The sequence below is a fragment of the Parasphingorhabdus sp. SCSIO 66989 genome (genome assembly GCF_032852305.1).
Taxonomy (GTDB): Bacteria; Pseudomonadota; Alphaproteobacteria; order Sphingomonadales; family Sphingomonadaceae; genus Alterisphingorhabdus; species Alterisphingorhabdus coralli.
Map to the genome: position 1 here is coordinate 2,439,399 of NZ_CP136594.1, position 114,638 is coordinate 2,554,036.

Here is a 114,638-nt window from a genome sequence, read left to right on the forward strand (position 1 = left end):
CTTTTTGGCCGCCGCTTTGCCCCGCGTTGCCGGTTTGCGTCCCGGCTTTTTGCCTGTTTTGGCCTTGGCCGCGCTCGCCGCCGATGTACTGCGGCTGCGGCGCTCCCCACGTCGCGCCTTGCGCACCTGCTTGGCATGCGCCTTGGCTTTGCGCTTCTGGTTGGCACGATCAGGCAGCGGCTCGCTATCGACCGGATCAAAGGCATCACCCAGAGCAGTATCAAAGCCCATGCTCTCCATCGTCTCGGCAAAATGCGGCGGCAGTTCGGCCTGCACATCAATGCGATGACCCTCAGGCTGCTCAATCACCAAACGCCGCGCATGCAGATGCATTTTGCGGCTCACCGGGCCGGTGACATAGGCCTCCTTGCCGCCATATTTGGCATCGCCGACAATCGGATGGCCAATCGCCGCCATATGTACGCGCAGCTGATGCGTCCGCCCGGTCAGCGGGTGCAGCTCAACCCAGCTCACCTTGCCGCCGGCATGCTCAATCACGCGATAGCGGCTGCGGCTCGGCTGGCCCTGTTCATGGTCGACATACATTTTCTCGCCGCCCGTACCCGGCTGTTTCGCCAGCGGCAGGTCAATCTGCCCCTCGCGGATTTCCGGCAGACCCATAACCAGCGCCCAATAGACTTTCTTGGCCGAACGCCCGGAAAAGCGCTTGGAGAAAAAGGCGGCGCTGCCCGGCGTGCGCGCGATCAGCAATACCCCCGATGTATCTTTATCGAGCCGGTGCACCAGACGCGGGCGCGGATCATCGTCATCACGATAGGCGTCGAGCAAGCCATCAATATGGCGATAGGTCTTACTGCCGCCCTGCGTCGCCAGCCCCGGTGGCTTGTTGAGGATGATGGCCGATCCGGTCTTCTCGATGACCAGACTTTCGGCCAGCGCCTTGTCCTCATCGGATAACTCGCGCACCGGACGCGCGGCGTGGCGCTTATGATCGGGGTCTTCGGGCGGCACCCGCAACAATTGGCCGGTACTGAGACGATCCCCCGGAGCTACCCGGCGGCCATTGACGCGGATCTGACCGGTCCGCGCCCATTTGGAGATGGTACCAAAGCCGATATGCCCCATATGCCGCGCAAACCAGCGGTCAACGCGGATATCGTCATCGTCTTTGGCAATGCGAAATTCGCGCACCCGCGGCGTCTGCTCACTCTCGCTCATACCCAGAGCCTCGCCAGCATCAGTCCACCGAACAGTGCAGCCACCGAGGCGATAACCGAGAGCAACGCATAGCCCGCAGCCACACCCCATTCACCGCGCATCACCATATTGGCTGTCTCGAGCGAAAAAGCGGAGAAGGTAGTGAAACCGCCGAGCAGGCCGACGCCGATAAGCAAACGCCAGGTTTCGCCGCCACTGGCCTGCTGCGCCAATATGCCAACAAGGCAGCCCATCAAAAAACCGCCGCTGAGATTGGCAATCAGTGTTCCCCAAGGCCATCCGGGTCCGAAAAACTGCAATGCTATACGGCCTAAATGAAAGCGCCCGACAGCGCCCAGACCGCCGCCGAGAGCGACCAATAACGTAGCACTGCTGAGGGAGACACTAGACATGGGCAGCGTCTTAGCCGGACTTGTCACGAAAGGCTATGGGGTGCCTAAGGGAGCGCTCAATTTCCCTGATTCCGCGCAAGCGGAAACTATGCACATTTATAGTCTCGCACAAAGGCGCAAAGGCACGAAGAGCGCGCATCAAGAATAACGCTCTTTGTGCCTTTGTGGCTTCGTGCGAAACAAAACTAAGAGCCGCTTGCGCGGCGCTGGCGATGTTGCTCAAAGCCCCGCTTAACCCGCAATCGCAGCGCGCACAGCGGCCAGTGCATCGTCCGCCGCATCACCATTCGGTCCCCCACCCTGCGCCATGTCGGGGCGGCCACCGCCGCCCTTGCCGCCCAGCGCTTCGACCGCAACGCGCACCAGATCGACCGCGCTATGGCTTTCGACCAGATCATCAGTAACGCCGACAGCGGCAGCAGCGCGGCCGTCATTGACCGCGATCATCACCGCAACGCCGCTGCCCAGATCGGCCTTGGCATTGTCGAGCAGGCCGCGCAGTTCCTTGGGGTTAAGCCCGTCAAAGCACTGGCCGCGAAACCGAACATCGCCAATGCTTTCATCAGCGGCAGGCTTATCGTCGCCGCCACCAGCATTGCCCGCCAATGCCAGTTTCTTACGGCTCTCGGCAAGCTCTTGTTCGAGCTTTTTGCGTTCTTGCACCAAAGCTGCGACGCGCTCGGTGACTTCCGCCGGAGATGTTTTGAGCGCGCTCGCGGCTTCTTGCAACGCATGGTCGCGCTGCACCAGCCAGTCGCGCGCCGCCTCTCCCGTCAGCGCCTCAATCCGGCGCACACCACCCGAGACAGCGCTTTCCGAGGCGATATGCAACAGACCAATATCGCCCAGTGCATTGACATGCGTACCGCCGCACAGTTCGACCGAATAGTCACTGTCATCCCATGCGCCCATGGAGAGCACGCGGACCTCATCGCCATATTTCTCACCAAACAGCGCCAGCGCGCCTGCGGCCACGGCATCATCGGGGGCCATCAGCCGGGTCTGGACCGCATCATTGCCGCGTATCTGCGCGTTGACCTCGGCCTGGATCGCCGCGATCTCTTCGGGCGTGACCGCCTTGGGATGCGAGAAATCAAAGCGCAGGCGATCTTCGGCAACAAGGCTGCCCTTTTGCGTGACATGCTCGCCGAGATGACGGCGCAGTGCGGCGTGCAGCAAATGCGTTGCGCTGTGGTTCGCACGCAGGCGATCACGACGTCCGCCATCAACACGGAGGGTGACGGTATCGCCTGTGGTCAGAGCGCCGTCGGTCATGGTGATATGGTGCGCATGCAAACGTCCCAATGGCTTGCTGACGGTTTCCACGCTGGCGATCTGGTTGTCGCCGGATAGCACCGTACCGCTATCGCCTTCCTGCCCACCGGATTCGCCGTAAAAGGGCGTCTGGTTGGTGAGCAATATGCCGCTATCGTCCGCTTTGAGCGCATCAACCTCGGCACCGTCGCGGATCAGCGCGACGACTACGCCATCGCCGCGTAGCGCGGTATAGCCGGTAAATTCGGTGCTGCCCTCGCGCTCGGCAATGTCGAACCAGATATCATCCGAGGCGGTTTCGCCCGAGCCTTTCCATGCGGCGCGTGCGGCAGCCTTCTGTTCCGCCATGGCAGCGTCGAAACCGGCGCGATCCACGCTGATATCCTGTGCGCGCAGGGCGTCTTCGGTCAGGTCATAGGGGAAGCCATAGGTGTCATAGAGCTTGAATGCGGTTTGACCGGGCAGCGTATCACCCGCTTTCAAATCTGCGACAGCCTCATCTAACAGCTTCAGACCCTTATCGAGGGTTTTGCGGAAGCGGATTTCCTCGCGTTCCAAGGTCTCGGCGATAAGCGGCTGTGCGCGCGCGAGTTCGGGATAGGCCTGCCCCATCTGACTGACCAGTGTCGGCACCAGACGGTGCATCAGCGGCTCGGACGCGCCGAGCAGATGCGCATGGCGCATAGCGCGGCGCATGATGCGGCGCAGCACATAGCCGCGGCCTTCATTGGCGGGCAGAACGCCATCGGCGATGAGGAAGCTGGTCGAGCGCAGATGGTCGGCGATAATGCGGTGACCGGCATTATCGGCATCGTCCGATCCGGTGAGGCGCACCGAGGCGCTGATCAGCTCTTCAAAGGTATCGGTGCGGTAATTGTCGTGCGTGCCTTGCAAGACCGCGGCGATACGCTCCAGGCCCATGCCGGTGTCGATGCTCGGTTTGGGCAGCGGATTGAGCGTGCCGTCTGCATCGCGGTCATATTGCATGAAGACGAGATTCCATATCTCGACAAAGCGGTCGCCATCCTCGTCCGGGCTGCCCGGAGGGCCGCCGGGGATGTGGTCGCCATGATCGTAGAAGATTTCGCTGCACGGGCCGCAGGGGCCAGTGTCGCCCATTGACCAAAAATTGTCATCGGTGGCGATGCGGATGATACGCTCATCGGGCAGGCCGGAAATACGCTGCCACAATGCGAATGCTTCATCATCATCATGATAAACGGTAACGGTCAACTTGTCCGCTGCAATGCCCCAGACTTTGGTCAGCAATTCCCATGCGTGGCTGATCGCGTCTTCCTTGAAATAATCGCCAAAGGAGAAATTGCCGAGCATCTCAAAAAAGGTGTGGTGACGTGCGGTATAGCCGACATTGTCGAGGTCATTATGCTTGCCGCCAGCGCGGACGCATTTCTGCGATGAGGTTGCGCAAGGCGCGGGCGCGCTTTCAAGGCCGGTAAACACATTTTTGAACGGCACCATCCCGGCATTGACAAACATCAATGTCGGGTCCGCCTGTGGGATCAGCGGTGCAGAGGCAATGGCTTTGTGGCCCTTGCCTGCAAAGAAATCGAGAAAGCTCTGCCGAATGTCATTGGTCGAAGTCATTCAGGCGATTTAGGGTAGCGTTTAGACCGAGGCAAGGCTTTGCTTGCGCCGTCGGCAACAACATAGGTCGAGCGCTATTGCATATTGCGATCATGGCGGACGCCAAAGGACACTTGCCCCAATACCTTTGGTCAGTCCACCAGTTTGGCGCCTTCTAAAGTGAATGTATCGACCAACACCCGGCAGCAGCTCGGTGGAAGCCCCCGCAGTCAGTTGTGAAACTGCGTATGGGCGTACTCAGCCACTTCCTCAATCGCTTCCTGAATGCCGGACTTGTTCGAGCCACCAAAAAAACCGCCTGACACGGTGCCTTCACCACGAACGGTAGACATCACCGTACCATTGGGATCGACAAAATCGACCTCCATCACGACTTTTGAACCACCCGCAAAAGGCCCGGCAAAATAGCGAGTTGTCTGACTTCCCTCATCAAAAGCCAGATAGCGATAGCGGACGGTCATGCCATCGCCCTTTGTGAATAGAGGTTCATCACCGCCGAAAAAGGCTTCTTCCATTTCCTTCTGCGTATAGGTGAGGTTTTCTTCATCGACCTCGACAGTCGAATTATCGTAAACGATATTCGCGCTATCCGAACGATATGTGCTGGAATTGGGTCTTTCTACCAACAATGAACTATTTGCACATGCAGCTACACTCAATGCCATTGCGCTTGCCAATATAACCTTTTTCAGCATCCTACTTCCTCGTCATTTCAACAGTATCTTGTCGCTTTTGTCGATGTGAAGGCAGCGCATCATCGCTGCTCACGCTGGCGAATACCGTAATGTACCTTGACGAGGAAGAATTACAAAGTGTGCGCTATTGGCAAGTCAAATCCTGTTTTCAGAACAAGAATATGCATCAGCTCAATCGGTTGTCGAGCTGATGCACACAATATTACGCGTCACTATCGGCGTCTGGTCCGGTCATCATCTCTTCAGCAACTTCATCTTCCTTGCCGCGAATGGCGTTTTCCAGTTTTGTCATCATTTCCGGATTTTCCTTGAGGAAGGTCTTGGCATTTTCGCGGCCCTGGCCGATGCGGACCGAGTCGTAAGAGAACCAGCTTCCGGATTTCTCGACCAGCCCGGCCTTGACGCCGAGGTCAAGTATCTCGCCAATCTTGGAGATGCCCTCGCCATACATGATATCGAACTCGACCTGCTTGAACGGTGGTGCGACCTTGTTCTTGACGACCTTCACCCGGGTGGAGTTGCCGATAATTTCATCGCGATCCTTGATCTGGCCGGTGCGGCGGATGTCGAGACGGACCGAGGCATAGAATTTGAGGGCATTACCGCCGGTGGTGGTTTCCGGATTGCCATACATCACGCCGATTTTCATGCGCAGTTGGTTGATAAAGATCACCATACAGCGCGAACGGCTGATCGAACCGGTCAACTTACGCAGCGACTGGCTCATCAAACGCGCCTGCAGGCCGACATGGCTGTCGCCCATCTCGCCTTCAATTTCCGCGCGCGGCACCAATGCAGCAACCGAATCGATCACCAGCACATCAATCGCATTGGAACGCACCAGCGTATCGGCAATTTCCAGCGCCTGCTCGCCGGTATCGGGCTGCGATACGATCAGCTCGTCAATATCGACACCGAGCTTTTTGGCATAGACCGGATCAAGCGCATGTTCGGCGTCGACAAATGCCGCCGTGCCACCGGTTTTCTGCGCTTCCGCCACGGTGTGCAGCGCCAGCGTTGTCTTGCCCGAGCTTTCAGGGCCATAAATCTCAATCACCCGGCCCCGCGGCAGTCCGCCTATGCCCAGCGCTATATCCAACCCCAGCGAGCCGGTGGACACCGCCTCAATATTCATCGCCTCGCGTGAGCCCAGCTTCATCGCCGAACCCTTGCCAAATGCGCGGTCTATCTGTGCCAGTGCGGCGTCTAGTGCTTTTTGCCGATCCATAGTCTTTGTCTGCTTCTCTGCGTCAACGAGTTTCAACTGTCCGGCCATGTGCCTGCTCCCGTGCTAGATGCCTAATTGCAATCAATCAATGGAGAAGCTGTACCGGATTTGTTCTATAAGAACAAGGGGTGAACATAAATTTATCCATCAAGCGTGGAAAGCGCCTCCTCCAGACTGGTGAGAGAAAAGGGCTTGGCCAGCTTTTGCACCGGCTTCACACCATCAGGTGGCGTCGCAGCATTATCGCCACTGGCGACCAGAAACGGAATACCGCGCTGCTGCAATTGCTGCACCAAGGGCCAGCTTTCTCCATCGCTTAGGTTGAGATCGAGAATCGCCGCATTTACGTGGCCCTGCTCCAGCACTTGCATAGCGGCGCTGCAGCTGTCGACCACTGCGGCGACATCATGGCCAAGCGTCTCGATAATATCCTCGAGCATCATGGCGATCATCGATTCATCTTCAGCGATCAGGAAATTTTTGCGCGTCTCTACCATTGTCATGCCTCAGCCTTGCTACGGCATTTGCGCAAGGCCTTTTGCGCGCTGTCGCAAATCTGCGCCACGGTGAACGGTTTGGGTAGAAAGCCCATATTATCGACATCAATCGACTTGCGTAGCTGCTCCTCGGCATAGCCCGACATGAAGATCAGCGGCACCTGCGGGTCACGCTCGCGGATGATGCGCGCCATAGCAGGGCCATCCATCACTGGCATAACAACATCCGAAATCACCAGATCAATATCATCATGTGCGGCGAATTGCTCGACGCCATCCTCGCCATCGCTCGCGGTGATAACGCTATAGCCCTGGCGGGTCAGCGCGCGTTCAGCCACGGCCCGCACCATATCCTCATCTTCGACGAGCAATATCGTGCCGCTGCCCCATTGCTCATCGGGTGCGTCCTCAAAGGACTTGGCTTCCGGTTCGGCCGCAACCTCGCCGCGCATGTCGTGCACCGGGAAGTAGATCGAGAAGGTGGTACCCTCACCCAGCGCTGAATCGACAAAGATATAACCGCCCGACTGTTTGACGATGCCGTAAACGGTGGAGAGGCCGAGGCCAGTGCCCTTGCCGACATCCTTGGTGGTGAAAAACGGCTCAAATATCTTGGCCTGATTTTCGGCGCTAATGCCGCATCCCTGATCACGCACAATAATCGCGGAATAATCGGCGACCGGCAGTACATCGCTGTTCATTGCGCGCACATCGCTGGCACTGATCCGCTTTGTCTCAATACTCAGTATGCCGCCCTGTTCCATGGCGTCGCGGGCATTGACGGCAAGGTTGATAATCACCTGCTCCAGCTGCCCCGGGTCGGCGCGGATCGCGCCCAGATTGCGGTCATGCCGCACTTCCAGCGTTACTTTCTCACCAATCAGGCGCTGCAACAAATGCGAGGTTTCGGCAATAACATCGGGCAGTTGCAGTATTTGCGGTCGCAATGTCTGTTGCCGGGAAAAGGCGAGTAGCTGCCGCGTCAGGCTGGCGGCGCGGCCGGCATTATTCTTGATCTGCTGCACATCATCATAATCGCTGTCTCCAGGGCTATGGCGCAGCAACATCAGGTCGCAATGACCGAGAATGGCGGTGAGCACATTGTTGAAATCATGCGCCACGCCGCCGGCAAGCTGGCCCACAGCCTGCATCTTGGTGGCTTGTGCTACCTGCTGCTTGAGCGTCGCTTCCTCGCTGCTATCGCGCAGAGAGAGCAGCACCGCCGCATCGCCAAAACCGCGCACGCCGGCGATGCTGAGCGATACCGGTTCCTCCGGCTGATGCCGAAAGCGCACCGCCAAATCACCGCCCTGCGCCGGGCCGGAGGCAAAGCGCCGCACCGCATCCGCCATCGCCGCCTTGTCATCGGCAATCACCAGATCACCCGGATAGGAAGGCGGTGAGTCGTCGGCGATACCGCTGGCCTTGGCAAAGGCGCTATTGGCAAAAAGAAACCTGCCATCACGGCTGACCATTGCCAGTCCAAAGGGCAGCAGCGACAGCATCATTTCCAACTGCAAAAGCGTAGAATCGCTGCGTGATGAGATGTTCTGGCGATCTAGCAATAGCACCAAGGCGGGGTGCTCACTCTCGCTGCCATCCATCGCCACATCATTGTCGGTCAGCGGCATATGCAGCAGATGCAGCGCCGGACCGGTTTGCCCTTCACGCTCAAAAAAGATGTTCTGTGCATCATCAACGCGCATGAAACTGGCGAAATCGCGACCAACCGCATTGGCATTGCCATCACCCATAGCCCGTAAGGCGAACGCACTGTTGACAGAACGGATGCGCCCTTCCGGCCCAACCACCGCAGCGATCAGCCCGGCATTGCTCGCCACCCTGCCCGCAGCGCCGCCGACCAGCCGCTTGGCCTCTTCCACCACACTCGCCTGCAGCAAAGCCCTAAAACGCCAGAGCAGATGGTCCTCCGCGCGGCCAATGCGCAGCACTTCCAGTGCATAGTCATTGCCCTGATGCCGCAGCGAGTCCGCCTCAGCCGCACCATCGCGCCACGCCGCGCGCCCGGCTTCCATCGCGATGGCTGCACTGCCGCTGTCCAGCTTGAGGTCTGTGGGCGGCACATATTGACCAAATGTGCGGGCATAGAGCGCATTGGCACAGACCAGCCTGCCCGCACGATCGGTAACCGCGATAATCTGATCGCTCTGATCGGCAACAGCAGAGGTGATCGCCCAGTCGGCGATATAGCTATCCAATTCGCTCGCATCTGATGTCGCCGAGACATAAAACCAGACAAGCGCGGCAAAGAACGCCATGGCTCCCGCAAGAAGCAGGGCGATCATCGTCTCGCCGGTCAACAGATAGGCGCTGGCGACGGTAATCGCCATGGCGGCAAACACAGCGGCGGCCACCGGCTTGGGGAAGCCCGTCGCATCATCGTCCGCAGCGATCAGGCTGTCCGCCCTGCTATTCACGCGTAAACGCCCTCTTTCCTGTCCATAGTCGCGCATGCTTTATGCGCTTTTACCGCGCGCAGGAAAACCACCTGCACCAAGTTATCCGCGCCAAAACCGGGAACTCAAACGCTTCGTCTCAATAGGACCTGCGAACGGCGGCGCTTATGGGCGATCCAGTAACGCCAGCCAAAGGAACTGATGACATAGCCCAATGTCGCCGAAACGATTGCGAGGAAAGCAAAACCGAAAGCCGTGACACCGGTTTGCAGGAAAAGCCAGTTGACCCATTCGCCAAGAGTGCTGCGCATCTGGGTATTGAGTGGTTCGCCAAAGGTCATGGAATCGATCTGCAATATGAACTTACCGGTCTTGTTTGCGAGAATGCCCCACAGGCCGATGGTCAGCGGATTTGTAATGAAGGTGGTGAGCGCCGCCACTGGCACATTGGCGCGCAAGGCAGGTGCGAGAAACGCCGCAAGAAATATCTGGCCGAGGGGAATGATAAACGCAGCGAACATGCCGAGGGCCACACCACGCGGCACCGAACGGCGGGTGAAACGCCATAATTCTGAGCGCAGGAAACGGTGCGCAATAGGGCGCATATAGCGGTTGCGCTCCATGCTCTCGCGCGTCGGCATCTTGGCGAGAATCCAGGCCCAGACGCTTTTCATGCGCAATAATTCCGAAAAGAGGACATCTTAGCCATTATCTTTAAGTAGGCGTCCCTGTTGGCGTTTCCAATCGCGCTCTTTGATGGTCGCGCGTTTGTCCGGCGCCTTTTTGCCCTTGGCCAGCGCTAGTTCGACCTTGGCGCGACCTCGCGAATTGAAATAGATGGAGAGCGGCACCAGCGTCATGCCCTTGCGCGCCACCGCCCCATGCATCTTGTTGATCTCGCGCTCATGCAGCAGCAATTTACGCGGGCGCTTGGGGTCATGGTTGAAGCGGTTGCCATGACTGAATTCCGGGATATTGGCGTTGATCAGAAAGACCTCGCCATCCTTCACTTCGGCATAGCTCTCGGCAATCGAGCCCTCACCAAAGCGCAGGCTCTTTACCTCGGTACCCTGCAACGCAATGCCCGCTTCAAAGACATCATCAATAGCAAAATCAAACCGCGCACGACGGTTCTCCGCGACGGTTTTTGCCTTGTCAAAAGTGCTGTGTTTGGGCCTGGCCATGAGGGTTGTTTCTAAACGTCTTACTATTGTTCTTCTTGATACCGCTCTTGCCGTTCGTCTCGCGCGAAGTCGAGAGACATTGCGCGAAATGTCTCGACTGCGCTCGACACGAACGGATAGGGTTAGCTGTTTGTTGCCTTAATAGCCGCGCATTGCCTTATTCAAGCTTAACACAGCCTAGATCAGGCCCGCATGGGCCAGTGCGGCGTCCACAGCCTTGCAGCTTGCCGCCGATGGCGGTGTCATCGGCAGGCGCAGTTCTGCGGGGAAATCGGCAATCACCTTGCTCATCGCATATTTGACCGGACCCGGCGAAGCATCGGAAAACAGGGCTTTGTGCAACGGAAACAGCCGATCCTGCAACGCCAGTGCCCGGTCCATATCCTTCGCATCCAGTGCCAGCTGGAATTGCGCGCACAATTCCGGCGCAACATTGGCGGTGACCGAGATGCACCCTGCCCCGCCCATCGCACGATGGCCGAGTGCAACATCATCATTGCCCGATAGCTGGCAAAAATCTGATCCGATATGGGCGCGATGATCGCTGACCCGGTCCAGCTCGCCCGTCGCATCCTTGACACCGACAATGCTGGGATATGCCGCCAGTTCGGCCATGGTCTCACAGCTGATATCGGTTACCGTGCGCGAGGGGACATTATAGACGACAATCGGCAGATCGCAGCCTTCAACCAATGTCGCAAAATGCGCTTTGATGCCTTCCTGATTAGGCCGGTTATAATAAGGCGGTACCACCAGCGCCGCCGCTGCGCCCGCCGCTTTGGCGGCATGCATATGCTCCAGCGCCACCTTGGTATCATTGGAGCCGCAACCGGCAATCACTGGCACTCTTCCGGAGGCTTGTTCGATACATACGGCAACCACATGATTATGCTCGGCAATTGTCATTGTCGCCGCTTCACCCGTTGTGCCGCAAGGAACCAGTGCGCTGCTGCCCATGGCGATCTGCCAGTCAATCAGGGCGCGAAATTCTTTTTCCGCAAACGATCCGTCGCAAAAGGGAGTCGCCAGAGCCGGAATGGAACCGGAAAACATGGATTTGCTCCTAAAAAGTCGCCACTAGGGCATTGTTGCGTCTGGCAACAGAGATATTACCTTCGAATATTAATCCATTGCCTGCAATGTGTTCAGCGCCTGATAAGGAGCAAAGGCCCATAATGTCCAGCATGACATCATTTTTCCCCGCACCTAAAGTGCCCGCTCGTTCATTTTCCCGTTCCATCATCACCCTGCTTGCCGCCACCGCGCTCAGCGTGCCCATGGCCTGCGCTGCCCAGCCCAGCGGCCCGGAAAGCGACTGGGAACGCGCCCGTTCCGTGCTGCAAGACCGGACATCGGGCAATATCAATGCCGCGATTGACCGCTGGGAAACGCTGCGCAAATCGGGCAATTACAGCTTTGAGGAATATGCCAGCTTCCTGGTCAACTATCCCGACTGGCCCTATGAGAGCCGTTTCCGCCGCAATGCGGAACAGGCGATCAATATGGAGAGCTATTCGCCGACACAGGTGCTCGCCTATTTTGACCGCTTCCCGCCCGTCACCAACACCGGTCGCGCCCGCTATGCCGTCGCGCTCAACACCGCCGGTCAGCGCGACAAGGCGGTAGAGGTCGCGCGCGAAGCATGGCGCAACGGCACCATGACCGAGCCAGATGAGGCGCGGATGCTCGGCCTGTTTTCCAGCGAATTCACCGTCGCCGATCATGATGCACGCATGGATGCGCTGCTCTGGGCCAATGCCGCCAGCCGCGCCAATGCTCAGCTCAGTTTCGTATCGCCGCAAAAGCGCCCGGTTTATGCCGCGCGCCTTAACATGATCCGCAAACAGCCGGTTAATCATGCCAGCCTGCCCGATAGTGTGCGCAGCGATCCGGGATATCTCACTGCCTATGCGACACGGCTGCGCGCATCGGGGAATTCGATCACCTCGCGCAATCTGCTTGCCAATCGTCCCAAGCTGGCCAGCTATCCCCTTGATGCAGAAGAATGGTATGAAACGCTGCTGGTCAATGCCCGCGCCGCCGCAAATGATAGCCAATGGACGCTGGCCTATAATATCGCCTCCAAGGTTGATGACGCCTTCCCCGAAGGCACAGATATCAGCCAGGAAAATCTGGGCGTCCGGGATGACTATACCAGCCTGACATGGCTGGCAGGCACCACCGCCCTGCAGAAACAGCGCCAGCCCGCCAAGGCTGTCGGCATGTTCGCCCGCTATGGCAATGCGGCGCAAACCCCGCAAACCCGTTCCAAGGGCTTTTACTGGGCGGGTAAGGCCGCGGCAGAAGCTGGCGACACGGCGCAGGCGGAAAAATACTTCTCCATGGCCGCGCAATATGATGACCATTTTTACGGGCAACTGGCGGTTGAAAGGCTGGGACGCGAAGTCGGCCCCTTTGCAACATCGGCCCCGTCTGACCGGGTAAACATGACCGATCGCGGCCAGTTTAACAGCGACCGTCTGGTACAGGCGGCCAAGCTGGCCACCCGGCGCAGCGGCGACTGGCGGGTGCATAACAGCTTCTTCCGCGCCCTCTCCGCCCGCGCGGAAAGCGAAAGCGATTTTCTGCTGCTCGGCGAACTCTCAAAAGAAATCGGTCGCCGCGATCTTGCGGTGATTGCCGGGCAAAGCGCCCGCAAACAGGGTATAGATCGGCTGCAGGCGATTGCCTTCCCCGATATGCCGGTGCCCGGCGGTTATCAGAATAACTGGACCTTTATCCACGCGATCACCCGGCAGGAAAGCCAGTTCAGCCAGCGCGCCGTCAGCCACGCCAAGGCGCGCGGTCTGATGCAGCTTCTCCCCTCCACCGCGCGCGAACAGGCGGGCAAGATCGGCATGGCCTATAATTTCGGCTCGCTGACCGAGGATCCGCTGTACAATATACGCTTGGGCTCCAGCTATTTCGAGCGTATGCGCCGTTATTATGGTGGCAGCTATCCGCTGGCGGCAGCGGCCTATAATGCCGGCCCCGGCAATGTGAACAAATGGCTGCGCCGCAATGGCGACCCGCGCACCGGCGCGATTGGTATCATCGAATGGATTGAGAAAATCCCGATTTTCGAGACCAAAAACTATGTCCAGCGGGTGATGGAAAACGCCGTGGTCTATGATGTGATGCATCCCGACAAGGCGGGCTATAACGGCCCCAATCGCCTCAGCCACTATCTCGGCAAGCGCACACCGGGTTGAGGCTTGAATATTCTATTTCAACAAGACCGTTAGGGCTGAGCCTGTCGAAGCCCGTTTCTCAGTTAAGAACGAACCTGAGAGACACCCTTCGACAGGCTCAGGGTTAACGGTTATATGTATGACCGCATGCCCACTACCCAACCCAAGCCCAACTATATCAGCGCCCAGGGCCTTGCCGCCCTGCAAGCACGCTATGATGCGCTGTTCCATGGCGAGCGGCCCAAGGTGGTGGAAACCGTCAGCTGGGCCGCAGGCAATGGCGACCGTTCGGAAAATGGCGACTATATTTACGGCAAAAGGCGGCTACGCGAAATCGACCGCGAAGTGCGCCACCTGTCGCGGCGGATCAAACAGGCCGAAGTGATCGACCCCGCCGCGCATCCCGACAAGAGCCGGATATTCTTCGGCGCGACGGTCGAACTGGCAGATGGAGATGATAACCGCCGAACGGTGACGCTGGTCGGCGATGACGAGGCCGATGCCGGAGCAGGCCGGATCGGCTGGAACTCGCCACTGGCAGGCGCTTTGCGTGGTGCTTCCGTGGGTGATTTGCGGACAGTCAGATTGCCAGCGGGGCCGAAGGAATGGGAAGTGATGGCGATTGGCTATTGAGGCATGCCCATCCTGGAAACGAAGTTGGACAGAAGCAATCAGTCATTTGCATCAAAAAGTAGGCCAGAAAATGAAATACGAAAAGCCAAAATTTAGGAGCGACGAAGAGATACTAGTCATTCTTTCAAGAGAAGGCACATCGACGAACGACCGCATAGAAGCAGTCCTTTCCGCATTATATTACGGATCTAGCATACAATTTTCCGGTGATATTCTAATTGAAGAGTTCTCAAATGCTAAGTACCCAGAAAGAATTTATCTGAAAAATCTTTTTGAAACTTATTACGGTATGTGCGCAACTGATTATAGAATCGAAGACAGCATAAAGCTTTTAAAAGAATATATACATGAAAACCCTATAGATAAAGACGCAATAGAAACGACTATAGAAGCTATATTAGAGTATAAAGTTATGTACGCAAGTGGGCCGTAAGAATAAATAATAATAGAAGCTAGGGTAGCGGCTCTATGAATCTCAAATTACACCAATTCCCCCAAACCTATTCCTTCTCCGGCTTATACCCGAACGCTTTTTTCGCCAGCTTGACCAGCTCCGCGTCAATCTCCGGAAACTCCACAGGCACCGCCTCTTCCAGACGATCGGCAATATGGTTCATCACCGCGATGCGCGCGGCTTTTTTGTTGTTGCTGTCAAACACCGCCCAGGGCGCCCAGCGGGTGTCGGTATGGGCGAACATATCGGCATAGGCGGTGAGATACTCCTCGCGCCGGGCGCGGTTGCGGAAGTCATCTGCGGTCATCTTCCAGCGTTTGCGCGGCGTGTTGAGGCGGTCGGCAAAGCGCTTATCCTGCGTTTTTTGCGTCGTGTGCAGGAATATCTTGATCAGCGTAGTGCCATCATCGACCTGCTGCGCTTCAAATTCGTTGATCTCGTCATAGGCGCGGCGCCATTGTTCTTCGGTGCAAAAGCCTTCCACCCGCTCGACCAGCACACGGCCATACCAGCTGCGGTCAAACACCGAGATATTGCGCGTCCCCGGCAGATTGCGCCAGAAGCGCCAGAGGAAATGCCGTTCCTTCTCGGCCTTGCTCGGCGCGCCAATGGGATAGACCTCGAAATAGCGCGGGTCCCATTCGGCGGACATACGGCGGATGATGCCGCCCTTGCCCGCCGCATCCCAGCCTTCAAACACGATCATCGCGCGCTTTTGATGCACGATATGGGCAAAATGCACCCGCGCCAGCCGCCGCTGCACCGCTTTCAGCGCATCGCCATAATCGCCGTCAAAAGACGCACCCTTCTCATAATCTGACAGGTTTATCGTCATACGATCCCCAAATTGGCCGGTTAAACCGTGCATAGCATGATCCCCTTGCAACAGGTTTAATGCCACCAGTTTAATCCGCCGCGGTCAAGCCGCTTCCGCCACCATATTCGAGGGATTTGGCGAATGTCTCAATATGGGATCAGGCGGGGAGGCAGCGGATATCATAGCGCGCAAAGACAGAATCCGCCGTGACAATTACAGCATCCACACCCATGGCCTGGGCGATAATCATATGATCAAAAGGGTCGCCATGATGCCACGGCATTGCCTCGACCCTTGCGCAATCTTCAGCATTGAATGGCAGCAGGGTAAAGCGCTGGTCATCGAGCAATTGCATAATCGCATCACTGCTGATGCCCAGCTTGCCGATCTGATGTTTGATCGCAATCTCCCAAACCGAGGCAAAGCTGACAAAAGCCTCGCTGGCAGGGTCGGCAATGGCGGCGCGGACGCGTGGCTTTAACCGGGGGCTGTCCTCCAACCACCACAGCAGGATATGGGAATCCAGCAACAACCGCACGCGTCCGCTCAGTCCTGACCGTTGTCGTCGTCATATGGCCAAGCCTCAAACGAGGCGAGGATGTCCTCCGGCCATTCGTCGAAATCATCGGCCATGCCAATCTTGCCGCGCAATGCCCCGGGCTGACGTGGCTTACCATCGGGTGTAAACACCCATTTCCCATCGACAAAATAGGGCTGCCCCTCAGGGCCCTTGCCTGTTGGCGACGCCTTGGAGGCAGGCGCGGATTGTGCATGATTAAACGGCATGGCCTGCTCCTTCACTGTGTTTTGTGATGCCATATCTGGCCCTTCATCACCCGCAATCAGCTTCTCAAGGCACAGCTTCACCAGCCCGGACAGAGACAAGCCCTGTTCGGCGGCAAGGACGCGTGCCTTGCGATGCAAAGCGTCATCCAATGCGATCGTCACATTCTCACAGAATCACAAGTGCGGCGATGCGCGCTTGCAGATCACCCCTGTTTCGGCGGCTCGACCACGCGGACATGCAGTTCACGCAGCTGTTTGAAATCAGGCTGTGACGGCGCGCCCATCATCAGGTCTTCACCCTTCTGGTTCATCGGGAAGGCAATCACTTCGCGGATCGCTTCCTCGCCCGCAAGCAGCATCACGATCCGGTCGATCCCCGGTGCCGAGCCGCCATGGGGCGGTGCGCCCAGCTTGAACGCCTCGATCATCCCGGAGAATTCGCGGTCGACATCTTCCCGGCTGTAACCGGCAATCTCGAACGCCTTGTACATGATATCCGGACGATGGTTCCGGATCGCACCCGAGCTAAGCTCATAGCCGTTGCAGACAATGTCATATTGCCACGCCTTGATCTCCAGCGGGTCCACCGTCTCCAGCGCTTCCATCTCCCCTTGCGGCATGGAGAACGGATTGTGGCTGAAATCGATCTTCTTCGCGTCCTCATCATATTCGAACATCGGGAAGTCGACGATCCAGCAGAATTTGAAGCAGCCCTGTTCAATCAGACCGAGCTGCTCGCCAATCTGGGTGCGCGCGGCACCGGCGAGCTTGGCGGCGTCCTTTTCCTTGCCTGCAGCGAAGAACAGGCCGTCATCGGGGCCAAGGCCCAGTTCATTGTAGAGCTCTTCCATCCGCTCCGGGCCGTGGTTTTTGGCGATGGGGCCGCCAAATTCGCCGCCCTTGCGGGTGACATAGCCAAGCCCGGCAAAACCTTCGCCGCGTGCCCAGTTGTTCATGTCATCGAAGAACTTGCGGCTTTTTTCGTTGGTGTTCGGGGCCGGAATCACGCGAACGCATCCGCCGCCGCCAACGATTCTCTCGAACAGGCCAAAGCCGCTCTTTTCAAAGTGGCTGGTCACATCGCTGATAATCAGCGGGTTACGCAAATCGGGCTTGTCTGTGCCATATTTCAGCATTGCCTCGGCATAGGGAATGCGCGGGAATTCGCCCGACGGCGTTACAGTCTTGTCACCGGAGAACTCTTCAAAGCACCCGGCAAGCACCGGTTCCAATGCTTGGAACACGTCTTCCTGCGTGACAAAGCTCATTTCAAAGTCGAGCTGATAGAATTCCAGACTGCGGTCGGCACGCAGGTCTTCGTCACGAAAGCATGGCGCGATCTGGAAATAGCGGTCAAAGCCGGACATCATCAGCATCTGCTTGAACATCTGCGGCGCTTGCGGAAGCGCGTAGAAATTGCCCGGATGCATGCGGCTAGGCACGAGGAAGTCGCGCGCGCCCTCTGGCGAGGAGGCGGTCAGGATCGGTGTCTGAAACTCGGTAAAGCCCTGCTCCACCATCCGCTTGCGCAAGGATGTAATTACTGCCGAACGCAGCATGACATTGGCGTGCATCTTGTCACGGCGCAAATCGAGGAAGCGATAGCGCAAGCGAATATCTTCGGGATATTCCGCCTCACCAGCGACCGGCATCGGCAATTCTGCAGCTTCGGACTGGACGGTCACTTCGCGTGCCACCACTTCAATCTCGCCGGTCGGCAGATTGGGGTTCACCGTCTCGTCAGAACGCGCCAGCACTTCGCCCGTCACGGTGATCACACTCTCGGTGCGCAGCCGGTCAAGCTCGGCAAAGCAAGGGTTGTCGGTATCGGCAACAATCTGGGTAATGCCGAAATGATCGCGCAGATCGACAAACAGCACCCCGCCATGGTCGCGAGTGCGGTGAATCCAGCCGGACAGGCGAACGGTCTCACCAACCTGGGCCTTGCGAAGCGCGGAACAATTGTGCGTGCGATAGCTGTGCATGGAATAATCCTGATTATCTGTAAGCAGCGCGGGGCCTATGAAGCTTTTGTCACCTCGCCCGACGCGAAATATGTGCTGCGCCTAACACAGGTGCGACTAGCATTTGTCAAGTCGCCTCGGCGGCTTTAAGAGCGTTTTCATGAAAATTCATCCTTTGATTAGCGATAGCGACACGCTTGCCGCACTATGCGAGCGCTTTTCCAAAGCCGATTTTGTCGCCGTCGATACTGAATTTATGCGCGAGAACACCTATTGGCCGGAATTGTGCCTGGTGCAGATCTCCGATGGCGAGGAAGCCGCCGCCATCGACCCAATGGCCGAGGATATTGACCTTAGCCCACTTCTCGACCTGCTCACAGAAAACCATGATGTGCTCAAAGTCTTCCATGCCGGCGGTCAGGATATCGAGATTATCTTCAACATGACCGGCAAGACCCCGGCGCCGCTGTTCGATACCCAGATTGCCTCGATGGCATTGGGTCAGGCGGAGCAGATCGGCTATGCCAATCTGGTCGAGAACTGGCTCGGCGTGCGCGTCGACAAGGGCGCGCGGTTTACCGATTGGTCGCGCCGCCCGCTCGATCAGCGGCAGATTGATTATGCCATTGGCGACGTCACGCATCTCTCCGCCATCTTCCCGCAAATGCTCGACAAGTTGCGCGAGACCGGACGCGGTGCCTGGCTCAATCATGAGATGGAGAAGATCGGTAATCCGGCGCAATATGATATCGATATCAACACGCTCTGGCGGCGGATCAAGGCGCAGGGACGCAATGCCCATGTGCTCGGCCGGTTAAAGGCGCTGGCGGCATGGCGCGAGACCGAGGCGCGTGACAAGAACCTGCCGCGTGGGCGCATCGCCAAGGATGAGACGCTGGGCGATATCGCCGCGCATCCGCCGAAGAAGCAGGATGATCTGGCGCGCATCCGTGGCCTCTCCAATAGCTGGAAGAGCAATGATATCGGCGCGCGGCTGATGGATGCGCTCGCCGATGCCGGGCCATTGCCGAGCGAGGAAATGCCTCCGCGTGGCCGCCGTGGTCCCGGTCTCGGCAAGGAAGGCGCGCTGGTCACTGATCTGCTCAAGCTACTGCTCAAGATCCGGGTGCGCGAGATGAATGTTGCGGCGCGGCTAATTGCCCGTACTGATGAATTGGAGAAGTTGGCAGCAGGCGAACGCGATGGGCTGGAAATCCTTACCGGCTGGCGCTTTGAGGAATTTGGCCGCGATGCGCTCGATCTGGTTGAGGGCCGGGTTGCCTTCACCATTGTCGACAATAAGCTCAAAATGACGCGTACCGAGGCACCGGCCGAAGACACGCCCGAGCCGCTGGAAACCGCCGCTTCATGAGCAGCTTTTTGCCCACGCTCAAACAGCTGCAATATCTGGTCGCGCTGAAAGAGCATGGGCATTTTGGCAAGGCGGCGGAAAGCTGCTTCGTCACGCAATCCACATTATCAGCGGGCCTGCGCGAGCTGGAATCACTGCTCGATTGCACGCTGGTCGAACGCACCCGACGCGTTGTGCGCTTTACACCGCTGGGTAATCAGGTGGTCGAACGTGCCCACCGGCTGCTGCGTGAGGCGGAGGAGCTAGCCGAACTCGCCAAGGCTTCGGGCAAGCCGCTCACTGGCGAATTGCGGATGAGCGTTATCCCCACCATCGCGCCCTTTTTGCTGCCCCGGCTGTTGCCGCGTCTGCGACAGGAAAAGCCCGATCTCAAACTCTATCTGCGCGAGGAAGTCAGCACCGCCGCCTGCGATTCGCTGCATCATGGCCAGGTCGATTGTATCCTGTTTGCCATGCCTTTTGCCTGCGGCGAGGTGGAAAGCGAGACGCTGTTTACCGACAGCTTCCATGTCGCCTTCCCCAAGGATGACCCACGCGACCCGCCGACCAGCATCGACCCGGCGCTGATCGATGAGACCCGGCTATTGCTACTCGAGGATGGCCATTGCCTCAAAGACCATGTCCTAGCCGCCTGCAACCGCCCGGAACTCAGCGCTAGCGCCACCATGATCGGCACCTCGCTGCACACGCTGGTGCAGATGGTCGATAACGGCCTCGGCCTCACCCTGCTGCCCGATATGGCGCTTAGCAGTGAAATCCTGACCGGTACCAGCATTGTGACAAGACCGCTAAAGGCGCAGCAAGCATCGCGGGATATTACGTTGGCCTGGCGCAAAAACAGCCCGCGCGATGAGGAGTTCCATATGCTGGCGGATATTTTGCGGCGGGGGTGGCAGGAAGGGGCATGAGTATATCGCCCGTTCGTGTCGAGCGAAGTCGAGACACCGTTTCGTAACGCAAGGGCCTTGCGAGTTGATCTGGCGTGCATGGGTCTCTCGCGAAGGCCACGAAGATTTTCAAGAACGCTAAGGGCTTGGCGCAAACCTACCCACTCTTCCTTCAGTTGAGACCTGGCCCTGAGCTTGTCGAAGGCGCGCAGGTGTTGGAAACTGTCAACCGCGCTTGACGAAGGTTACAAAGGTTACCCTCGCGAGGCGCGGAAAACGGTGCTTGTGTTGGAGGTTCCCAACAATGACTGGCAGCCAGCCATGGGGTAATGAGCCGCATAAGATTGAGAAAGAACCAAACAAATCATAACATCGCAACACACTGTAGGACAGCATTTGGAACGGCCATTGTTACAAAGACCTTAGATTACAGTGACACCTGCAATAACTGTATCTCAATTCCAATAAGTGATCGCTAATGGGCTCGGGACTTCTGTGCTCGAATGGGACCACCGACGGTTGCTTGTGCTGCGCCTATGTTTCAAGATGTTCCCATGAGTTATGATCTGCATATTACTGCTCCCGAACTGAGCACAGACCCATCACACCGATGGACTAAACGCCTGAATGCATGCGACCGCATGGAATATGAGTTCCACCCAAGTGTTAAATTTGAGGTTGGTCGTGCTGGTTTTTGGCCCATCAAAGTAACTACTCCCCGACGTCGGCTATTCTCTTCACGTAAAAGTTATATCTCAGGCTTTGAGATGTTCCTGAGTGATTTCAGTTTCGAAAGCTATTTTGACTGTGAATTAGAAGACGACGAAGGTAAGAAAAGGAAAATTGCAGCAGAAGGTTTTGACTTTGATCTTTGGCAGAACTTCAGATTGCAAGTGAGTATTTCATTCAAGCCATACAATGCGTTCGAAGCGACCTTGTCGTTCCTCTCAGCAGCCATATTGACTGAGGAACTAAACGGACTGTGCCACGATCCGCAAACGGGTCAGTATTTTGGCAAACGTGACGTATTTGAGTGGGCGAAAATGCAGGCTGAACGAAACAACCAAGGTACAAGTAAAAACGAGTTAGTGGCGTACCCTTTTGAAGGTTGGCAGTAAGACTGTTGAGAAGTATTCTGCTTAAACATACAGTGTGACATTCTGTAATCTTATCGCACTTTTTTGTGGTTTGGCACAATCTTCTTCGCGCTCTTAAAAACCTTCGCGAGCTTCGCGTGAAACACTTTGCTTGGTCAGAGCCTGCAATCAAATCGGCGCCAGCAACCATCGCAACACACCGCCTGTGCCCCTTCCGCCTTCGCCAAGGCTTCGGCGGACACGCCACCTGTCCGCGAAAAAGGCGGATTTTGATCAATCCATATGCTTCAAGCCAACGCGCAGATAATCCCAGCCGGTGATCATCGTCAGAACAGCCGCGATCCACAGGCTGGCAAGACCGACCACATGCACCCAGCTTTCGGCAAAAGTCGCGCATGTTGGACCAAGGGCTTGGCATGGCTGGCCATGCACCGCACCGCCCAGGATCAACGCGCCCAAAGCAATCAGTTGGAATGTGGTTTTCCACTTTGCCAGCTTTGTCACCGGCACCGACACCTGAATGCCACCGAGAAATTCACGCAAGCCCGACACGGTGATCTCACGGATCAGGATCACCAGCCCCGCAACCACATGCAGGTCGCCGACATAAGGCCCGCGCAGGAAACCCTGTGCGGTTAGGATCAGGATCACCGCCGCGACCATGATCTTGTCGGCAATCGGGTCGAGAAACGCGCCGAGCTTGGACACCGCGCCCTGCGCTCGGGCGAGATAGCCGTCAAAATAATCGGTAATCCCCATCAGGCAGTAGAGTCCGAAGCCGAGCAGATAGCCCAACTGCCACCCCGGCCACCAGAGCAGCGCGACGAGAAACGGCACGGTGACGATCCGCGACAATGTCAGGATATTGGGCAAGGTCAGCATCGAGGATGCTCATAACCAGAGTTTGGGCAAAGGGGAACCGACTCTTTGCCCCGCCTTTTGCCCCAGGTTGAGACGTGTATCAGAGCAGCAGAGAATCAGCGGTTGGCGTTATGGCCGGGATTGTCTAGGGATGAACCTACAGGGATTAACAACAGGCTTATAGCACCGCATGTCATCTGCATTTCCCCTTCTTGGCAAAAGAAGGTTTTCCCCGCTTTTTATCACCCAGCTGCTGGGTGCTTTTAACGACAATCTGTTCAAATTCTCGATGGTCATATTGGTGACCTATGCCGTTCTTAACGACCCGGAACAGGAATTTCTGTTCAACGCCGTGGCCTCTTTGGTGTTCATATTGCCGTTCTTTCTGTTCTCGGCTTTGGCGGGGCAATTGGCAGACAATTACGACAAAGCGATGATCATCCGCCATGTCAAAACGGCGGAAATCGGCTTAGCGATTACCGGGGCCATTGGTCTCTATTTCGAGATCGTTAGCGTGATGTATGTCGCGCTGTTTTTGCTTGGCCTGCAATCGACATTTTTCGGGCCGATCAAATATGCGATCCTGCCGCAACATCTCGACAAGGATGAGGTGCTGGCCGGAACAGGGTTGGTCGAGGCAGGGACCTATATTGCCATTCTAGCCGGGACTATCCTTGGCGGCATCATCATCGACCGAGAAGGCAATGGCGTCGAATTTGCCGCCTTCATGGTACTGGCGGTGGCCGGGATTGGCTGGGTCTCCAGCCGCTTTGTCCCCGATGCGCCGCCACAGAAAGAGCGCGAGAAGATTGATTTCAATATCTTTCGCTCCAGCTGGCAGTTGATCAGCGATACCATGCATATTCGCCGCCTCTATCTGGCGATTATCGCGATCAGCTTTTTCTGGACCATCGGCGCAGTGTTGGTGATCCAGTTTCCGCCATTGGTGAAAAACGTGCTCACCGCCGCCCCCGAAGTCGCCAGCCTGTTCCTGGGCGTATTCTCTGTAGGCATTGCGGTCGGCTCAGTGCTGATCAACTGGCTGCTGAAGAGTGAAGTCTCCGCGCGCTATGCGCCGATCAGTGTGATCATGATGGGGGGATTTGTCATTCTGCTTTATGTTGCGGGCCGCAACTGGAATGGCCTGGAAGGTGATGACCTCTTCACATTCTGGACCTTTTTGGAACAGGATGGTTCGTGGCAATTGCTGGCAATATTGGCGGGTGTCGCGATTACCGGCGGCATGTTTGTGGTGCCGCTTTATGCTTTCCTCACCACCACCGTCGATATCAGCCGCACCGCGCGTACCATTGCCGCCAACAATGTCGTCAATTCCGGCTGTATGGTCGCAGGTGCTGCTATGGCAGCGGGCCTCAGCCTATTGGGCGTCTCAACCCTCGACCAGTTCCTCGTCGTCGCCGCGATGTGTCTGATTGCAGCGTGGTTGGGCTGGCTGCTGCACAAGGCGGCAATGGAACCGTTGGATACGGACGATGAGTTCCATGACCATGACAAGGTGGATCATCTCACGCCCTAGATACGGGTCAGGTAGCAGGCCTTATATACATCAAATAGGCTTTGCCTGGACTGGGCGAGAACTAGACTTGTTCACGCGGAGACGCGAAGGCGCGGAGAGGATTGCATAGATCATCAAGTCCTCCGCGTCTCCGCACCTCCGCGTGAGTCAAAAAGGAAAGCCTGATCCCCGCCTGCGCGGGGATGACGAGTGGAGGTGCTTTGTCGTCGGCAAGAAATCTCACCAGATAAAGGCCGAAATCCCCAAAAAGAACGCCGCGAAACTCAGGAAGAAAGTGCGGATATCATCAGCTCTTCCCTGCCAACCAGTCGCTTGGGATTCTTGATCGACTTCCAATGCGGACAGCGGCAGCTCGGCGCGAAAGGCATGGCCTTGCTGGATATCTTCAATCGGTGCTTCGACAGGAGCGGCATTGGCATGTGACATGCCGTGACATTAAGGATTTGTTTACCGATTCTGCCAGAGGCATTATTCTTTTTCGGTTCAAGCGTATCACTTTGGCACAACCGATCAGGCAGCCCCAATCAGCGATGCAAGCACCCGCCTTTTGCCTCTAAATGGCCGCCGCCCATGCATCACGCGATAATTGTCGAGAATGGCGACGTCACCCTGTTGCCAGGCGCAATCGGCAGTCACCTCTTCGGAAAGCGCAATCACATGCGCCATATCGTCCGCATCAATCGCGCTGCCATCGCCAAAGGTCACTTTGTCGGGCTCGCCCTCCGGCGTATCGGCCCAGCCGATCCAGGCAGCGATCAACTGATTGAAAAAGCTGATCGTGCCATCTTCCAGCACCCGCACCGCAGGCATGGCCGAAGTGGTGACACGCAGCGAAGGTTCCTCACCTTCGCGATCATCGCCCCAGCCCCATTCATAACCCAGCACCTTGAGCTTGGCCTCCGCCTCGGCGCGGGTTGTAACGCTGAGCGTACTGGCCCAGCTACGCCCCTGCCCGCTCGCCGCGTCGTCGGAACCCGGCATGATATTGGTATAGCGCAAGCCAAGCCGCTGACATTTTTCGGCGAATTCGGGAAGCTCGGCCGCGATCTTCGCATGTAGCAGATCAGAGCGGCATATCGGCGTCGCCCCACCCTCACCCGGTGCGAACTCACAGAAAAACAGCAGCCGCGATGGATAGATCGGCGTCTGCGCCATTTCGTGATGCAGATGGATCGCGACATCAGGCGGCGCTTCATTGGCAGTAAACACTCGCTCGGTGACATTGACCCGCACCGCGTTGGACAGCGACTCTGCATAGGTGAAGCTGGGCCAGCGCGTCGCTTCGATCAGCGCATCGAAATCCTGCGCATCGGCAAGGTCAAAACCGCGCAACAGCACTGCACCGGATCGCGCCAGCTGCTCCTCGACACCTTCGCCTATGGCTTGCCACAATTCTTGCGGGCTATGGTCCGTCGCAGCAACATCGTCGGCAGTGATAACGGCGGGAAAATTCTCCATCAGGCCAGTGCATCCTTATATTTGCGAGTCCAGCGGCGGCGCTCAAAGGCGATTGCGATGGCGCTGATCCCTATCACAGCCGTCAGCGATGGCCAGAACATATCGCTCAGCCCGTCGACCAGACCGATAGGCGAGAACAGCAGATAAATCGCGACAATCGCCGCCACCAATATGATCGATACCGGCCCGGCATAGCGCCATGGGGTGAGCTCGACCGGGTGGCGGATATTCTCATGCGCGATATCCACTCCGCCAAAACCCTTTGACAGCGCCGCCATAAAGCCGATCTCGATAAAGAACAGGATCGCATAGAGATGCACGAAATTGAGACCGGTATCGAGCGCGGGAATGAAGCGCAGCGCGCCATAGGCGGCGACATGGAACAGGATGACCGCTTTCGCCGCCCAAGGCGGCACGCCGCGCATAAACAGTCCGGCCAGCACAATCGCGATCACCGGGATGTTATAGAAGCCGCTGAAAATGCGTATGATCTGCCAAAGCCCTTCGGCGGCATTTTGCAGGAAGGGGGCAGCTATAAAACTGGCTACCGCGATAAACAGGCTGGCGATCTTGGCGGTCTTCACCAGCGTCGCGTCATCAACTTCGCCGCCACGCATGGGACCGTAGATGTCCAGCGCAAATAGCGTCGCGGCACTGTTGAGCAATGAATTGAACGAGCTGAACACTGCACCCAGCAACACAGCGAGAAAGAAGCCGGACATCCAGCCGGGCAGAACATCGGCAACCAGTCGCGGATAGGCCTTATCCAGCCCGCCAATATCCGGGCCATAGAGATGGAATGCGATGATCCCCGGCAACAGCATCATCCCTGGCACCAACAGCTTGAGAAAGCCGGTGAGCAACACGCCCTTTTGCCCCTCCGCCAGTGACTTGGCGCCGAGGGTACGCTGGATGACATATTGGTTGGTGCCCCAATAGAACAGCGTCGCGAAGATCATGCCGGTAAACAAAGTCAGAAACGGCGTCGGGTCATCATTGCTGCCAATGGCGTTGAGCTTGTGAGTTTCGGTCGTAAAAACCGTTGTCGCGCCCTGGGTGAAGCTCCCCTCGCCCAGCGCGACAAGGCCGAAGATCGGCACCAGAAAGCCGATGATCAGCAGGCCAATGCCATTGATGGTATCCGAGACCGCCACCGCTTTCAGGCCACCGAAAACCGCATAGGCGCCGCCGACACAGCCAATGACCAATATCACCGCAACCAGACTGGCCGTCGGTCCCAGCCCGGTCACGCCTTGAACATCAAACATGCCCAGCACTGCGAGCGCGCCCGAATAGAGCACCGAGGGTATCGTCACCAGACCATAGCCGAGCAGGAACAGCACCACGGTATAGCGTCGCACGCCTTCATCAAACCGGCTGCTGAGAAACTCGGGCAGAGTGGTGTAGCCACCGGCGAGATAACGCGGCAGAAAGACCAGTGCCATGACAATGATGGCGAACCCTGCGGTCACTTCCCACGCCATGGCCGACATGTTGAAGGCATAGGCCGAGCCGTTAAGGCCGATAAGCTGCTCCGCCGAGAGATTGGTGAGCAGCATCGACCCGGCGATGAAAAGGCCCGTCAGGCCACGCCCGGCGAGGAAATAGCCGTCGCGATCCTCGGCGGTGCCGCGCGTCTTGAGCCAGGATAGCCACGCCACCAGCGCCATAATCGCCGCCGCGCCGAACAGGGTCCAGAGATTATCGGCGGTCAATCCCAAACCCTTCCGATGTCACCCCCGCGAGCCGAAGGCGACCGAAGGTCAACGCGGGGGTCCAGAGCGTCAAAGTGCGGCGCTTGAGGCTCTGGATACCCGCCTTCGCGGGTATGACGGTTAGTTTTTGCTATCATGGTGTTTGCTGACCAAACGCCACATCGGCAGCATCAATACCCGCCTTCTCCAGCATATCCGCAATCTCCACCGGCGCGCCGTTGGCAATGCTATTCTGCGCCGCAGCGCCGACGAGAAACGCCCAGAAGCCCTCGCGCGCTGTGGCGAGATCGGTTGGCTTGCCATCCAGCGCATTGATCAGCCGGTGATGCAGATGCCAGCTTGCACCGCCATGACCACTTTGTTCGATCCAGCGCGGATAGCTCGGCTCGATATGCACCCGGCGTCCGGCATCGCCCTGCACAATATCGAGAGTGTTTCTGAACTGATCATCCCCATTGGGGTCGGCATGCTCTTGCCCGCGCAGCTGGCCCTTATCCCCGGTGACCACAAGCTCCTCGCGGAAGTCGGGTGTCAGCATATTGAGCGTGAAGCTGCCACGCAGACCACCCGCATAATCGATCAGCACATCGGCATTGTCGAGCATATCCGCCTGCTCGCCATCGCGCGCTAGATCGCGGAAATTGACGGCCTGTGATCCACTGGCAAGGACGCGCTCCGGTGGCGCGCCGGTGATGCGGTGCATCAGGTCAAAATAGTGGCAGCATTTCTCGACCAGCGTGCCGCCCGAGCCGCTGTTGAACTTGTTCCACTGCCCCACCTTATCGAGAAAGGGCGGGCGGTATTCGGCTATGCGCAGCGTTTTGAGAGTGCCGATAGTGGCCGTGTCTGCCAGCCGATCCAGTGCCTCGGCATAGAGCGCTTTGTAGCGATATTGCAGGCCAAGCTGGAACAGCGCCGGATGCGCCTCCGCCGCCTGCAGCATCGCAAAGGCATCTTCCAGCGTGGTTGCCATGGGCTTTTCCACCAGCATCGGCTTGCCGCTGGCGAGCAGAGGCTCCACCACTTGCCAATGCGAATGATTGGGGGTGGCGATAATCACCAGATCGACCGCCGGGTCATTGGCAGCCGCTTCCGGGCTGTCATAGAGGGTTAGCGGCTGATCGCTGCCCAGACTATCATGCAGCCGCTGTGCTGCCGCAACGCTGGGCTTATGCGGATCATAAACGCCGATCACCCGCGCTTGCCCTTCCAGCGCCGTCACCCGCAGATGCTCCAGCCCCATGGTGCCGCAGCCGATCAGTGCGAAATTATAGCGCGGTTCCTCGCGGCGCGAGAGATAGCGGTCCTCCTCGCTGACAAAATCCCATTTGCGGCTAGCGGTAAACTGGCGCAGCCTCAGGCCATCTTCATTGTCGCCAGCCATAGACTTCAGAAATTATCCTTGGCGCTGCGGATCGCGGCGAAGGTGGCGACGGCATCGCCTTCATGCCCCATATGCGCCTGCATCGCCGCAACATCGGCGCGCAAAAATGGATTGGTATCCAGCTCGCGTGCCAGCGTTGTCGGCACCGTGGGCTTGTCTTCGGCACGCAACGCATCAATGCGCGCGGAATATTCGGCAAGCGCCGCATTATCCGGATCGATATGCGTCGCAAAACGGGCATTGGCCTGGCTATACTCATGCGCGCAATAAAGCGTGGTGTTGTCCGGCAAATCGCGCAAGCGCAACATAGTCGACCACATCATTTCCGGTGTACCTTCAAACATCCGGCCACAGCCCAGCGCGAAAATGCTGTCGCCGACAAAGGCAATCTCGTTATCGGGCAGATGATAGGCGATATGGCCGAGCGTATGCCCCGAAACATCCATGACATGCGCCACATGATCGCCCAGCTTGACCGTATCGCCCGGATCAACCTGATGATCATAGACCGGGATGCGTTCGCCATCGCCTCTGGGTGCGATGATGGTGCAGCCGGTTGCGTCCTTAACCGCCTGATTGCCGCCGGCATGATCGGGGTGCCAATGGGTGTTCCAGATATGGCTGATCGCCCAGCCCTTTATCTCGGCCTGTTTCAGAATTTCCTCGGCATCGGGCGTATCGATAACGGCGGTCTCGCCGCTGACATCATCGTGCAGCAAAAAGCCGTAATTGTCGCTGAGACAGGGGAATTGGTGAACATGAAGCGGCATGGCGCGGCTCCTCGCGGGTTTAGGGGCTGGTTTTGGAATATGCTTAGCATCTGCACCGCCACTGGCAAGGTGGTAGCAAAGAGGCCGAGCGCAAACCTCCCGTTCGCTTCGAGCGAATGTCATGAGATTCCAGCGCGTCATTGCGAGCGTAGCGAAGCAATCCAGAGCGTCTCGTACTGCTCTGGATTGCCGCGTCGCTTCGCTCCTCGCAATGACGTTTAAAAACGAACAGTTATGCCCTAAAGATGTAGCTCATGAACCTTGCCGACAGACTGACCCGCTTCAGCCGCTGGACGCTGACGCAGCCGCTGGCGAAATTATTTGCCCTATCTATCCTGTTTCAGGCCGCATTGGTGGCCAGCCTTTACCTGCGCAATGATACGCTTTTCTATACCGGCGTAGTCGGCAGCTGGTGCCTGATCATCCTGTTCCTTGTGCGCCAGACCACGGCCATCGGCGATGAGATGCGCCGTCTTGAACCGGGTCAGCCGCAACCCGGCTATGGCAGGATCATAAGACTGCTGGCACCGTTTATGATCCACTTTGGCAGCTTCGCTATTCTCAGCACCATTGTTGGCCTCGCCTATCGTGCCTAAGATCAGACAGATATTGAGTATGCGCCGCAACAGGCCTATTGAGCCGCCATGGCACGCGAACAATTTATATCCTTCACCTGGGACGATCCCTTTCTTCTTGATGACCAGCTGACCGAAGAGGAACGGCTGATCCGCGACAGCGCGCATGGCTTTGCACAAAGCACGCTGCAACCGCGCGTGATTGACGCCTATCGTGAGGAAGTCGACGCGCCCGAGCTGTTCCCGATGATGGGCGAGGCCGGACTGCTCGGCGTTACCCTGTCCGAAGACTATGGCGGCGCGGGCGCCAATTATGTCTCCTATGGCCTGATCGCGCGCGAGGTGGAGCGCGTGGATAGCGGCTATCGCTCGATGATGTCGGTGCAGAGCTCGCTGGTGATCCACCCGATCAACAGCTTTGGCAGCGAAGAGCAGAAGCGCAAATATCTGCCCGGCCTGACTGCGGGCACGCTGATCGGCTGTTTTGGTCTCACCGAACCTGACGCCGGCTCCGATCCGGCGGGCATGAAAACCACCGCGAAAAAGACGGACGGCGGCTATGTCATTTCCGGTGCCAAAACATGGATCTCCAACGCGCCTTTTGCCGATGTGTTTGTCGTCTGGGCCAAGTCCGAAGCGCATGGTGGCGCTATTCGTGGCTTCATTCTGGAAAAAGGCATGAAGGGCCTCGAAGCGCCGAAGATCAAGGGCAAGCTGTCCTTACGCGCCTCGACCACCGGCATGATCCAGATGGATGAGATCGAGGTTGGCGAAGAGCAGCTGCTGCCCGATGTGCAGGGCCTTAAAGGGCCGTTTAGCTGCCTCAACCGGGCGCGCTATGGCATTAGCTGGGGCAGCATGGGCGCGGCGGAATTTTGCTGGCATGCGGCGCGGCAATATGGCCTGGACCGCAAGCAATTCGACCGACCACTGGCGGCGACACAGCTTTACCAGAAAAAGCTCGCCGATATGCAGACCGAGATTGCGCTCGGCCTGCAAGCCTCGCTGCGCGTCGGGCGGTTAATGGATGAAGGCCGGTTCGCGCCGGAAATGATTTCCATCGTCAAACGCAATAATTGCGGCAAGGCCCTCGATATTGCGCGCCAGGCCCGCGACATGCATGGCGGCAACGGCATTTCCGAGGAATATCAAGTGATGCGCCATATGGTGAATCTGGAAACGGTGAACACCTATGAAGGCGCGCATGATGTCCACGCGCTGATCCTCGGCCGGGCACAGACGGGCATACAGGCCTTTTTCTGAGGCTGTCCGGCGGGGCTGGTCTCTGCTAGGCATTGGCAATGGCACAGCAAGAGGCTCCCAAACAAACCGAAAAGCGCAGCGCAAAGGTCGATGCCATGGTCGATGCCATGGCGGACTTTGTGCTGGAAAACGGGCTGACCGCCGCCAGCCTGCGGCCATTGGCTAAAGCCGCGGGCACCAGCGACCGGATGCTGCTCTATTATTTCGCCGATAAGCATGAGCTAATGGCCGCGATATTGGAGCGGGTTGCCGATCGTATGGTGGCGATGCTCGATGCGATTGCCGATAGCGAACCGATGTCGCCCGATGCGCTGTTGACCGCGCTGATGCCGCTGCTCTCCAGCGATCTGGCATGGCCCTTTATGCGCATCTGGATTGCGCTCGCCAGTGAGGGCGCCAATGGCGACAGCAATGCGCAGAATGTCGGCAAAAGGCTGGGTCAGCGTTTTCTTAAATGGGGCAAAGGCCGTTTGATCGGGGCCGATGAGGCGGAGCGACACAAGGAAGCGAGCCGGATGCTGGTGATGATCGAGGGCCAGGTAATGCTCAAGGCGCTGGGATTGGAGCAGATCGGCAAGGATGCGCTGGGGTAAAGTTTCGTTTCACGCGAAGCACGCAAAGATTTTCAAGCGGTCGTTTTGGACTGCCGACTCTTTGCGCCTTTGCGTCTTTGCGTGAGCAATAAATAAGCCCCTCCCCTTCAGGGGAGGGGTTGGGGTGGGGGCGTTCCACAGGCACCGCGCAAGTGGATATCCCCCACCCCGCTGCGACTAACCGCCTTCGCTAAAGCTACGGCGCTAAGTCTCGCTGCCCCTCCCCTAAAGGCGGAGGGGCTAATTCGCCCGACGATCCAGCAAAAACCCGAGCGCTATCGCCACCCCTGCGCCCCATAGGATGCTGGCTCCCGATATGGCGACAATCTCGACTGTCTCGCCATAAAGCTGCGGCAGCCATGTCAGTGCCATGCCGTCGCACAGCGCAGCGGCGGCAGTTGCTATCGCAAGCGCAGGCCCAAGTTGGCCGGACTGTATCGAAGCGACCATGCGGATCAGATAAACAAACGGCACCGTGCCCGGAATGACCAGCGCATAGAGCAGCGCCATATTGCCCTGTTCAAGCAGGTCCGCCTGGCCGAGAAACCGCAACAAAAGCGCAGCGGCGAACCACAAAATCACCCCCATGATGATGCTGATACTGATCTGCTTGGCAGACAAGCGCGGCGCGGCATAGAGCTGGGCATGAGTCATAATGGTCTCCTTGGAAGTGACCATTAGCATCAGAATGTAGCGGTCGCTACATAAAATTGTGCTCTAGAGACTTAGATAATATATTCAGACCCTTAAACCTGATAACGGGTCAATCCCGGCCATGATATTGAGGTTCTGCACCGCCGCGCCGCCAGCCCCTTTGCCGAGATTATCCAGCACCGCCATCAGCCGCACCTGTGTGCCATCCGCCCGCGCAAAGACATGCAGCTTGAGGCCATCATATCCCGGCACACCCGAACGCAGCAGCAGCTCGCCCGGCGTCTCGCTCTCACCCAGAGGCGCAACGCTGACCAGCGGCGTCTCGGCATAGTGCGCCACCAGTTGTTCATGCAGTGCTTCCGGTTCAGCGACGCCCAAAGCGCCACCGATATGCAGCGGCACCTCAACCACCATACCGCGATAGGCAGGGATAACGGCGGGCGCGAATATCGGGTCTTGTGCCAGTCCCGCATGGACTTTCATTTCCGGCAGATGCTTGTGGCTGAGGTCGAGGCCATAGCCGCGATAAGCAATATCGGGCTCATCATCCTCGATCCGGGCTATAAGCGCCTTACCGCCCCCCGAATAGCCGGATACGGCGTTTACCGTGAACGGATAGTCAGCCGGTACAAGCCCAGCGCTGACCAAGGGAGCGACAAGCGCGAGAAAGCCTGTCGGGTAGCAACCCGGGTTACTGACAAAACGTGCGCTCGCAATCGCCTCCGCCTGGGCCGCAGACAGTTCGGAAAAGCCATAGGCCCAGTCGTTATGGACACGGTGTGCAGTGGACGCATCGATAATGCGAGTTGTCCCATCGGCAACCATCGCCACCGCCTCGCGCGCTGCATCATCAGGCAGGCAGAGAATGGCGATATCTGCGGCATGCAACGCCTCTTTGCGCTTGGCGGCATCGCGGCGGTCCGCATCATCCAGCGCCAGCAAAGTGACATCATTGCGCTGCTCAAGCCGCTGCCGGATCTCCAGCCCGGTTGTCCCTGCCCCGCCATCGATAAATATAGTTACGCCCATGTCAGTCGCTTTCTTGCGGTAATCGGGCGGTTGTCTCCACCCGTATAAGGCCTTGCCACGACATCCTCCAGCCTGTCCACCGACACGCACATGGCAGTGCTGTTGGCATGGATGATATGCTCGCCATCGAGCATGATGCCAACATGGTGCGGGAAGAAGACCAGATCATTGCGCTGCAATGGCGCATCTTCCTCCAGCGCTTTGCCCAAGGCCGCTTCCTGCTGGTCACTGTCACGCGGCGATGTTACGCCCTTCAGCATCAACACAAGCTGCACCAACCCGGAACAGTCCAGCCCATCGCCGCCGCGCCCTCCCCAGAGATAGGGGGCATCAATCAGCGTCTCGGCAATAGTCGCAATATCTTCACCAGCTGTACCAATCGCAGCCAGGTGATGGCTCGGGAGATAACCATGTTCGCATTTGCTAAAGGCACCTTCCTCGCCTGCAATCGACAATTGCGACCCCATGGCAGGCCGCATCACCACCGGTGCCTTGAAATCGGGCTCGCTGAAGATCAGCGTAGCCCGCGCGCTGACGCTATGGGTTGCGGCAACAGTTCCGCGCGCCAAAGCCGATAACTCCACATAGCCGCAATAGCCATCATCCAGACAATAGCCCCAGCACCAGCCGCCAGCCATTTCCAACACCGCAAAGCCATCGCCAAGCCGCAGTTGCGACACCGCCTCGGCTGTCTGAGATGCGGTTTTGTGCAGCATTGCAGAGGCCATGACACAATGATGCGGCACCGCTGCAACATAGGATGACGCGAAAATCTTGCCCGCCAGCCCTATGTCTGCGAGGTCGCCCCGCGCTGGGGTTATGCGTTTGTCATAGGCGGGCAATGGCCCGTTCAGGCCAAAGCGGGTGACCGGCTCGGCATCAGTGGTGGACAATAATCCCGTTGTCGCGGGCAAAGGCGCTGCGTTCTGCTGCATTGTTGCCAAAATAATCCTCGAACTTGGCGAGGAATGCCCCTCCCCTGCTGGTGCCGACGATAAACACGTTGCGGCCATCCGCCTCGTCCGCCTGCCGCGCCAGAAAGCCCAAATTGGCGAGCTTGTCCAGAGCCCGTGTGATTACCGGTTTGGAAACCGCAAGCGCCTCGGCCAGGCCGCGTACCGTGTGCGGCCCGGACGTATAATGCACCAGCAGCAGCACCGCCAATTGCCGGTTTGTAAGATCCGGCTCGGCCGCGCGTACATAGTTGACCAGGCCCTGCATCCACTGCGCTATCATCGTCATTCTGTTATCCAAACCGTTAAGGCCCAATCGGCCATTTCATCAGAAGGTTCGGTCAAAGAGCGGTAATGGTTACATGGCGGTAATAACTTCTGCCCGTTCACGGGAAGGATAAGGTTACTTTCCGAAACGCTGCTGCAAATAGCGCCAGCTTGCGCGCAGGCCCAGTGCTTCGCCGCCCTGCGTCTGACCAGGGCGCGCAGTCGGTCGCCAGGCAAAGGTGTCAAAATGCACCCAGTCCTTGCCTGTAGGCGCAAAGCGTTTGAGGAAGAGTGCCGCGGTCACCGCTCCGGCAAAGGCACCGCCGGTGTTGTTGATATCGGCCAAAGGTGTTTTGAGCATATCGGCATAGTCATCCCAGAGCGGCAAGCGCCACATCGGATCTCCAACATCGCGTCCAGCGTCATGCAAGCCGCTGGCGACATCCTCATTATCGCAGAACATTGCCGGCAGATCGGGGCCGAGCGCAATCCGCGCTGCACCGGTGAGTGTCGCAAAGTCGATCACCAGTTCCGGGTCATCTTCACCTGCCTTGGTCAGCGCGTCACCCAGCACCAGACGGCCCTCGGCATCGGTATTGCCAATCTCGACACTGTCGCCCTTGCGACTGGTGAGGATATCGCCGGGGCGGAAAGCCCCTGCAGCAATGCCATTTTCCACCGCCGGGATCAGCAGATGCAGCCGCACTGGCAATTTCGCCGCCATCACCAGATGCGCCAGCGCCAATGCGTGCGCCGCACCGCCCATATCCTTTTTCATCAGCCGCATGCCGACCGCGCTTTTGATATCCAGCCCGCCACTGTCAAAGCATACGCCCTTGCCGACGATAGCGAGACGGGGATGATCTTCCTTGCCCCATTCCAATTCAATCAGACGCGGTGCATGGGCACGGCTTGAGGCGCGGCCAACCGCATGGATCATAGGATAGCCCTGCTCCAGCGCATCGCCACGGGTCACGGTCAGCTTGGCATCATAGGTTTCAGCCGCCTTTTGGGACAGCTTCTCCAGCATGGCCGGGCCCATATCCTCGGCCGGTGTATTCACCATATCGCGCACCAGCGCCGTAGCGCCCGCCTCGGCCATGCGCGCCTCGGCATTGGGCAGCTTGTGGGTGAGAAGGACACGCGGGCCTTTGTCATCGCCATTGGAAAGATAGCGGTCAAATTTATGTTGGCCGAGGCACCAACCGATCACCGCCTGTCCCGGCGTCGCATCGCCATCAAGCCGATAATGACCCTCGGGCAGGGCTTCGGCCAGCTTTGCCAGCGACCAGACGGTCAATGTGTCAGCATCAGCCACACCGGCAACCACGCGCAAGCTGTCGCCTTTGCCCTCAGGCACCAGAACATATTCGTGTGGCTTGGCGGCGAAGCATCCGGCCTTGACGAAACTGCGCACGGTATCGGGCTGTTGCTTCAGCCAGTCATCAAGCTGGTCCGCTGTAAGACAGGTGATCGGGGTGGCGTTCTGGCCGCTATCGGCCATGACAAGATGAGAAAAATCAATCATCCGCAACAGATAGTGCGTTTTGCCGCTGACGCAAAAGTGTAATTCGGACTTGTTTGCTCGCGGTTAGGGGAATAAAGCCTCCCCCTTGGGGGAGGGGAACCGCCGGAGGCGGTGGAGTAGCACCCTCGGCATGTTCCGAATTTATCGAAGATGCGCGAGCCTTTTTTCCAGACTGGCTGCAAGACGGAGAATAGCAGAAGCTTTGTAAAAGGCCGAAGGTGCCCCTCCACCAGCTTCGCTGGTCCCCCTCCCCGTTTCGGGGAGGAAGCTCTACTCCGCCGCCTCAGCCATCGGCTCGGCTTGGGGCTGCGCCACAGCACCAGCATTACGGAAGGTCAGCACCCCGTCATCCAGCGGCTCATTGAGCAGCACATTGCGTTCAAACAGATAGTCCTGCGTCAATCGCCACGGCATTTCCGCGCCCTGTTTCGGAAGGATATCGTTAGCGCGCTGGACATAGCCCGAGGAGAAACCGTCAAACAGTTCCTCTTCAGGCACTGAAGCAGGATCATCGAGTTGCGGCACAACAATATCGCTGCCGCTCTGCTGCATGCGGTTCAATATGCGGCAGACATAATTGGCGACGATATCCACCTTGAGCGTCCAGGACGCATTCAGATAGCCGAAGATGATCGCCATATTCGGCACATTGGAAAACATGCAGCCCTTATAGTAGAAACGATCATTAAACTGCGTCGCTTCGCCATCGACCGAAAATGCCACCTTGCCCGCCATGGCGAGTTTCAGGCCGGTTGCAGTGACGATGACATCCGCATCCAGATGCTCACCCGATTTCAGTTCTATGCCGGTCTTGGTGAAGCGCTTAATATGGTCGGTGACAATGCTCGCCCGGCCTTCGCTGATGGCGGTGAACATATCCCCATCGGGCACCAGACACAGCCGCTGGTCCCATGGATTATAGGGCGGGGTATATGTCTTTTCGTCCGGCTCGCTGCCCAGCGCCTTTTTGACATTCTTCATCAGAGTCTTGGCCACGCTGTCGGGCTTGTTCTTGGCGCGTTTAAAGAACCAGTCTTGCAGCCAAACATTGCGCTTGCGGATGATATTATAGGCCCATTGATCAGGCATGATCGCGCGCAGGAAATTGGCAATCGCGTCCTTTGCCGGACGCACCGCATACCATGTCGGCGTGCGCTGCAGCATCGTTACATGCCCTGCAGTGTCGGCCATATTCGGAACCAGCGTGACCGCTGTGGCTCCCGAGCCAATGACAACGACCTTCTTGCCGCTATAGTCCAGATCCTTGGGCCAGAATTGTGGATGGACAATCTGCCCGGCAAAATCCTCGCGCCCTTCAAATACCGGGTCATAGCCCTGATCATAATCATAATAGCCGGTGCCCATATAGAGGAAGCGGCCTTTGAGTTCGCTGGTGCCGCCTTTGGTCTCGACCGTCAGCGTCCACAACGCCTCCTCACTCGACCAGTTGGCCGAGAGGATTTTATGGCCAAAGCGCATATGCTGGCGCAGGTCATGCTTGTCGGTGATGCGGTGCAGATAGTTCAGAATAGACGGGCCGTCGGCGATTGCCTTTTGCTCGGTCCAGGGCTCAAATTCGAAACCCAGCGTGTGCATATCGCTGTCCGAACGGATGCCGGGATATTGGAACAGGTTCCATGTGCCGCCCAGATCATCACGCTGTTCAATCATCGCAAAACTGCGGCCAGGACATTGCTGCTTGAGATGCACCGCCATACCAATGCCGGAGATTCCCGCTCCCGCGATCAGCACATCAACAATTTGTTCGGCCATTCACCACTCTCCACATCAACCCGAGCCAACCCATGATCTGCGCCATGGTGTTACTTACAATGCTGTGACTATGCCGCAGCGGGAACGGGGATGCAATGATTTAACCGAGTGATTAAAACGCCAATGACTGGCGAATAGCGTTATTAAGATACCGGCACTCCATAAAGATCATGCGCGTCAGCATCTTCGATCGTCACATCGATAATGTCACCGACCGCCAGATCCGCAGCAACATCGCGCAGGAATACCTCGCCATCAATGCCCGGCGCATCTGCCTGTGAGCGTCCGGTTGCGCCGATAGAACCCTCTTCATCGGCCTCGCCAACCTCGTCGATAATCACCGGCAGGGTGCGCCCGACCTTGGCTTGTAATCGGGCGGCACTGATTGCGGCGGTTTTTTCCATCAGCCGCTGGTAGCGTTCTTCCTTCAGCTCTTCAGGCACCGGATTATCAAGCGCATTGGCCGCTGCCCCCTCGACCGGCTCGAAGCGGAAACCGCCAACGCGATCGAGTTGCGCCTCATCGAGCCAATCGAGCAGATATTGGAAGTCTTCCTCGGTCTCGCCGGGAAAGCCGACAACAAAGGTCGAGCGGATGGTGAGATCAGGGCAAATATCGCGCCATTTTTTTACCCGCTCCAGCACCTTGGCCTCATTGGCCGGGCGCTTCATGCGTTTCAGCACCGATGGCGCGGCGTGCTGAAAAGGGATGTCGAGATAAGGCGTCAGCAGGCCATCGGCCATGAGTGGGATAACCTTGTCGACATGCGGATAGGGATAGACATAGTGCAGCCGCACCCAGGGCGCCCTGCCCTCAGCGGTGCGCAACTGGCCCAGTTCGCGCGCCAGATCGGTCATATGCGCGCGCGTCTCGCGGCCTTTCCACATCCGCGTTTCATGGCGGGTATCGACACCATAGGCCGACGTATCCTGACTGATCACCAACAGCTCTTTGGTGCCCGCCTCGACCAGCTTCTCCGCCTCACGCAGCACCGCATCGACGCGGCGGCTGACCAGATCACCGCGCAGTTGCGGAATTATGCAGAAGGAACAGCGATGGTTGCAGCCTTCGGAAATCTTCAGATAGCCATAATGGCGCGGCGTGAGTTTCAGTCCACCATGCTTGGTCTGTGCGTCAGGATCAGCTTGCGGAATCAGATCGATATATTCACCGCGCGCCGGTGGCGCCGCCTCATGCACCGCGCCGACCACATCTTCATATTGCGCCGCGCCGGTGATCGCCAACACATCGGGAAAGCGGGCGCGGATGGTATCAGCTTCCTTGCCCATACAGCCGGTAACGATCACCCGGCCATTTTCCGCCATCGCCTCACCAATCGCCTCCAGGCTCTCTTCCTTGGCGCTGTCGAGGAAACCGCAGGTGTTGACCAGCACCACATCGGCACCGGCATAATCGGGCGACATATCATATCCATCGGCGCGCAGCTTGGTAAGGATACGCTCGCTATCAACCAGCGCCTTGGGGCAGCCCAAGGACACCATGCCCACTTTGGGCGGGGCAGGAATGGACAAGGGAGTGTTGGAAGCCATGGAACGCGCCATTAGCGTTGTTTTTGCCTTATGTCACGTCCAAGCCTATATCCGCCTGACAAGCGATGATTGGGAGAAGTATATGGTTCGCGATGACCCACTATGGAAGAAACTGGAAGCCATGAAGGTTTCGCCGCCAAGCACCAACTTCACCTTCGAGCAACGCTTGGCGCGGGACAATGGCTGGAATTCTGCCTTCACGGCAAGAGTAATGAAGGAATATCGTCGTTTTCTGTATCTCGCCGCGAAAAGCGGTACCGATATCACCCCCTCAGTCGCTGTGGACGAAGTCTGGCATCTTCACCTCAGCTACACACGCCATTATTGGGATGTGCTGTGCGGCGACATATTGCAACAAGAGCTGCACCATGGCCCGACTGCCGGCGGTCAAGTCGAGCGCAAACGCTATCATGACCAATATGCAGCGACCCTAAGCAGATATTCCGAGACCTTTGGCGAAGAGCCACCAGCCGATATCTGGCCCGATGCACAGACGCGGTTTTCCGGTCTGCTGCGCCGTGTCGATGTGACCAGAAACTGGGTTGTCCCCAAATGGCCCTTGCGCCCAGCCGTAATTGCCGGGGCAGCCGCACTGGTTTCCGCTTGCACCATGCTGACCGCTGCGGCGAGCGGTGAAAGCGACGGCGGTACCAATCCCGCTGTCTTCATTGGTGCTGGCACAGCGATTGTAGGCGGGCTTATTGCCCTGTTTGCGAGCCTTCATGCGCAGTCAAAAAAGAACAAAGACTCTGGCTGCGGCGCGGGTACAGCTGGAGGTATCGGCGGCAAAGATAACGATAGTTCAGCCGATGGCAGCGGTGGTGATGGCTGTGGCGGCGGAGGCGGTTGCGGCGGTGGGTGAATTGACCATTGCGCATTGAAATGGCCTTCTCCACAACGTCGGTATGACCAACGCCCCAGAAACCAGCCCTCCAGCAATTGCTGGTCGCCTGTTTATCGCCCGCCATGGTGAAACCGTGTTTAACGCCGCTGCTCGCCTACAGGGGGAAAATCTTCATACACCGCTGACTCGGGCGGGCTTTGCCCAAGCCGATGGAATGGGCGCAGCGCTGCGTGAAGTGCTGGGGGCTAAGCCGTCCATAACGCTGTGGGCATCGGAGACCGGACGCGCCTTGCAGACATTGGCGGTGATTGCGGAGCATCTGGAACTCGATTGGCATCAAGCACGCCGCGATACCCGGTTGGCGGAAATCGGCATGGGCAGCTGGGGCGGCCGCTATTATGCCGATGTTACGAAAGAATATGGACCAATTGTCGATATGCAAACGCGATTGCTAACCCCTGCCCCTGATGGCGAACACTATACCGCTATTGCCGAGCGGGTGAGCGAGTGGGCCGCAGAACATGGCGGCGAACCGGGCGACAAGCTGGTCATTATGCACGGCATTTCCAGCCGGGTGCTGCGCGGTGTATTGCTGGGGGTGGAAACCGATCCGGTCTATGGCGCACCGATTGCGCCGGGACTTCCCCAGGGATCGGTGACCTGTATCGAGAATGGCGAAGAGCATGTGGTGGTCACCGGCACAGGCGGAGAACGGGCCTGATATGCGTCGGAGCCTCGCCATAGCAACACTGACAGCCAGCGCGATAGCTACACCCGTTATAGCCAAGGATAGCCTTGGTGTATTTGAAAGCTGGGGCGCTTTTCGCGATGCCGATATTTCGCGCTGCTATGCCATTGCCAAACCAGCGCAGATCAATGGCCGTCCGCGCTATAATGCCTATGCCAGTATCGGTTGGTGGCCAAAGCGGCAGGTCCGCGCACAGGTGCATTTCCGCTTGAGTCGTCCTGCTGCCGATGGCGGCGAAATATCGCTAATGGTCGGCAATCGCCGTTTCACCTTGACCGGAGGCAATGGCGATGCATGGGCCAAGACCAAGAAAGACGACGCCGCAATTATCGCCGCGATACGCTCGGCTCGGAGCATGAGCATCCGCGCGCGCAGCAAAAAGGGTGGGCGCATAACGGATCGCTACACCTTGCCGGGAGCAGCTACAGCCATGGACGCCGCGGCCTTGGCCTGTGCCCGGCGTTAATTGGGGGCATCACTGCTCACAGGCGGAGGCGGCGCTGCGCCTTCAGGTGGCGCACCTGGCGGACGATCACCTGGCCGATTGCCACTGCGTGAAGGAAATTCGCTGCGCACCAGAAAGCCGTCGGAATTTGCATCCAGTTCCTTGAAACGCTTGCTCTGCGCATCTTTCAATTCTTCAACGCTTACTTGCCCATCATAGTCACCATCGGCTTGCGACAATATCGTCACATTCAGCGGCGGCACGAGTCTGCGCAACAGGCGGCCATATTTGCGGTCATTAATCTCGAACGGGAGGCTATTAGGCACCATCGCTTGATTTACCGAACCAGCAGATCGGTCATCCAATGCCTGCGAGCCAAGGCTGCGCTGCCAAGCGGAAAACTCGGCATAGGAGAGCGAGGAATTGCCATCTGTGTCAATCCGGCCAAAACGCTGTTGAACGATCGATTCTGCCAGCGCATTGATCTGACCGCGCAACTCCTCAACGGTAAGATAGCCATTACGATCCTGGTCAGCTTCGCGGTGCTGGCGCTCGATTATTCCTTCGACCTTTTTTAGCTCAAGAGGCTTCAATTGACGCGGTTGCGGACCTCCAAGACGACTCTGTCCAAAAACCGGTGCCGCCAATAGCGAGAGCAACGAAGCGGCCAACAATGAGCCCATTAAAGCAGCTCTGCCAGTTTTCTGTCCCGGCTGCAGAAATGCAAGCGCTTTCATGCGATAAACTCTCCTGATTCTTTGTGGCTTTGCAGAGGTATATTGGCGTAATTTGTCTCTTGTGGCCAGACTTTCACCACAGCCTCCCATAACCAACGATGAATATCTAACCACCATATGCGTAACGATGTGCTCTGATAATTGGGATAGGCGCACTTCCCTTTCGCCCGTCACTTCCCTATATGGCGCCCCATGCAGATTCCCGGCCATATCGACCCTGTGCCCGTGCCGCGCCCGGACAATGTCACCGCGCGCGCCGATGGCCGTATTGACTTGATGGGGCTGAAGCGCGAGCAGATTCGCGATCTGTTTGCCGAAGCCGGCCTTGATGCGCGCCAGGCAAAGCTGCGTTCCAAGCAGGTGTTTCACTGGATCTATCATCGCGGCACCAGCGATTTTGAAAGCATGACCGATATCGCCAAGACGATGCGGCCCTGGTTGGCCGAGCGTTTTGTGATTGCGCGCCCCAATGTGGTGGAAGACCAGATTTCCGAAGACGGCACGCGCAAATGGCTGTTGCAGACCGATGACGGTCATGATTTCGAGATGGTGTTTATCCCCGATGCAGACAGGGGCACCCTCTGCATTTCCAGTCAGGTGGGCTGCACCCTCAACTGCACCTTTTGCGCCACCGGCACCATGCGGCTGGTGCGTAATCTGACACCCGGCGAGATTGTCGGACAGGTGATGTTGGCGCGCGATGCGCTGGGCGAATGGCCCAAAGGTGTGATGGACGGTCTGGATGATGAGGCGGATAGCGGCGGTTACACTGCTGACGGCCGGTTGCTGACCAATATCGTGCTGATGGGCATGGGCGAGCCGCTGTATAATTTCGACAATGTCCGCGATGCAATGCAGATCGTGATGCATGGCGACGGGCTGGCGCTGTCGAAAAGGCGGATCACCCTTTCCACCAGCGGTATCGTGCCAACCATGGCAAAGGTCGGCGAAGAGATTGGCGTTAATCTGGCGGTCTCACTGCATGCGGTCACCAAGCCGGTGCGCGACGAGATTGTTCCGATCAACAAGAAATATGGCATTGAGGAGCTGCTGGAAGCCTGTGCTGCCTATCCCGGCGCCAATAATGCGCGGCGCATCACCTTTGAATATGTCATGCTCAAGGACAAGAATGACAGCGACGAAGACGCGCATGAACTGGTGCGGCTGCTCAAACAGTATAAGCTCCCCGCCAAGGTCAATCTGATCCCGTTCAACCCCTGGCCCGGCGCACCTTATGAATGCTCGACACCCGAGCGCATCAAGCGCTTTTCCGATATCGTGTTCGAAGGCGGTATCAGCGCGCCGGTACGCACGCCACGTGGTCGCGATATTGATGCCGCCTGTGGTCAGTTGAAAACGGCGGCAGAAAAGAAAAGCCGAGCGCAAAGGGATCGCGAAGCAGCTGAGGCCAGCGCCTAATTTATCAACTCGTCGGCCCCGCGCAGGCGGGGCCAGGGCTAAAGTTTGTTTTCACGCGAAGACGCTAAGCCGCAAAGAAGACTCTCATTTTTTGCACTATATCTCCGTGCCTCCGCGTCTCCGCGTGATCCAAAAGCCTAGGCCCCGCCTGCGCGGGGCCGACGATATGGTTGAGAGCGTTCCCCTCTCGCTAGGCCTTCAAACCCCAATCACCGTAAATATAAGCGGCGCGTGATCAGAGTATTTCTCAATCCATTCATCGCGCTTGCTGTCGATGTGCTCCAACGCCCAGCCGCCTATCTGTACCTCATGGCCCTCACCATCCTGCTCCAGCACCATATGCTCGGCGACAAAGACATGGTCGAGCTCTGACATCGGTAGTGAAGAGCCTGACCCGTTGTAGAAGGTATAGGGAAAGCTGGTCGGTGGCTTGCGCATATCGCGGCGGCGCATTCGGCTGGTGAGCACTGCAATTTCGCGCTCTTTGGGGATGTCATTCTCGCTGCGATAATAATCAAGCCCCATAGTGTTATAGTCACCGAGCACGATAAAGTTCGCCTTCTTCTCATCAACGCCCGCCAGATTGGCCGCGGCCTTGTCGAGTGCTTTTTTGAGCGCGTAGATATTCTCAATCATCGCATCGCGCAGGCCGAAACCTTCCGGGTCAGGCAGGCTTTTGAGATGCACAAACAGGATCGGGATATAGACCTCATCCTTGCGGATGGTGAGCAAGGCGCCGGGGCGCAAAAAGGCATTATTCTGTTTGAATTCGTCCTTCTGGGTGAAAAACGGTGACAGACCGGGGCGCACACCGATCAGGATTTCCTGTGATTGCCGTCCGGTGGTGATGTTAAAGCTGTGCTCGGGAAAGGCCTGCACCATCTTCTCATAGACAAAGCCGCTCGACACCTCGGATATGCTGAAGATATCCGGCGCTTCATCTTTGAGGAACTGGATAACCCGATCGAGACGATTGAGCCGCTTTTGCCGCGTGCGTTCGTCCTTCCCGCCAGTGCCGTTAAAATGCTCGATATTCCAGGTCAGTATCTTCAAGGGCAGCATATTCTGTCTCCCATAAGATATTCGGTGACGCCATGTTACAGCAAAACGGCTCTTCGGTTAAGCCGTCACACATATTGCGTAACCTCCCCGGCATGGCTTACGAACCGGAATATGAGGAGCCGCTTCTTTCATGGCCGATAATCAGCAGGATACTATTCGCACCAGCGTGAAACGCCATGGGCTGGTGACGCGCCTTTGGCACTGGACCAATGCGGTGACGCTGCTGGTGCTGCTGATGAGCGGGTTCACCATATTCAACGCCCATCCACGGCTTTACTGGGGCGACACCGGCAACAATTTTGAACCGGCCTGGCTGGCCATCGGCACCAGCGAAACGCGCAGCTATGTCCGCATCAACCGCACCAAGATACCGTCCACCGGGGTTATCGGCCATTGGCGCGATGATGCCGGTCGGGTGCAGAATTGGGCCTTTCCCGATTGGGCCACCATCCCGTCACGCTATGATCTCGCCGCCGGGCGGCAATGGCATTTCTTCTTTGCATGGATACTGTCGATCAGCCTTTTGCTATTCATGGTTTTCAGCCTGTTTAACAAGCATATAGCCAATGATCTGCATATGCGACGTGAAGACTGGTCGCCGCGTAATATCGCCGCGACCCTATGGCATCATGTGCGGTTGCGTTTCCCAAAAGGGCGCGAAGCTTTGCGCTATAACAGTCTGCAAAAGCTCAGCTATATTGGCGTGATCTTTATCGCCCTGCCGCTGATGATTGCCACCGGGCTAGCCATGTCGCCGCAGATGAATGCGGCTATGCCCTGGCTACCCGAACTCTTTGGCGGGCGGCAATCGGCGCGGTCATGGCATTTTATCATCGCCTTTGCGCTGGTGGCGTTTTTCCTGGTGCATATGCTGATGGTCCTGCTCAGCGGTCCGATCCAGCAATTGCGTGGGATTACCTCGGGGCGCGTTCAAATTTCGGAGGGTAGCGAATGACCGATACCCACAAACCGTCAGGGCTGAGCCTGTCGAAGCCCGTTTCTCAATACGGAAAGACGCCCTTCGACAGGCTCAGGGCTAACGGTAAAGGACGCCAAGTCTCCATAACCCGCCGCAAATTGCTCGGCGGTGCTGCGCTGGGCCTCGCGGGCGGCCTGCTCAGCGGTTGCGATATGCTCAATGACAGCAAGCCTTTCCGCAACATGCTGCGCAGCGCGGAGAGTGCCAATTTCACCGTGCAGCGCGCGCTGACGGACCGGCAGGCATTGGCTACCACCTTCCCCGAAAGCGCTATCTCGCCGGTCTTCCCGTCCAATGGCACCAAGGAGCCGGACAGCGCCTCCTATGCCCGCTTTGCCGCGCGCGATTTTGCCGGTTGGCCGCTAATCATTGACGGGTTGGTCGAGAACCCGCTCGACCTGACGCTGGAACAGGTACGCGCCATGCCCAGCCAGACCCAGATCACCCGGCATGATTGCGTCGAGGGCTGGAGTGCGATCGGCAAATGGACCGGGGTGCGGCTTTCGCATCTGCTCGAACAGGCGAAGCTCAAGCCCGAGGCGCGCTATCTGGTGTTCCATTGCGCTGATCGGCTTTATGGTGTCCCCTATTATGAGAGCATCGACCTGATTGACGCGCACCACCCGCAGACGATTCTCGCCTGGGCGCTCAATGATGAACCGCTGCCCATCGGCAATGGCGCGCCGCTCAGGCTGCGGGTTGAGCGCCAATTGGGGTATAAACATGCAAAATATGTGGTGCGAATAGAGGCCGTTAGCACCCTGGGGGGTGTTTATGGCGGCAAAGGCGGGTATTGGGAGGATGTCGCCAACTATGCCTGGTATGCCGGGATATAGCAGACGTAGGATATTGTGTGGGAAGTCATGAGGTCGCTTATATTATGTGGTTGTTGGACCGTTTTCTGAAGAAGATCATCACTGAGGGTGTACTCGAAGTCGAAGGGCCCGAGGGGGAAAGCTATGAATATGGCGAGCCGCATGAGGATTATGGCCCGGTCCGGCTTAAAATCGCCGACAAGGCCACCGCCAACCGTATCAGCCGTAATCCGGCACTCGGTGCGGGCGAGGCCTTTATGGATGGCACCCTCACCATTGAGAATGACGATATTTTCGGCCTGTTGGCGCTGATCGCCTATAATATGCGTTGGGATTATGAGAATACGACCCGTGTCGGCCTCTGGAAATCGCAGCGGTTGCTGTCCAAAATCCAGCAGGTGAATGACTCGGTACGCAGCCGCAAAAATGTCGCGCATCATTATGATCTGAATGACCGTCTTTATGATCTCTTTCTTGATGCTGACCGCCAATATAGCTGCGCTTATTTCACCGATAGCGACAATAGTCTGGAACAGGCGCAGCAAGACAAGATGGCGCATATCGCGGCCAAGCTGGACCTGAAGCCGGAGCATCAGGTGCTCGATATCGGCTGTGGCTGGGGCGGGCTTTCGCTCTATATTCACAAGGTGTCCGGCGCGCGGGTCAAGGGCATTACCCTGTCCGAAGAACAGCTAAAGGTAGCGCGTGAACGCGCCGAGGCGGCAGGCGTGGCCGACAAGGTGTCGTTCGAGCTGATCGACTATCGCCATGTGCAGGAGACCTTTGACCGTGTTGTCTCCGTGGGCATGTTCGAGCATGTCGGGCGACCCAATTTTCAGGCCTATTTTGACGCAATCCGCGATCGGCTAAAGCCCGATGGCGTGGCGCTGGTGCACACCATCGCCCGCGCCGACGGGCCGGGTGTTACCGACCCTTGGACGCAGAAGTATATCTTCCCCGGTGGCTATGCCCCGGCGCTGAGCGAGATCCTGCCACATGTTGAAAAGGCATGGCTCTGGGCCACTGATATCGAGATTCTGCGGCTGCATTACGGCCATACCTTGGTCCACTGGTATAAACGCTGCGAAGCCAAGCGCGCCGAGATCGAGGCGCTGTATGATGAGCGCTTTTACCGCATGTGGATGTTCTATCTGGCTGCAGCGGCCAATGCGTTTTTCCATGATGGACACATGAATGCGCAGATCCAGCTTACGCGGAAGCGTGATGTACTGCCGCTGACGCGCGATTATATTGCCGAGGTGGAGAGGAAATATCGTAAGACATAAATCCTCCCCCTTGGGGGAGGGGTACCAGCCGTAGCTTTAGCGAAGGCTGGTGGAGGGGCACCCTCGGCCTGATACAGAGTCAGCAAAAATCTGCGATTTCTGTTCCCATCATGCAAAGCCATAATGCACTGCGGGCATAGCATAATGTTGCCTGTGCCCCTCCACCACCTTCGGTGGTCCCCCTCCCCGTTCCGGGGAGGAAAATCACTCTGGATACTTCCGCTGCATATGCTCCCAATCGTCGCGGATCAGTTCTTCCAGCACATCCATATCCACATTTTTCAAACGCGTGATGTAGAGACAGGCTCTCGCCATTTTGTGCTTGCCTAGCTTGGCCAGCAAAGCATCGCGCTTCTTCTGCGCCTCGCCATCATAGGCACTGCCCATAATATAGAGGCTGAGATTGGCTTTGCGCGGCGAAAAACCGGTGCGGAGGAAATCCCCTTCACGACCGCTGTCATATTTATAGTGATAGCTACCATAGCCGATAATGGAATCGCCCCACATTTTCGGCTCCACGCCGGTTACCTTGTGGAACAGATCAAGCAGAACACGCGCGTCTTCACGTCGCCCGTCATGCTCGACCGCATTAATGAAAGCGTTTACATCGCCGTCATTTTCCTGCGTCTTGTTCTCGGCCATGGCTGCTATCCTATACGCCTCAATCTCCCGCGAGTTCGGCCACTAGTTCCGGCGCCGGATAGAGCACTTCCAGCGCCTGCTGGATCGCCTCGGTGGATACAACAACGGTGCGGTTCAGATTGCCATCATAGCCATAATTGCCACCGAGGGAATGGATGTTGCCGTCAAAGGCGGCGCCGATCACCGCACCCTCTTTGTCGAGAACCGGTGAGCCGGAATTGCCGCCGATAATGTCATTGGTGGTGACAAAGTCATAGGTGGCATCCGCGTTGATCTTGTCCTTATTGGCCTTGAACGCCTCGGCAAGCTCATAGGGGTCAGAGCCGGTGGCGCGGTCATAAGTGCCGCCCATTTGGGTCGAGAACGGGACCTGTACGCCATTTTCTTCCCAGCCGGTGACACGGCCATAGCTGATGCGCAGGGTGAAGGTCGCATCGGGATAGATGCTGTCGCCATAGGCCGCGAAACGCGCATCGGTCAGCTTGGCCTGCGCTGCGGTAACCGGGGCCTCATATTCTTCTTCAAACTGCTCTGTCAGCTCATGCGAACGTGCATCCTGTGACAGCGCCAGCTTGATCAGCGGATCATCCGAAGCCTCAACCGCGGCCAGACCGCCTTCCCAAAGCGCCTTGCGTGTCTCCGGATCGGCAAGGCCGGTGCCGGAGACCAGCCGCTCAGCCATCGCCTCGGGGCTTTCCTTACCCAGCAAGGCCTGCACATCAGGATTGTCCGTGGTCATGATCTCGCGTGTTTTGGAAAGCCAGAACCGCAAGCTCAGCTCCTCCAACCAGGGATAGGTCGGCTTGGCATCAAGCAGGCGTTTCTCCGTAAGCGGCAGGTGCGCATCGCTAAAGCGTGGCTCGCGCTCAGCATTGGGCTTCTCACGCTCCTTCGCCGCGCGCACCAGGGTACGGGCATAGCTGTAAAGCTGCGACCCACCCGAGCTGTCAATCTGGCCATAGGCTTCATCAAAATTGCGATAGGCAGATACCGCACCGGCAATATCGCCCCATGGGTCACCTTCCAATGTGCCCGCGCTGCGTTCCTTTAACTCAGCCTCGCTGGCATCCAGCTGTGCGGCGAATTCTGCGTTGTTCAGCGCCTGCATCCGGCCATAAAGCGCCTTATAGCTATTCTCGACACCGAACAGGCGGCTGCCGCCCTCTCTTGTGCGTTCCTCGCTGCCACGCATCGCCTCGATCAGGCGGCCGCGATATTCCGCCAGTTGCAGCAGGCGATTGGGCAGCGCCACCTCGCGCTGATAGGCGCGTTGTGCGCCAGTCATACCGCGTTGGGTCGAGCCGGGATTGCCAACAACAAAGGTGATCTCGCCATCCTGCGGCGCGCGGGGATTCCATTTCAGATGTGCAGGCGTATCCACCGGCTTGCCATCCTCATAGGCACGCAGAAATGCCGCATCCATGGCATAGCGCGGGAAGTTGAAATTGTCGGGATCGCCGCCAAAGAATGCCGCCTTGAATTCCGGCGCCCAGGCAATGCGGACATCGGAATATTTGCGATATTTATAGAGCTTATACTGACCGCCGCCAAAGAGGGTGACCACCTGACAGCGGGTCGTTTCGCGATCCGGGCATTCGCTTGCCTCAATCTCGGAGATACGGGCGTCACGCGCGCTGACCAGAGCCGCGCCCGCCTTCCCGGCAATCGCAGAGGTAATGTCGCCGGTATAGTCGGTGATATCGGTCACCACCTCCGCTTGCTGACCCGGACAGGTGCGTTCTTCGCTGCGCTGGCGCGCATTCACGCCATTGGCAACCAGATCGCTGTCCTGTGTCGACAAGTCCTGCAGACAGCGCACAACACAGTGATGATTGGTGAGGATCAGGCCTTCGGGCGAAACAAAGCTGGCCGAACACCCGCCGGTCAGCCGCACCGCCGCGGCGCGGGTGCGATCAAGCCATTGCTGATCCGGCGCCCAGCCATATTCGCCCTGCACCTTCTCGGTCGGGAAGGCATCAAAGGTCCACATGCCCTCTTCTGCCTGCGCCGCCGGTGCGATGGCGATAAGCGCTGAACCCGCCAGCCATGCGGTTGCTTTGCGCGCACGAAATGATGTCGTCATAAATCCTGCTCCTGCTTTGGATATAGCCTCATGATATTCTGTCACATGCTTCTATCGGCTTGCCCGCATCTGTCCAGCCTGATAATCGCGCTGGCGAATTTCCGGTTTTGAAGGTTGCCCGCACATGACTGATACGCCCAAAAAAGTTGTCCTCGCCTATTCAGGCGGGCTGGATACCAGTGTGATCCTGAAATGGTTGCAGACCGAATATGGCTGTGAGGTCATCACCTTTACCGCTGATCTGGGTCAGGGTGAGGAACTGGAGCCGGCGCGGCGCAAAGCGGAAGCTATGGGCATTCCTGACAAGCACATCTTTATCGAAGATCTGCGCGAGGAATTTGTTGCCGATTATGTCTTCCCGATGATGCGCGCCAATGCGCTCTATGAGGGGCTGTATCTGCTTGGCACATCGATCGCGCGGCCGCTTATTTCCAAGCGCCAGATCGAGATTGCGCACAAGCTGGGTGCCGATGCAGTCAGCCATGGCGCGACCGGCAAAGGCAATGATCAGGTGCGTTTTGAGCTCGGCTATTATGCGCTTGATCCGGATATCAAGGTTATCGCCCCGTGGCGCGAATGGGATCTGACCAGCCGCACCAAGCTGATCGAATTTGCCGAACAGCACCAGATTGCCGTGCCCAAGGACAAGCGCGGCGAGGCGCCCTTCTCCACCGATGCCAATCTGCTGCATACATCTTCGGAAGGCAAGGTGCTGGAAGACCCTTGGGAAGAGACGCCCGACTATGTCTATTCGCGCACCGACAACCCCGAAGACGCCCCCGATACGCCGGAATATATCACCATTGATTTTGAGCATGGCGATGGCGTCGCGATCAATGGCGAGCCGCTGTCTCCTGCGGACCTGCTCGCGAAGCTCAACGACCTTGGCAAGACGCATGGTATTGGTCGGCTCGATCTGGTCGAGAACCGCTTTGTCGGCATGAAATCACGCGGCATGTATGAGACACCGGGCGGCACCATCTATCATATCGCGCATCGCGGTATCGAGCAGTTGACGCTCGATCGCGGTGCGGCGCATCTCAAGGACGAACTCGCCCCGCGCTATGCCGAGCTGATCTATAATGGCTTCTGGTTCTCACCCGAACGCGAGATGCTGCAGGCGGCGATTGACCATAGCCAGCGCAATGTCACCGGCACGGTAAGGCTGAAGCTCTATAAGGGACTGGCGCAGGTGGTCGGCCGCAAGGCGGATGTCGCGTTCAACCTCTATAGCGAAGACGTCGTCACCTTTGAGGATGACGCCGGCAGCTATGACCAGCGCGACGCCGAGGGCTTTATCAAGCTCAACGCTTTGCGCTTGCGGTTACTGGGACGTCGCAAAGGGTAAATTTCGAGTCGGAATCGACTCAGTAACGATCTGGCTGCGGGTCTTTTCCGGGTCATAAAATTGCGTGTTCAAACCACTCTGTAACCCGGTCAGGACCGGAAGTTACTGTCCACAAAGTTATCCACCGTAAAGCGTCAAGCGATGTGGATAAGTCGCGCGATTTTGATTGCGGCACCGGCCTGTGCATGACAGCTTTGAATTGTCGAAAGGGCAACTGCCCAGACGGGAAATCAGAGGCAAAAGCATGAAAATGCTGATGTTCTTGAAAGTACCGACACAGAAACGCAAGGGAAAGTCGACGCTGGCAACAGGGTGTGACTGGAACGGAAACGTAAAGGTCTTGTGAAGGAAACCGCAAGGTGGACGGAGCAGTCAGGCAGTGAGAATTTCGATGATTGAAAAGGTGCGACCAGCTTGCTGGGAGAGCCATTTTGATCGGCATTATGAGACTGTCAGGATGTGACGACAGGCCGCTGTGTAAGCAGCAGTGTGACGAAACAGAGAGACAAAGACCATAGTGTCAGATGTGGACAAGCGGTGAGTGCGATCTTCGGATCAGCTTACCGCTTGGAAACATCGGACGCCGGACGGTTGGGTGGTAGGCATCGCTGGACCCTTCTAGGTTCGCATCGGTTTTATGGGCAGTGATCCCGTATCGCGGCGCAAAAAATCGAGATTGGAAAGCGATTTCCAACGCAGATTACCCGATAAATCGGCGCAGTGGGGGCCGACCGCAAGGTCGGCCCCCGTTTTGCATTTTGGGCAGTATTTTCTCTCTCTGCACTTATCAGCATAGCGGCTAATGTAAGGCTACACCGCTCTTTCTGATTGACGCATAGCCTCATCTGTCTTAGTGATATATATTGATAACACACTAAAGCATGATGGAGTTTATAATGCGCCCTTCACATTCCTTGGCTCTTGCTGTTGCCTGCACAGCAGCGTTGGCCCTTGCTGGTTGCAAGCAGGTCGATACCGATGCTGAAGCCACCGATACAACGACAGAGGTTCAGGACAGCGACTCCGAAGAGGAAAATGTCAGCTTCTCGATAAAGGCCGAAGGGTTCTCCATGGAGATTGACCTGCCGCTCGATGAGGTCGACAGCGAAGACGCCAAAGGCCATGCGGAAGGCCTGTATCCCGGTTCCAAGGTCAAGGGCATTGCAATTGAAAGCAAGCAGACCGATGAAGGCGGCGAAACCGTCGTGGCTATCGACTTTGAAGCACCTGCCTCCCGGGACGAGGTTGCCGACTGGTTTGTAAGCAAAATCTCCAAAGAAGGCGGCAGCGCAAGCCGCGATGGCGACACCATTTCCGGCAAGATGGATGATGGTCAGGACTATACGCTGACGCTCACCGAAGATGGCGACAAAACCAAAGGCATATTGCGCATCATCCCCGATTGAGCGGATCAATTTCAGGTCAATATAAGCTAACCTTACATATTGAACTGTTTATCTTTTCATACACTCATGTCCATGTTACGCCATGGGCATGAGTGCATTTCCCTTTAGCGCCATTGTCGGTCAGGACGAGATGAAACTCGCCCTGCTGGTTTCTGCAGTTGACGGTCGGATTGGCGGGGTCATGATCTTTGGTGATCGCGGCACCGGCAAGTCCACCGCCGCGCGCGCCTTAGCCGCCACCCTGCCCCCCATAAGAGTGCTCGAAGGCAGCCGCTATAATTGTGATCCCGACCGTGATGTCGGCTTTGTCGACCCGCAAGCCGGCAAGCGGGTGCGCAAGGTGCCGGTACCGTTTGTAGACCTGCCGCTCGGCTCGACCGAGGACCGGGTGTTGGGCACGCTCGATCTGGAGCGCGCGCTGGCGCATGGCGAGAAGGAATTTGAGCCCGGCCTGTTGGCCAAGGCGCATCGTGGCTTTCTCTATATAGACGAGATTAACCTGCTGGAGGACCATGTCGTTGATCTGCTGCTTGATGTCGCCGCATCGGGCGAAAATCTGGTCGAGCGCGATGGTATGAGCATCCGTCATCCGGCAAAATTCGTGCTGATCGGCAGCGGCAATCCGGAAGAAGGCGAGTTGCGGCCTCAACTTCTCGACCGCTTCGGCTTGTCGGTCGAGGTGCGCACGCCAGAGTCGATTGATGATCGTGTAGAGATTATGCGCCGCTGCGACGAGCAGGAGCGCAACCCGGACAAATTCGCCGAGAAATGGAAACCCGAAGACGCCAAGGTGCTGCGCAAAATCGCCAAGGCGAAAAAGGCACTGCCAGCAATCAAAACCTCTGCCAAAATGCTGAAAGACACCGCCGAAATCTGCAAGGCAGTCGGTGCCGATGGCCTGCGCGGCGAATTGACGCTGATGCGCGCGGCGCGGGCGCTGGCAGCGCTCAACGGCGACAAATCGGTCACCCGCGAACATCTGCGCACTATGGCGCCACTGGCGCTGCGCCACAGGCTGCGACGCGATGTGCTGGATGAGACCGGATCGACGGTGCGGATTGAACGGGCGCTGGAAGAGCTGTTCGATTGAACGACGCCGCCGCCCCGGACCAGATGCATGCGGCAAGCGATGCCGCCGACCAGACATTAGCGGCACAATTTTTCCTCAATGATCCCCTCGCCTTTCGCGGCATCTGCCTGCGCGGCTTTGGCCCGGTGCGTGATCATCTGGTGGCGCAACTGGTCGAACGGCTGAGCGCCGATTATCCGGTGATCAAGGTGCCGATCAATGTCGATAATGAGCGGCTTTTGGGCGGCGTCGATCTGACCGCCACCCTCGCCACCGGTCGCCGTGTCGAGCGGCCCGGACTGATCGAACAGGCAGAAGGCGGGGTTCTGCTGATCCCCATGGCCGAGCGCATGGCCGAAGATGTCGCGGCACATATCGCACAAGCGCTGGATACAAGCAATCTGGGGGTAATCCTGCTCGATGACTCGGTGGAAGCCGATGAAGCGCCTCCACGTGGTTTGATCGAGCGGATAGCGTTTCGCTGCGATCTTAGCCGGGTGCGCACTTTGGAAGCGGTTGATCTGGCACCGACGCCACCTGAAACCAAACCTGCGAAGCTCAGCAAAGACCAGCAGAAATCGCTGGCGGTTACAGCGGCCATGCTCGGTATCTATTCGGTGCGGCCATTGCTGTTTGCCCAGAGCGTCGCGCGGCAACATGCGGCGCTTTATGAGCAAGCCAAGGTGGATGACGATGATATCGCGACAGCGGTGCGGCTGGTTCTCGCTCCACGCGCGACGCAATTGCCGCCTGCGGAACCGCCGCCCGAGGAAGAGCCGCCTCCACCGGAGGATCAGCAGCCCGAGGAACCGGAAGATGATCCCGGCGATGGCGATGAGGAGCAGAGTCTCGACGATATCCCGCTCGAGGACATATTGCTCGAAGCAGCAGCCGCCGCGATCCCGCCGCATGTGCTCGACCAGATCAATGACAATGTCCGCGCCGCAGGGCCATCGAGCGCGGGCAAATCAGGGCAGAAGAGCAAATCCACCATGCGCGGTCGGCCTTTGGGCACGCGGCCCGGCCTGCCCGGCAATGGCAAGCGGCTGGCGCTGATCGACAGCCTGCGCGCTGCTGCGCCGTGGCAGACGATTCGACGCAATGCCGCGCAACAGGCGGATCAGGATGCGGACCCGGAGAAAATCCATATCCGCAAATCCGATCTTCGCGTGCGCCATTTCGAGGAGCGGCGCGAGACAGTGACGATTTTTGCCGTCGATGCGTCGGGTTCCTCGGCACTGGCGCGGCTCGCTGAGGCCAAAGGCGCGGTCGAGCTGATGCTGGCCGAAGCCTATGTCAAACGCTCGCAAGTGGCGCTGATCGCCTTCCGGCAAAATGGTGCAGAGGTTCTGCTTCCCCCCACCCGCTCGCTCACCCGCGCAAGACGTGCCCTCAGCGCCCTTCCCGGCGGCGGCGGCACGCCCTTGGCGGCGGGCTTGATCGCGGCGCAGCAGCTTGCAGAAGCCGCCGTGAAACGCGGCCAGACGCCGACCATCGCGCTGCTCACCGATGGCAAGGCCAATGTGCTGAGCGATGGCACGCCTGACCGCAAAGGTGCGATGGAAGAGGCGGAGAATGCTGCCAAGGCCATAGCGGCGCAGGCGCTGCCCGCCATTGTCCTTGATATCTCACCACGCCCACGCCCGGAGGCCGCCACGCTGGCAAAGGCGCTTAACGGCCGCTATTTCCCGCTGCCCCGCGCTCAAAGCGCCGCCATGGTCGAAGCAATAGAAAGTGTCGGCCAGGACGCGGGACGATGAGCCAGCGCTATCCCGATTGGGAGCGCGAGGGCAAGGACTGGCCCAATCGCGCCGCCAGCCATTTTGTCAGCACCCAAGGCTATCGCTGGCATGTGCAGCAAATGGGCAGAAGCGCCGACCAAGCGCCGACGATCCTGCTGCTCCATGGCACCGGCGCGGCGACGCATAGCTGGCGCGATATGATGCCGCTGCTCGCTGTGGACCATCATGTAATTGCAGTTGATCTGCCTGGCCATGGCTTTACCCGCCCGACCTTTCAGCGCCGCGTCACCCTGCCCGCTATGGCGCACTCGATCGCAGATCTGATGCAGCATCTCGATACGCAACCCGATCTGATTGTCGGCCATTCCGCCGGCGCCGCTATTGGTGCGCAGATATTGCTCGATCATGACTGGCAGGTACCGCTGATCGGTTTCACCCCGGCGCTGATGCCCTTTCCCGGCCTTGGCGCGAAGATATTCCCCTCCCTCGCGCGGGTGCTGTTCACCAACCCGTTCACAGCGATCATATTCTCTCGCATGGCCAGCCGCCCGGGCGAGGCCGAGAAGTTCCTCAAACGCGCTACTGGATCGGATCTGGATGCTGCAGGACTCGACTATTATGGTCGCCTGTTTCGCCATTCCGGCCATTGTGACGGCGCGATCCGGATGATGGCCAATTGGGACCTGGATACGCTCAGCAGCCGGCTGACAGAACTGCGTACGCCGACGCTGTTGCTCCATGCCGAGAAGGACAAGGCCATCCCGCAATCCTCGGTACTGGGCGCGGCGGAGCGGATATCTGACTCTGTGACTCAGGACATGGCAGCACTCGGCCATCTGGCGCATGAAGAGGATGCGGAACAAGCGGTGCGGATCATCAGGGAGTTTTCTGCGTTACATCTTTAGGTTTTATGGAGCGGCGCAATGAATATTGGCATGATTGAACTGATCGGCGTTTTTGGTTTGGTTCTCGCCTTTCTCGGTTGGCAATATTGGTCGGTCAGCCGCGATATTGCCAAGGACAAGGAGAAGAAGGCGCAGGAGGACGAGGACTCCTCCTAAGCACTGGTTAGTGATCGTACCGTTAGCCCTGAGCCTGTCGAAGGGCGTTTCTCAACCATGTGCAATACGGATAAGCGGGCTTCGACAAGCTCAGCCCTAGCGGTTCCAAGTAAGACCGATGGCCGCTCTATTTCTCCCGCGGCATGCGGAAGGGTAACATGAGCTGCACCACTGGATTGACCAGCCGATCGAGCGAAATGCTCTCCTGTACCGCCATAACCGGCTCACCAAACAGCTTCATCGACAGCGCCGAACGCGCATAAAAGGGCGAATCTTCCCAGGTTTTCACCACCCGCGCAAAACCGCGATCTGCCCGGGTCTGGCGGTCCAGCCCCCAGAATGTCCGCGGCAATGGCGCGACCATGGGAAGGTCCACCTCATGCGGCGTGCCCGAGGCATCAAAACGCAAGGCGCTGGCGAAATGGCTGTCATCGCGGCGGCGCCCTTCATAGCTGACGACAACTTCCTTGCCGATATGCGCGCGTGACCAGTGCCAGCTGCGGAAGCCATCTTCAATCGGTTCATCGCCATGATTGCTGTCTAGATAGCCGCTACCTTTCCAGGAGACATCCGGCTGCTCCATCTTCACCTCAATCCGCGCCTGAGGGGAGATTGGCTTCCAGCTATGCAGGCCGTGCGGATCAAGGTGGAAATTGCGGGTATTGATCATCTCCGGGTAAACAATCACCTGCCCCTTCACTCGCCTGCGGAACGGGTTGAGGATGCGGCTGTCGCGCTCTTCGATATCGATAATCAGCCGGTCTTTATCCCAGCGCATCGCGCTTGGCCCGACGCTCAGCATATCGCGTTCCTGACGACTGTCTTGCTCACCGCGTTCGGTCATCACCCAGCGCGAATGCTTATCGCCATATAGCGCGACATTGATCGAGCAATGGTCGAGCGGAATATCGCGGCCTGAACGCTTGTAATAGGGCGAGAAAACGCTGCCGACAAAGCCGATAATCGTCAGTCCATAGCGCTTGTCGTCGCTGAATGCGTCGAGATACCACCAGTGATAACCGGTGGGCGGGACATGCGCGTCGAAAAATGGTCTTCCAGCACCGTCTGGCTCGCTATCCTGCCCGACAAGGCGGCCATGGGGACCCCGGCTCCCGGATGGGTGCCCCCGCCCGTGCAATAGAGACCAGATACCCGCGTTCGACTTCCGGGCCGGAGGAAGGACGCCGCCCAGCCGTGCGAGGCCCGTCCATAAAGGGCTCCACCCGTCGCCGGAAAAAGCCTGTGGAACGCGCTGGGCGTTACCAGCTGGTGCGCCATGGGCTGTTTCACGTCCAGACCGCAATGGCTCAGTTGATGCAGCATGTTTGCCGTGCATCGCTCTTTCTCCTCCTCGGTATATTCGTGGGAATCGCCATTGGCTGGTGCATTAACAATGACTTGAAGCCGTTCTGGTTCCCCTTGGCGCCATCCGCCGGTGCCGCGGTCAAGGGCGCAGACATAGGCGGTTGGCTTGTCCGGTGGCTTTCCCGATGCGATCTGCGCAAACTCACGCGGATAATCATCGGAAAAGAACACATTGTGATGGTCGAGTTCAAAGCCGTCAGTTTTAGCATGGGCGAGCCACACCATGGCGGACAGCGAGCGCTTGTCTTTGTTGATCGCATCGACCGCTTTAGTGGCAGCAGCGCCGAACAGGCCGGTGCCGAGCGCGGAAGGATCGGCATTGCAGATCACTACCTGCGCGTCCAACTGCTTGCCATTGGCGAGAGTGACACCCTTGGCCTTGCCGCCAGAAACTGTGATTTCCTTGACCGCATCGCCATAATGAAAAGCCGCGCCATTGTTGGCCGCCACCGTTTCCAGCGCTTTTGCCAAAGCGCTCATACCCCCGGTTATCAGCCACACACCGCGCGCCTCGACACTGGCAATCAGCATCAAGGTCGCCGGAGTTTCAAAGGGAGAAGAGCCGCAATAGGTGCTGTAGCGGCCAAAAAGCTGCTGCAGCCGGGCATCCTTGAAATAGCTTCCCAGCGCGCTCCACATGGTTTGGAAGGGGCGGATCGCCAGCAGCTTGCCGACACGACTCCACCCGACACGGCGCATCAGGCCGAAGGGGTTGGTCTTGCTGCCATGCATGAAAGGCTCGTTCAAAATATCGAGCATCTTTTGCGCATCGCGGCTGAAACGGCGGAAACCCTCGGCTTCCTGCGCGCCGGCAAAATCGCCAATTGCATCAATGCTGCGCTGCTCATCAGCGAACAGGTCAAGGATTTCGCGATCATCCCAGGCATGGCGCGCAATGCGATCAGCCGGTTTCAGATCAAGATGTTCGGCCAGTTCTGCCCCGGCATCGGCGAAGATTGCTTCCAGTGACGGGCGCATCGTAAAAACAGTGGGACCAGCGTCCACCCCATGCCCAGCCACGTCCACTTTGCGCGCCTTGCCGCCGGGTTTTTGCTCCTTTTCCACCACCATCACCGGCACCCCGCGTGCCGAGAGCAAAGCGGCGCTGACGAGCCCGCCAATCCCTGCTCCGATAATGATGACTGGCGCTTCCTTCACCTTCTCTCCTAAAGGATAGAGCATTGATCCATAAGGTTCAGTTTGACGTGGATTTGCAAAATGTCCAGTCTTATTGACACTTTGATCTGAATAGGAGTCATGACATCGCTTCTGAAAAACTGACATGGTATGCCCGCTATGTGCTGCGGCGGAACAAAATCCTGAGCAGCGAGAAATTCTTGAGCTGGGCCTCCAACACCCCACTGGTGCGCGGCTTTGCTCGGCGTAAAGCGGCGGCGCAGTTCAATCTGATCAACGGCTTTATCTATTCTCAGATTATCGGTGTGGTGGTTGAAACCGGGCTGCTCGAATTTCTGTCCGACGGTATCCACTCGCTGGAGGAAGTAGCGGGGCATTGTGGCCTCAGCCACCATGCTGCCGACCGGTTACTGCGTGCCGCGCGTTCACTGGAGTTGGTCGAGTCGCCGGTTGCAGGGGGCTGGTCGCTCGGCGTTGCCGGCGCACCACTGTCCTCCAATGAAGGCGCCAAAGCCATGGCACGGCATCGCGATATGATCTACCGCGATATTACCGATCTGCTCGACCTGTTGCGTGATGATCGCCGGTCGCCGACACGGCTCTCCAACTTCTGGTCCTATGCCGCGCAAGATGAGGCAGAGCCGAACTCTGCATCCGATTACTCCGCACTCATGGCTGCGACTCAGCCTATGGTCGCTGAACAGATTGTCCATCGCTATGGCTTTGGCAGGCACAGTAAGATGCTCGATATTGGCGGCGGATCAGGGGCTTTTGCTGCCGCCGTCGCCGAGGTCGCGCCGCAACTGGATATCGGCATATTCGATCTGCCCGAAGTGATGCCCAGCACCGCTGAACGACTCGCTGCACTGGGGCTGGAAGAGCGCATCACCGCGCATCCCGGCAGCTTTATCACCGATGCCCTACCCTCAGGCTATGACCTGATCACGCTGAACCGTATCTTGCACGACCATGATGATCCGATTGTCACCGCATTATTGGCGAAAATCCAGGCTTCGCTGCCCGCCAATGGCCGACTCCTGATTATCGAGCCAATGGCAGAGACTCGGGGCGCAGAACCCATGGGCGATGGCTATTTCGGCCTCTACCTCTGGGCGATGCGATCAGGCCGTCCGCGTTCGCTGAAAGAATACCGCCAAATGCTTAAAAATGCAGGATTTTCGCGGTCTAAAGAGATCAAAACATCGCAGCCGCTGATCACCAAAGCGATTGTCGCGGATAAATGACAGGAAAAAGTGTCAATTTAATTTGACATTCGATGGTGTTGCTATAAGTTGACACTCATGGAGTCCCCGCATTTCGGGAGGCAATCCAGGGAGGTCGACAGTTGGACACGTCCGCGATCATCATTGATTCCCCAGGCGCTCTTGCGGTGAGAAAGATTGCGCTTAACGAAATGGGTGAATCTGATGTGCTGGTCGATGTGCATTGGAGCGGCATCAGCACCGGCACCGAGAAACTGCTCTGGACCGGCAAGATGCCGAATTTCCCTGGCATGGGTTATCCGCTGGTTCCGGGATATGAATCGGTAGGTCGCGTCATTGATGCTGGCCCGCAGGCGCAGGAGCGCATTGGCGAATGGGTCTTTGTCCCCGGTGCCAATTGCTATCAGGATGCGCGCGGCCTGTTCGGTGGATCGGCAAGCAATGTCATCCTTCCCTCTGCCCGGGCGCTTCCGGTTTCCGAAAAGCTGGGTCAGGAAGGCATATTATATGCCCTCGCCGCGACCGGCTTGCACGCGATCAACCGCACCGAGCCTCCTGAGCTGATTGTCGGCCATGGTGTGCTGGGCCGTCTTATCGCCCGCCTCACTATCGCAACCGGTGCCCCCGCCCCGACCGTCTGGGAAATCAATCCCGACCGGCAGGATGGCGCGCAAGGCTATAATGTCGTCCATCCCGATGAGGATGAGCGCAGCGATTATAGCGCGATCTGCGAGGTCAGCGGCAGCAACAGCGTGATTGAACCACTGATCCAGCGGCTCGCCAAAGGCGGCGAGATCACCCTGGCTGGTTTTTACGACCAACCCATAAGTTTTGCGTTTCCGCCCGCTTTTCAACGCGAAGCGCGGCTGCGGGTCGCGGCAGAATGGCAACCCGAAGATCTGGCGACGGTTAACGCGCTGATCGACACCGGGGCGCTTGATCTGTCCGGCCTGATTACCAGCGTTGAACCGGCAACCAATGCCAAAGAGGCTTACCCCCAAGCCTTTGAAAACCCTGAGTGCCTGAAAATGGTTCTTGATTGGAGAGAGACAGAATGACCATGCTTGACGTTGATGCCCTACGCGAAGAAGCGGCCATTGAACCGGATCCCGTCCACACCGGCGAGGTGAAGAAAGAAACCCAGATTATCGCCATTTACGGCAAGGGCGGATCGGGCAAGAGCTTTGCCCTATCAAACCTCAGCTATATGATGGCGCAACAGGGCAAGCGGGTATTGCTCATCGGTTGCGACCCGAAATCGGACACCACCTCGCTGCTGTTCGGCGGCAAAAGCTGCCCGACGATCATCGAAACCTCTTCGGCCAAGAAACTGGCGGGTGAGGAAGTGACCATTGAGGATGTCTGCTTCCAGCGCGACGGCGTCTTCGCCATGGAGCTGGGCGGCCCCGAAGTTGGTCGCGGCTGCGGCGGACGCGGCATCATCCACGGCTTTGAGCTGATGGAGAAACTGGGCTTCCATGACTGGGGCTTTGACTATGTTCTGCTCGACTTCCTTGGTGATGTGGTCTGCGGCGGTTTCGGCCTGCCGATTGCGCGCGATATGTGCCAAAAGGTGATTGTTGTCGGCTCGAACGACCTGCAGTCGCTCTATGTCGCCAATAATGTCTGCAAGGCGGTTGAGTATTTCCGCAAGATGGGCGGCAATGTTGGCGTTGCTGGCATGATCATCAACAAGGATGACGGCACCGGCGAAGCGCATAATTTTGCCAAGGCGGTCGACATTCCGGTGCTGACCGCGATCCCGGCTGATGAGGATATCCGCCGCAAATCGGCCAATTATCAGATTATCGGCAAGCCCGGCGGGCAATGGAGCGGCCTGTTTGAAGAACTCGCCACCAATGTCGCCGAAGCGCCGCCGCAACATCCGGTGCCGCTGACCCAGGAAGGCTTGCTCGACCTCTTCACGCCTGAAGAAGTAGGCGGCGAGATTGAACTCGTCCCTGCAACCCAGGCGGATATGCGCGGTGGCGTATATGAAGAAAAAGCCTCCCTCGAAGTGATTTACGACGAGGTATGAGCCGTGACTGATCTACAATCCCCCCCAACAGATCGCTCTCCCGACCGGCTTGACGTTGCTCAGCCTGACGCTCCCCCTGTGCCTGAAGGCGGCGGTTGCCACGCCGGTGCCGACACCATGCGCGAGGCCGCCAAAAAGGCGGGCAAGAGCGAAATTCTCGACCAATATGAGAAGGACTATCCGGTAGGTCCGCATGACCAGCCTCAGAGCATGTGCCCGGCCTTTGGTTCGCTACGTGTCGGCTTGCGTATGCGCCGCACCGCGACGATCCTCTCCGGCTCGGCCTGCTGTGTCTATGGCCTGACCTTCACCTCGCATTTTTACGGTGCGCGGCGGACAGTCGGCTATGTCCCGTTCAGTTCAGAGACGTTGGTCACCGGCAAGCTGTTCGAGGACATCAAGGAAGCCGTTGAGCAGATGGCTGATCCCGAACTCTATGACACCATCGTCATCACCAATCTCTGCGTCCCCACCGCCAGCGGCGTACCGCTCAGGCTGTTGCCGGACCAGATTAACGGTGTGCGGATCATCGGTATCGACGTGCCGGGCTTTGGTGTCCCGACCCATGCCGAGGCCAAGGATGTTCTGGCAGGCGCGATGCTGAAATTCGCCCGCGAGGAAGCCGAACAAGGCCCTGTCGCCGCGCCGAAAGAGCGCTCCGACAAGCCCACGGTGACCTTGCTCGGCGAGATGTTCCCGGCTGATCCGGTGGGCATTGGCCATATGCTGGCCCCGCTGGGACTGGCGGCTGGTGCAGTTGTGCCAACCCGCGAATGGCGCGAATTGTACAGCGCGCTGGATGGCTCGGTTATCGCCGCAATCCACCCCTTCTACACCGCCAGCATTCGCGAATTTGAGGCGGCTGGTCGTCCGATTGTCGGCTCCGCTCCGGTGGGCCGCGATGGCACCGCTGCCTGGCTCAAGGCGATTGGCGAGACCTATGGTTGCAGCGCCGATCAGATTGCGGCGGCGCAAAATGCGATGCTCCCAGCGATTGATGGCGCGCTTTCGGCGATGCCGATCAAGGGCCGTATCACCGTCGCCGGTTATGAGGGCTCTGAGCTTCTGGTTGCCCGCCTGCTGATCGAAAGCGGTGCGGAAGTGCCCTATGTCGGCTCTGCCTGTCCCAAAACCAAATGGTCTGACCCGGATCGCGAATGGCTTGAGGCGCATGGCTGCAAGGTTAATTTCCGCGCCAGCCTGGAGCAGGACAATGCTGCGGTCGATGAATATGAGCCTGATCTGGCCATCGGCACCACGCCGGTTGTGCAGCATGCCAAATCCAAAGGCACGCCGGGTCTCTATTTCACCAATCTGATCTCGGCCCGTCCGCTGATGGGACCGGCAGGCGCTGGCAGTCTGGCGCAGGTGATCAATGGCGCTTTGGGTAACAAGGCACGCTTCGACAAGATGACCGAATTCTTTGAAGGCGTCGGCGAAGGCCATGCTGCCGGTATCTGGGAGGACGTCCCCACTGACCGGCCCAAGTTCAAGAAAAAATATGCGGCGCAAAATGCAGCAGCCGCCAAGGCAGCGGAGGCGATTGGAACATGACACTGATACTCGATCATGACCGCGCCGGTGGCTATTGGGGCTCGGTTTACGCGTTCACCGCGATCAAGGGCCTACAGGTAATCATTGATGGCCCGGTGGGGTGTGAAAACCTGCCGGTAACATCGGTATTGCACTATACTGACGGCCTGCCGCCACATGAGCTGCCGATTGTTGTCACTGGCCTTGCCGAGGAAGAACTCGGCAAGACCGGCACCGAAGGTGCCATGAAACGCGCCTGGAAGTCGCTCGACCCTGACCTGCCCGCTGTGGTGGTCACTGGCTCAATCGCCGAGATGATCGGCGGCGGCGTGACGCCCGAAGGCACCAATATCAAGCGCTTCCTGCCGCGCACCATTGATGAGGATCAGTGGCAGTCCGAGGACCGTGCGCTTTCCTGGCTGTGGACCGAGTTTGGCCCCAAAAAAATGCCCAAGCCCAAGGTGTTGAAGGAAGGTGACAAGCCCAAGGTCAATATCATTGGGCCGAGCTATGGCATGTTCAACATGCCGTCTGATCTGGCTGAAATCCGCAGGCTGATCGAAGGCATTGGCGCCGAGGTCAACATGGTGTTCCCGCTCGGCACCCATCTGGCGGACATCCGCCAGCTCGCCAATGCCTCGGTCAATGTGTGCATGTATCGCGAATTTGGCCGTAACCTCTGCGAACTGCTCGAACGGCCCTATTTGCAGGCGCCGATTGGCCTGGATTCCACCACCAAATTCCTGCGCCAGCTGGGCGAGATGACCGGCCTCGATCCCGAGCCTTTCATCGAGAAGGAAAAGCACACCACCATCAAGCCGCTATGGGATTTGTGGCGCTCGGTGACACAGGATTTCTTCGGCACTGCCAATTTTGGCATCGTCGCCAATGAAACCTATGCCCGCGGCATCAGCAACTTCCTGGAGAATGACATGGGGATGCCCTGCTCCTTCTCCTATGGCCGCACAGCGGGCGTGAAGCCCGATAATGAGGCGGTGCGCGAGGATATTCACGAGAAGGCGCCGATCATGGTGTTCGGTAGCTATAATGAGCGCATGTATATGGCCGAGGCCGGCGGGCGCGGGATATTCATCCCGGCTTCCTTCCCCGGTGCTGCCATCCGCCGCCATACCGGCACCCCCTATATGGGCTATGCCGGCGCGACCTATCTGGTTCAGGAAGTGTGCAACGCACTGTTCGATGCGCTGTTCCACATCCTGCCGCTTTCCACCCAGATGGACAAGGGCGAGGCCACCCCGGCCCGGCTCGAGGCGCCACTGGAATGGGACACAGATGCCAAGGAAAAACTCGACGCCATTGTCGAGAAACAGCCGGTTCTGGTGCGCATTTCCGCCGCCAAGAATCTGCGCGATGCCGCCGAGCGACAGGCCCGGCGCGCAGGGGAAGAGCGTGTTTCTGCTGATCGTCTTGCATCGGCATTACTTGAAGGGGCGAACGCATGATCTCTCATGATCCGCTCCACATATTCGCGAGAGGCTAACCGCCTTTTCGCGTCCGAAACCTTGTCGGCAATGGGTGCCGTCAGGGAACACCCGTGGGAGGCGCCTTGGCGGCTTTCCGGGAGCTAGAATGGAGAAGGACTATATGAGTACTGAAGAACGATTAGGCCCGGAGGCCTATCTAACCCCCGACGAGGCTAAGGAGCTGCACAAGCTCTTTGTCGCAAGCATGGGCTTCTTCGTCACCGTAGCAGTCATTGCGCACATATTGGTGTGGATGTGGAAACCATGGTTCCCTGACACACCCGGCTACGCGATGCTGAATGACGGTGTCCAGGTTGCGCAAGCAGCCTTGACCATGCTGGCATAAGGAGAAGAGACTATGTGGAGAATGTGGATGACATTCGATCCGCGAAGAGTGTTTGTCGCTCTTGCGGTTTTTCTGTTCACGCTAGCAGTTCTTATTCACTTCATTCTGTTGAGCACCGATCGCTACAACTGGCTTGAAAAACCTTCAGCCACAACTGCTTCGGTAACGCTCGAACAGTCTGAGCAGCTAACCTGAACCCAAGCTCCCAAGGAGGTCGCGACGGGCGACTGTCGCGCCTCCCATTGGGTGGTTCAGCAAAGGCGTGCGCACTGTGAATTGGGTGCGACAAGATAATGTCTGAAGGATAGAGCGATGGCGCTTTTAAGCTATGAGAGGAAATATCGTGTCCGCGGTGGCACGTTGATCGGCGGGGATCTCTTCGATTTCTGGATCGGCCCGTTTTATGTTGGGTTTTTTGGCGTCACCACGGCGATTTTCGCCTCGCTTGGGACAGCGTTGATCTTTTATGGCGCATCACAGGGGCCGACATGGAACCCCTGGCTGATTTCGATTAACCCGCCCGATGTCAGCTATGGCCTGGCACTGGCACCGATGATGGATGGCGGCCTCTGGCAGATCATCACCATATGCGCGGTCGGGGCGTTCTGCTCCTGGGCGCTCAGAGAAGTGGAGATATGCCGAAAACTGGGGATTGGCTATCATGTGCCGATTGCCTTCAGCTTCGCAATTTTCGCCTATGTCACACTGGTCGTATTCCGCCCGCTGGCGATGGGCGCATGGGGATATGGCTTCCCCTATGGCATTTTCAGCCATCTCGACTGGGTATCCAACACCGGATACCAATATGTGAATTTCCACTATAATCCGGCCCATATGATCGCCATTACGTTCTTCTTCACGACGAACCTGGCGCTGGCGCTGCATGGCGCACTGATCCTCTCGGCGGTCAACCCGGCCAAGGGCGAAACCGTCAAGACGCCGGAATATGAGGATACCTTCTTCCGTGATTTTATCGGCTATTCGGTTGGTACCATCGGTATCCATCGTCTCGGCCTGTTCCTGGCGCTGAATGCCGGTTTCTGGAGCGCGGTCTGCATCTTCATCTCAGGACCGATCTGGGCCGAAGGCTGGCCCGAATGGTGGGACTGGTGGAAGAGCATTCCGGTCTGGGCTGAGTAAGGGGAGACACGCACATGGCACGCTATCAGAATATCTTTACGCAGGTGCAGTTGGAGCATAGCCCCGAAATGGGCATGCCGCACAAGCCCGGAACCAGTGAACCGCGCTATGAAGTCACCGGCGCCAGCTATTGGATGGGCAAATTCGGCCAGGCACAGATTGGCCCGCTCTATCTCGGCTGGCTCGGTATTGCTTCGCTGGTAACCGGCTTCCTGTCGCTGCTGATCATCGGCATGAACTTCGCCGCTTCGGTCAATTGGAGCCCGGTGGCCTTTATGCGCGAGTTTTTCTGGCTGACGCTGGATCCGCCCTCCTCCGAATGGGGTTTCTCGCCCTTTGTGCCGCTGAATGAAGGTGGCTGGTTCATCATGGCCGGCTTCTTCCTCACCGCATCGGTTCTGCTCTGGTGGGCACGCACCTATATGCGGGCACGGGCGCTGGGCATGGGCACCCATGTCGCATGGGCGTTCCTCTCGGCGATCTGGCTGTTCCTGGTGCTGGGCTTTATCCGCCCGATGATGATGGGCAGCTGGGCCGAAGCGGTGCCCTATGGCATCTTCTCGCATCTTGAATGGACCAACAACTTCTCGCTGCAATATGGCAATCTGTTCTACAATCCGTTCCACGCACTATCGATCGTGTTCCTCTATGGCTCGGCGCTGCTGTTCGCCATGCACGGCGCGACGATCCTGGCGGTAGGCCGCTATGGCGGTGAACGCGAGCTGGAGCAGATCACCGATCGCGGCACGGCGACCGAACGCGCCGGCCTCTTCTGGCGCTGGACCATGGGCTTTAACGCCACCATGGAATCGATCCACCGCTGGGCATGGTGGTTCGCAGTGCTGACGACGCTGACCGGCGGCATCGGCATCCTGCTCACCGGCACGGTTGTCGACAATTGGTATCTCTGGGCCATCGAACACAAATACGCCCCGGAGTACTAAGACGCATACGGATCCATTTTTCCCCTGGGGTGGTAACGCCCACCCTCAGGCACCCACTAGCCCGGCCCCCGCGCCGGGCTTTTTGTTTGTGATTTCCGATAGGCTTTTTCTCGTCGGCCCCGCGAAAGCGGGGCCAGGGCTTTTTGATTCACGCGGAGGCGCGAAGACGCGGAGAGTCTTTATCACCTCTCCGCGTCTTCGCGCCTCCGCGTGATATCTTCTTAATGAAAAGCCTTATCCCCGCCTTCGCGGGGATGACTGGAAGGTCAACCACCCTGCCGACTATGCCGCCGCATATCGTAGAGATGGATCAGGAAAGACAGCGCCGACTTTCGCGATGTGGCCATGTCCCCATCCTTGATCCAAAGCTGTAAAGACCAGGCCACCCCAGAGGACAATCGCGATGATCACAACGGCACCGAATTGTGCATATCTCATGATTACACCTGCCCGCTGCTGACAAGTGTTAGGGCAGCGATGATGTAAAGCCCTGCAGTCAGAACGCTGCCCAGTGAACGATAGTGATTAAACCGCGTCCACTGCACACCATACTCTTTCCAGTATGCGCGGGCCAACTCGCTTCTATGGTCGAGACCTTCGAGCCTGTTGTTCATTGGTATATTGCCAAAGATCGTCATAAGAAAGACACTTGGGAGATAGACTAGGGGTGCAAGGATCAGCGTTACGAGAGCCGCTCCTTCAAATACTGCAATGCTGTAGACCGTGAACAGAAGCGAGAAGAGCGCTATAGACAAGATGCCAGCGACGAACTGGGTCCTGATCACATCTCGGTTAATATGCTGCATCGCCTCAATTGCGCCAGCGGTCTCTGTCTTGAGTAGGGCTGACATGATGAATTCTGAGAATGCAGAAAATACGCCTCCGATAATCGCGCTCCAAAGCGCCAGAAAGAGACAAAAGTAGAGGGGCCATTCATAGGTCATGGGATGGGTTCCTAAAATGTGAATTTTGAAAATATGCGCTTTATGCGCAGCGGGTTCGCTAGCCTTCAGGTTCAAAATGCCCGTGAACCGAAGCCGCTGTTGAAAGTGGCGCAGCAAAGTTGAGCACCGCCAACATGGCCGCAACTCCAAGCTCGAAATATGCAACTATCATCAGTGAATCGGAGGGCATTCCGTGCAGATACATGCTGACAAAGCGGCTCACGCCGTAACTTCCATAGACAATGGCACCCAAGACGAGGCCGAGCCTTGAAAATTGCAGATTGATCGCGCCGAGCAACATGAACGCGCCAGTGATGATCAACATGCCGCTCGGCGCGGTCACTTCAGACATAAGGCCTGCGTCTTGCTCAACAATGACCTCGCTGGTGGCAAGGAACAGTCTCGGTGCTGCCATGATCGAGCTGCCGATAACGGCGAGGATCACGCCCGACACTCCCAATGCGCTGCGTGTGATGATGTACCTCATGCTGCAATCCTCCACGCACCGGTCGCGGCGACATCCCTGGCATAATCGGCAAAGTCTTTTGGCGCTCTTCCCAGGGCACGCTGAACCCCGTCCGTTAGGTGCGCATTGCGTCCGTCGAGGACAGTCGAAAACAGATAATCGAGCATCCACACGACATCCTTGGGCGCGCCGGATTGGGTCAGCCCCTCGATAAATGCCTCATGGGGCACATCGATAAAAGCAATCTCTCGGCCAGTTGCTCTGGAAAGATCTGAAGCAATATCAGCCATGGTCATCAAGCGGGGGCCGGTGACCTCGTAAATTTCTCCATTGTGCCGATCTTCCGTCAACGCCGCGACGGCGATATCCGTTATGTCATCGATATCGACAAAGGGCTCTGGTGTTTGGCCTGCTGGCAAAGTGATCGCGCCGCTGAGGACCATGTCAATAAACGCCCCTTCGGAGAAGTTCTGGTTGAACCAGCTGGCGCGCACAATGGTCCATTCAAGACCGCTATCCTGGACAATCTGCTCGCAGGCTTGTGCTTCTTTCTCACCGCGACCTGATAGCAGAACGAGGCGCTGAACACCGTTGAGTTTGGCGCGCCAGACCAGGGCGGTGATTGCATCGGTTGCTCCGGGCATCGCCAGATCGGGGGAGTAGGTTATGTAGATGCTGCTCACACCTTCCAAAGCAGTATCCCAGCCCGATTCCTGATCCCAGTCAAAGCCGGGAACCGATGATCGCGACCCGATGCGGACGGTTTGCCCTTTCTCGGTCAGCCGATCGGCAACCCTCTTGCCGGTTTTCCCGGTTCCACCGATCACCAGGGTAATCTTGTTATCGTCATTCTTGTTGGCCATTTGCTTGTTCCTGTTTGTTGGAGACAAGCATGGGATAGATCACGGGCTGCAGCTTCTCTTGTCCTGGGATGCCAAGCTTTGTGCAGATGACGTCATCAGCGTGATGTTGCGTTTAACCGGTAAGATCGAGGCGTTTGGCCGGCCCAGCGCTTGAACGCACGGGTAAAGCCGCTTTGCTCAGCAAAGCCTGTTAGGAAAGCAACCTCGACAAGAGGATATTGCGATGTTCGCAGTAAACGTTCGGACAGCTCACGCCGAGCTTCGTCCACCAATGCCTGAAATACGGCCCCTTCATCGTTCAGTTTACGCTGAAGCGTTCGGGCACTCATCCCCAGCGCCTTTGCGACATCCGAAAGCTTGGGAACGCCGCCGCTCAAATTCTTTCCGATTTCCGATTTGACCTGGATCGACAGTGGCAATTCTGTCTTGGTCTCCGCTAGCATCTCCTCAACACGTCCATCGAAAAAGCGGGATATCGCATCATCGCCTACGGCATTAGGCAGCGCTAATTCAGCATTAGAGACGACAATCGCATTGATGCCGGCGCGATCTTCGAGTTCACAACCTATAAAGTCCTCGAGAAAAGTCTTATCGCCGACAAACTCATGCCCGCAAAAAGCGCGTATGGGCTTGAACTTTCGGCCGGATGCTTCGCGGCAAATGGCAATAAAGGATGCGAAAGTTGCCTCGTTTGAAAGTTTGGCCCCCATAGGCGCTTCGTCAGTCAGACGCAGGAAACGGATCTCGGTGGTTTCCTTGCCTCGATTTAGCTCAAGCGCCCTCACACCAGAAACAACGCTAATATAACGCTGCGCGCGATCCCAGCCATCCATCAAAGTGGGCGAGCTTTTCCATGCTAGACCCACAGCACCCAAATCTTCGCAGCGCATCGATGCGCCAAGCTTTATATGAGCTCGCGGCAATCCATCCTCAGCCTGCGCTATCGTTTCGAGAAGCCTGACATAGTCTTCTTCTGCCACCATGGTCGTTAGGTCAGAGGGTGCATTGATATCGAGCTTGCAAATCGCAAACAATTGGGCCCGGTCCAAATGCTCTGGAGCCTGTTCAATCGCCTTGCGCGAATAAATGGAAGAAGACTGGACCATTATTTGGGTTTATCCTTATGTCGCCCCTCGCGGAAGAGCGATCAATCGCCCTGCCTCCCACGCCGCCGCATATCGTAGAGATGGATCGGGAAAGACAGAGCCAGCGGCAGCGCGATCATCGGCCAGCTTGCGCCCGTCAGCGCTCCCCGTAGCGCTATCATCATCAGCACCGCGGGCATCAGCGCGCCGAGGATCATGGGCCAGTCCCTGCCCTGCCATTTCAGCCATAGAGCCTCGGCCAGCAGGACCAGCAGCACCACATCAACTGCATGGCCGGAGGAGAAGAACGCCTGCATCATCGGGGCATCAGCCAAAGGGCGCGTTCAGGCGGACGATTTCAAAGTTGAGCGCGCCGGCGAACGTCACCCAGGCGAGATAGGGCAGCAGTAACAGCGCCGCGCCGCGCGAAAAACGGACGCAGAAGATGATCAGCATGAAGATCGACAACCATAGCAGCGTCAGCTCGTAAAATGCCCAATCCGGCCGCTGAAAGCGGAAGAAGAGGAAGCTCCATAACAGGTTGAGAAAGCCGTTCAGCGCAAACAGCGTCAGCGCATAGTCAATGTCGCGCCGCGTCGGGGCCTTGAACCAAGCGAGATAGCCCGCCAGTGCGATCAGTGAAAAAATGATCGTCCAGGCAATGCCGAACAGCCAATCGGGCGGCGCCCATGGCGGTTGCTGCAGCGAATAATACCATTCATCGAGAACCGTGATCGTGCTGCCGATCACCGCGGTCATAAAGGCCAGAAAAGCGGCGAGACCAATCGGGAATAACGCCGCTTTCTTCATATTCTGGCCTATCCTCCCTTGGCGACCTGCTCCTCTTCCATAGACTTGATGCCCAGGAGATGCGCGGTGTCTTTCAGGAAGATTTTGACATGCGCCAGCGGGTCACGCTTGACCAATTCTTTGTGCATATAGGCTTCCCAAGTCAAGCGCTGCACATCCGGGTCATCGCACATTTTGACAAAGCGCTCGCGGCGCTTGTCGCTTGAATACCAGAAATATTGCATGATACCCAGGATCCAGAACACGCGGCCATGCTGCTTCATGAATTTCTTGCGCGCGCCGGCCAGAGCTTTGGCATTGGCGGTCTTGAGATATTCCATCGCCGCCTCGGCACCCATGCGCCCGGCGGCCATGGCATAGTAAATACCCTCACCCGATGCCGGCGCGACCACGCCTGCTGCATCTCCGACAACCAGCACATTCTTGCCATTATCCCATTTCTTCAACGGCTTGAGCGGGATCGGGGCACCTTCCTTGCGGATGGTTTCCCAACCGTCCAGTCCGGTCTGCTCGCGCATTAGCTTGGTGGTTTCGCGCAGCGGAAAGCCCTTATTGGCGCTGCCCAGACCAATGCTGGCGGTTTTGCCATGCGGGAAAATCCAGGCGTAAAAGTCAGGCGACAAATGCCCCTGATAATAGACATCGCAGCGGTCATCGCGATAGTCTTCCTGATGCTCTTCGGGCACCTTCACAATCTCGTGATAGGCAAAGACGCATGGCACGCGATCGGCGTTTTTGATCGAATCCCGCGCTACTTTTGAGCGTGCACCATCGGCACCGATAACAGCCTTGGTGGTGACGCGCTGCATCTCGCCATTGCGCTCGGTGCGGTAGCAGATGGTGGCGATATTGTTGTCGCCTTGCTCTATACCCTCATAGGTTCCCGTCATGCGGATCGCACCAGCCTCGGCAGCACGATTGCGCAGCCATTCGTCAAACTCGTCACGGTCCACCATGCCGACATAGCCGCCCTCACCCACTGGCATATCAACACGGTTGTCCTTGGGTGAAATGATCCGCGCCGAATGGGCGTGGGCCTTGAGCAGCGATTGCGGAATGTCAAAGTCCTTGAGCAATCGCGGCGGCACCGCGCCGCCACAGGGTTTTATCCGCCCTGCCCGGTCGAGCAACATCACCTTATGCCCCTGCATCGCCAGATCATACGCCGCGGTGGCTCCGGACGGTCCGCCGCCGACAACGATGACATCAAATTCTGCCTGTGATTGCTCGCTCATGCTCCTACTGCCTCCTTAACCGCTCCCGTCTGGCGCTCCTTGCGCGGCATTTGCATCGTCGTCGCCATCAGCGCCGCGCCGATAAACAGCAGCGCCTCAACCGCGAAAACAATCTGAAATGCGGTGACATCTTCGCCCGTCATGCTGCGCAGCTGATCAACAATCACCGCGCCCAATAATCCGCCCAAGCCAAAGGCAATTGCCTGCGCTGCACCCCAGACGCCCATACGCGCGCCCTCGCCCGAGGCTACGCCCTTGCTGGCAAGACCAAGCATCGCGCTCACCGCACCGACGGCAAACATGCCATTTGCAAAGCCGAGGCCAAAGACATTGGCAGTCAGCGGCCACGCGCCTCCTGTCGACGCCGCCATGGACAGTCCTGCGAGCATCATCGCCGACCCGGCACAGCCAAGAACAATCCAGATTTTAAGATTGGAGCCATAATAATGGGCAAACAGACTGCCACCCAATCCTGCCACCAGCATGCCGATCAAAATGCCGCCATGCTGAATGCTCGACAATGTGGTCGATTCACCCGGCGTCATCGCGAAGAGGAATCCGGCAAAAGGCTCCATGATCAGATCCTGCATGCTATAGGCCAGCATCGACAGGAAGACGAAATAGGTGAAGCGCCGCGCCTGATCTTCCTGCCAGATTTCGCGCAATACTTCGGGAAAGCTCTTGGCCTGTTCATCAGAATGCGGGCGCTCGACTACCTCGGTGGTTTCTTCCAGCCGATAGAGCGCCAGCAGCATCAGGCTAAACGCGGCCAAAGCCACAAAACTACAAACTATCGCAAGACGTTGCGGGCTGAACGGGTCAAGATTGGCACCTGCGACCGCGGCGGCAATCACGATACCGGCGATCATCATGATCCAGGTAATGGCCGCCGAAGCGGGCTTGCGCTCCATTGAAACACGCGAGGCCAGCAGTGCCAACAACGTCGTACCCGCTATGCCGACGCCAAAGCCAATCAGCGTGAACGCACTAATCGCCAATAAGGCACCGAAGATGCTCGGACTGGCCATCATGATGGTCGCATTGACCGCCATTAATGCGCCAATCACCAACAGGCTCATGCCGCCGATAATCCATGGCGTGCGCCGCGCGCTGCGGTCTGAGTGATGGCCCCATAATGGCCGGGTGAGCTGCACCGCATAATGCCAGGCGACCAGGGCCGCCGGAATAGCCGCTGCGACCGAATATTCCACCACCATCACCCGGTTAAGCAGCGATGACGCCAGCATCACAATCGCACCAATCGATGCCTGGACCGCGCCCAGGCGGATAATGCCGAACCAGCTTAAGCCAGCCTGTTTGCCAGCCGCTTGTGACAGGCCAGCCGACCCAATCCGTCCACCAGAAGAAAGTGTTTGCGCCATCAGATATATCCTCCCAGGCCCAATGCCGAAGCCAGCATACCAAAGACGTAGAGCGAGACGCCGGTGGCATTATACCAGGGCGCCAATTTGCGGGGGGCTCCAACCAGCCGGACCATCAATCCCAGTTGCACCAACAGGAACAGGCTGACAATCGCGGCGGAAATGGTGAGATTTTGGGTGATAAGCACGCCAATGACGGCGAGTTGCGGCAGCGCCATCACGACGCAGGCAAAGATCGCGGCATTGCGCACGCCCATGACGACGGGCAGCGATTTCAGGCCCATTTCCGTATCGCCTTCAACCGCCTTGAAATCATTCAGCGTCATTATGCCATGCGCGCCGAGGCTGTAGAGCAGGATCACCAGCAATATAGTGCCGGATGGCAGTCCACCGAGCATAACACTGGCCCCGGTGAACCAGGACAGGCCCTCATAGCTGAGCGCACAGACCAGCGGCCCCAACCAGCCACTCTTCTTTAAGCGGAAAGGCGGTGAGCTATAGGCCCAGCCAAAAAACAGCGCGACACAGGTGGCGATCAGCACCCAGAAACCGAGCGCGGCGGCGACCAGTAGCGATATGGTCGAGCCAATGAGCGCGATATAGACACCCCAATTGCCGGGGATACGCCCCGAGGGGATTGGGCGGTTGGGTTCATTGATTGCGTCAACCTCGCGGTCACACCAGTCATTGATCACCTGGCTGGTGCCGCAGACAATCGGCCCGGTCAGCAAAATACCGACGGCCAGAAACAACCAGTTTTCGGTTATTGATGCCCCTGATGACACCACGCCGCACATAAAGGCCCACATCGGCGGGAACCAGGTGACCGGCTTGGTCAGCTCAAGCACATCCTTGGGTGCAGGCACCTGCGCAAATGTGCGGGAGAGCGTCGAGTCTGACATAAGCCAAGGCTATGCCAAGAAACGAGGTGTGTCAAATTATTTGGACAATAAAAATCGTCAATATTTTTTGACGGCGATCGGCGCTAGTTGTCACCCTTGCCGGTGAGATTGCCAAGCCCATGGCGATGCAGTTTCGAGTACAGGCTTTGACGGCTTAGACCCAGAATTTCCGCGGCAGATGCGCGGTTATCCGAGGTATGCACCAGCGCCGCCTCAATGCACATGCGCTCGATCAGGTCGGTACTTTCGCGGACAATTTCCTTCAGCGGCTTGCGGCCTACCAATTCGGTCAGCTGATCTACCGAGCGCGGAAGCTCATTTGAAGTTTCAGGCAGATCGCGCTCGCGCCGCCCGACCCCGCGAACCGAATAGCCGTAAAGCGGCTGATCGCGTTCCACCATGATCGCGGAAATCTCAACCGGCTCTTCGCCGCCATTGAGATCGTTGACCACCGAGCTGAAATTGCGCACGTCCTGATGGTCTTTAAGCTGCTTTCTGAGCAGATTGAGATCGACATCCGGGCGACCGACAAAGCGATTGAGCGACACGCCGAGAATCTGCTCCATCGCGCCGGCCTGGACCAGCTCGACAAAGGCGCGATTGGCGACGATGATGTCCTGATTTTCATCGGCCAGAACAAAGGCGTCCGGCATCTTCTCAACAACATCGAGAATATATTGATCCGCGCTTCGGCCCGGCACCTCGTGCTGGCCATCATCAATATTGATCAGCCAGTATTGCCGTCCCGATTGGCGGAACGCGGACGCCGACAATTTGACAAAACCGGTGCGCCCCTCAAGCCGGATGCTCACCGGATCGACTTTACCACTGACCGAGATCGCGCCCATATAAGCGATGATATCATCGCGGAAATCGCGCTCGACCAGCTCAAGCAGGCCCTTGTTTTCGAGCGCGCCGGGCGCAGCGTTGATCAATCCATGCGACGCGCGATTGGCCTGTTGAATCTGATAGGTGTCACTATCAACGATCAGCACAGGATAGGAAATATTGTCGAACAGCAGGCGATAGCGCGTTTCGGTCTGGCGCAGGTTGAGATAGTCGCGCTCCATCGACTGTTGTGTCTTGAGCAAACGCTGTTGCAGCAGAGCAATCGAGCGAATGTCGCGGCCAATTGCAATCTGCAACGTCGTATTGGAAGGTCGCAATATGCGATAATTCACCGGGATATCATCGCCATCATCAACATGGTTGACCTGCCGCCATGTCTGATCATCCGCGCTGCCGTCCTGGAGCATTTTCTGAACTTTGGCCTTGCTCTCGGCGCTGACTGTGTCGGACCATTTCTTGCCGACCCATTTCTGCGCCAGACGGTGGTCCTTGCTGTTGACCGCCACATCGCGGACAATCTCATTCTCATCTATCGCCAGAATGAAATCGCCCGAGGAATAGGCCAGTTCGAGAATATCCTCCCGGCTGAACCCCTCAAACATGGAGTCCGGATCGCTAAATGGTATGCGATGGTCGCCTGTGGATTCAAAGTTCATTTCAATAGGCCAATTCTCAGGCCAGCTTTTCAAACATACTGGTGCGCAAAGGAACCAGTTCCTCCGCCACCTTCACCGCACTCGGGGCATCATCCGCAGTGCCATCTGCACCACATAGCTGCACAAGTTCAGGCTGATCGTTGATCACACGTCCTCCCAGCAGAACTTTAATTTCCGGGTTGGTGGAAACCGCCCTGATGGCCTTAATCAGGTTGGTGATGGCGTCGGTAGGGCAATCAAGACTTACCGTCAATCCAATTAAATCATAGTATCTATTGGCAAATTTCCCTGTCAATTCGGACCGAGTTGGCTCCATCAGAACATCAGCGTCCCAGCCGGCGCGTTGGAAGCATTCGGCCACCATCAGCGTGCCAAGGCTGTGTTGCTCACCGGGCATGGTGGAGAACAATGCCGAGCGCTGGCCATGGCCCTCTTCAAATTTGGGCGGCAGATGCAAGGTCAGTTCGCGCAGGATTTCCTGCACGCGCCACAGCCCCATGGTGACATCGACAAAGTCTACACTGTCTTCATCCCAATAGTCGCCAAGGCGGCGGGCAGCAGGGGCCAGAAGATCGACATAGATGGTTTCAACCGAGCTACCAGTGGAGAGACAGCTATCGACAAAATCGAGGAGTTTGCGCGCATCGCCTTCGAGCGCCAGCAGCACGAAATACTCCACATCGGTTTTACTAATGGCTTTTGAACCGCAGCTGCAATGACCATCGTCCAGCACTGCGCCATGCAGATTGGGCCGTTCGGCAATCAATTTGGGGATGACCAGATTTTCAACAACCACCGACAAGTCATCGCCGCCATCGCTGGCTGAGCGAAGATCGTTTGGGTCAAATACAATGTCCGGGGTGTCAGGGTCGAGATCGTCCTGCGGTTTCTTACCAGTTCTCCAGCCATCCAGCCTGGAGCGCAATTCAGCGATACCGAATACTGATGCCATCTTTCAGACTCTCCTAAGTCAAGTCTGGTCGGCGTGCCATAACGTCGGCCAAGCGGTTATATTTAACTCGCGTGACTCGGGGCATACTCCATCACGCACCAATAGGCAATGCGCAGACGGCAAAAAGTGTCAATTAGACTGAACGTCAAAAAAACTTGACACTTTACAGAAAAGGTTCCTAATCTCCTTTCATAACAAATGGAGTAGGGACGCTGTCGGGCACATATCAAAACGCCACAGATCAAAACCCCCGGAAAACCGGGCTTTCCCAGCCTGCGGCCTCCAGCTACGCGCTATACACCCCTGAACAGAGAAAACGCCGCGACGAGTCGCGCTGGACGCTGGTTCAGGGCATTTTGGCGCCGCTGCAGTTTCTGGTGTTCGGGATAAGTCTGTTTCTCGTCATTCGGTACCTGATGACCGGCGAGGGCGAGAGCGCCGCCGAGATCTCGATCCTGATCAAAACGCTGATCCTCTACACCATCATGATCACCGGTTCGATCTGGGAGAAGGTGGTGTTTGATGAGTGGCTGTTTGCCAAGCCGTTCTTCTGGGAAGATGCCTTCTCGATGGCGGTGCTGGCGCTGCATACCGCATACATCCTGATGCTGTTCAATGGCTGGGGCACCAGCGAGGAGCGCATGTATGTCGCCCTCGCCGCCTATGTCACCTATGTCATCAACGCCGGACAGTTCCTCTGGAAGCTCCGCATGGCGCGGCTTGAGGGTGAGCGGATCGCGAAAGAGCAGCAGGCGCAAGGCCCGCAGGCGGTGGCAGCATGAGCGACACCCTCACCCAAACGCATAGCGATATCGCCATGCCGCAAGGCGCAGCGGCCAATGGCTCCGACTGTGCTCCAGTACTGAAAGAAAAGGGCCAGCGCGAAGTCTTTTGCGGCCTGACCGGCATTATCTGGCTGCACCGCAAGATACAGGATGCCTTCTTCCTGATTGTCGGCTCACGCACCTGCGCGCATCTGATGCAATCGGCAGCGGGCGTAATGATCTTCGCCGAGCCGCGCTTTGGCACCGCGATTATGGAAGAGCGCGATCTGGCGGGTCTGGCCGATGCCAATGAAGAGCTTGACCGCATCGTCAACCAGCTTCTGGAACGCCGCCCCGAGATCAAGACGCTGTTCCTTGTCGGCAGTTGCCCGTCAGAAGTTATCAAGCTCGACCTCGCCAAAGCCGCGCAACGCCTTGGCGGGCAATATGCGCCTAATGTGCGAGTGCTCAACTATTCGGGCAGCGGCATTGAGACAACTTTTACCGAGGGCGAAGATGCCTGTCTTGCCTCGCTAGTGCCGGAAATGCCGACGCTGCCGGAAGATGCGCCGAAGAACCTGATCCTTGTCGGCTCACTGCCCGATATCGTCGAGGATCAGTTTATGCGATTGTTCGCCAAGATCGGCATCGACAATGTCGCCAGCCTGCCCGAGCGCTCGGTCGACAAGCTGCCCGGCATCGGACCCAACACCCATTTCCTGCTTGCCCAACCGTTTCTGGGCGATACCGGCCAGCGCCTGCTCGAACGTGGGGCCAAGCGGATTGACGCGCTCTTCCCCTTCGGCGTTGAAGGCACCACCGACTGGCTGACCGCTGCGGCAACGACTTTCGGCATTGATGCCGGGCATGTCGCCGAAGTGCTGCTTCCCTATCAGGAACGCGCCCGCCGCGGCCTACAGCATCAGCGCGAGCGGCTTGAGGGCAAAACCATCTTCTTCATGCCGGACTCGCAATTGGAAGTACCGCTGGCGCGCTTCCTCGCCAATGAAATGGGCACGGTGCTGACCGAAGTGGGCACGCCCTATCTTCACCGCACCCATCTCACCAAAGAGCTGGAGCATATGCCGCCGGGGGTGCAGCTTTCCGAAGGCCAGCATGTCGACAAACAGCTTGAGCGGGTGCGCGCCACCAAGCCTGACCTCACCGTATGCGGCCTCGGCCTCGCCAATCCGCTCGAGAATGAGGGTCTTTCCACCAAATGGGCGATCGAGCTGGTGTTCTCGCCCATCCATGGTTTCGATCAGGCGGGGGATCTCGCTGAATTGTTCGCCCGGCCGATGCGCCGCCGTGATGTGTTGAAGGTGTAAGCGATGCAGCTAGCCGTCTGGACATATGAAGGCCCGCCCCATGTAGGCGCGATGCGTGTCGCCACCGGCATGAAAGGCGTTCACTATCTGCTGCACTCGCCCCAGGGTGACACCTATGCCGACCTGCTGTTCACCATGATTGAGCGGCGCGACCATCGCCCGCCGGTGACCTACACCACCTTCCAGGCGCGCGATCTCGGCAAGGATACCTCGCAGCTGTTTCAGGATGCGGCGCTGGACTCGCTCGAGCGCTTCAAGCCTGATGCGATGCTGGTCGGTGCCTCCTGCACTGCCGAACTGATTCAGGATGATCCTGCCGGACTGATCGAGAAAATGGGCCTCCCCATCCCTGTCATTCCGCTCGAACTGCCGAGCTATCAGCGCAAGGAAAATTGGGGCGCGGCCGAGACCTTCTACCAGATTGTCCGCTCGCTCGCCGACAAGGAGCGCACCCCTAGCGACCGCGAAGCCACTGGTCGCCGTCCGCTCGCCAATCTGCTTGGGCCCACAGCGCTCGGCTTCCGCCACCGTGACGATATTGTAGAAATCACCCGGCTGCTCGATGGTCTGGGCGTGGACGTCAATGTCACCGCACCCATGGGCGCCACCGCTGCCGATATCGCCCGTCTTGGCGAGGCCGATTTCAATATCGTCATGTATCCCGAAATTGGCGAAATGGCGGCAGACTATCTCAAACGCACTTTCCGCCAGCCCATGGTAAAAACCGTGCCCATCGGCATTGGCGCGACGCAGGATTTTGTCCGTGAAGTCGCCGAGATTGCCGGGGTTGATCCCGAGCCGATGCTGGAGCGCAACCTGTCGCGTATGTCGTGGTGGAGCCGTTCGATTGACTCCAATTACCTCACCGGCAAGCGCGTCTTTATCTTTGGCGATGCCACCCATGCCGTCGCTGCCGCACGGATCGCCAGCGAAGAGCTGGGATACAAGGTCTGCGGCTTTGGCTGCTATAACCGCGAATTTGCCCGCGATGTCCGCGCCGCCGCCAAGAAATATGATGTCGAGCCGCTGATCACCGATGACCATCTGGCGGTCGAAAAAGCGATTGAGGAAGCCCAGCCAGAGCTGATCCTCGGCACCCAGATGGAGCGCCATATCGCCAAGCGCTTCTCGCTGCCCTGCGCGGTGATCTCCGCACCGGTGCATGTGCAGGATTTCCCGGCGCGCTTCTCCCCGCAAATGGGCTTTGAAGGCGCCAATGTCATTTTTGATGACTGGGTGCACCCGCTGGTCATGGGGCTGGAAGAGCATCTGCTCACCATGTTCCGCGATGATTTCGAGTTCAGCGATGAGGCGGGTCCGTCGCATCTTGGCCACTCGATCCTCCCCGGCACGGGGAGGGGGACCGTCGAAGACGGTGGAGGGGCACAGGCCGTTCGCTCTGACCATCAAAACAAAGAAACTACTTTGCCTCACGTGCCCCTCCACCAGCCTGCGGCTGGTCCCCCTCCCCATGCTGGGGAGGATGAAACTATCTGGACCGATGAAGCGATGAAGGAACTGAAAAAGATACCATTCTTCGTGCGCGGCAAGGCGCGGCGCAATACCGAGACCTATGCTGCAGAGCATGGCGTGACAACCATTGAACTGGACACTCTTTACGACGCGAAGGCGCATTATGCCAAATAACAGCTCCCCCCCTGTTAAGACGGTTATCATCACCCTGGATAACCACCTCACCGCCGCGGTTGAGCGCGCCAATCAGCAGCTGGCGAAGGACAATATCAGCATCACGCTGCACGCCGCCTCCGATTGGGGCAGCGATCCGGAACTGCTCGAAGCCGCCAAGGCGGATATCGCCACCGCCGATATCATTATCGTCACCATGATCTTTATCGAGGATCAGGTGCGCATGATCCATTCGGCGCTGAAAGCCCGTCGCGACCATTGCGATGCCATTCTCGGCCTGATGTCGACGGCAGAAATCGTCAAGCTGACCAAGATCGGCAAATATTCGATGGACAAGCCCGCCAAGGGCCCGATGGCGCTGATCAAGAAGATGCGCGGATCGAGCAAGCCGGGCGCCAATGCCGGTGCGGGCCAGATGAAGCTGCTGCGTCGCCTGCCGAAAATACTGCGTTATATCCCGGGCTCGGCGCAGGATGTGCGGCAATATTTTCTGACGCTGCAATATTGGCTGGCCGGTTCAGATGACAATGTCGTCGATATGGTGCGCGGTCTGGTCAACAAATATGCCAGCGGTGAACGCGAGAGCCTGAGAGGTTCGTTCAAGGTCGAACCGCCACGCGAATATCCCGAAGTTGGCGTCTATCACCCGGATATGGCCGAGCGGCTGACCGAAGATGTCAGCCTGCTCCCTGCCCCGAAAAAGCCCAAGGGCACCGTCGGGGTTCTGATGCTCCGCTCCTATCTGCTGGGCCGCGATGCCGGGCATTATGACGGCATGATCGAGATGCTGGAAGCCCAGGGCCTCAAGGTCATTCCCGCCTTTGCCAATGGCCTGGACGCGCGTCCGGCAATTGACAAATATTTTGTCGATGCAGAGCGCAACCCCACGGTCGATGCGATTATCAACCTCACCGGCTTTTCGCTGGTCGGAGGCCCGGCCTATAATGATGTCGATGCTGCGGTTGAGGCGCTGAAAGGGCTGGACGTGCCTTATGTTGCGGCGCATCCTATTGAGTTCCAGTCGCTGGAAAACTGGAGCGCGGGCCATATGGGCCTGTTGCCGCTCGAAACCACGATCATGCTCGCCATTCCGGAGCTAGACGGCGCGATTACGCCGACGGTCTTTGGTGGCCGCTCCGATGGCTCGCCCGAAGGCTGTTGCGGATGCAGCCGCAATTGCCATTTCCATAATGAGCATAATGTGCGCGCGATGAACAGCTGCCCCGAGCGCGCCGCTGCTCTGGCCGCGAAAGTATCGCGCATGATCGCCATGCGCCGCGCCGAGAAAGCGACACGCAAGCTGGCGCTGGTGCTGTTCAACTTCCCGCCCAATTCCGGCGCCACCGGCACCGCAGCTTTCCTCTCGGTGTTTGAATCGCTACACGCGACGCTGCACCGGCTGAAGGATGAAGGCTATTCGGTTGAGGTACCGGAAACGGTGACCGAATTGCAGGACATCGTCCTGAAAGGCAATGCCGAGCAATATGGCGCGGATGCCAATGTTGCGGTCAAGGTCAGTGCCGATGATTATGTCCGCCGCGAGCCTTATTTGAAAGAGATTGAGGCGCAATGGGGCCCTGCTCCAGGCAAGCAGCTGAGCGACGGGCAGAATATCCAGATACTCGGCGCGCATTTCGGCAATATCTTTGTCGGGGTCCAGCCGACATTCGGCTATGAAGGCGATCCGATGCGGCTGCTGTTCGAGGGTACCTTCACCCCGACCCACGCCTTCTCCGCTTTCTACCGCTATATCCGCGAAGATTTCGGCGCCCATGCCGCGCTGCATTTCGGTACCCATGGCGCGCTGGAATTCATGCCCGGCAAACAGACCGGCATGAGCGGCAATTGCTGGCCAGAACGGCTGATCGGCAATCTGCCCAATTTCTATCTCTATGCCTCAAACAACCCGTCTGAAGGCATTATCGCCAAGCGCCGTTCGGGTGCGACGCTGATCAGCTATCTGACGCCGCCGCTGGCTGAGGCCGGGCTCTACAAAGGCTTTGTTGAGCTGAAATCCATGCTCGAAAGCTGGCGCACGGCATCTCCCGATGATCCCGAGCGCGCCGAGCTGGAGCAGATGATACAGGATCAGTGCGATGAGCTGGATATCGAGACAGGCAATCTGGAAACGCTTTCGGGCCGTCTCTATGAGCTGGAAAAAGAACTGATCCCGCAAGGCCTGCATGTCCTTGGCGGCAAGCTGGAGGATCAGGAGCGCGAAGACCTGATCGACGCCATGGCCAAGGCCAGCCCCGACATGGAACGCGAAGAGATCGCCGCCAAGCTCGACAGCAGCGACGAACTCGGCTCGCTGATGGCGGCGCTGGACGGCCATTATGTACCGCCTGCACCGGGCGGCGATGTGCTCAACAATACCGAAGTGCTGCCCACCGGCCGCAATATTCACGGCTTTGATCCGTTCCGCATCCCCAGTAGCTTCGCCTGCAAGCTGGGCGTGACGCAGGCCGAGCAATTGCTGGCGCGCCATAACGAAAATGGCGAGAAACTGCCCGAAAGCATCGCCATGGTGCTGTGGGGCACTGATAATCTGAAGAGTGAAGGCTCGCAGATTGCCCAGGCGATGGCGTTTATCGGCGCACGGCCGCGTTTTGATGATTATGGCCGCCTTGCCGGCGCTGAGCTGATCCCGCTCGAGGAACTGGGTCGCCCGCGCATTGATGTGGTGATTACGCTGTCGGGTATCTTCCGCGATCTGCTGCCGCTGCAAACGCGGATGCTGGCTGAGGCAAGCTGGCTCGCCAGCAGCGCCGATGAGCCGCTGGAGCAGAATTTCGTGCGCAAACACTCGCTTGCGCATCAGGAACAGCATGGCTGTGATCTGGAAACGGCGAGCCTGCGCGTCTTCTCCAATGCCGAGGGGGCCTATGGCGCCAATGTCAACCAGATGATCGACGGCGCGACCTGGGATGATGAAGACGAACTCGCCAATATGTTCGAGGCCAAGAAAGGCTATGCCTATGGCCGCAGCGGTGAACCAGTGCAGCAGCGCGAATTGCTGCAGAGCGAGCTCGCCAATGTCGATCTAACCTATCAGAATCTGGAATCAGTCGAACTCGGCGTCACCGATATTGACCATTATGTCGACGGCCTGGGCGGCATGACCAAGGCGGTGGAAAAGGCCAGCGGCAAAGCCACCCCGGTCTATGTCGTCGATGCGACACAGGGCGACACCAAGGTGCGCACCTTGGGCGAGCAGATTGACCTGGAAACCCGCACCCGGATGCTCAACCCGAAATGGTATGAGGGCCTGTTGAAGCATGGCTTTGAGGGCGTGCGCAATATCGAGGCGCATGTCACCAATACGCTGGGCTGGTCAGCGACCACCAGCGAAACGGTATCACCCTGGGTCTATCAGCAGATCAGCGAGACCTTCATTCTTGACGACGAGATGCGCGCACGTCTCGCCAAGCTTAATCCCAAATCATCGTCACGCATGGCCGAGCGGCTACTCGAAGCCTGTGACCGCGATCTTTGGCAGCCCGATGAGGCCACGCTCGCCGCGCTGCAGGCGGCCAGTGACGATCTGGAGGACAGGCTGGAAGGCCTGGTGCCCGCCGAATGATGCCAGAGAACACCCCCTTTAGGAGAGAAGAGGAGACCCCCCTATGTTAGACGGAAGCGATGCTCCACCCGATGGCGAAGGCTCGGTCCAGGTCCATATGGACCCGGCGGACCAGATCAAAACCGCCAAGGTTTTTGCGGTTTATGGCAAGGGCGGTATCGGCAAATCGACCACCTCCTCCAACCTGTCGGCAGCGTTCACCAAGCTCGGCCATCGCGTCCTGCAGATCGGCTGTGATCCCAAGCATGACAGCACTTTCACCCTGACCAAGAAGATGATGCCGACGGTGATCGACGTGCTCGAAACCGTCGACTTCCACAGCGAGGAACTGCGCCCCGATGACTATATGTTTGAGGGCTATAATGGCGTGATGTGCGTTGAAGCGGGCGGCCCGCCTGCTGGCACCGGCTGTGGCGGCTATGTCGTTGGCCAGACGGTCAAATTGCTGAAACAGCACCATCTGCTCGAAGATACCGATGTGGTGATCTTCGACGTTCTCGGCGACGTGGTCTGCGGCGGCTTTGCAGCACCGTTGCAGCATGCTGATAACGCCATCGTCGTAGCCGCCAATGATTTTGACAGCATCTTCGCCATGAACCGCATCGTCGCGGCGATCAATGCCAAGTCGAAAAACTATAATGTCCGCCTTGCCGGTTGCGTTGCCAACCGCTCGGCGCAGACCGACGAGATTGACCGCTTCTCCGACGCTATCGGCATGAAGCGACTGGCGCATTTCAAGGATCTGGATGCGATCCGCCGTTCGCGGCTGAAAAAATGCACTCTCTTCGAGATGGAGAACAGCCCCGAAGTTGAAGCCGCGCGCGAAGAATATATCGCGCTGGCGAAGAAGCTCTGGAACGGTGCTGATCCACTTGAGACCAAGCCGATGAAAGACCGCGATATCTTTGATTTTCTGGGGTTTGAATAATGGAACAGGGCTTAGCTTCCACGACATATCATCAGAGCCGCCAGCGGCTGGAGCATTATTTCGACCAGACCGCACGCAAGGCTTGGGAAGACCTGACCTCCGACGTGCCGGTCAGCGGTATCCGCGCCACTGTCCGCGCCGGACGCGACAAAATGCGCAATATCCTGCTCGATACACTGCCCACCGATATGCATGGGATGCGGCTGCTGGATGCCGGTTGTGGGACCGGGGCGCTGTCGATCGAGGCGGCCAAGCGTGGCGCGCATGTGGTGGCGGTCGATGTGTCGCAAGGGCTGATTGACGTTGCACAGAAGCGCGCGCCGGAAGGCCTCTCCATTGACTGGAAAGTCGGCGATATGCGCCATCGCGATCTTGGCATTTTTGACCATGTCATCGCCATGGACTCGCTGATCCATTACAGTCAGGAAGATGTGATTGCGGTGCTCAAAGCCTGGTCCGACCGCACCAACAACATTGCCTATACCTTCGCGCCGGGCACGGCCCTGCTGCGCACCATGCATGTTGTCGGCAAGGCCTTTCCGCGCAGCGACCGCTCTCCCGCGATCAAGCCATTGTCCGAAGCGCGGCTGAGCAAGGCCATCGAAGCCGCCCTGCCCGATTGGCAGATCGACTTTACCAAGCGGGTTTCCAGCGGGTTCTATAAATCCGAAGCCATGGGGATGCGTCGCAAGTGAAGCAACAGGGCTCCTTTATCGGTTTCTGGCAGAGCGTGGGTATCCGCGCCCTGCCTTTCGCCGATGCGGCGAGCACTGAATTGCCCCTTGGCCGCTTGTTGCGGCTGGCCCTGTTTCAGGTGAGTGTCGGGCTGGCGGTCGTGCTGCTCAACGGCACACTCAACCGGGTGCTGATCGTTGAGCTTGGTATCCCGACATGGATCATCGCCCTGATGATCGGTATTCCGCTGGTCGTCGCCCCGTTCCGCGCGCTGATCGGCTATAAATCCGATACCCATCGCTCGCTGCTCGGTTGGCGGCGGGTGCCCTATATCTGGTTCGGCACGCTCGGCCAGTTTGGCGGCTTTGCCATTATGCCGTTCGCGCTGGTACTGCTGACCCGTGAAGACACCTTTATGGCCGGTGTTGCAGCTTCTTGCCTCTCTTTTCTCCTCACCGGGGCAGGCATGCATGTGACCCAGACTGCAGGCCTGGCGCTAGCCACCGACATTGCGCCCGAAGACAAACGCCCGCGCGTTGTGGCCCTGCTCTATGTCATGCTGCTGGTCGGCATGATGATCGCCGCCTTCACCATCGGCAATTTGCTGATCGATTTCTCCAACACCCGGCTGGTCGAGGTGATCTCCGGCGCTGCGGTCGTCACCGCTGTGCTCAACATTATCGCGCTGTGGAAGCAGGAAGCGCGTGGTACCGCCCTCAAAAAATCCGATCCGCCCTCGCCGCCTTTCAGCGAAATCTGGGCCGGTTTCACCGCACGCCCAAACACCAAACGCCTGCTTCTCGCCATTGGTCTCGGTGCGATGGCCTTTGCCATGCAGGATGCGCTGCTTGAGCCTTATGGTGGCGAGATACTCGGCCTGTCGGTCGGTACAACCACAGCACTGACCGGCGCATGGGCTGTCGGCGCGCTTATCGCCTTTGCCTATAGCGGCCAGCGCCTCACCCATGGTGCAGACCCGTTGCGTATCGCCGGCACCGGGGCTGTTGCCGGGATATTCGCCTTTCTGATGACGCTGTTTGCCGCACCCTTTGGCTCGGTGCCACTGCTGTTTATCGGCGCATTGGGCATTGGCTTTGGAACCGGCCTGTTCTCGGTAGGCACAATGATTGCCGCCATGGCGCTTTCCAGAAACGGTGCAGCGGGCCTCGCGCTCGGCGCATGGGGCGCGGTGCAGGCGAGCGCGGCCGGGCTGGGCATCGTGCTGGGCGGACTGATCCGTGACGGCATCGCCTATTACGCCCTGGCCGACGGGCTGGGCCACACATTGGCAGTACGCGCCAGCGGCTATGGCGCGGTCTATTGTCTGGAGATTTTCTTATTACTCGTGACGCTGATCGTTTTGGGGCCGGTGATTGGGCTGCCCAACACCGATGCCGACGAAACGCGCACGGATAATGCAGGTGAACGCTTTGGCTTGAGCGAGTTTCCGACCTGATTGAACCGGAAATGACTGAGGAGACGTGAGATGGAAACGCATTTTGTAGGAGTGTATGATGTGGCCTTTGTGGCCCTGATCGCCTTTTTTGGCTTTTTCCTGGGGCTGGTTTTCTACCTGCGCCGCGAAGATCGTCGTGAGGGCTATCCACTCGAGCATGAACTGAGCGGGCGCAGCGAAACGCTGGGCGGGCCGTTGCTGCATGCTGAACCCAAGACCTTCAAAATGCCTTTTGATCGTCCGGATATGACCACCCCGACCATCGGCAAGGAAGCCACCGATATTGCGGCAAGGCGCTCCTTCCGCTCTGCTGGCGCGCCCTATGTGCCGACCGGCAATCCGTTGAAAGACGGCATTGGTCCGGCATCCTATGCCAATCGGTCTGACCATCCTGATCTCGATGGCGAAGGCCGCCCGCGCATCGTGCCGATTGATACCGTGCCCTATATCACGGTGCACAAGAAGGACGCTGATCCGCGCGGAATGGAAGTCGTGGGCGCAGATGGCAAGGTCGCAGGCACGGTCAGCGACATCTGGGTCGACCGCGCCGAGCATCAGGTGCGCTATCTGGAAGTCGATACCGGCAGCACCAAGGTTCTGGCACCAATGGCGATGTCCACGATCCAACGCAGAAAGAACCGTGTCACCATTGATGCGATTAACGCCGCGGATTTTGCCGATGCCCCAACGCCGAAAACACTGGGCCAGATCACCTTTTACGAGGAAGAGCGGGTCATCGGCTATTTTGGCGGTGGCTATCTGTACGCCAATAGAGACCGTCAGGAGCCGCTGATATGAGCGAATATGATTCCGAACCCATTCCCGGCCTGCCCGAGGAACTGCCACAGGATGAATATATCATCTGGCAGGGTTCGCCCGACTGGAAAGTCATGGCAAAAACAGCGCTGCATATCCGCATTGCCCTTGCCTTTGTGATTGTCTTCTCGGTGATCACGGCAACGCAGACCAGCCTGTCCACCGGACTGGTGCTGCTCGGCGTTGGTGCACTCAGCATTGGCATCTTTGTCAGCTATCTTGTGCTGGTCGAGCGCACCACGCTCTACACGCTTACCAATAAGCGCGTGGTGCTGCGTTCGGGTGTTGCATTGAACTATTGCCTCAACCTGCCGCTGACGCGGATTGAGGCGGCGGACCTTAAACTGCTGGGTGATGACTTTGGCAGCATCGCCCTCCAGCTCGAGGGCACGCCCAAGATCGGCTATTTCATGCTGTGGCCGCACGCCACATCGCTCAGCATCATCCGTCCACGTCCGATGATCCGCGCCATAGCCGAAGCGCCCAAAGTTGCCCGCATGCTGTTTGAAGCCACAAGCAAGCTGCAGGATATTGCGCCGAAAACCGAAGCAGAAACTGACAATGTGCCGCTGAAAGGTCTGCCCGCATGAGCCATTCTCACGATCATGATCCAACAGTACCGCCAGGTGCACTTGTCGGCGCGGCGGTGCTGATCCTCACCTGCCTTGCCATGACCGCGGCTGTCACCAATGGCTATCTGCCCAAATCCGGCAGTCCCGAGTTGTCCCGCGCGCAGCAAGCCATCGCGCAGGAGAAAACGCGGACTTTGTTCTTTGCCGATACCGCAGAAGGCGGCGTCGAGGTCACCGACTCTATCACCGGCGAAACGGTGCTGGAGGTGCCTTATGGCGAAGGCGGTTTCCTACGCGCAAGCCTGCGCCGACTGGTCAAGGAACGTCGCGCCCGGGGCATTGGTGCCGAAACGCCCTTTACTCTCATTCTCTGGGAAAATGGCGCACTGTCGCTTGATGACCCCACCACCGGCAAAAAGGTTGAGATTCAGGGCTTTGGCCCCGACCACACCAATATGTTTGCATCCATGATCAAAGGAAGTGATAGCTGATGTCTCTCTTCTCCTCAGAAACATTTGATACCGGCTGCCAGATCGAGATTGAGCAAAGCCCGGATCATTTCCATGCCCATGTCCGGCTCGACGGCGATATCCCGATCTATCCCGGCGACAAGGTGCTGGTGCATGGCGAACCAATCATGGTCTCGTTCGGTGAGAAGGTCGCTTATGACCGCACCGCCACGGTCGAGCGCGCTGGCCCACTCAAGCAGCTATGGACCAAGATAGCCGGCCATTTCGAGATGGCCGAACTTTATGAAGTCAGTTTCAATCCAGGGAGGTTGTGATGAACGCACCGACGAAAAAACTTGAGCCCGCCCTGCACGGTTCTCCCGATACCATGGCAATTGCGCGGCAGGAAACCGTGCTCTCGCCGCGCTTCTACACCACCGATTTTGACGCCATGGACAAGATTGACGTCTCTCTGGTGCGCGACGAGTGGGAAGCGCTGATGGAAGAGATGGAGGACGACCGCAACAAGAAGCATTTCCGCAAGACCAATGCTTTTGACGGTGTGATCGAACGGCTGGAGCCAGAACTGCAGAAAGAGTTTATCGACTTTCTTGCGAGCTCGCTGACCTCGGAGTTTTCCGGCTGCATCCTGTACGCAGAGATCGCCAGGCGCACCAAGAACAAAGACGTCAAGCGGCTGATGAAGCTGCTGGCGCGCGATGAGAGCCGCCATGCCGGATTTATCAACGAGACGCTGAAAGGTGCGGGCATTGGCGTGGATTTAAGTTTCCTCACCAAGACCAAGAAATACACCTATTTCCGGCCGAAATTCATCTTTTATGCGGTCTATCTGTCAGAGAAGATCGGCTATGCGCGCTATATCACCATCTTCCGGCATCTGGCGCGCAATCCGGACAATAAATTCCACCCGATTTTCGACTGGTTTGAGGATTGGTGCAATGACGAGTTTCGCCATGGCGAGGCCTTTGCGATGCTGCTGCGCTCGGACCCCAAGCTGCTGAAGGGCCATAACAAGCTGTGGATCCGCTTCTTCCTGCTGTCGGTCTACGCCACCATGTATGTCCGCGATCACAACCGCCCGGTCTTCCATGAGGCATTGGGCGTTGATCCGGCAGATTATGGCTATGAGGTGTTCGACATCTGCACCAAGATTTCCGAACAGGTTTTCCCGGTCAAGCTCGACACCAATGATCCGCGTTTCCGCCAGGCTATGGAAGACCTGCGTATGGCCTCCAACGGCATCGAAGATGCCAAGGCCCGCGGCGGCATTTCCGGCAAGCTGGGCCAGGCAAAGCATATCGCCAAAGCCGGTATGGCCTTTGCCCGGATGTATTTCATGAAGCCGCAGGCCAATGAGCTGCCGCAGAAAATCAGGCTGCAACCTGCATGGTAGGGTTTAGCGACCTTGCTCTGGCGATGATCGTGGTGACGGCCCTGTGGTTCGTCAGCACTGGACTGGTAGCGACGCTGAACCATCGCCATCGCCAGTCCTTTGCCCGGTCGCTGATTATCGCTGGTGGCTGCGGCATTGGCGGTCTTGCCCTCCTGGTTTTCAGCAGCACCACCGATGCCGTCTGGGCGGTGTACACATCGTTCTTGGCGGGTCTGCTGATCTGGAGCTGGCATGAGATCAGCTTCCTGACCGGTGCCGTAGCCGGATCGCACCGCGAGCCCTGCCCGGAAAATGCGACAGGCTGGGAGCGTTTCTCGCTCGCCACCATGGCGCTGATCCACCATGAGGTAGCGCTTGCGATGACCGCTGGCCTGCTGCTCTCGCTCGCATGGTTCACCGAGAATTCTACCGGTGCGCTGACCTTTGCACTGCTGCTGATTTTCCGGCTGTCGTCGAAGTTCAACATCTATCGCGGTGTGCCCAATATGAGCGATGAGCTCCTCCCCAGCCACCTCGATTATCTCAAAAGCTATTTCGGACCCCGGCGGTTGCGGCCGATGCTGATTGTTACAATCCTTGCGATTCTCGGATTGGCGGCCTATTTCGGCTTCACTGCCTTCACCGCTTCAGCAACCAGCGACATTGTTCAGGCAACTTTACTGGGTGGCCTGTGTTTATTGGCTGCGCTGGAGCATTTTTTCTTCATCATCCCGTTTCGGGATTCTGCCCTGTGGCAATGGGCACTGGAAGCACGTGATAAACAACGCTATGACTATAAATGATAATGAGGAGTGTGGGCATGGATTATGAAAGCTATTTCGGCGACGAGCTGCAGGCCGTCCGCGATGAGGGCCGCTATCGCATCTTCGCCGAGATTGAGCGCAAGGCCGGGTCGTTCCCGCATGCCACACGCTATGTCGAAGACGGCACCACCGAGGTCACCGTCTGGTGCTCCAATGATTATCTCGGCATGGGGCAACACCCCAAAGTCACACAGGCGATGCACGATGTGATTGACCAGTGTGGTGCGGGTGCGGGGGGCACGCGCAACATCTCTGGCACCAATCACCACCATGTTCTGCTCGAAAATGAACTGGCCGATCTGCACGGCAAGGAAGACGCCCTGCTCTTTACTTCCGGCTATGTCTCCAACTGGGCTGCGCTCGGCACACTGGCTGCGCGTATTCCCGGCTGCGTCGTGCTTTCCGATGCGCTGAACCATGCCTCAATGATTGAAGGCATCCGACACAGCCGCGCCGAATGCATGATCTGGGAGCATAATTCACCCGAAGATCTCGACCGCAAGCTGGCAACACTTGACCCCGACCGGCCCAAGCTGGTCGCGTTTGAGAGCGTCTATTCTATGGATGGCGATATCGCGCCAATCTCGGAAATTCTCGATGTCTGCGAGAAGCACAATGCGATGAGCTATATCGATGAGGTGCACGCGGTTGGCCTGTATGGTCCACGCGGCGGCGGCGTTGCCGAGCGTGAAGGCCTGATGGACCGGATCACCGTGATTGAAGGCACGCTGGGCAAAGCCTTTGGTGTGATGGGCGGCTATATCGCGGCATCGCGCAATCTGTGCGACTATGTCCGAACCTTTGCCAGCGGCTTTATCTTTACCACCGCCCTGCCCCCGGCGATTGCCGCCGGTGCATGCGCCAGCATCCGCCATCTGAAAGATAGCAATGCCGAGCGCGAGCGTCATCAGGAGCGGGTGCAAAAGGTTCGCGGTGCGCTGGATCGCATGGGCATCCCGCATCTGGATAACCCCAGCCATATCATCCCGGTGATGGTCGGCGATGCGCATAAGTGCAAATTCATCAGCGACTGGCTGATGGACAATCACGGCATTTACGTCCAACCGATCAACTATCCCACCGTGCCGCGCGGCACCGAAAGACTGCGGATCACGCCATCACCGGTGCACAGCGATGGCGATATCGACCGGCTGCTCAATGCGCTGAGCGATATCTGGTCACGTTGCGAACTGGCACGGCGGGACGTGGCGGCGTAAGCTAAGCAGGCTCTAAGACCTATTCTCTTTTGGCGGAGCGCGAAACCTAGCTGCTCCGCCGGGGTTGTTGCGCCTTTTCAGAGTGCTTAATCAACACCAATGTCGACCATACTGTAATTGACCTGACCTCCTCTTCTCCGCCAATGGCGGCTCCTGCTCATGCGGTCAGCACGAGTATTTGAGAAAGCGGAGGCACTTCATGAAAACATCTGCGCGCACCATCACGATTGGTGCTATGACAGTGGCGTCACTGGCCCTGACGGCTTGTGACGGCTTGGGCGGTGGCACAGCCGACCCCAAATTTGAGATCACCCAAAATCCGGATGCCTGCTTTCGCGCAGTGACCGAGCATCTGGGCGCCGATACCAAAGTCCTCAGCGTCTCATCCCTGTTCAGTGCGGGCAGCGAGTTGAGCTATTCGGATGATCCAAAAGGCCAGATGACAAATTGCACCGTCGATTATCAGGATCCGGATAATGCCGATGCGCTTCTGCGTGTGGGCCTGAAAATCGCCAGCGGCGAATTCACCAGCCCCAAGACGGTTGACCTCACCGTTATTGGAATTGACCCGGATTTCAATCTGGACGAGCATCTTATTGCTTTGGGTGATATCGACAGCTCGGGCCTTGCCGCGATCATAAAAGAGCAGGAGCCGATACTCTCCAAAACCTATGAGACTTATGGTTGGTCGGCAGTCAGTCTGGAAGCGCCCGACAACAACCATGATGCCTACCGCATAGATTTGCGCGTAAGGGGCCTAAAGACTGATGACCCGGCACCAAAGTCCGGCGCAGTCTCTGTCTCGGTAGATGGTAAGACAGTCTCTACCGACCATCTGATCCCTTGACCGAATGCAAAGGGAGCCGTCGTCCAGTTGATGACGCCTCCTCTGCAAAAAGCCAAAAAAAGGGCCGGAACAATCCGGCCCTTTTTATTCATTCGCTATCTCGTCAGATCAGCTAGGATCTTTGAGATATGCAATCACGTTCGCACGGTCCTGATCTTTTGGCAGGCCGTTAAAAATCATCTTGGTGCCCGGCAGATAGCCGCGCGGGTCTTTGAGGTACTCAAACAGAACATCTTCGGTCCAGGTGATACCGCTATTGGCATTGGCATCGGAATAGCTGAAGCCTTCAACCGAACCAGCGTTACGTCCAACAATTCCTGCCAGCGATGGGCCTACCTTGTTCACACCTTCCTTCACCTCGTGACAGGTGCGGCACTGGCTGAATACGACTTTACCCGCAGCCGCATCACCAGTCAGGCTGGCGAAATCCGTGCCACCTTCCCCTTCAGCAGCAGCTTCTTCCTCGGCGGGGGCTTCTTCTTCAGCAGGAGCGGCTTCTTCCGCCGGAGCTTCTGCTTCTGCGGGTGCTTCTTCTGCCGGAGCCTCACTCTCGGCGCCGCCGCCACAGGCAGCTACCAGAGCCGACAGGGCGACCACGCCAGCTAATTCCTTCAACTTGACCATGTCTTCTCCCATCCATCGTTTTGTATTGATACGATAATCAACCGTTTAAGACTATATTAGTTCCATACGCAATTAAAGGGCATAATCGCCCGCATGCTATATCGCAGTTAAGCCTATGACATTTATTCTTTTTTAGACTCTGTTTCCTGCAGAACTTTGCCCCGAAGATGGTGTACAAACAGCCATATGATCAAAATCACCGGAACCGTAACGGCACCCATGATGATTTCGGGCCAATATCCCTTTTGCAAAGCCGATACGCCTTTGACCATATATCCGATCAATCCGACCAGATAATAGGCGGCGGCGATCACCGACAGACCCTCCACCAGAGTCTGCAACCGCAGCTGCAGCAAAGTCGAGCGTTCCATCGATTGAGTCAGGCTGAGGTTCTGCGCCTTGATCCGGGTATCAATCCGTACATCAAGCGTGTGCATCACCCGTGAGATACGCTCGGCAATGCGAGTCAGCCGCGCCTGAAAGGTGGCGCAGGTTCGCGTTGCGGGAACCAGTCGCCGCTCGGTAAACTCGGTTAATGTCTGATAGCCCGCAACCGGCGTGATCTCCAGCGCCTGCAACCGATCCGATGCGACTTCGGAATAGGCAGCGGTTGCACTGAGGCGAAAGCCGGTCGCGGAGCGGATCAACTCAAGCCGAGAGGAGATATCGGCCAATTGCTGCAGCAGCGCATCATCATTGTCCTCATCTGTGGCGATGGCTACCTGCTCGGCGTGAAGCGAAAGCTGTTTCTCCAGCTCATCGACCTGCGGCCCATATTCCTGCACCGTCGGGAAACCCATCAGCGCCATATTGCGATAATTACCCAATTCCTGAACCCGCTGAATGATGCGGCCACGCTCATTGTCTGACACATCCCCTGCCAGCACCAGCAAACGACCAAATCCGTCATTATGGATGCCAAAGTCCGACCAGATGCGCAGCACGCCATTGACATCGCAGCACACCATATCCACCCCGGCCATGCCCATGGCGTCGAGATTGGCATCAACCTCTTTCTGGCTCGGCACCACACGCACCCGCGTCGCCCGCAAAATCGCCCCCGGCCAGTTTGCCAGCCAATAAAGATAGGGGTCTGCCAGCTTTGCCGGCATATTGGCGGGCAATATCAGGGTGATGGTGCTGGCCTCGGTATGCCGCTCCCACAGAAAATGCACGCCATTGGCGGTATGCGCGGTGGCGCTGCGCGGGCTGAGATGCCATTCGGCAAAATCGGGCCGGTCATTGATAAGATACTGGTCTTCTGGCTGTCGCTGCGCGGCATCTACCAGCAGAACATATTGATAGATTTGGCAATCTTCGGGGACAGGAGCAAAGCGCCGCAAATTCATCTCATCCACGGCCCATTGGCGCAATGGATGATCATTTGCGGTTTTTGGTCGGCTTGGCCGATCGCTCATGCTGTCCCCCCATGAACCTGAGTTACGATGATGCCGATAAATGCGCCAACAAGCAAATTCAGGCGCCATGTTCGGGCTTTTGATTATGGCGCGTCGTGCTAGAGTTAGCGCCATGCCCGATCCTGTAACGGCCAAAGCTGAGTCTGGTTCCACTACCCCCAAAAGAGTGATGATGCTGGGCGGCACCGGCACCATAGGCCGCGCAACGGTGCGCGTGCTGATGGAACGCGGGCATGATGTCACCTGCTTCCTGCGCAAACGCGATGGCGCAACCGACGCCGGCATACCACCAGAACTGGCGGGCGCAGCGCTGCGCTTTGGCGATCTCGCCGATCCACAATCCTGGCAGAAAGACGGCTTTTGCGGCGAGGCATTCGATGTGCTGGTCTCGTGCCTCGCCTCGCGCACGGGCGCGCCAAAGGATGCGTGGGCGATTGACCATCAGGCGCATCTGTACGCACTGGAGGCGGCGCAGCAGGCCGGCGTGAAGCATATGGTGCTACTCTCCGCCATTTGCGTCCAGAAACCACTGCTTGCCTTTCAGCATGCCAAGCTGGCCTTTGAAAAAGCGTTGATGGAATCGGGCATGACTTGGTCCATCGTCCGCCCCACCGCTTTCTTCAAATCGCTATCAGGTCAGCTAGACCGGGTAAAAGCGGGCAAACCCTTCTTACTGTTCGGCGATGGTGAACTGACTGCCTGCAAACCCATCAGCGACAATGACCTCGGCAACTATCTGGCGGATTGTCTCGATGATCCGGCGCTACATAACCGCATCTTGCCAATCGGCGGCCCCGGCCCGGCAATCACACCTTTGCAACAGGGCGAGAAGCTGCTTGCACTGCTCGGCAAGGAACCCAAATATAGCCGTGTGCCTCCCGCGATGATGAGCGTTATCATCGGCATACTAAAAATGCTTGGCTGGATCATTCCCGCAGCCAGAGACAAAGCCGAACTAGCCCGCATCGGGCGCTATTATGCAACCGAATCAATGCTGGTGCTGAACCCGGAAACGGGTGAATATGATGCTGATGCGACACCCGAATATGGCAGCGAGACCCTTTTCGACTATTATCAACAGCTTGTCAGGGGTGAAGCCGAGGCAGAACGCGGCGACCATGCCGTGTTCTAACCTTGAAGAGAAACCTGCCTTAAGATACTATAATATAACGTTAAACAGACTTAGGTGATTGTGAATAACATGACCCAATAGCTGCTCTATGACTAGTGTCAATTAATGTTGACACATGATAGTGTTAATAAAGTTTGACAACTCCGTTCCAAACTGGAATATTGACACTGCATAGAGCTACTAGTGATCGGCCCGATGCACATTTTGCGCCCCCTCCGCACTTCGGTGTGGACAATGAGAGGAAGTTTAATTCCCGTTGGCGTCTGCTTGGCATGAGATTCCGGCTTACAGCCTCATTTTCGTGACATGCCATAATCGGAGAAGAGGAAACGCTATATGACTGAAGCTGATACCAAGGTTTATCCAACCGGCCTCACCGAGGCCGAGGCGATTGAGATTAATGACGGGCTTAAATGGGGAACCCGCATTTTCGCCGCTATTTCTGTTTTTGCCCATGTTTTGGCGTTCGCACTGACGCCGTGGCTGCAATAAGGGAGACTGAGCAATGAATGAAGGTCGTATGTTCCTCTATGTGAGTCCGAATGTCTTGCTGCCATTGCTGTTTGTGATCATGGTGTTGACGTCTCTCAGCGTCCACTATTCGATCCTGACAAACACGACATGGTTTGCTGATTTCTTCCAGGGAAGTGCAGCCGCAGCGCCAGCAGAACCAGCCGCTGCCGAATAGGCCATCACTGTAATCTACGATTTGAGGCTTCGGTCTCTGATCGGATTACCACAAATTTGAGGGCTCGGTCGATATGACCGGGTCCTTTTTGTATCTGCAATGGCCCCGAAGAAGGGTGTCCTGCCCGGTTTGCGCTCAGGCCTTTAGCATTTCGTTCCCATTGCTTTCCTAGCCTGACTAGCAAGGCAAGCGCTCAGCATAGATTGTGCTACTCAGAGTTTATCACGGCTGCGCAATCTCTGCCTTGGCCGGTGTGCGCCTCAGCAATGGCACCATGATGGCCAAGGCGATAATCAGCAAGATGATCTCCAACGCATAGACAATGATATAACCGTTGGTGACGGGCGGCCAAGCCTCCGACAGAATGATATCGCGACCAACATCGCGCAACACCCCGCCAAGCGCAGCGCCTACACCCGCAGCGGTTGCCTGCACCGCGCCCCATGCGCCCAGTGCCATGCCTACCTGACCCTTGGGTGCGTGGCGCATGGTAGCTGTCAGCGTGCCATGGCCGAATAGTCCGGCACCACAGCCAATCAGCAATACCCCTACCGAGAAGAGCTGCGCCGCCTGCGACGGAGCCGCAGCAATAACCAATGCAAATCCGGGCAGCCCCATCAACGCGCCCGTAGCGGTCATCGTCATCGGATCGCCACCGCGGCTGAGAATTTGCGAGGCCATGGCAAAACCGACAAGACTGCCCCCGGCGAAAATCGCAGTCAGCTTGGTGGTGGTGCCCACTCCCATGCCCAGCACCTGCCCGCCATAAGGCTCGAGCAGCACATCCGACATGGTGAACGCCAATGTGCCAAAACCGATGATAATCAACCGACGCATCGCATAGCCCTGGACGATGAACATGTCCCAGCTTTGCTTGAAAGTCGGCGGCGGCGGTGGCGCTTCCTTCATCAGATGCGCAGGCGTCCGCGCTTCCTGCTTCCAGGTGGCGACAAAGTTCAGCGCTATGGTAATCACCGCACAGGCCTGAATCACCTGTATCAACCGACCCGGCGTAAAGTCAGCTAGGAACGCACCAAACGCGAGCGCAGCGACGATCGATCCGACCAAAAGGCTGACATACATCAGGCCGACGACATTCGCCTGCTGATCCTCACGCGCCAGATCGGTCGCCAAAGCGAGGCCGACCGTCTGGGTGATATGCACGCCCGCGCCGACCAGCAATATCGCAATGGCCGCACTGCCCTGCCCGAACCAGACCGGCCAATCCGCCGATTGCAGCTCTCCCGCCAGCACCAACAGCGCAAAAGGCATCACCGCCAGCCCGCCAAATTGCAGCATCGTACCGCGATAAATATAGGGCACCCGCCGCCAGCCCAGCGCCGACTGGTGCACATCGGAGCGAAAGCCAATCAGCGCCCGGAACGGCGCGAACAGCAGGGGCAGCGCCAGCATCACGCCAACAATCGTCGAAGCCACTTCCAGCTCGACAATCATTACCCGGTTAAGCGTGCCGACCAGCAACGTCAGCGAGATACCGACCGAAAACTGGATAAGCGAAAGCCGCAACAGCCGGGACAAAGGAAGATCATCACTGGCGGCATCGGCAAAGGGCAACACCTTCTTGCCCCAGCGCATCCAGATATCCATCAGCTTTCTGTCGAACCGATTCACTGTGGCGCTCTATACCCTTCACTGTGTAGCCTTAGCCTTACACAGAAAAGAGTATAGAAACCGATACATAACCGCAAGGGCGGCTATGATTGGTGAGCAATCAAAAGCCGATCTTCCCACTGCCCTCTGGCTTAAGCACGCTTTCTTTACGCAGCGCCTCCAAAATTGCGCCTTTAGAAACGTCTTCCTGCAAACGCATTTGCTTCTTCACGACGGCAAAATCGCCTGGAGTCAGATTGCGCAACTCGGCAATCTCCGCTGGAGCATCCTCTTCGAAGAACAGGCGAAAAGCGTAATCCAGTCCTTCACGGTCCAACGGCTTGAGATCAATCTTGAAGTCAAACCGTCGTACCATAGCCGGGTCAAGCCGCGAGGCATGGTTGGTCGCCGCCAGAACCGGCTGGTCATGGCGATCAAGCCAGGACAGAAACTCATTGACCTGTCCGACTTCCCAATTGTTCCGCGCAGTGCCGCGATCAAAGAGCAGCGAATCCGCCTCGTCAAGGAACAGCACCCCCTGGCGCGTCCGTGCCTCGGCGAACACCGCCGCAATATTCTGCTCGGTCTCGCCAACCCATTTTGACAACAGGTCTGAAGCCCGCCGTTCCAGCAAAGGCTTGTCCATCCGCCGCGCAAAATGATGCGCCAAGGCGGTCTTGCCGGTGCCCGGAGGGCCGCTCAGCATCAGCGACACATCATCCAGCTTCTGAATGGCCATTTTGTCGATCAGCGGAGCCAGGGCGGGATCGCTGTTATACAGCGCCATATCGACTGATAGCGGTTTTGGATGCGGCAAGGCACCACGCCGCAATGTCTTCACCAGCGAGGTTGCTGTGCGGTCCATCGCCTGCGCATCTCCAGTTAGTCGCGCAGCCCGTGCGGCATTGCGCATAACCGTCGTCGTCTCTGCTGCTGCATCAATCAAGGCCCCGGTCTGTTCGGTCAGCAATACGCGTTCATCCTGACAGATACGCCGCGCAATGCGCTGGCCAGCCTCTCGGGAAGGATAGTCCAGCCGCCGCACATAGGTCATCCGCCGGATGATCGCATCATCGACATTGCCAATGGCATTGGTGATCCAGATGACCGGCACCGCATTGCCTTCGAGCATCCGGTTGGCAAAGACCTTGCTGCCTGGGCGGCCACTCATCCAGTCACCCGGTCCCGGACGGGTATCGCCAATAAAGTCCTCCATCTCGTCGAACATCAGCACAGAGTCGCGCTTGCCGCGCAACACGCGCTGCGCCAGCACCATGGCGTTGACCCGGTCATAACGCTCCGGCTCTTCACCATCCTCATCAACCTCGCCAATGGCATGCAGCGACAGTCCCGCCTCGGCGCTTAGCACCTTGGCCAGCTCGGTCTTGCCGGTGCCAGGCGGACCATAAATCAGGATGTTAATGCCTTCAGCCTGGTCGCGAGCGGCGCCCGCCAGGAGCTGCGCCATATGCGCGGCATCCTCAACCTCGGCAAAGTCTGCCATGGTCAGGCTGGTTTCGCTGGTCGGGCCGATAAGCGCCTGTTTCAGCTCACTGCCCAATGAAGGCGCACGATCAAGCAGCCGCTCAAGCGTCCAACGCACGCGGATCTCGGTCTCGCCAAGATGGTTGGAGCGAAAGTCAATCAACCCCAGCCGCAGCACAGGGCTGCGCCGCACAAAGCGCAACGCATCCTGCACATCCGCGCCAGACAGCACGCCCAGCATTGCCGGTAAATCACCGCCATTGCGCGATGCTATGCTTGCAAGTGCACTGACATGCTGCAGGCGATCACAGGCAACCAGATAAGCCAAAAGCGTGCGATTGGCCTGATCCAGTTCCAAAATATCGCCAATGCCATTGGCCAGTTCGATGACATAAGGAACCTGCACATCAGGCACCCGCCATTCCTCGGCAGCCGCAATCAAACGGCTCCAGCCCTTTGTTCTTTTGTCGATACCCAGTTTCAACCATCCCTGATTGTTGAGCATCCACTCTTTCAGCGCCTTTGCCAGCGGCGCATCCTTGTCCAGCCCCCGCCCCATATGAAGCAGCATGGCCTTCACCATCTGATATTCGTTCATGATATTCCACATATCCCCGGCGGGACAGGCACAGCCGTTGCTACGGCAGCGCAAAGCCCGCATGGTTTCCTGATTAGGGTTTTAGGGGTGTACGACCGTCGAGATCCGTCTCGGCCGCAGCATGGAAGATATGCTTAGGGCAGAAACTGGAAAGCGATATGTCGCAGACCCGATATGGTCTTTTGTTCCAGCAATTCATGTCTCCAATTAAACAACGCACCAACGCATATGAGGTGGTGACCCCTACGGGAATCGAACCCGTGTTTCAGCCGTGAAAGGGCCGCGTCCTAACCGCTAGACGAAGGGGCCACATGCATGCCGTGGCAGCGAGTTGCCGCACTTAGGGTTTTGATCCAGTGCGGTCAAGCCTGCAATTGGCTGTAGCATAAGATTCTTTGCCACAAAGGCAAAAATCATCGGTGCTCAGGCCATTGCCGCATCATCGATAATCATTTCTACGCTGTTGCGGCCATTCCATTCGTCGATCTTTGCCCGGCCCGCGAGCCAGATGCGCTGATCCTTGCGCAGGCTGAGCAGTGCCTGACCCAACGGCGTATCAGCGCTGCGAAAGGCGATGGTCTTGACCGATTTGCCATCATCGCCGGCAGCTATGATGCGGACATGATTGGTGCCGACAATATCCACCTTGATCGCGCGCGCCGGGCCGATGACCACCCGCGGCCCCGGCCAGCCCATGCCATAGGGACCGGCACCATCCATCAGCGTGACCAGATCGGTGGTGAGGCCGCCGGGGGCAAAAACGCCATCGACAAGTAGCGCCCGGTCGGCGCGTGATTGCTCGACATCGCGCTCCAGCCGCTCGCACAGAAAATCGCGGAAGGCATCAATCTTGTCGGCATCTATGGTCAGCCCCGCTGCCATGGCGTGCCCGCCGCCTGCAACCAGCAAGTCCTGCTCGCGCGCGGCGATAATCGCTGCGCCCAAATCAACACCGCTGATCGAACGGCCCGAGCCCTTGCCGACGCCTTCATCATCCAGAGCGATAACGATAGTCGGTCGCCCGGTGCGTTCCTTGAGCCGCCCGGCTACTATGCCGATGACGCCGGGATGCCAGCCTTTGCCTGCGACGACGACCACTGCCCGGTACGCCTGCGCATCGAGTTGGGCCTCGGCCTCTTCCTGCACTGCGGCTTCGATAGCGCGGCGCTCCTCATTGAAGTGATTCAGCTCTGCCGCAATGCTTTCAGCTTCAATCACATCCTGAGTCGTCAGCAACCGCACACCAAGATCGGATTTACCAACCCGTCCACCGGCATTGATGCGCGGCCCTAGCGCAAAACCAAGGTCTGAACAGATCGGATCCCGGGTCAGACGGCTGGCGCGGATCAGCGCGTCCATGCCAACATTCTGCCGCCGCGCCATCACCTTAAGCCCCTGCGCGACAAAGGCGCGGTTGAGGCCCCGCAACTGCGCTACATCGGCAACCGTGCCCAGCGCCACCAGATCGAGCAGTGCCATCAGATCGGGCTCATCACGCCCTTCAAAATAGCCGCGCCCGCGCAATGTCCGCACCAGTGCTGCACCGAGCAGAAACGCCATACCAACCGCGGCAAGATGGCCATGTGCTGCGGCATCATCATCTTCATCCTGCCGATTGGGGTTCACCAGAGCGAAACAGCGCGGCAATTCAGGCGCGCATTTATGGTGATCGACCACCATCACATCGACACCGGCCTCATGGGCCATGGCCAGCGCATCGAACGCCATTGCGCCGCAATCGACGGTGACGATCAGCGTTGAGCCCTGTTCGGCGAGCTTGACCAGCGCCTCGCCAGACGGGCCATAGCCCTCCATCAACCGATCAGGGATATAGGCGCCTGCCTCCAGCCCCAGATCGCGCAGCAAAAGGATCAGCAACGCCGAGCTGGTCGCACCATCGACATCATAGTCGCCGAAAATGGTGACCGTTTCACCAGCAATCACCGCCTCGGCCAGCCGCTCGGCAGCGCGGTCCATATCACGGAAGATCGACGGGTCGGGCATGAAACTGCGTAACGTCGGCTGTTGCTGGCGCTGCACATCATCACGCGCCACGCCGCGGGTCAGCAGCAATTGCGTCACCAGATCATCGGGCTTCAGGCCTTCGCGATAATCCCCCTGTCCCCCGCGCCAGCGCCATGGCTGGCCGGAAAAGGACTGGCTGATACCGAGGGCGTAGCTTTGCGTCGTGTCGTCGAGTGTATCGCTCATGCAGCTATATTGCCATGGGGTCCGGGATCGACGAAGCGGAAATTTGGGGTCATCCACAGAGCATATAGCCCTCTCCCCTTCAGGGGAGAGGGTTGGGAGAGGGGGCTACCCGCCAGCACCGCGCAAGTGAGTATCCCCCTCCCCTAGCCCCTCCCCTGAAGGGGAGGAGGATAAGTTCTTATCACCTCCGCCACACACTCCCGCAGCTTCGGCACAAGTTCAGCCGCAAACCAGGGATTTTTCGCCAGCCAGATATTGTTGCGCCCGCTGGGATGCGGCAGCACCAGCGTGTCGCCGCCATCATCCAGCCAGCAGCGCGACAAGGCATCTATCGGCGTCTTCTTATCGTCCGGAAGATGATAACCAATGGCATAGCGGCCCAGAACTATCGTCAGTGCGATATTCGGCAGCTCTTTGAGTAAAGGCTCCCTCCACGTCTCGGCACATATAGGCGGCGGAGGTGCGTCACCACTTCTGCCGGATCCCGGAAAACAAAAGGCCATGGGCAGGATCGCAAATATGTCCGGATTATAAAACTGCGCTTCGCTCACACCCAGCCAATCGCGCAGTCGCTCGCCGCTGGCATCATAAAAGGGTTTTGCCGCCTTATGCGTCTTGCGTCCCGGCGCCTGTCCGGCAATCAGTATCCGCGCTTTTGGGCCCGCTTGAAGCAAAGGTTGCGGTCCCAAGGGCAGTTGCTGGCAAAGCTGACAGGCGCGAACGTCTCGCAGCAACTGCACCAGATCGGTCATAGCTCGACCATATCGCTATCTGCGCAGGCGGCGGGTGCATTGTTCGGCGTCGCCACGGTGATGCTATAGACAGTGGGTGCCGCCCGCATATCAGTCAACAACACCTCACAGAAAAACTGGCGGCCAATCGGGCTGTCGATAAAGTCCTTATGCCCGGCGAAATCCTGACTGACCGCACTGGTATCGACAATCCTCAATCCATCAATTGGTCGGCCATCGCGTTCAGGTCTGGCATAGCATGGCGGCGTCGCCAGCGGATCGACGCAGCCAGTATAGCCCAGCCGATCATAGCCGTGAAGAAAACGCGATGCGCGCACGGCATTGTCTTCGTCAGAAACAAACAGCGTGATACGCCGACCCGCCGCAACCTTGTCCTGAGTCAGCAAATGGTCACGCGCTTCACGCTCAAAAATCTGGCGATCCGCATCACCTGAAACGAGGATGATGTTCTTCAGCTTCGCCGCTGCCGCCGGATGTTTGCTGTCCATCCCGGCAAGCGCGGCCAGACCGCTGCGCGTGCCCATGCTGTGAGCAACCAATATAATCTCGGAAATCTCGGGTCGCGCCGACAGCGTGACCAGCTCAGAGATAAAATAGGGCAAATCCCAAATCTGATTGACTTGATCTACGGCGTACCGCGCGCCGCTGGCATGGCTGGGCCAATTGTAGCTGATCACCGGTCCGCCAAATCCCGAATGGTGGCGTATCTGCTCGGTCTGCATCGCGACATGGTGGAAGCCATTATTATAGCCATGCATATAGACGACGACCTTACCATCAGCCTTGCGAGCAGCAGCAGCAACACTATCAAGCCATAGCTCGCGCGCCTGAAACGCGAAGACGGGCTCGGTCGGCTTCTTGCTGGTTCCTTTGGCGCCCACCCGGCCATAGCGGATGCGATCTCCGCGCTGGATAGTCAGTTGATAAGGCTGGCTGCGGCAATCGGGCAGACGGGTGGTAACAAAGAAAATCGGCATGGCGGACTGCTGATCGTCCTCGAACGTCTGTTGCTCAGCGCACCGGCCATCACCGGCATAATCCTGCCAGCGAGCTTCGGAAAAGGTGACGCATCCGGACAGCGCCATGCATATTATGAGCGTTGTCAGATATCTGGAAAATCGAAATATGTTTTGCATCGGCGGACTTATGGCGTTGGTCATGAGCATCGACAAGCGCCTTGGCATAAGGCAAAACAACGCTTGATGAACAAGGTAAAGCCATAATGCAGCGGACACTGGCGATCATATGGTTCAGCCGCACCGGAGCCGCGAAGGCGCTGGCGGAGGCTGCTTATCAGGGCGCATTGAGCGCTGGAGGGGTGTTGACCCATCTGGTTGAGGCCAGCGATGCCAATGTCGATCTGATGCTGGAGACCGATGGCTATATCTTTGCCTGCCCCGAAAACCTCGCCGCTATCGCCGGGGGTATGAAGGAGTTTTTTGACAGCCATTATTATCCGCTGCTCGGGCGCATAGAAGGCCGCCCCTATGCCGCAATAATCGCCGCCGGTTCGGATGGTGAGAACGCCAGGAAACAGCTCGAACGCATCGCCACAGGCTGGCGGCTGAAACGGGTGATGGACAGCATGATCGTCAACACCCAGGCGCAAACAGCAGAGGAAATTCTTGCACCCAAAACGATTCCCCAAGCCCAACGCGATGCCGCCGAAGACATGGGCGCAGCATTGGCCAATGGTCTTGAGATGGGGGTGTTTTAGTCAGCGCACGACTTGCTGCTTTTTCCCTTCGCACCTGGTGTTTCCAAAAACGAGCCTATTCCGGCCAGTCCTCCGGTTGCCAATCTCGCGCGCTATGGATGACCCGCAAGATAGATAGCGTACGGTCATCATCGCTCAAAGCATAGGCGATGATATAAGGCAGACCGCGCACCGATTTTTCATATGTCCCCGCTACCCGGCCTGGATGGCCGGTAGCGAATTCTGCCAGCGCATTTCCTGTTTCACGCAATGCCGAAACTACGCGTTGGGCTGCCTCCGGGTCCTCGGCTGCGATGTAATGCAATTGATCGCGCATATCGGCCAGTGCCGCCTGCGACCAGACGACGCGTCTCATTTGCGTATCGCCTGCTCCTGCCGCGCCTCGTCAACTATCCGCTGAAGATCATCCATCGCTGCATCATGGTCGATAATGCGGCCTGATTGCGTGTCCTCAATGCCCTGCTCAATGCCTTCGATAATCGCCAATTCGCGATCAACATAACGCGCAACAGCATCAGCAGCGAGCCAGGAACGGCTGCGTTGCGTCGCCTTGGTGAGCCGCATCAACCTTTCATGAAGCTCATCGGGAACGCGGATGGTCATGGTTGTACTGGGCATAGGCATCCTTTATAAGCACATGTGTACATTTTAGCACAGATGGCCCGACAGCACAAATCCAGCGCGATTTGCCGGATTAAACCCGATGCTCACCTTTCACCCAGCGTACTGTACCTGATGATGCGCGCATGACCACGCTTTCGGTGGTCATAATGCCGCCACGCAGGCGTTTGACGCCTTCGAGCAGCGAGCCATCGGTGACGCCTGTAGCAGCGAAGATGACATCACCTTTGGCAAGGTCGTTGAGCTTGTATATGCGGTCCAGATCTTCAATGCCCCATTTGCGCGCACGAGAGCGTTCATCGTCATTGCGGAAGACCAGACGCCCCTGAAACTGACCGCCGACGCAGCGTAGCGCGGCCGCTGCCAATACGCCTTCAGGCGCGCCACCCTCGCCCATATACATGTCAATGGTGGTGTCTTCATTGGTAGTGGCGATAACCCCGGCGACATCACCATCGGGAATCAGCATGATGCCACAACCCAGTGCGCGCAATTCAGAGATAAGGGCGCTATGGCGCGGGCGGTCGAGGACGCAAACATTGATCTCGCTGGGGTCAACGCCCTTTTCCTTGGCAACCGCACGGACATTCTCACTGGCGCTGGCGTCAAGGTCGATGACATCTTCAGAATAGCCCGGCCCTACAGCCAGTTTCTGCATATAGACATCTGGGGCGTTAAGCAGATTGCCCTTATCGGCAATGGCCAATACGGCCAGCGCATTGGGTCCCGCCTTGGCAGTGATGGTAGTGCCCTCCAGCGGATCAAGCGCGATATCGATCTTCGGCGCTTTATTGGTCTGCAGTCCGACCTTCTCACCGATATAGAGCATCGGCGCTTCGTCGCGCTCACCCTCGCCGATCACAACAGTGCCATCGATATAGAGCTGGTTGAGTGCAGAGCGCATCGCCTCGACAGCAGCAGCATCGGCAGCCTTTTCATCACCCCGGCCAATCAGCTTCGATGCGGCAATCGCCGCCGCCTCGGTCACACGGACCATTTCCAGCACCAGCACGCGACTCAGATTGTCCAATGGTTGCTCAGCCACGCTGTCATTCATGCTGCTATTCTCCCCCATATCGGTGCTATTGTGGCAGCGTCATATTGCTGCCGTCTTCGCCCCATAGGTAAGCCAATCACGCTTGTCGAGAACCGAGGGCCAACTATGCCATTTTGTCGGGTCAGTGGAGTGACATATGCGTCCGGCCAGAGTGTCTCGTGCAGATGAAAAGGCCGCGCTATTCGGCCAGAATAGGACTTGTGCTGCTTGGTGCGTTGCTATTGTTCGATAGCTTGCCAGCCACTGCACAAAATGCCGCGCAAACGGTCGATTCTGACGACAAGCCAGAGCTCACCGTTAAAGAGATGATTGAGCGCGCCCGTCAGCGCACAACTGCGATCAAACCTCGCCCCAAATGCCCCGAACAGGACCCGGATGATGATGTGGTGGTGGTATGCGCACAAATTGAAGACGGAGCAAAATATCGTGTGCCACCCTCGACCACTAGCCGCGCCGCAATGGGAGGACCGCCACCAGCACCCGATGTTGCCGGACCTGGAATCTTCAAGGGCAAGGCCACGGTAGGTGGATTATGCTTCGTCCCGCCCTGCCCAAAGCCACCGGCCTATATCGTCGATTTTTCCAAGCTGCCCGAATTTGACCATGAATATGCAGCCAAAGCACGCGAGGCCGCGCGACTCGAACGGGAGCGTCAGGCTGCACAGGCATCAGAAACCGATGAAGAGGCGGCGCAGGTAGAAAAAAGCGCCCCCCAGTAGGACTGGAGGGCGAGGATAGTTGCCAGAAGGGGATTGGCAATCAGAAGTAGAAATTGGGGATCACGTCGATCACCATGCCGGTGCGGATATCGACGAGCAGCATGTCGTCAAAATAGCGCACCCAGCGCTGACCAAAGAGCGGCGGCGGCAGACGGAACGCCCAGGGATCATTGATCCAGAACCGCTGCGCGAAGAATGGTGCGCCCAGGAAGAAACCGACATTCACCCGGCGGAAGCCAAACCCGGCAAAGGGCGGACGGTAAAACCCGGCCCGGAACAGACCCCGGTTCAGGCGACGATGCGCGCGCCAGTTAAACCGGGGGTTGCCACGCCATGCCCGACGGTTCCACCGCGCACCGCGGCGGAAATCACGGCCACGCTGAAAGTCGCGCCCACGCTGGAACTGACGCCCGGCACGGAACGCACGACGATCTGCGCGTCCTCCACGATCACCCCGGAAGCCCCGGCGATCTCCTCGAAAACCTCTACGGTCGCCCCGGAAACCCCGACGATCGCCGCGGAAGCCTCTACGGTCACCACGGAACCCTCGACGGTCACCGCGAAAGCCTCTGCGGCCCTGGCGGAAATCGCGTACATCTACGCCATCGCGGAAGCGGCGATCCTGACGCGCTCCTCGACGATCCTGACGAAAGCCGCGCTGATCCTGACGTGCTCCGCGCCGATCCTGTCTCGCACCGCGTTGATCCTGCCGTGCTCCCCGCCTGTCCTGACGGAAACCGCGGCGCTGCTGGCCTCTGCCAACACGGTCCATCCGCTGTATCCGGCGCTCGTCACCCCGATAGTCACGACCCGACCAGCGATTGTCACGGCGGGCGTTGCGATTGCCTCTAGCGCGACTGCGGTCGCCGCGCCTCGCTTGACGCTGCGTTGCATTGCGGCCACCGCCACCACGGGCGCGAAAATTGTTTCTGCCGCCACCACCACGCGAACGTGCACCGCTGCGACCGCCCCGAGAACGAGCGCCGCTGCGGCCACCGCGTGCTCGTGCGCCACCGCCTCGGCGACGCTGAAATTCTGCGCGGTCCTGCATATCAAGCATCAGCATCCCGGCAGGGGAAGAGGCCGGGATGCTGACTGTCTGGAGACCTTGCGCATTGCTGACGCTCGACGCAGCCACAGCCTGTCCCGCCAAAAGCGGTGAAAGGAAGGTCGCGGTAAGCAGTGCGACTATACGTAACTGTTTCATCATCTGTCTCCTGTTAAGCGCGGCCCTTTCGGTACCGACTGTTAACATCTCTCTAGCAATGTGGCAGTGTCGTTTTACTGAACCATCAAGTTGCCGTCTGTTCATGTTAATAACACTGAAACTGAATATCGGTCCAAAATTTCACCACCACAGTCCAATAGCTTTTGTCTATCGATATGCCTTTACATCAACCTAGATTTGCAATCACTAGTCTGAATGTCGGCAAGGCTCGGCCATTTCGTGCGGACGGCACCCTGAGCGCGATTGCGAAAACGCCGGTGCGTGAGCCGCAATGGCTGGGGCCAGAAGGCTTTGCCGATGATGAAGTCGCCGATCCGATTCATCATGGCGGCGCTGACAAAGCGGTCCATCTCTATCCCCAAGATCATTATGCTTGGTGGCGGCAGCAATTGGGCGATCATTCCTTGCTGAATGGCCCAGCAGCGTTTGGCGAAAACATCACTGTCCAGGGACTGACGGAGGACAAGGCATATCTGGGCGATCGCTTCGGCATCGGGGAAGCGGTCATAGAGATAAGCCATGGACGCCAGCCATGCTGGAAGCTGGACCACCGCTTCGGCGTCAAAGGAAAGCAAGGTATAATGGCTGCGATCATCGCAAGCGGACGATGCGGGCTATATGCCCGCGTGGTCACGCCCGGATATGTTAATCCAGATGATGACCTTGTTCTGTTAGAGCAAGGTGACGGGGATTGGAGCATCAAGCGCCTTTTCGCGGTCCTGATAGGTGGCAAACATAAGGAGCAGCCAGAAGCCCTGCAGGTGCTTGCAACACACCCGCGGCTTGCGGCGGCATGGCAGCAGAGAGCCGCCAAACTCATAAAATAGCGCACCGCGGAACTGTGCGCTCCGGCAATATAAAGTGATGTAAATTCACTACTTTGCCACGTAAATTTCAAGCTAGCAAAATGTAACTTAACGGCGTTTTGCTGTATAATATCCTGAAAGCTTGGGCTCTGAACCGCAGACTATTGACTAAATTTTGGGCCTAAGATGAGTGCATCGCTCTCCAACCTGAACGATCATTGCGACGTTATTGGAGCCCGACCGTGTCTGCGCGATTTGCCTTGTTAGCGAATGCAAAACCGAATTGGCTGGGACTTTAGGACAAATGCGCAGGAGCTCAATCTGGATCATATACGACCGTAAAGCCACGGCTTCGCAGATACAAATCCGCAGCGATGTCAGACCATATTTAACGGCAATAGGAGGATTGAAACACGCATGCCATCAGACATCGATCCAGCCAAACGAGAGACCTCCCCCTCTTGCTTACTTACTGAACCCAACCCGCAAACAGGCCAGCCTTTATAAAGAGGGTGAACTATAGATACCAAAGAAACTTAATGCGGCATTATTAATAATGAAATTTCCTCCGCGAGTAACGAAGTTCTATTTTCACGATTTTACAACCTTAATGGATCATTATATTACGAGATTGGTCTATTATTTGAAACGATTTTGGACTATTACCATATCAGACCAAATTTAGTGCCTTTTGATTACCCAATAGTGGATAGTGATATGCTTAAAAGATCAATACCCAACCTGCAGCAGGATGAGCTCAGTGAAAAACAGAACGAACTTTCGGCTCTGCTTGACAGTATAGATAAACTCAAAAACCAGCTGCAATCGTCCATTGATTTTATAGATAGCAACAAATCGTCATCAAGTTCTCTTCAGTCCTACAATGCCAACGTAGAGTCTCTGAATACAAATCAGGCTTTGACATATAATACGGAAGCCTATGTCAGAGAGATCAAGAAAATCATAAAAGCGCGCCATCGTCGCTTTAGTTTTTTTGATGCTGACATGTTTGCAGATCCAGCTTGGGACATTTTGTTGGATCTTTATGTCGCATCGCTGGAGCACCGCCAAGTCAGTGTGTCATCAGCATGTATTGCTTCCTGCGTACCTTCAACTACAGCGCTGCGCTGGCTCAATATTCTTGAAAAGAATGACTTGATTGTACGCAAGCGTGATCAGCATGACTTGCGCCGAGTATTTGTAGAACTGTCGCAAGAAGGCAAAAAGCGGCTTGATAATTACTTTTCAAGCGTACGATCGAATGAGGACGGACAGTCGATTTCGGACTAAGCCTGCGAAATAGAATCTTAAATGGTTCATTTGGGCCCAGCTTCCATATCGGTCGCTGGGCCTTTTCAATTGTCTCGTCAAAGCGCTAGTTTTGGCGCTTCTCGAGCCATTGCTCCAACCATTTGATGGTATAGTCACCCGCTTGGAATTCGGGGTCATCAAGCAGTGCCTGATGCAAAGGGATGGTTGTTTTCATCCCCTCAATGACATATTCTTCCAAAGAACGGCGCAATCGCATCATACATTTATCACGATTCGATCCATATACGATCAATTTCGCGATCATGCTGTCATAATAGGGCGGCACGGTATAACCGTGATACAATCCGCTATCGACACGGACATGCATACCGCCTGGCGGATGATAGCCGGTGACCTTGCCCGGTGAGGGTGCAAAGGTCTCCGGGTCTTCGGCATTGATGCGGCATTCAATCGCATGGCCGTGCAGTTGCACATCATCCTGGGTGAAGCTCAATGGCTTACCAGCGGCAATACGGATCTGCTCGCGCACCAGATCAATGCCGGTAATCGCCTCGGTCACCGGATGCTCGACCTGAAGCCGGGTGTTCATCTCGATAAAGTAGAACTCACCATCCTCGTAGAGGAACTCGATCGTCCCCGCACCGCGATAGCCCATATCGGACATGGCCTTGACGATGATATCGCCCATCTCGCTGCGCTGTTTCTCGGTGATCACCGGCGACGGTGCCTCTTCCAGCACCTTTTGGTGCCGTCGTTGCAGCGAGCAATCGCGCTCGCCCAGATGCACTGCATTACCCTCGCCATCGCCGAAGACCTGAAACTCGATATGGCGCGGATTGCCGAGATATTTTTCCATATAGACGGTCGGGTCGCCAAAGGCTGCCGCCGCTTCGGTCGATGCCTGCTGCATCAGGCCCTCAAGCTGGTCTTCGCTCTCCACCACCTGCATCCCGCGACCGCCGCCGCCCGATGCCGCCTTGATCAGCACCGGATAGCCAATCTCCGCCGCCAGCTTGCGCGCCTCTTCGGGCGAATCCAACGCACCATCAGAGCCCGGCACCAGCGGTAGGCCCAGCTCACCAGCGGTCTTTTTCGCCTGCACCTTGTCACCCATGGTGCGGATATGTTCAGGCTTGGGGCCGATCCAGGCGATATCATGCGCCTCAACAATATCGGCAAATTTGGCGTTTTCCGACAGAAAGCCATAGCCCGGATGAATCGCATCGGCATGGCTGATTTCTGCTGCCGAGATGATCGCCGGGATGTTGAGATAACTCTCGCGCGTTGGCGGCGGGCCGATACAGATTGCCTCATCCGCCAGCCGCACATGCATTGCCATTTCGTCAGCGGTGGAGTGCACCGCTACCGTCTTGATGCCCATTTCATGCGCCGCGCGGTGGATGCGCAGCGCGATTTCGCCGCGATTGGCGATCAGGATTTTCTCGATAGCCATGGCTCAGCGCCTCACGCGATCACGACCAGCGGCTGGTCAAATTCCACCGGCTGACTGTCCTCGACCAGCACCGCCTTCACCGTACCCGAACGATCAGCGGTGATCGGGTTCATCACCTTCATCG

Annotated in this window: 111 protein-coding genes and 1 tRNA gene (2 of these 112 cut by a window edge); 54 read left to right on the forward strand and 58 right to left on the reverse strand. The window is 57.6% G+C overall.

Features of this window, described 5'->3' with window-relative positions; genetic code table 11:
- From RB602_RS11460 to dapA, 10 genes are all read right to left on the reverse strand, one after another.
- A protein-coding gene (locus RB602_RS11460; protein WP_317080714.1) for an RluA family pseudouridine synthase crosses the window boundary here: on the reverse strand, window positions 1-1,179 show its 5' portion. Its footprint begins 39 nt before the window's first position; the window shows 1,179 of its 1,218 coding nt (coding positions 1-1,179); it begins with the start codon at window positions 1,177-1,179; its stop codon lies off the left edge, out of view.
- Complete coding sequence (crcB, locus tag RB602_RS11465; RefSeq protein ID WP_317080715.1) at window positions 1,176-1,571, reverse strand: fluoride efflux transporter CrcB; 396 nt, start codon at window positions 1,569-1,571, stop codon at window positions 1,176-1,178. Before crcB ends, RB602_RS11460 begins: the two co-directional genes overlap by 4 nt.
- A gap of 231 nt (window positions 1,572-1,802) precedes the next feature.
- On the reverse strand, window positions 1,803-4,451 hold the full coding sequence (gene alaS / locus RB602_RS11470) for an alanine--tRNA ligase (protein WP_317080716.1): 2,649 nt from the start codon (window positions 4,449-4,451) through the stop codon (window positions 1,803-1,805).
- A gap of 209 nt (window positions 4,452-4,660) precedes the next feature.
- Window positions 4,661-5,146: a DUF4410 domain-containing protein gene (locus tag RB602_RS11475; RefSeq protein WP_317080717.1), complete on the reverse strand. Its 486-nt coding sequence runs from the start codon at window positions 5,144-5,146 to the stop codon at window positions 4,661-4,663.
- A gap of 202 nt (window positions 5,147-5,348) precedes the next feature.
- On the reverse strand, window positions 5,349-6,422 hold the full coding sequence (gene recA, locus RB602_RS11480; protein ID WP_317080718.1) for a recombinase RecA: 1,074 nt from the start codon (window positions 6,420-6,422) through the stop codon (window positions 5,349-5,351).
- Between the two features lie 92 nt (window positions 6,423-6,514).
- Window positions 6,515-6,877 carry a response regulator gene (locus tag RB602_RS11485; protein ID WP_317080720.1) on the reverse strand — a complete coding sequence of 121 codons (363 nt, stop codon included), beginning with the start codon at window positions 6,875-6,877 and terminating at the stop codon, window positions 6,515-6,517.
- A complete protein-coding gene (locus RB602_RS11490) occupies window positions 6,874-9,345 on the reverse strand; it encodes a response regulator (RefSeq protein WP_406568357.1) in 2,472 nt (823 codons plus the stop codon). Before RB602_RS11490 ends, RB602_RS11485 begins: the two co-directional genes overlap by 4 nt.
- A gap of 68 nt (window positions 9,346-9,413) precedes the next feature.
- The gene (locus RB602_RS11495; protein WP_317080722.1) at window positions 9,414-9,962 is read right to left on the reverse strand and encodes a DUF2062 domain-containing protein; all 549 of its coding nucleotides are present in this window, start codon (window positions 9,960-9,962) and stop codon (window positions 9,414-9,416) included.
- Between the two features lie 27 nt (window positions 9,963-9,989).
- A complete protein-coding gene (gene smpB / locus RB602_RS11500) occupies window positions 9,990-10,472 on the reverse strand; it encodes an SsrA-binding protein SmpB (RefSeq protein ID WP_317080723.1) in 483 nt (160 codons plus the stop codon).
- A 177-nt stretch (window positions 10,473-10,649) separates the two neighbouring features.
- Window positions 10,650-11,525 carry a 4-hydroxy-tetrahydrodipicolinate synthase gene (gene dapA, locus RB602_RS11505; protein ID WP_317080724.1) on the reverse strand — a complete coding sequence of 292 codons (876 nt, stop codon included), beginning with the start codon at window positions 11,523-11,525 and terminating at the stop codon, window positions 10,650-10,652.
- 131 nt (window positions 11,526-11,656) lie between these two features.
- Between dapA and RB602_RS11510 the strand changes: the two genes are divergently transcribed.
- From RB602_RS11510 to RB602_RS11520, 3 genes are all read left to right on the forward strand, one after another.
- Window positions 11,657-13,684: a lytic transglycosylase domain-containing protein gene (locus tag RB602_RS11510; RefSeq protein ID WP_317080725.1), complete on the forward strand. Its 2,028-nt coding sequence runs from the start codon at window positions 11,657-11,659 to the stop codon at window positions 13,682-13,684.
- Between the two features lie 126 nt (window positions 13,685-13,810).
- Window positions 13,811-14,296 (forward strand): GreA/GreB family elongation factor, encoded by a 486-nt coding sequence (locus RB602_RS11515; protein ID WP_317080726.1) that lies wholly within the window; start codon window positions 13,811-13,813, stop codon window positions 14,294-14,296.
- A complete protein-coding gene (locus tag RB602_RS11520) occupies window positions 14,286-14,729 on the forward strand; it encodes a hypothetical protein (protein ID WP_317080727.1) in 444 nt (147 codons plus the stop codon). The genes RB602_RS11515 and RB602_RS11520 overlap by 11 nt, the downstream gene beginning before the upstream one ends.
- 67 nt (window positions 14,730-14,796) lie before the next feature.
- Here the strand turns inward: RB602_RS11520 and RB602_RS11525 are convergent, their stop codons facing one another.
- From RB602_RS11525 to aspS, 4 genes are all read right to left on the reverse strand, one after another.
- Window positions 14,797-15,585, reverse strand: a complete 789-nt coding sequence (locus RB602_RS11525; protein WP_317084516.1) for a polyphosphate kinase 2 family protein — start codon at window positions 15,583-15,585, stop codon at window positions 14,797-14,799.
- Window positions 15,586-15,724: 139 nt separating this feature from the next.
- Window positions 15,725-16,099: a type II toxin-antitoxin system VapC family toxin gene (locus RB602_RS11530; protein ID WP_317080728.1), complete on the reverse strand. Its 375-nt coding sequence runs from the start codon at window positions 16,097-16,099 to the stop codon at window positions 15,725-15,727.
- Between the two features lie 14 nt (window positions 16,100-16,113).
- The gene (locus RB602_RS11535) at window positions 16,114-16,515 is read right to left on the reverse strand and encodes a hypothetical protein (RefSeq protein ID WP_317080729.1); all 402 of its coding nucleotides are present in this window, start codon (window positions 16,513-16,515) and stop codon (window positions 16,114-16,116) included.
- A 41-nt stretch (window positions 16,516-16,556) separates the two neighbouring features.
- Window positions 16,557-18,338 (reverse strand): aspartate--tRNA ligase, encoded by a 1,782-nt coding sequence (gene aspS / locus RB602_RS11540; protein WP_317080730.1) that lies wholly within the window; start codon window positions 18,336-18,338, stop codon window positions 16,557-16,559.
- 139 nt (window positions 18,339-18,477) lie between these two features.
- On the opposite strand from aspS, the gene rnd reads away from it, so the two are divergent.
- From rnd to RB602_RS11555, 3 genes are all read left to right on the forward strand, one after another.
- Window positions 18,478-19,689, forward strand: coding sequence for a ribonuclease D (rnd, locus tag RB602_RS11545; protein ID WP_317080731.1), 1,212 nt, complete (start codon window positions 18,478-18,480; stop codon window positions 19,687-19,689).
- Window positions 19,686-20,597, forward strand: coding sequence for a hydrogen peroxide-inducible genes activator (locus RB602_RS11550; RefSeq protein WP_317080732.1), 912 nt, complete (start codon window positions 19,686-19,688; stop codon window positions 20,595-20,597). Before rnd ends, RB602_RS11550 begins: the two co-directional genes overlap by 4 nt.
- Before the next feature lie 533 nt (window positions 20,598-21,130).
- Complete coding sequence (locus tag RB602_RS11555; RefSeq protein WP_317080733.1) at window positions 21,131-21,694, forward strand: hypothetical protein; 564 nt, start codon at window positions 21,131-21,133, stop codon at window positions 21,692-21,694.
- A 252-nt stretch (window positions 21,695-21,946) separates the two neighbouring features.
- On the opposite strand, the gene pgsA is transcribed toward RB602_RS11555, so the two are convergent.
- Complete coding sequence (gene pgsA, locus RB602_RS11560) at window positions 21,947-22,555, reverse strand: CDP-diacylglycerol--glycerol-3-phosphate 3-phosphatidyltransferase (RefSeq protein WP_317080734.1); 609 nt, start codon at window positions 22,553-22,555, stop codon at window positions 21,947-21,949.
- Between the two features lie 169 nt (window positions 22,556-22,724).
- Here pgsA and RB602_RS11565 point away from each other — a divergent pair, with 169 nt between their 5' ends.
- Window positions 22,725-24,071, forward strand: a complete 1,347-nt coding sequence (locus RB602_RS11565) for an MFS transporter (RefSeq protein WP_317080735.1) — start codon at window positions 22,725-22,727, stop codon at window positions 24,069-24,071.
- 219 nt (window positions 24,072-24,290) lie between these two features.
- On the opposite strand, the gene RB602_RS11570 is transcribed toward RB602_RS11565, so the two are convergent.
- From RB602_RS11570 to gloB, 5 genes are all read right to left on the reverse strand, one after another.
- Window positions 24,291-24,497 (reverse strand): hypothetical protein, encoded by a 207-nt coding sequence (locus RB602_RS11570; protein ID WP_317080736.1) that lies wholly within the window; start codon window positions 24,495-24,497, stop codon window positions 24,291-24,293.
- An 84-nt stretch (window positions 24,498-24,581) separates the two neighbouring features.
- Window positions 24,582-25,529: a TauD/TfdA family dioxygenase gene (locus RB602_RS11575; protein ID WP_317080737.1), complete on the reverse strand. Its 948-nt coding sequence runs from the start codon at window positions 25,527-25,529 to the stop codon at window positions 24,582-24,584.
- Window positions 25,529-27,244: a solute:sodium symporter family transporter gene (locus tag RB602_RS11580; protein WP_317080738.1), complete on the reverse strand. Its 1,716-nt coding sequence runs from the start codon at window positions 27,242-27,244 to the stop codon at window positions 25,529-25,531. Before RB602_RS11580 ends, RB602_RS11575 begins: the two co-directional genes overlap by 1 nt.
- 133 nt (window positions 27,245-27,377) lie before the next feature.
- The gene (locus tag RB602_RS11585; RefSeq protein ID WP_317080739.1) at window positions 27,378-28,628 is read right to left on the reverse strand and encodes a Gfo/Idh/MocA family protein; all 1,251 of its coding nucleotides are present in this window, start codon (window positions 28,626-28,628) and stop codon (window positions 27,378-27,380) included.
- Between the two features lie 5 nt (window positions 28,629-28,633).
- Window positions 28,634-29,398, reverse strand: a complete 765-nt coding sequence (gloB, locus tag RB602_RS11590) for a hydroxyacylglutathione hydrolase (protein WP_317080740.1) — start codon at window positions 29,396-29,398, stop codon at window positions 28,634-28,636.
- 254 nt (window positions 29,399-29,652) lie between these two features.
- On the opposite strand from gloB, the gene RB602_RS11595 reads away from it, so the two are divergent.
- From RB602_RS11595 to RB602_RS11605, 3 genes are read left to right on the forward strand one after another with little or no spacing between them, the layout of a single operon-like run.
- Window positions 29,653-29,994, forward strand: coding sequence for a hypothetical protein (locus RB602_RS11595; RefSeq protein ID WP_317080741.1), 342 nt, complete (start codon window positions 29,653-29,655; stop codon window positions 29,992-29,994).
- A gap of 48 nt (window positions 29,995-30,042) precedes the next feature.
- The gene (locus RB602_RS11600) at window positions 30,043-31,236 is read left to right on the forward strand and encodes an acyl-CoA dehydrogenase (protein ID WP_317080742.1); all 1,194 of its coding nucleotides are present in this window, start codon (window positions 30,043-30,045) and stop codon (window positions 31,234-31,236) included.
- A 38-nt stretch (window positions 31,237-31,274) separates the two neighbouring features.
- Window positions 31,275-31,829 carry a TetR/AcrR family transcriptional regulator gene (locus RB602_RS11605; RefSeq protein ID WP_317080743.1) on the forward strand — a complete coding sequence of 185 codons (555 nt, stop codon included), beginning with the start codon at window positions 31,275-31,277 and terminating at the stop codon, window positions 31,827-31,829.
- A gap of 240 nt (window positions 31,830-32,069) precedes the next feature.
- Here RB602_RS11605 and RB602_RS11610 read toward each other — a convergent pair whose 3' ends face one another.
- The 7 genes from RB602_RS11610 to rimO form a co-directional block, all read right to left on the reverse strand.
- A complete protein-coding gene (locus tag RB602_RS11610) occupies window positions 32,070-32,483 on the reverse strand; it encodes a hypothetical protein (protein ID WP_317080744.1) in 414 nt (137 codons plus the stop codon).
- An 84-nt stretch (window positions 32,484-32,567) separates the two neighbouring features.
- The gene (gene argC / locus RB602_RS11615) at window positions 32,568-33,512 is read right to left on the reverse strand and encodes an N-acetyl-gamma-glutamyl-phosphate reductase (protein ID WP_317080745.1); all 945 of its coding nucleotides are present in this window, start codon (window positions 33,510-33,512) and stop codon (window positions 32,568-32,570) included.
- Window positions 33,503-34,447 carry a C40 family peptidase gene (locus RB602_RS11620; RefSeq protein WP_317080746.1) on the reverse strand — a complete coding sequence of 315 codons (945 nt, stop codon included), beginning with the start codon at window positions 34,445-34,447 and terminating at the stop codon, window positions 33,503-33,505. The genes argC and RB602_RS11620 overlap by 10 nt, the downstream gene beginning before the upstream one ends.
- The gene (locus RB602_RS11625) at window positions 34,392-34,754 is read right to left on the reverse strand and encodes a MarR family transcriptional regulator (protein ID WP_317080747.1); all 363 of its coding nucleotides are present in this window, start codon (window positions 34,752-34,754) and stop codon (window positions 34,392-34,394) included. Before RB602_RS11625 ends, RB602_RS11620 begins: the two co-directional genes overlap by 56 nt.
- Window positions 34,755-34,868: 114 nt before the next feature.
- Complete coding sequence (locus RB602_RS11630) at window positions 34,869-36,260, reverse strand: leucyl aminopeptidase family protein (protein WP_317080748.1); 1,392 nt, start codon at window positions 36,258-36,260, stop codon at window positions 34,869-34,871.
- 270 nt (window positions 36,261-36,530) lie between these two features.
- Entirely contained in the window at window positions 36,531-38,033 is a 1,503-nt protein-coding gene (locus RB602_RS11635; RefSeq protein WP_317080749.1) for a flavin-containing monooxygenase, read from the reverse strand.
- Window positions 38,034-38,176: 143 nt separating this feature from the next.
- Window positions 38,177-39,583, reverse strand: a complete 1,407-nt coding sequence (gene rimO / locus RB602_RS11640; RefSeq protein WP_317080750.1) for a 30S ribosomal protein S12 methylthiotransferase RimO — start codon at window positions 39,581-39,583, stop codon at window positions 38,177-38,179.
- Between rimO and RB602_RS11645 the strand changes: the two genes are divergently transcribed.
- Genes RB602_RS11645 through RB602_RS11655 form a run of 3 tightly spaced genes read left to right on the forward strand, consistent with a single transcriptional unit; the run spans window position 39,582 to window position 41,641 of the window.
- On the forward strand, window positions 39,582-40,445 hold the full coding sequence (locus RB602_RS11645) for a glycine-rich domain-containing protein (protein WP_317080752.1): 864 nt from the start codon (window positions 39,582-39,584) through the stop codon (window positions 40,443-40,445). The genes rimO and RB602_RS11645 overlap by 2 nt on opposite strands.
- Before the next feature lie 43 nt (window positions 40,446-40,488).
- Window positions 40,489-41,148, forward strand: coding sequence for a histidine phosphatase family protein (locus tag RB602_RS11650; RefSeq protein ID WP_317080753.1), 660 nt, complete (start codon window positions 40,489-40,491; stop codon window positions 41,146-41,148).
- Between the two features lies 1 nt (window position 41,149).
- Window positions 41,150-41,641, forward strand: coding sequence for a hypothetical protein (locus RB602_RS11655; protein ID WP_317080754.1), 492 nt, complete (start codon window positions 41,150-41,152; stop codon window positions 41,639-41,641).
- On the opposite strand, the gene RB602_RS11660 is transcribed toward RB602_RS11655, so the two are convergent.
- A complete protein-coding gene (locus RB602_RS11660) occupies window positions 41,638-42,357 on the reverse strand; it encodes an EF-hand domain-containing protein (RefSeq protein ID WP_317080756.1) in 720 nt (239 codons plus the stop codon). The two genes, RB602_RS11655 and RB602_RS11660, sit on opposite strands and share 4 nt — an antisense overlap.
- A 192-nt stretch (window positions 42,358-42,549) precedes the next feature.
- Between RB602_RS11660 and rlmN the strand changes: the two genes are divergently transcribed.
- Complete coding sequence (gene rlmN / locus RB602_RS11665) at window positions 42,550-43,776, forward strand: dual-specificity RNA methyltransferase RlmN (protein WP_317080757.1); 1,227 nt, start codon at window positions 42,550-42,552, stop codon at window positions 43,774-43,776.
- Window positions 43,777-43,974: 198 nt separating this feature from the next.
- Here the strand turns inward: rlmN and RB602_RS11670 are convergent, their stop codons facing one another.
- Window positions 43,975-44,838: an endonuclease/exonuclease/phosphatase family protein gene (locus tag RB602_RS11670; protein WP_317080758.1), complete on the reverse strand. Its 864-nt coding sequence runs from the start codon at window positions 44,836-44,838 to the stop codon at window positions 43,975-43,977.
- A 130-nt stretch (window positions 44,839-44,968) separates the two neighbouring features.
- On the opposite strand from RB602_RS11670, the gene RB602_RS11675 reads away from it, so the two are divergent.
- The 3 genes from RB602_RS11675 to RB602_RS11685 are packed head-to-tail and all read left to right on the forward strand — an operon-like array spanning window position 44,969 to window position 47,918.
- Window positions 44,969-45,793, forward strand: coding sequence for a cytochrome b/b6 domain-containing protein (locus tag RB602_RS11675; protein WP_317080759.1), 825 nt, complete (start codon window positions 44,969-44,971; stop codon window positions 45,791-45,793).
- Window positions 45,790-46,653 (forward strand): molybdopterin-dependent oxidoreductase, encoded by an 864-nt coding sequence (locus RB602_RS11680; protein ID WP_317080760.1) that lies wholly within the window; start codon window positions 45,790-45,792, stop codon window positions 46,651-46,653. Before RB602_RS11675 ends, RB602_RS11680 begins: the two co-directional genes overlap by 4 nt.
- A 17-nt stretch (window positions 46,654-46,670) precedes the next feature.
- Window positions 46,671-47,918, forward strand: a complete 1,248-nt coding sequence (locus tag RB602_RS11685; protein WP_317080761.1) for a class I SAM-dependent methyltransferase — start codon at window positions 46,671-46,673, stop codon at window positions 47,916-47,918.
- 204 nt (window positions 47,919-48,122) lie between these two features.
- Here RB602_RS11685 and RB602_RS11690 read toward each other — a convergent pair whose 3' ends face one another.
- Together RB602_RS11690 and RB602_RS11695 are read right to left on the reverse strand one after the other, a co-directional pair.
- The gene (locus tag RB602_RS11690) at window positions 48,123-48,560 is read right to left on the reverse strand and encodes a DUF1801 domain-containing protein (RefSeq protein WP_317080762.1); all 438 of its coding nucleotides are present in this window, start codon (window positions 48,558-48,560) and stop codon (window positions 48,123-48,125) included.
- A 19-nt stretch (window positions 48,561-48,579) separates the two neighbouring features.
- The gene (locus tag RB602_RS11695) at window positions 48,580-50,643 is read right to left on the reverse strand and encodes a S46 family peptidase (protein ID WP_317080763.1); all 2,064 of its coding nucleotides are present in this window, start codon (window positions 50,641-50,643) and stop codon (window positions 48,580-48,582) included.
- Window positions 50,644-50,767: 124 nt separating this feature from the next.
- Between RB602_RS11695 and RB602_RS11700 the strand changes: the two genes are divergently transcribed.
- The 6 genes from RB602_RS11700 to RB602_RS11725 all read left to right on the forward strand — a co-directional run bounded on the left by RB602_RS11700 (window position 50,768) and on the right by RB602_RS11725 (window position 57,269).
- Window positions 50,768-51,991, forward strand: coding sequence for an argininosuccinate synthase (locus tag RB602_RS11700; protein WP_317080764.1), 1,224 nt, complete (start codon window positions 50,768-50,770; stop codon window positions 51,989-51,991).
- Between the two features lie 896 nt (window positions 51,992-52,887).
- Window positions 52,888-53,397: a hypothetical protein gene (locus RB602_RS11705; RefSeq protein WP_317080765.1), complete on the forward strand. Its 510-nt coding sequence runs from the start codon at window positions 52,888-52,890 to the stop codon at window positions 53,395-53,397.
- 88 nt (window positions 53,398-53,485) lie between these two features.
- Window positions 53,486-54,487, forward strand: coding sequence for a magnesium chelatase ATPase subunit I (bchI, locus tag RB602_RS11710; RefSeq protein WP_317080766.1), 1,002 nt, complete (start codon window positions 53,486-53,488; stop codon window positions 54,485-54,487).
- Window positions 54,484-56,226, forward strand: coding sequence for a magnesium chelatase subunit D (locus RB602_RS11715; protein WP_317080767.1), 1,743 nt, complete (start codon window positions 54,484-54,486; stop codon window positions 56,224-56,226). The genes bchI and RB602_RS11715 overlap by 4 nt, the downstream gene beginning before the upstream one ends.
- On the forward strand, window positions 56,223-57,113 hold the full coding sequence (gene bchO, locus RB602_RS11720) for an alpha/beta fold hydrolase BchO (RefSeq protein ID WP_317080768.1): 891 nt from the start codon (window positions 56,223-56,225) through the stop codon (window positions 57,111-57,113). The genes RB602_RS11715 and bchO overlap by 4 nt, the downstream gene beginning before the upstream one ends.
- A gap of 18 nt (window positions 57,114-57,131) precedes the next feature.
- Window positions 57,132-57,269, forward strand: coding sequence for a hypothetical protein (locus tag RB602_RS11725; RefSeq protein ID WP_317080769.1), 138 nt, complete (start codon window positions 57,132-57,134; stop codon window positions 57,267-57,269).
- A gap of 127 nt (window positions 57,270-57,396) precedes the next feature.
- Here the strand turns inward: RB602_RS11725 and RB602_RS11730 are convergent, their stop codons facing one another.
- Complete coding sequence (locus tag RB602_RS11730) at window positions 57,397-58,239, reverse strand: hydroxyneurosporene dehydrogenase (RefSeq protein ID WP_317084517.1); 843 nt, start codon at window positions 58,237-58,239, stop codon at window positions 57,397-57,399.
- Complete coding sequence (crtD, locus tag RB602_RS11735; RefSeq protein ID WP_317080770.1) at window positions 58,236-59,792, reverse strand: 1-hydroxycarotenoid 3,4-desaturase CrtD; 1,557 nt, start codon at window positions 59,790-59,792, stop codon at window positions 58,236-58,238. The genes RB602_RS11730 and crtD overlap by 4 nt, the downstream gene beginning before the upstream one ends.
- 179 nt (window positions 59,793-59,971) lie before the next feature.
- Here crtD and RB602_RS11740 point away from each other — a divergent pair, with 179 nt between their 5' ends.
- The 9 genes from RB602_RS11740 (at window position 59,972) to pufM (ending at window position 68,479) form a co-directional block, all read left to right on the forward strand.
- Window positions 59,972-61,015: a methyltransferase gene (locus tag RB602_RS11740; protein WP_317080771.1), complete on the forward strand. Its 1,044-nt coding sequence runs from the start codon at window positions 59,972-59,974 to the stop codon at window positions 61,013-61,015.
- Window positions 61,016-61,116: 101 nt separating this feature from the next.
- Window positions 61,117-62,052, forward strand: coding sequence for a chlorophyll synthesis pathway protein BchC (gene bchC, locus RB602_RS11745; RefSeq protein ID WP_317080772.1), 936 nt, complete (start codon window positions 61,117-61,119; stop codon window positions 62,050-62,052).
- Window positions 62,049-63,032: a chlorophyllide a reductase iron protein subunit X gene (locus RB602_RS11750; RefSeq protein WP_317080773.1), complete on the forward strand. Its 984-nt coding sequence runs from the start codon at window positions 62,049-62,051 to the stop codon at window positions 63,030-63,032. The genes bchC and RB602_RS11750 overlap by 4 nt, the downstream gene beginning before the upstream one ends.
- Window positions 63,033-63,149: 117 nt before the next feature.
- Window positions 63,150-64,586, forward strand: a complete 1,437-nt coding sequence (gene bchY, locus RB602_RS11755) for a chlorophyllide a reductase subunit Y (RefSeq protein ID WP_317084519.1) — start codon at window positions 63,150-63,152, stop codon at window positions 64,584-64,586.
- Entirely contained in the window at window positions 64,583-66,028 is a 1,446-nt protein-coding gene (bchZ, locus tag RB602_RS11760) for a chlorophyllide a reductase subunit Z (protein WP_317080774.1), read from the forward strand. The genes bchY and bchZ overlap by 4 nt, the downstream gene beginning before the upstream one ends.
- A gap of 142 nt (window positions 66,029-66,170) precedes the next feature.
- The gene (gene pufB, locus RB602_RS11765) at window positions 66,171-66,395 is read left to right on the forward strand and encodes a light-harvesting antenna LH1, beta subunit (RefSeq protein WP_317080775.1); all 225 of its coding nucleotides are present in this window, start codon (window positions 66,171-66,173) and stop codon (window positions 66,393-66,395) included.
- A 27-nt stretch (window positions 66,396-66,422) separates the two neighbouring features.
- The gene (gene pufA / locus RB602_RS11770) at window positions 66,423-66,590 is read left to right on the forward strand and encodes a light-harvesting antenna LH1, alpha subunit (RefSeq protein WP_406568358.1); all 168 of its coding nucleotides are present in this window, start codon (window positions 66,423-66,425) and stop codon (window positions 66,588-66,590) included.
- Between the two features lie 117 nt (window positions 66,591-66,707).
- The gene (gene pufL / locus RB602_RS11775) at window positions 66,708-67,535 is read left to right on the forward strand and encodes a photosynthetic reaction center subunit L (RefSeq protein WP_317080777.1); all 828 of its coding nucleotides are present in this window, start codon (window positions 66,708-66,710) and stop codon (window positions 67,533-67,535) included.
- A 14-nt stretch (window positions 67,536-67,549) separates the two neighbouring features.
- On the forward strand, window positions 67,550-68,479 hold the full coding sequence (gene pufM / locus RB602_RS11780; RefSeq protein WP_317080778.1) for a photosynthetic reaction center subunit M: 930 nt from the start codon (window positions 67,550-67,552) through the stop codon (window positions 68,477-68,479).
- A 440-nt stretch (window positions 68,480-68,919) separates the two neighbouring features.
- Here the strand turns inward: pufM and RB602_RS11785 are convergent, their stop codons facing one another.
- The 11 genes from RB602_RS11785 to RB602_RS11835 form a co-directional block, all read right to left on the reverse strand.
- Window positions 68,920-69,423 (reverse strand): anthrone oxygenase family protein, encoded by a 504-nt coding sequence (locus tag RB602_RS11785; protein WP_317080779.1) that lies wholly within the window; start codon window positions 69,421-69,423, stop codon window positions 68,920-68,922.
- Between the two features lie 58 nt (window positions 69,424-69,481).
- A complete protein-coding gene (locus RB602_RS11790) occupies window positions 69,482-69,910 on the reverse strand; it encodes a DUF4345 domain-containing protein (protein ID WP_317080780.1) in 429 nt (142 codons plus the stop codon).
- Entirely contained in the window at window positions 69,907-70,752 is an 846-nt protein-coding gene (locus RB602_RS11795) for an NmrA family NAD(P)-binding protein (RefSeq protein ID WP_317080781.1), read from the reverse strand. The genes RB602_RS11790 and RB602_RS11795 overlap by 4 nt, the downstream gene beginning before the upstream one ends.
- Before the next feature lie 95 nt (window positions 70,753-70,847).
- Window positions 70,848-71,858: an AraC family transcriptional regulator gene (locus RB602_RS11800; RefSeq protein WP_317080782.1), complete on the reverse strand. Its 1,011-nt coding sequence runs from the start codon at window positions 71,856-71,858 to the stop codon at window positions 70,848-70,850.
- Between the two features lie 41 nt (window positions 71,859-71,899).
- A complete protein-coding gene (locus tag RB602_RS11805) occupies window positions 71,900-72,172 on the reverse strand; it encodes a hypothetical protein (RefSeq protein WP_317080783.1) in 273 nt (90 codons plus the stop codon).
- Window positions 72,165-72,647, reverse strand: a complete 483-nt coding sequence (locus tag RB602_RS11810; protein WP_317080784.1) for a TspO/MBR family protein — start codon at window positions 72,645-72,647, stop codon at window positions 72,165-72,167. The genes RB602_RS11805 and RB602_RS11810 overlap by 8 nt, the downstream gene beginning before the upstream one ends.
- An 8-nt stretch (window positions 72,648-72,655) precedes the next feature.
- Window positions 72,656-73,882, reverse strand: coding sequence for a geranylgeranyl diphosphate reductase (locus RB602_RS11815; protein ID WP_317080785.1), 1,227 nt, complete (start codon window positions 73,880-73,882; stop codon window positions 72,656-72,658).
- On the reverse strand, window positions 73,879-75,264 hold the full coding sequence (locus RB602_RS11820; RefSeq protein WP_317080786.1) for a BCD family MFS transporter: 1,386 nt from the start codon (window positions 75,262-75,264) through the stop codon (window positions 73,879-73,881). The genes RB602_RS11815 and RB602_RS11820 overlap by 4 nt, the downstream gene beginning before the upstream one ends.
- The gene (chlG, locus tag RB602_RS11825; RefSeq protein WP_317080787.1) at window positions 75,264-76,166 is read right to left on the reverse strand and encodes a chlorophyll synthase ChlG; all 903 of its coding nucleotides are present in this window, start codon (window positions 76,164-76,166) and stop codon (window positions 75,264-75,266) included. Before chlG ends, RB602_RS11820 begins: the two co-directional genes overlap by 1 nt.
- An 83-nt stretch (window positions 76,167-76,249) precedes the next feature.
- Window positions 76,250-77,671 (reverse strand): transcriptional regulator PpsR, encoded by a 1,422-nt coding sequence (ppsR, locus tag RB602_RS11830; RefSeq protein ID WP_317080788.1) that lies wholly within the window; start codon window positions 77,669-77,671, stop codon window positions 76,250-76,252.
- A gap of 16 nt (window positions 77,672-77,687) precedes the next feature.
- Window positions 77,688-78,623 (reverse strand): cobalamin B12-binding domain-containing protein, encoded by a 936-nt coding sequence (locus RB602_RS11835; protein ID WP_317080789.1) that lies wholly within the window; start codon window positions 78,621-78,623, stop codon window positions 77,688-77,690.
- A gap of 341 nt (window positions 78,624-78,964) precedes the next feature.
- Here RB602_RS11835 and bchF point away from each other — a divergent pair, with 341 nt between their 5' ends.
- The 15 genes from bchF (at window position 78,965) to RB602_RS11910 (ending at window position 95,122) form a co-directional block, all read left to right on the forward strand.
- Complete coding sequence (bchF, locus tag RB602_RS11840) at window positions 78,965-79,405, forward strand: 2-vinyl bacteriochlorophyllide hydratase (protein ID WP_317084521.1); 441 nt, start codon at window positions 78,965-78,967, stop codon at window positions 79,403-79,405.
- A gap of 35 nt (window positions 79,406-79,440) precedes the next feature.
- Entirely contained in the window at window positions 79,441-80,715 is a 1,275-nt protein-coding gene (locus RB602_RS11845) for a ferredoxin:protochlorophyllide reductase (ATP-dependent) subunit N (protein WP_317084522.1), read from the forward strand.
- A 3-nt stretch (window positions 80,716-80,718) separates the two neighbouring features.
- Window positions 80,719-82,362 (forward strand): ferredoxin:protochlorophyllide reductase (ATP-dependent) subunit B, encoded by a 1,644-nt coding sequence (gene bchB / locus RB602_RS11850; protein WP_317080790.1) that lies wholly within the window; start codon window positions 80,719-80,721, stop codon window positions 82,360-82,362.
- A complete protein-coding gene (locus tag RB602_RS11855; protein WP_317080791.1) occupies window positions 82,352-85,945 on the forward strand; it encodes a magnesium chelatase subunit H in 3,594 nt (1,197 codons plus the stop codon). Before bchB ends, RB602_RS11855 begins: the two co-directional genes overlap by 11 nt.
- A 43-nt stretch (window positions 85,946-85,988) precedes the next feature.
- The gene (gene bchL / locus RB602_RS11860) at window positions 85,989-86,873 is read left to right on the forward strand and encodes a ferredoxin:protochlorophyllide reductase (ATP-dependent) iron-sulfur ATP-binding protein (protein WP_317080792.1); all 885 of its coding nucleotides are present in this window, start codon (window positions 85,989-85,991) and stop codon (window positions 86,871-86,873) included.
- Window positions 86,873-87,568 carry a magnesium protoporphyrin IX methyltransferase gene (bchM, locus tag RB602_RS11865; RefSeq protein ID WP_317080793.1) on the forward strand — a complete coding sequence of 232 codons (696 nt, stop codon included), beginning with the start codon at window positions 86,873-86,875 and terminating at the stop codon, window positions 87,566-87,568. The genes bchL and bchM overlap by 1 nt, the downstream gene beginning before the upstream one ends.
- On the forward strand, window positions 87,565-89,004 hold the full coding sequence (locus tag RB602_RS11870) for a BCD family MFS transporter (RefSeq protein ID WP_317080794.1): 1,440 nt from the start codon (window positions 87,565-87,567) through the stop codon (window positions 89,002-89,004). Before bchM ends, RB602_RS11870 begins: the two co-directional genes overlap by 4 nt.
- A gap of 30 nt (window positions 89,005-89,034) precedes the next feature.
- On the forward strand, window positions 89,035-89,802 hold the full coding sequence (puhA, locus tag RB602_RS11875) for a photosynthetic reaction center subunit H (RefSeq protein WP_317080795.1): 768 nt from the start codon (window positions 89,035-89,037) through the stop codon (window positions 89,800-89,802).
- The gene (gene puhB / locus RB602_RS11880) at window positions 89,799-90,410 is read left to right on the forward strand and encodes a photosynthetic complex putative assembly protein PuhB (protein WP_317080796.1); all 612 of its coding nucleotides are present in this window, start codon (window positions 89,799-89,801) and stop codon (window positions 90,408-90,410) included. The genes puhA and puhB overlap by 4 nt, the downstream gene beginning before the upstream one ends.
- On the forward strand, window positions 90,407-90,883 hold the full coding sequence (gene puhC / locus RB602_RS11885; protein WP_317080797.1) for a photosynthetic complex assembly protein PuhC: 477 nt from the start codon (window positions 90,407-90,409) through the stop codon (window positions 90,881-90,883). Before puhB ends, puhC begins: the two co-directional genes overlap by 4 nt.
- On the forward strand, window positions 90,883-91,176 hold the full coding sequence (locus RB602_RS11890; protein WP_317080798.1) for a hypothetical protein: 294 nt from the start codon (window positions 90,883-90,885) through the stop codon (window positions 91,174-91,176). Before puhC ends, RB602_RS11890 begins: the two co-directional genes overlap by 1 nt.
- A complete protein-coding gene (gene acsF, locus RB602_RS11895; protein ID WP_317080799.1) occupies window positions 91,176-92,255 on the forward strand; it encodes a magnesium-protoporphyrin IX monomethyl ester (oxidative) cyclase in 1,080 nt (359 codons plus the stop codon). The genes RB602_RS11890 and acsF overlap by 1 nt, the downstream gene beginning before the upstream one ends.
- Window positions 92,249-93,037 (forward strand): putative photosynthetic complex assembly protein PuhE, encoded by a 789-nt coding sequence (puhE, locus tag RB602_RS11900; RefSeq protein WP_317080800.1) that lies wholly within the window; start codon window positions 92,249-92,251, stop codon window positions 93,035-93,037. Before acsF ends, puhE begins: the two co-directional genes overlap by 7 nt.
- 17 nt (window positions 93,038-93,054) lie before the next feature.
- Entirely contained in the window at window positions 93,055-94,275 is a 1,221-nt protein-coding gene (gene hemA, locus RB602_RS11905; RefSeq protein WP_317080801.1) for a 5-aminolevulinate synthase, read from the forward strand.
- Between the two features lie 199 nt (window positions 94,276-94,474).
- A complete protein-coding gene (locus RB602_RS11910) occupies window positions 94,475-95,122 on the forward strand; it encodes a hypothetical protein (protein WP_317080802.1) in 648 nt (215 codons plus the stop codon).
- A 108-nt stretch (window positions 95,123-95,230) separates the two neighbouring features.
- Here the strand turns inward: RB602_RS11910 and RB602_RS11915 are convergent, their stop codons facing one another.
- Window positions 95,231-95,746 (reverse strand): c-type cytochrome, encoded by a 516-nt coding sequence (locus tag RB602_RS11915; RefSeq protein WP_317080803.1) that lies wholly within the window; start codon window positions 95,744-95,746, stop codon window positions 95,231-95,233.
- Window positions 95,747-95,868: 122 nt separating this feature from the next.
- Complete coding sequence (locus RB602_RS11920) at window positions 95,869-97,164, reverse strand: DUF3422 family protein (protein ID WP_317080804.1); 1,296 nt, start codon at window positions 97,162-97,164, stop codon at window positions 95,869-95,871.
- A gap of 40 nt (window positions 97,165-97,204) precedes the next feature.
- On the opposite strand from RB602_RS11920, the gene RB602_RS11925 reads away from it, so the two are divergent.
- From RB602_RS11925 to RB602_RS11935, 3 genes are all read left to right on the forward strand, one after another.
- Window positions 97,205-98,296, forward strand: a complete 1,092-nt coding sequence (locus RB602_RS11925) for an NAD(P)H-binding protein (protein WP_317080806.1) — start codon at window positions 97,205-97,207, stop codon at window positions 98,294-98,296.
- 336 nt (window positions 98,297-98,632) lie between these two features.
- Window positions 98,633-98,788: a light-harvesting protein gene (locus RB602_RS11930; RefSeq protein WP_317080807.1), complete on the forward strand. Its 156-nt coding sequence runs from the start codon at window positions 98,633-98,635 to the stop codon at window positions 98,786-98,788.
- A 13-nt stretch (window positions 98,789-98,801) separates the two neighbouring features.
- Window positions 98,802-98,984 (forward strand): light-harvesting protein, encoded by a 183-nt coding sequence (locus tag RB602_RS11935; protein WP_317080808.1) that lies wholly within the window; start codon window positions 98,802-98,804, stop codon window positions 98,982-98,984.
- 222 nt (window positions 98,985-99,206) lie between these two features.
- On the opposite strand, the gene RB602_RS11940 is transcribed toward RB602_RS11935, so the two are convergent.
- From RB602_RS11940 to RB602_RS11965, 6 genes are all read right to left on the reverse strand, one after another.
- Window positions 99,207-100,616 carry a PucC family protein gene (locus RB602_RS11940; protein ID WP_317080809.1) on the reverse strand — a complete coding sequence of 470 codons (1,410 nt, stop codon included), beginning with the start codon at window positions 100,614-100,616 and terminating at the stop codon, window positions 99,207-99,209.
- A 100-nt stretch (window positions 100,617-100,716) separates the two neighbouring features.
- Window positions 100,717-102,678: an AAA family ATPase gene (locus tag RB602_RS11945; RefSeq protein ID WP_317080810.1), complete on the reverse strand. Its 1,962-nt coding sequence runs from the start codon at window positions 102,676-102,678 to the stop codon at window positions 100,717-100,719.
- Between the two features lie 234 nt (window positions 102,679-102,912).
- A tRNA-Glu gene (locus RB602_RS11950) sits at window positions 102,913-102,987 on the reverse strand.
- Between the two features lie 114 nt (window positions 102,988-103,101).
- Entirely contained in the window at window positions 103,102-104,889 is a 1,788-nt protein-coding gene (recJ, locus tag RB602_RS11955) for a single-stranded-DNA-specific exonuclease RecJ (RefSeq protein ID WP_317080811.1), read from the reverse strand.
- 143 nt (window positions 104,890-105,032) lie between these two features.
- Window positions 105,033-105,641, reverse strand: a complete 609-nt coding sequence (locus RB602_RS11960) for a uracil-DNA glycosylase family protein (RefSeq protein ID WP_317080812.1) — start codon at window positions 105,639-105,641, stop codon at window positions 105,033-105,035.
- Window positions 105,638-106,726: an alpha/beta hydrolase gene (locus RB602_RS11965; RefSeq protein ID WP_317080813.1), complete on the reverse strand. Its 1,089-nt coding sequence runs from the start codon at window positions 106,724-106,726 to the stop codon at window positions 105,638-105,640. Before RB602_RS11965 ends, RB602_RS11960 begins: the two co-directional genes overlap by 4 nt.
- A gap of 137 nt (window positions 106,727-106,863) precedes the next feature.
- Here RB602_RS11965 and RB602_RS11970 point away from each other — a divergent pair, with 137 nt between their 5' ends.
- Window positions 106,864-107,358, forward strand: coding sequence for an NAD(P)H-dependent oxidoreductase (locus RB602_RS11970; protein ID WP_317080815.1), 495 nt, complete (start codon window positions 106,864-106,866; stop codon window positions 107,356-107,358).
- Between the two features lie 55 nt (window positions 107,359-107,413).
- On the opposite strand, the gene RB602_RS11975 is transcribed toward RB602_RS11970, so the two are convergent.
- The 3 genes from RB602_RS11975 to glpX all read right to left on the reverse strand — a co-directional run bounded on the left by RB602_RS11975 (window position 107,414) and on the right by glpX (window position 109,036).
- The gene (locus RB602_RS11975; protein ID WP_317080816.1) at window positions 107,414-107,713 is read right to left on the reverse strand and encodes a type II toxin-antitoxin system RelE/ParE family toxin; all 300 of its coding nucleotides are present in this window, start codon (window positions 107,711-107,713) and stop codon (window positions 107,414-107,416) included.
- On the reverse strand, window positions 107,710-107,976 hold the full coding sequence (locus tag RB602_RS11980; RefSeq protein ID WP_317080817.1) for a CopG family ribbon-helix-helix protein: 267 nt from the start codon (window positions 107,974-107,976) through the stop codon (window positions 107,710-107,712). The genes RB602_RS11975 and RB602_RS11980 overlap by 4 nt, the downstream gene beginning before the upstream one ends.
- A 76-nt stretch (window positions 107,977-108,052) precedes the next feature.
- Window positions 108,053-109,036: a class II fructose-bisphosphatase gene (gene glpX, locus RB602_RS11985; protein WP_317080818.1), complete on the reverse strand. Its 984-nt coding sequence runs from the start codon at window positions 109,034-109,036 to the stop codon at window positions 108,053-108,055.
- Window positions 109,037-109,194: 158 nt separating this feature from the next.
- Here glpX and RB602_RS11990 point away from each other — a divergent pair, with 158 nt between their 5' ends.
- Window positions 109,195-109,755 carry a hypothetical protein gene (locus tag RB602_RS11990; RefSeq protein ID WP_317080819.1) on the forward strand — a complete coding sequence of 187 codons (561 nt, stop codon included), beginning with the start codon at window positions 109,195-109,197 and terminating at the stop codon, window positions 109,753-109,755.
- A 40-nt stretch (window positions 109,756-109,795) separates the two neighbouring features.
- Here RB602_RS11990 and RB602_RS11995 read toward each other — a convergent pair whose 3' ends face one another.
- Entirely contained in the window at window positions 109,796-110,965 is a 1,170-nt protein-coding gene (locus tag RB602_RS11995) for an RcnB family protein (RefSeq protein WP_317080820.1), read from the reverse strand.
- Between the two features lie 161 nt (window positions 110,966-111,126).
- Between RB602_RS11995 and RB602_RS12000 the strand changes: the two genes are divergently transcribed.
- Window positions 111,127-111,810, forward strand: a complete 684-nt coding sequence (locus tag RB602_RS12000) for an MOSC domain-containing protein (RefSeq protein ID WP_317080821.1) — start codon at window positions 111,127-111,129, stop codon at window positions 111,808-111,810.
- Window positions 111,811-112,506: 696 nt separating this feature from the next.
- Window positions 112,507-113,079 carry a transcriptional regulator, SarA/Rot family gene (locus tag RB602_RS12005; RefSeq protein WP_317080822.1) on the forward strand — a complete coding sequence of 191 codons (573 nt, stop codon included), beginning with the start codon at window positions 112,507-112,509 and terminating at the stop codon, window positions 113,077-113,079.
- Window positions 113,080-113,164: 85 nt separating this feature from the next.
- Here RB602_RS12005 and accC read toward each other — a convergent pair whose 3' ends face one another.
- Entirely contained in the window at window positions 113,165-114,514 is a 1,350-nt protein-coding gene (accC, locus tag RB602_RS12010; RefSeq protein WP_317080823.1) for an acetyl-CoA carboxylase biotin carboxylase subunit, read from the reverse strand.
- A gap of 11 nt (window positions 114,515-114,525) precedes the next feature.
- Window positions 114,526-114,638, reverse strand: partial view of an acetyl-CoA carboxylase biotin carboxyl carrier protein gene (accB, locus tag RB602_RS12015; protein ID WP_317080824.1) — the final stretch only. The gene runs 382 nt beyond the window's last position; only the last 113 of its 495 coding nucleotides appear in the window; its start codon lies beyond the right edge, outside the window; its stop codon occupies window positions 114,526-114,528.

What these genes read in the sequence shown, in the direction of transcription:
- accC (WP_317080823.1), bottom strand. Translation starts at nt 114,514, where the DNA reads ATGGCTATCGAGAAAATCCTGATCGCCAATCGCGGCGAAATCGCGCTG.
- pufM (WP_317080778.1), top strand. Translation starts at nt 67,550, where the DNA reads ATGGCACGCTATCAGAATATCTTTACGCAGGTGCAGTTGGAGCATAGC.
- RB602_RS11975 (WP_317080816.1), bottom strand. Translation starts at nt 107,713, where the DNA reads ATGAGACGCGTCGTCTGGTCGCAGGCGGCACTGGCCGATATGCGCGAT.
- recA (WP_317080718.1), bottom strand. Translation starts at nt 6,422, where the DNA reads ATGGCCGGACAGTTGAAACTCGTTGACGCAGAGAAGCAGACAAAGACT.
- recJ (WP_317080811.1), bottom strand. Translation starts at nt 104,889, where the DNA reads ATGAGCGATACACTCGACGACACGACGCAAAGCTACGCCCTCGGTATC.
- bchO (WP_317080768.1), top strand. Translation starts at nt 56,223, where the DNA reads ATGAGCCAGCGCTATCCCGATTGGGAGCGCGAGGGCAAGGACTGGCCC.
- RB602_RS11555 (WP_317080733.1), top strand. Translation starts at nt 21,131, where the DNA reads ATGAGTTATGATCTGCATATTACTGCTCCCGAACTGAGCACAGACCCA.
- RB602_RS11680 (WP_317080760.1), top strand. Translation starts at nt 45,790, where the DNA reads ATGACCGATACCCACAAACCGTCAGGGCTGAGCCTGTCGAAGCCCGTT.
- RB602_RS11630 (WP_317080748.1), bottom strand. Translation starts at nt 36,260, where the DNA reads ATGATTGATTTTTCTCATCTTGTCATGGCCGATAGCGGCCAGAACGCC.
- RB602_RS11855 (WP_317080791.1), top strand. Translation starts at nt 82,352, where the DNA reads ATGCCAAATAACAGCTCCCCCCCTGTTAAGACGGTTATCATCACCCTG.
- RB602_RS11605 (WP_317080743.1), top strand. Translation starts at nt 31,275, where the DNA reads ATGGCACAGCAAGAGGCTCCCAAACAAACCGAAAAGCGCAGCGCAAAG.
- RB602_RS11925 (WP_317080806.1), top strand. Translation starts at nt 97,205, where the DNA reads ATGCGCCAACAAGCAAATTCAGGCGCCATGTTCGGGCTTTTGATTATG.
- RB602_RS11820 (WP_317080786.1), bottom strand. Translation starts at nt 75,264, where the DNA reads ATGGCGCAAACACTTTCTTCTGGTGGACGGATTGGGTCGGCTGGCCTG.
- RB602_RS11930 (WP_317080807.1), top strand. Translation starts at nt 98,633, where the DNA reads ATGACTGAAGCTGATACCAAGGTTTATCCAACCGGCCTCACCGAGGCC.
- RB602_RS11525 (WP_317084516.1), bottom strand. Translation starts at nt 15,585, where the DNA reads ATGACGATAAACCTGTCAGATTATGAGAAGGGTGCGTCTTTTGACGGC.
- RB602_RS11790 (WP_317080780.1), bottom strand. Translation starts at nt 69,910, where the DNA reads ATGAGGTACATCATCACACGCAGCGCATTGGGAGTGTCGGGCGTGATC.
- RB602_RS11890 (WP_317080798.1), top strand. Translation starts at nt 90,883, where the DNA reads ATGTCTCTCTTCTCCTCAGAAACATTTGATACCGGCTGCCAGATCGAG.
- RB602_RS11965 (WP_317080813.1), bottom strand. Translation starts at nt 106,726, where the DNA reads ATGGCGCTGTCCGGATGCGTCACCTTTTCCGAAGCTCGCTGGCAGGAT.
- RB602_RS11915 (WP_317080803.1), bottom strand. Translation starts at nt 95,746, where the DNA reads ATGGTCAAGTTGAAGGAATTAGCTGGCGTGGTCGCCCTGTCGGCTCTG.
- RB602_RS11515 (WP_317080726.1), top strand. Translation starts at nt 13,811, where the DNA reads ATGCCCACTACCCAACCCAAGCCCAACTATATCAGCGCCCAGGGCCTT.
- bchM (WP_317080793.1), top strand. Translation starts at nt 86,873, where the DNA reads ATGGAACAGGGCTTAGCTTCCACGACATATCATCAGAGCCGCCAGCGG.
- dapA (WP_317080724.1), bottom strand. Translation starts at nt 11,525, where the DNA reads ATGTTTTCCGGTTCCATTCCGGCTCTGGCGACTCCCTTTTGCGACGGA.
- RB602_RS11995 (WP_317080820.1), bottom strand. Translation starts at nt 110,965, where the DNA reads ATGATGAAACAGTTACGTATAGTCGCACTGCTTACCGCGACCTTCCTT.
- RB602_RS12005 (WP_317080822.1), top strand. Translation starts at nt 112,507, where the DNA reads ATGCTTAAAAGATCAATACCCAACCTGCAGCAGGATGAGCTCAGTGAA.
- rnd (WP_317080731.1), top strand. Translation starts at nt 18,478, where the DNA reads ATGAAAATTCATCCTTTGATTAGCGATAGCGACACGCTTGCCGCACTA.
- gloB (WP_317080740.1), bottom strand. Translation starts at nt 29,398, where the DNA reads ATGCCGCTTCATGTTCACCAATTCCCCTGTCTCAGCGACAATTACGGC.
- RB602_RS11920 (WP_317080804.1), bottom strand. Translation starts at nt 97,164, where the DNA reads ATGAGCGATCGGCCAAGCCGACCAAAAACCGCAAATGATCATCCATTG.
- RB602_RS11510 (WP_317080725.1), top strand. Translation starts at nt 11,657, where the DNA reads ATGACATCATTTTTCCCCGCACCTAAAGTGCCCGCTCGTTCATTTTCC.
- puhB (WP_317080796.1), top strand. Translation starts at nt 89,799, where the DNA reads ATGAGCGAATATGATTCCGAACCCATTCCCGGCCTGCCCGAGGAACTG.
- RB602_RS11655 (WP_317080754.1), top strand. Translation starts at nt 41,150, where the DNA reads ATGCGTCGGAGCCTCGCCATAGCAACACTGACAGCCAGCGCGATAGCT.
- bchB (WP_317080790.1), top strand. Translation starts at nt 80,719, where the DNA reads ATGCAGCTAGCCGTCTGGACATATGAAGGCCCGCCCCATGTAGGCGCG.
- RB602_RS11795 (WP_317080781.1), bottom strand. Translation starts at nt 70,752, where the DNA reads ATGGCCAACAAGAATGACGATAACAAGATTACCCTGGTGATCGGTGGA.
- RB602_RS11635 (WP_317080749.1), bottom strand. Translation starts at nt 38,033, where the DNA reads ATGGCCGAACAAATTGTTGATGTGCTGATCGCGGGAGCGGGAATCTCC.
- RB602_RS11575 (WP_317080737.1), bottom strand. Translation starts at nt 25,529, where the DNA reads ATGGAGAATTTTCCCGCCGTTATCACTGCCGACGATGTTGCTGCGACG.
- RB602_RS11810 (WP_317080784.1), bottom strand. Translation starts at nt 72,647, where the DNA reads ATGAAGAAAGCGGCGTTATTCCCGATTGGTCTCGCCGCTTTTCTGGCC.
- alaS (WP_317080716.1), bottom strand. Translation starts at nt 4,451, where the DNA reads ATGACTTCGACCAATGACATTCGGCAGAGCTTTCTCGATTTCTTTGCA.
- hemA (WP_317080801.1), top strand. Translation starts at nt 93,055, where the DNA reads ATGGATTATGAAAGCTATTTCGGCGACGAGCTGCAGGCCGTCCGCGAT.
- RB602_RS11475 (WP_317080717.1), bottom strand. Translation starts at nt 5,146, where the DNA reads ATGCTGAAAAAGGTTATATTGGCAAGCGCAATGGCATTGAGTGTAGCT.
- RB602_RS11650 (WP_317080753.1), top strand. Translation starts at nt 40,489, where the DNA reads ATGACCAACGCCCCAGAAACCAGCCCTCCAGCAATTGCTGGTCGCCTG.
- RB602_RS11570 (WP_317080736.1), bottom strand. Translation starts at nt 24,497, where the DNA reads ATGTCACATGCCAATGCCGCTCCTGTCGAAGCACCGATTGAAGATATC.
- RB602_RS11750 (WP_317080773.1), top strand. Translation starts at nt 62,049, where the DNA reads ATGACCATGCTTGACGTTGATGCCCTACGCGAAGAAGCGGCCATTGAA.
- puhE (WP_317080800.1), top strand. Translation starts at nt 92,249, where the DNA reads ATGGTAGGGTTTAGCGACCTTGCTCTGGCGATGATCGTGGTGACGGCC.
- RB602_RS11725 (WP_317080769.1), top strand. Translation starts at nt 57,132, where the DNA reads ATGAATATTGGCATGATTGAACTGATCGGCGTTTTTGGTTTGGTTCTC.
- RB602_RS11625 (WP_317080747.1), bottom strand. Translation starts at nt 34,754, where the DNA reads ATGACGATGATAGCGCAGTGGATGCAGGGCCTGGTCAACTATGTACGC.
- bchZ (WP_317080774.1), top strand. Translation starts at nt 64,583, where the DNA reads ATGACACTGATACTCGATCATGACCGCGCCGGTGGCTATTGGGGCTCG.
- RB602_RS11910 (WP_317080802.1), top strand. Translation starts at nt 94,475, where the DNA reads ATGAAAACATCTGCGCGCACCATCACGATTGGTGCTATGACAGTGGCG.
- pufL (WP_317080777.1), top strand. Translation starts at nt 66,708, where the DNA reads ATGGCGCTTTTAAGCTATGAGAGGAAATATCGTGTCCGCGGTGGCACG.
- acsF (WP_317080799.1), top strand. Translation starts at nt 91,176, where the DNA reads ATGAACGCACCGACGAAAAAACTTGAGCCCGCCCTGCACGGTTCTCCC.
- RB602_RS11565 (WP_317080735.1), top strand. Translation starts at nt 22,725, where the DNA reads ATGTCATCTGCATTTCCCCTTCTTGGCAAAAGAAGGTTTTCCCCGCTT.
- RB602_RS11670 (WP_317080758.1), bottom strand. Translation starts at nt 44,838, where the DNA reads ATGCTGCCCTTGAAGATACTGACCTGGAATATCGAGCATTTTAACGGC.
- RB602_RS11980 (WP_317080817.1), bottom strand. Translation starts at nt 107,976, where the DNA reads ATGCCCAGTACAACCATGACCATCCGCGTTCCCGATGAGCTTCATGAA.
- RB602_RS11595 (WP_317080741.1), top strand. Translation starts at nt 29,653, where the DNA reads ATGAACCTTGCCGACAGACTGACCCGCTTCAGCCGCTGGACGCTGACG.
- pufB (WP_317080775.1), top strand. Translation starts at nt 66,171, where the DNA reads ATGAGTACTGAAGAACGATTAGGCCCGGAGGCCTATCTAACCCCCGAC.
- RB602_RS11600 (WP_317080742.1), top strand. Translation starts at nt 30,043, where the DNA reads ATGGCACGCGAACAATTTATATCCTTCACCTGGGACGATCCCTTTCTT.
- RB602_RS11645 (WP_317080752.1), top strand. Translation starts at nt 39,582, where the DNA reads ATGGAACGCGCCATTAGCGTTGTTTTTGCCTTATGTCACGTCCAAGCC.
- RB602_RS11620 (WP_317080746.1), bottom strand. Translation starts at nt 34,447, where the DNA reads ATGCAGCAGAACGCAGCGCCTTTGCCCGCGACAACGGGATTATTGTCC.
- RB602_RS11490 (WP_406568357.1), bottom strand. Translation starts at nt 9,345, where the DNA reads ATGCGCGACTATGGACAGGAAAGAGGGCGTTTACGCGTGAATAGCAGG.
- bchY (WP_317084519.1), top strand. Translation starts at nt 63,150, where the DNA reads ATGCGCGAGGCCGCCAAAAAGGCGGGCAAGAGCGAAATTCTCGACCAA.
- RB602_RS11935 (WP_317080808.1), top strand. Translation starts at nt 98,802, where the DNA reads ATGAATGAAGGTCGTATGTTCCTCTATGTGAGTCCGAATGTCTTGCTG.
- pufA (WP_406568358.1), top strand. Translation starts at nt 66,423, where the DNA reads ATGACATTCGATCCGCGAAGAGTGTTTGTCGCTCTTGCGGTTTTTCTG.
- puhC (WP_317080797.1), top strand. Translation starts at nt 90,407, where the DNA reads ATGAGCCATTCTCACGATCATGATCCAACAGTACCGCCAGGTGCACTT.
- chlG (WP_317080787.1), bottom strand. Translation starts at nt 76,166, where the DNA reads ATGTCAGACTCGACGCTCTCCCGCACATTTGCGCAGGTGCCTGCACCC.
- RB602_RS11695 (WP_317080763.1), bottom strand. Translation starts at nt 50,643, where the DNA reads ATGACGACATCATTTCGTGCGCGCAAAGCAACCGCATGGCTGGCGGGT.
- puhA (WP_317080795.1), top strand. Translation starts at nt 89,035, where the DNA reads ATGGAAACGCATTTTGTAGGAGTGTATGATGTGGCCTTTGTGGCCCTG.
- RB602_RS11785 (WP_317080779.1), bottom strand. Translation starts at nt 69,423, where the DNA reads ATGACCTATGAATGGCCCCTCTACTTTTGTCTCTTTCTGGCGCTTTGG.
- RB602_RS11585 (WP_317080739.1), bottom strand. Translation starts at nt 28,628, where the DNA reads ATGGCTGGCGACAATGAAGATGGCCTGAGGCTGCGCCAGTTTACCGCT.
- argC (WP_317080745.1), bottom strand. Translation starts at nt 33,512, where the DNA reads ATGGGCGTAACTATATTTATCGATGGCGGGGCAGGGACAACCGGGCTG.
- crcB (WP_317080715.1), bottom strand. Translation starts at nt 1,571, where the DNA reads ATGTCTAGTGTCTCCCTCAGCAGTGCTACGTTATTGGTCGCTCTCGGC.
- RB602_RS11660 (WP_317080756.1), bottom strand. Translation starts at nt 42,357, where the DNA reads ATGAAAGCGCTTGCATTTCTGCAGCCGGGACAGAAAACTGGCAGAGCT.
- ppsR (WP_317080788.1), bottom strand. Translation starts at nt 77,671, where the DNA reads ATGAACTTTGAATCCACAGGCGACCATCGCATACCATTTAGCGATCCG.
- RB602_RS11970 (WP_317080815.1), top strand. Translation starts at nt 106,864, where the DNA reads ATGCAGCGGACACTGGCGATCATATGGTTCAGCCGCACCGGAGCCGCG.
- RB602_RS11800 (WP_317080782.1), bottom strand. Translation starts at nt 71,858, where the DNA reads ATGGTCCAGTCTTCTTCCATTTATTCGCGCAAGGCGATTGAACAGGCT.
- pgsA (WP_317080734.1), bottom strand. Translation starts at nt 22,555, where the DNA reads ATGCTGACCTTGCCCAATATCCTGACATTGTCGCGGATCGTCACCGTG.
- rlmN (WP_317080757.1), top strand. Translation starts at nt 42,550, where the DNA reads ATGCAGATTCCCGGCCATATCGACCCTGTGCCCGTGCCGCGCCCGGAC.
- glpX (WP_317080818.1), bottom strand. Translation starts at nt 109,036, where the DNA reads ATGAATGACAGCGTGGCTGAGCAACCATTGGACAATCTGAGTCGCGTG.
- RB602_RS11690 (WP_317080762.1), bottom strand. Translation starts at nt 48,560, where the DNA reads ATGGCCGAGAACAAGACGCAGGAAAATGACGGCGATGTAAACGCTTTC.
- RB602_RS11845 (WP_317084522.1), top strand. Translation starts at nt 79,441, where the DNA reads ATGCCGCAAGGCGCAGCGGCCAATGGCTCCGACTGTGCTCCAGTACTG.
- aspS (WP_317080730.1), bottom strand. Translation starts at nt 18,338, where the DNA reads ATGCACAGCTATCGCACGCACAATTGTTCCGCGCTTCGCAAGGCCCAG.
- RB602_RS11945 (WP_317080810.1), bottom strand. Translation starts at nt 102,678, where the DNA reads ATGAACGAATATCAGATGGTGAAGGCCATGCTGCTTCATATGGGGCGG.
- RB602_RS11705 (WP_317080765.1), top strand. Translation starts at nt 52,888, where the DNA reads ATGCGCCCTTCACATTCCTTGGCTCTTGCTGTTGCCTGCACAGCAGCG.
- RB602_RS11815 (WP_317080785.1), bottom strand. Translation starts at nt 73,882, where the DNA reads ATGAGCGAGCAATCACAGGCAGAATTTGATGTCATCGTTGTCGGCGGC.
- RB602_RS11610 (WP_317080744.1), bottom strand. Translation starts at nt 32,483, where the DNA reads ATGACTCATGCCCAGCTCTATGCCGCGCCGCGCTTGTCTGCCAAGCAG.
- rimO (WP_317080750.1), bottom strand. Translation starts at nt 39,583, where the DNA reads ATGGCTTCCAACACTCCCTTGTCCATTCCTGCCCCGCCCAAAGTGGGC.
- RB602_RS11960 (WP_317080812.1), bottom strand. Translation starts at nt 105,641, where the DNA reads ATGACCGATCTGGTGCAGTTGCTGCGAGACGTTCGCGCCTGTCAGCTT.
- RB602_RS11550 (WP_317080732.1), top strand. Translation starts at nt 19,686, where the DNA reads ATGAGCAGCTTTTTGCCCACGCTCAAACAGCTGCAATATCTGGTCGCG.
- RB602_RS11700 (WP_317080764.1), top strand. Translation starts at nt 50,768, where the DNA reads ATGACTGATACGCCCAAAAAAGTTGTCCTCGCCTATTCAGGCGGGCTG.
- RB602_RS11835 (WP_317080789.1), bottom strand. Translation starts at nt 78,623, where the DNA reads ATGGCATCAGTATTCGGTATCGCTGAATTGCGCTCCAGGCTGGATGGC.
- RB602_RS11675 (WP_317080759.1), top strand. Translation starts at nt 44,969, where the DNA reads ATGGCCGATAATCAGCAGGATACTATTCGCACCAGCGTGAAACGCCAT.
- bchL (WP_317080792.1), top strand. Translation starts at nt 85,989, where the DNA reads ATGTTAGACGGAAGCGATGCTCCACCCGATGGCGAAGGCTCGGTCCAG.
- RB602_RS11495 (WP_317080722.1), bottom strand. Translation starts at nt 9,962, where the DNA reads ATGAAAAGCGTCTGGGCCTGGATTCTCGCCAAGATGCCGACGCGCGAG.
- RB602_RS11485 (WP_317080720.1), bottom strand. Translation starts at nt 6,877, where the DNA reads ATGACAATGGTAGAGACGCGCAAAAATTTCCTGATCGCTGAAGATGAA.
- smpB (WP_317080723.1), bottom strand. Translation starts at nt 10,472, where the DNA reads ATGGCCAGGCCCAAACACAGCACTTTTGACAAGGCAAAAACCGTCGCG.
- bchI (WP_317080766.1), top strand. Translation starts at nt 53,486, where the DNA reads ATGAGTGCATTTCCCTTTAGCGCCATTGTCGGTCAGGACGAGATGAAA.